Consider the following 110268-nt stretch of genomic DNA (forward strand, 5'->3'; position numbering starts at 1 on the left):
CCCGCGCCGAGGCCTGCGGCAATGCCGATCGACGTGCGTGAATTCAGACTGCGAACCCGTCGTCGGCCGCGATGACGGCGCCGTTCACGAAATGGCTCTGGCCGCTGGCCAGCAGCACGATCAGGCCGTCCAGGTCTTCGGCCTTGCCCACGCGCTTGCGCGGCAGGATGCTGACCAGCTTCTCCCCGGCCTCGGTGCTCCAGAGCGCTTCGTTCAGTTCGGTGGCGATGTAGCCCGGGCACAGCGCGTTCACGTTGATGCCGAAGCGCCCCCACTCCAGCGCCATGGCCTTGGTCATCTGCACCACCGCGGCCTTGCTCATGCCGTAGGCGCCGATGTTGGCCACCGACTTGAGCGCGGCGACCGAGGCGATGTTGATGATGCGACCGCCGATGTAGGTGCCGGGCGCCGAGCCGTCGGCGCGCGCCAGCATGCGCTTGCCCACTTCCTGCGCGACGAAGAAGGCGCCCTTCAGGTTGGTGTCGAAGATGAAGTCGTAGTTGTCGGGCGTCACGTCCTGCAGGCGCTGGCGCACGTTGACGCCCGAGTTGTTGACCAGGACGTCGATCGGGCCGACCTCGGTCTCGGCGCGCGCGACGGCGGCCTTGATGCTGCCGTGGTCGGTCACGTCGAGTTCGACGACGTGGGCATCGCCGCCTTCGCCTTCGATGCGGGCGCGCAGTTCCTTGAGTTTTTCGACCCGGCGGCTGGCCAGGACGACCGCGGCGCCGGCGCGCGCCAGCGTTTTCGCGAACTGGGCCCCCAGGCCGCTGGAGGCGCCGGTGACGAAGGCCACGCGGCCCGAAAGATCGATGCTGTAAGCCATGAAAAAGGGGTCCTGGTGAGTCGCGGAGGTGACGGGTTGCGCTCCCCCTAAAATGTTTCGCGCCCTCGTAGCGTCCGAGCCTCAAAACATTATCGACCAGACCCACATGACCCACGACGAAATCCTTGCCCAGTTCGGCCCTCGCGAAGCCATGGAATACGACGTGGTCGTGGTCGGCGGCGGCCCGGCGGGCCTCTCGACCGCGATCCGCCTGAAGCAGCTGGCTGCCCAGCACGAGAAAGAGATTTCGGTCGTGGTGCTGGAGAAGGGCTCCGAGCCCGGCGCGCACATCCTCTCGGGCGCCATCATGGACCCGCGCGCGCTCAACGAGCTCTTGCCCGACTGGAAGCAACTGGGCGCCCCGCTGAACCAGCCCGTCACCGACGACGCGATGGTGTTCCTCGGCGAGAAGTCGGGCCTGCGCACCCCCAACGCGTTCCTGCCGGCGTGCTTCCAGAACCACGGCAACTACATCATCAGCCTGGGCGCCTTCACCAAGTGGCTCGCGCAGCAGGCCGAGAACCTGGGCGTGGAGATCTTCCCGGGCTTTCCGGCCGCCGAGGTGCTCTACAACGACAACGGCTCGGTGCGCGGCGTGGCCACCGGCAACATGGGTGTCGGCAAGGACGGCGAGCCGACCGAGAACTTCCAGCTCGGCATGGAGCTCCTGGGCAAGTACACGGTGTTCGCCGAAGGCTCGCGCGGCCACCTGGGCCGCCAGCTGATCAGCAAGTTCAAGCTCGACGAAGGCCGCGACCCGCAGACCTACGGCCTGGGCGTGAAGGAGGTGTGGGAAATCGACCCCCAGCGCCACCAGCCCGGCTTCGTGCTGCACACGGCCGGCTGGCCGATGAAGAGCGACACCTACGGCGGCGCGTTCCTCTATCACATGGAGGACAACAAGGTCACGATGGGCTTCATCACGGGCCTGGACTACAGCAATCCGTACTTGAGCCCCTTCGAGGAAATGCAGCGCTGGAAGCTGCACCCCAACATCCGCTGGTACCTGGAAGGCGACGAGGCCAAGGGCATCAAGCCGGCCAAGCGCATCGGCTACGGCGCGCGTGCCATCACGGCGGGCGGCCTGCAGTCGCTGCCCAAGACGGTGTTCCCGGGCGGCGCGCTGGTGGGCTGCGAGGCCGGCTACCTGAACGTGAGCCGCATCAAGGGCAGCCACGCCGCGATCAAGACCGGCATGCTCTGCGCCGAAGCCGCCTTCGACGCGGTGCAGGCCGGCCGCCAGCACGACGAGCTCACCGCCTACCCGGCCGCGTTCGAGAAGAGCTGGCTGCACGCCGAGCTGAAGAAGTCGCGCAACTTCAAGGCCTGGTTCAAGAAGGGCCTGGGCGTCGCCACCCTCATGAACGGCATCGAGCAGTGGCTCCTGAAGGGCAACATCCCCTGGACCCTGCGCCGCACCAAGCCCGACCACCTGTACCTGAAGCCCGCAGCCGAGTGCAAGCCCATCGTCTATCCGAAACCGGACGGCAAGCTCACCTTCGACCGGCTCTCCAGCGTGTTCATCAGCAACACGAACCACGAAGAGCAGCAACCGGCGCACCTCACGCTCAAGGATGCGACGGTGCCGGTCAACATCAACCTGGCGAAGTTCGCGGGCCCCGAGAGCCGCTACTGCCCGGCCGGCGTGTACGAGTTCGTGGGCACCGAGGACGGCAAGCAGCGCCTGCAGATCAACGCGCAGAACTGCGTGCACTGCAAGACCTGCGACATCAAGGACCCGACGCAGAACATCGTGTGGGTCACGCCCGAAGGCGGCGGCGGGCCGAACTACGTGGGCATGTAAGGCGCCCCGCCTGCTTGTTCCAAAGAGCCCTCTTCGGAGGGCTTTTTCGTTTCTTGCGGGGTGTGCGTCCGTGAAACTCCCGACATGCCGAAGCCCCCGCATGCGGCATAGTCGAACGCGCCTGACGCTTTCCTGACCCCTGACAACATTCCCCCCGGAGACACCATGAAACTCGGCCACATCGCCGCCGCCTGCCTTTCGCTCGCCCTGTGCACATCCGCCCTCGCCCAACAACCGACGGTGCTGAAGATCGGCTACGCGACCTCCAAGGAGTCGCACTACGGCGTGGGCTCCACGGTGTTCTGCGACGAGGTCGCGAAGGGCACGCAAGGCCGCTTCAAGTGCCAGCACTTCGCCAACTCGGCGCTGGGCGGCGAGCGCGAGCAGATCGAGGCGATCCAGCTGGGCACGCAGGACCTGGTGAACACCTCCACCGGCCCCGTGGGCAACTTCGTGCCCGAAGTGAAGATCGTGGACATCCCCTTCCTCTTTCGCGACTACGACCACGCGCGCAAGGTGATGGACGGCCCCATCGGCCAGGACATCCTCACCAAGTTCCCGAGCAAGGGCATCATCGCGCTGGCCTGGACGGAGAACGGCTTTCGCCACATGACCAACAGCAAGCGCGACATCGTCAAGCCCGCCGATGCCGCGGGCCTGAAGATGCGCACCATGGAGAACAAGGTGCACATGGACGGCTACCGCACCTTCGGCATCCTGCCCACGCCCATGGCTTTCCCCGAGCTCTTCGGCGCGCTGCAGCAGGGCACGGTCGACGGGCAGGAGAACCCGATTCCGGTGATCCTGGCCTCCAAGTTCTCGCAGGTGCAAAAGCACCTCTCGCTCACCGGCCACGTGTATTCGCCCGCCCTGCTGCTGCTCTCGCCGAAGGTGTGGAACAAGCTGTCGGACGCGGACAAGAAGGTCTTCGTGGATGCCGCCAAGAAGGCGGCCGTGGCCCAGCGCAAGAAGGTCAACGACGACGAGAACAACGGCATCGCCCAGCTCGAAAAAGACGGCATGAAGGTCACCAAGGTCGTGGACGGCGCGGCCTTCCGCGAAGCCCTCAAGCCGGCCTATGCGGGCTACGCCAAGGAGTTCGGCGCGGACAACATCAAGAAGATCACGGACGTCCAGTAAGCCATCCCGTCTTTCCGACGACGCGCCCGCACCACCGGGTACGGGGTGCTCTCGGAATGATCACCCCCACCGTTCACGCTGAGCCTGTCGAAGCGCCGCGCAAGGCTTCGACAAGCTCAGCCCGAACGGTTGTTTGGTTCAGGCCGAACGGTTTTTTGTCCGAGCCCATGGTTCTTTTTTGAGCTCAGTTTGAGAACAACAACGTGCAAGCCTTCGAGCGCTACTTTCTCGCCGCCAACCGCTGGGCGCTGATTCTTCTGCTGGCCGCCATGTCGGTCATCATCTTCACCAACGTCGTCATGCGCTACACCACGAGCAACTCGCTCGAGTGGGCCGAAGAGGTGTCGCGTCACATGATGATCTGGCTCACCTTCCTCGGGGCCGGGCCGGTGCTGCGCTACGGCGGCCACATCGCGGTGGAGAACCTGCAGGACGCGCTGCCGCGCGCGGGCGCCATCGCGGTGCGCGCCTTCGTCGCTGCGCTGCTCTTCGCCTTCTTCGGCTTCATGGTCTGGTACGGGTGGCTCTACATGCAGCGCACGATGTTCCAGCTCACGGCGGTGACGCAGATTCCGTTCGCCTACATCTACAGCGCGATGCTGTTCGGCGGCATCCTGCTGATCGTGCATTGGCTGCTGGTGGTGCGGGGCTATGTGCTGCGGCGCGAGTTCGCATCGGACGCGCACTTCGATGCCAACGCCTCGGCGTCGCTGTAAGGAGAACGACCATGGATGCCAGCATCGTTCTCATCGTCTCGGCCTGCATTTTCCTGGCCATCGGCGTGCCCGTGGCCTTTGCGCTCGGGCTCTCCACCGTCACCACGCTGATCCTCGCGGAAAACTATCCGCTCATGGTGCTCCTGAAGGAAACCTTCACCGGCATCGACAGCTTTCCGCTGATGGCCGTGCCCTTCTTCATCCTGGCGGCCGAGCTCATGAGCGGCGGCTCGCTCACCGAGGTGCTGCTGCGTTTCGCGGGCCAGTTCGTGGGCCACCGGCGCGGGGGCCTGGGCTACACCAACGTGGTGTCGCTCACCTTCTTCTCGGGCATCTCGGGCTCGGCGCTGGCCGACGCGGCGGGGCCGGGCTCGATGCTCATCAAGATGATGGACAAGGCCGGCTACGACCGCTCGTACGCGGCGGCGCTCACGGCTTCCACGGCCATCGTGGGGCCGATCATTCCGCCCTCGATCATCATGATCATCTACGCGCTGCAGGATGAGAGCGTGTCGGTGGGCACGCTGTTCGCGGCCGGCATTTTTCCGGGCATCCTCATCGCGGTGGCGATGTGCGTGGTGAACTTCCATGTCTCGAAGAAGCGCAACTACAAGGGCGACGGCCAGACGCCGCCGCTGCGCGAAATTCTCGTCACCACCTGGAAGGCGATTCCCGCGATCCTGTTGCCGGTGGTGATCCTGGGCGGCATGCGCGCCGGCTGGTTCACGCCCACCGAGGCGTCGGTGGTCGCGGTGTTCTATGCGCTGGTGTGCGGCAAGTTCATCTACCGCACGCTCGAGTGGAAGATGCTGCCCGACATCCTCTCGCGCTCGGCCCTGCTCTCGGCCTCGGTGCTGATCATCATCGGCCTGTCGGCCTCGTTCGCGTGGGTGCTGACCATCGAGGGCATTCCGCAGCAGATGGCCGAATGGCTCATCAGCATGAACCTCTCCCCGTGGATGTTCCTGATCATCGTCAACGTGTTCCTGCTGCTCTTCGGCATCTTCATCGAGCCGCTGCCGGGGGTGATGGTGCTGGCGCCGATCCTGGCGCCCGTGGCGATCAAGCTGGGCGTGGACCCGGTGCACTTCGCGATGATCGTGATCTTCAACCTCACGCTCGGGATGATCACGCCGCCCGTGGGCGGCCTCTTGTTCGTGACCTGCAACGTGTCGAAGGTGCCGATGTCGGCGCTGGTGAAAGAGCTGGTGCCGTTCCTGTGGGCGCACGGCGCGGTGCTGATGATCCTGACCTTCGTGCCGGCGCTCAGCACCTGGCTGCCGCGGGCGCTCGGGTTCAAGTAGCGGCGCCGTGCGCGCGGTTCTGCTCCCGCCACGGTTCGCTGCCAGAATCGGCGCCACGCCAACAATCGATACCCGAGGGAACCGCACCATGAACCGACTCGTCGCCTGCCTGCTCGCCGCAGGGCTGCTGTCCACCGCCGCACTGGCCGCGCCACCTTCGGCATCGCCACCCGCTGCGGCGGCCTCCGCGGCCGCAGCGGCGCCGGCCCCCACGCCGGCGTCTGCGGCCGCTCCCGCCGCAGCAGCAGCGCCCTCCGCCGGCATCGCCGAAGTCGAAGCCGCCGTACGCGCCTGGGCCGCGGCCTGGTCGGCCCGCGACGTGGACCGCTACCTCGCGGCCTACGCCCCCGACTTCACGCCCGCGAAGAAGCAGGACAAGAAGCGCTGGGAGGCCGAGCGCCGCACCCGCATCGCCAACAAGTCGGCGATCAGCGTCGCGGTCGACGACCTCGTCATCAGCGTGAGCGGCCAGACCGCGAGCGCGCGCTTCAAGCAGGTCTACAGCGCCGACAAGCTCAAGAGCACCGACCGCAAGACGCTGGAACTGCAGCGCGTGGGCGACAAGTGGCTCATCCGCAAGGAAAGCACCGGCGGCTGAAGAATCGAGCGCCAGACGGCGCGGCGGCGGTGATATCCCCTGTAAGTCAAACAGGTTCATGAAGATGTCACCGCCTGCAACGATGCTGCAGCCTTCGATCTTTCGAAAGCTGTGGCCGCCATGTTTCCCACCAAGACCGACAAGGCACGCGACGAACTGCAGGGCGGGCAACGCACGCTCAGCCAGCGCGAGCGCGCGCTGCTGCTGATGGCTGATGGCCGGCGCTCGCTGACCGACTTCAGCCCGCTGTTCGCGAGCCGCATCGAGGCGGAGCAGGCGATCCAGGCGCTGATGAGCAAGGGGTATCTGCAGGATGCGCGGCCGGCCGCTGCCGTGCCCGCAGCCCAGCCGGCACAGCCGCCCGCGGCAACTGCCCCGCCCGAGCCGGTGCCCACGTCCAACCCGATCCAGCTCACCGCCACGGCCGACAACTTCGACGGCAAGCGCTCTCTCGCCACCACGCGGATGTTCCTGTTCGACATCTGCGAGCGCATGTTCGTGCGGCGCGACCCCAAGTTCGCCCTGCAGATGCGCGACGCCCTGCGCGAGGCGCGCGACCGCGAGGCGATGCTCACCATCGCCGCGCTGATGCTCAGCGAAATCGAGAAGACGGCGGGTGTCGAGCGGGCCGAATCGCTGCGCGAGCGCATCGAGCGGCTGCTGCCGCCGGCCGAAATCGTGCACTGACCCCACGCGCTCCGGGCCCGCTCGATCCACTACACTCGGCGGGGTCAGGAGAGAGCCCCGCGCGACGGGGCCGCCGAAGGCGCAGGGGATTCCCGAACGCTCAGGCAAAAGGACTGACAAGACGCCGGTGCACACCGGCGTTTCCTTGCTGGAGAGAGGCTGTTGCACCATGTGCGCCGGCCCACCGAAGGAGCAAACCCCGATCGTGGGGCGAATCTCTCAGGTAAAGCGGACAGCAGGGGTGGCCCGTGGCGTTGCAGCCATGGATTTCGACTGCCCCTTTGGAGTGCCCCGTGGCCGCTTCTTCCGCTCCCGATACCCAACTTCTCAAGACGCCGCTGTACGACCTCCACGTGGAGCTCGGCGCACGCATGGTGCCCTTCGCGGGCTACTCGATGCCCGTGCAGTACCCCGCCGGTTTGATGGCCGAGCACAGGCACACGCGCGATGCGGCCGGCCTCTTCGACATCTCGCACATGGGCCAGTTGCGCCTCGTCGGCCCCGACGCCGCAGCCGCCTTCGAGACCCTGATGCCCGTCGACGTGATCGACCTCGCCCCCGGCAAGCAGCGCTACGGCCTGCTGCTGAACGACGAGGGCGGCATCCTCGATGACCTGATGTTCTTCAACGAAGGCCACGGCTCGCTCTTCGTGATCGTGAACGGCGCCTGCAAGGTGGCGGACATCGCGCACATCCAGCAGAAGATCGGCGCGCGCTGCGAGGTGCAGCCGCTGCCCGACCACGCGCTGCTCGCGCTGCAGGGCCCGCAGGCCGCGGCCACGCTGGCGCGACTGTCGCCCGGCATCGAGCGCTTCGTGTTCATGACGGGCGGCGCGGTGCAGATCGGCGGCATCGCGGCCTTCGTCACGCGCAGCGGCTACACGGGTGAAGACGGCTTCGAGATCTCCGTGGCCGGCAAGGACGCCGACGCCCTCGCCCGCCTGCTGCTGGCCCAGCCCGAGGTCAAGCCCATCGGCCTGGGCGCACGCAACTCGCTGCGCCTGGAAGCCGGGCTCTGCCTCTACGGCAACGACATCGACACCACCACCACGCCGGTCGAGGCCTCGCTCAACTGGGCGATGCAGAAGGTGCGCCGCACGGGCGGTGCGCGCGAAGGCGGCTTTCCGGGCGCGGCCAAGATCCTTGCCCAACTCACAGCCGCGACCGTCGGCGCGGCCGGCCACACCGACCACGACACCCTGAAACGCAAGCGCGTCGGCCTCGTCGCGCTGGAGCGCATTCCGGTGCGCGACGGCACGCTGCTGCAATCCTTCGAGGGCCAGGACATCGGCATCGTCACCAGCGGCCTGCTCGGCCCGAGCGCCGACCGCTGCGTCGCGATGGGCTACGTGGCCACCGCCTTCTCCGAGCCCGGCACGCGCGTGCAGGCCATCGTGCGCGGCAAGCCGGTGCCGATGGAAGTCTCGACCATGCCCTTTGTGCCGACCCGCTACTACCGCGGATGACCGAGGCTGATCGCGGTTGACCGCGGCTAGGCTCTGCATCCCGATTCAATTTTTTCCACGAGGAGTTTTCCCATGAGCATCAAGTACACCAAGGACCACGAGTGGGTCTCGGCCGAAGGCGGCGCGGCCACCGTCGGCATCACCGTGCATGCGCAGGACGCGCTGGGCGATGTCGTGTTCGTCGACCTGCCCGAAGTGGGCAAGACCTTTGCGCAGGGCGAAGTGGCCGGCGTCGTCGAATCGGTGAAGGCCGCGGCCGACGTGTTCATGCCCGTCTCGGGCGAGATCACCGAGGTGAACGAAGCGTTGCGCGCCGACCCCTCGCTCGCCAACAGCGACCCGCTGGCCACCGGCTGGTTCTTCAAGGTCAAGCTGAGCGAGCCCGCACAGCTCGACGCACTGCTCGACGCCGCAACGTACGACAAGTTCGCCGCCGAATCCTGAAAATGTTCGCCCCTCGGCTTGCCACTTCGTGTGCTTCGCCATCCCCCATGGGGAAGGCGCGGCCCGCCTTGGGGCGGCCCGGCGGCGACCGCTGAGCCTCTCTTCTTTTTTACGCCGATATCACCGCCATGCCGATTCCCGCCCTTCCCTCTTTGCAAGAACTAGAGAACGCCGAAGAATTTCTCGCCCGCCACATCGGCATCGATGCGGCGGACGAGGCGCGCATGCTGCCGGTGATCGGCTCGGCCACGCGGGCCGAACTCATCGACGGCATCGTGCCCGCGGCCATCCGCCGCGCGAAGCCGATGCGCCTGCCGGCCCCGGTGACCGAGGCCGAGGCGCTGGCCGAGCTGAAGGCGATGGCGTCGAAGAACAAGGTGTTCAAGAGCTTCATCGGCCAGGGCTACTACGGCACGCACACGCCGGGCGTCATCCTGCGCAACGTGCTGGAGAACCCCGCCTGGTACACCGCCTACACGCCCTACCAGGCCGAGATTTCGCAGGGCCGCATGGAGGCCCTGCTCAACTTCCAGACGATGGTGTGCGACCTCACGGGCATGGCCATCGCCAACGCGTCGATGCTGGACGAAGCCACGGCCGCGGCCGAGGCGATGACGCTCGCCAAGCGCAGCGTGAAAAGCAAGAGCAACGTGTTCCTGGTGTCGGGCGACTGCCATCCGCAGACCATCGAAGTCATCAGGACGCGCGCCGCGCCGCTGGGCATCGAAGTGAAGGTGAGCACCGTCTCCGAGACGCTGCCGCACCTGATGGCGAGCTGTGAATTCTTCGGCGTGCTCGCGCAGTACCCGGCCACCACCGGCCACGTGCACGACCTGCGCCCGCTCGCGGGCCATGCCCATCAATGCGACGCCGCCTTCTGCGTGGCCGCCGACCTGCTCGCGCTCACGCTGCTCGCGCCGCCCGGCGAATGGGATGCCGACATCGTCTGCGGCACCACCCAGCGTTTCGGCATGCCGCTGTGCAACGGCGGCCCGCACGCCGCGTACCTGGCCTGCCGCGATTCGTTCAAGCGGTCGCTGCCGGGGCGCCTGGTCGGCGTGAGCGTCGACACGCACGGCCAGCCCGCCTACCGCCTCGCGCTGCAGACGCGCGAGCAGCACATCCGCCGCGAGAAAGCCACCTCCAACATCTGCACGGCGCAGGTGCTGCCGGCGGTGGTGGCCAGCATGTACGCCGTGTACCACGGGCCCGACGGGCTCACCCGCATCGCGCAGCGCGTGGCGGCGCTCACCGCCATCCTCGCGCAGGGCCTGGCGCAAATGGGCCGCGAGCCGGTCAACGAATTCGCCTTCGATTCGCTCACGATCCGCACCGGCGACGACACGCCGAAGATCATCGAGCGCGCGACCGCCGCCGGCGTCAACCTGCGCCAGCGGCTGCAGCAGCACCTGGGCATCTCGCTGGACGAGACCACGACGCGCGCCGATGTCGAAACGCTCTGGGCCCTGTTCGTGCCCGCCGGCACCGCGATGCCGCGCTTCGACGACCTGGCCAACACCGCGCCGCGCCTGCCCGAAGACCTGCGCCGCACAAGCGCCTTCCTCACGCACCCGGTGTTCAACACGCACAAGAGCGAGACGGCGATGCTGCGCTACATCCGCAGCCTCTCGGACAAGGACCTCGCGCTCGACCGCAGCATGATCCCGCTGGGCAGCTGCACGATGAAGCTCAATGCGACCAGCGAGATGATCCCCATCACCTGGCCCGAGTTCGCGAACATCCACCCCTTCGCGCCCGCCGAACAACAGCTGGGCTACGCGCAGCTCGATGCGCAGCTGCGCGCGTGGCTCTGCGAAGCGACGGGCTACGCGGGCATCAGCCTGCAGCCCAACGCGGGTTCGCAGGGCGAGTACGCGGGCCTGCTGGCCATCAAGTCGTTCCATGAGGCCAAGGGCCAGGGCCACCGCAACATCTGCCTGATTCCCTCGTCGGCGCACGGCACCAACCCCGCGAGCGCGCAGATGGTGGGCCTGCAGGTGGTGGTGACGGCCTGCGATGCGCAGGGCAACGTCGACATGGATGACCTGAAGCGCGCCTGCGAGAAGCACAGCGACAAGCTGGCCGCCGTGATGATCACCTACCCCAGCACCCACGGCGTGTTCGAGACGCGCGTGAAGGAACTCTGCGAGCTCGTGCACGAACACGGCGGCCGCGTGTACGTCGATGGCGCCAACATGAACGCGCTGGTCGGCGTGGCCGCGCCGGGCGAATTCGGCGGCGACGTGAGCCACCTGAACCTGCACAAGACCTTCTGCATTCCGCACGGCGGCGGCGGGCCGGGCGTGGGCCCGGTGTGCGTGGTCGAAGACCTCGTGCCGTACCTGCCGGGCCATGCGACGGCCGGCGTCGCATCGAACGGCGTGGGCGCCGTGTCGGCCGCGCCTCTGGGCAACGCGGCCGTGCTGCCGATCAGCTGGATGTACTGCCGCATGATGGGCGCCAAGGGCCTGCAGGCCGCGACCGAGACGGCCATCCTGAGCGCGAACTACATCAGCGCGCGGCTGAAGGACCACTACCCCACGCTGTACGCGAGCCCCAACGGCCACGTCGCGCACGAGTGCATCCTGGATCTGCGCCCGCTCAAGGACACGAGCGGTGTCACCGCCGAAGACGTGGCCAAGCGCCTCATCGACTACGGCTTCCACGCGCCCACGCTGAGCTTCCCCGTGCCCGGCACGCTGATGGTGGAGCCCACCGAGAGCGAGCCGCTGGCGGAGCTGGACCGCTTCATCGACGCGATGATCGCGATCCGCGGCGAGATCCGCCGCATCGAGGAAGGCGTGTGGCCGAAGGAAGACAACCCGCTCAAGCACGCACCGCACACCGCGGCCAGCCTGCTGGGCACCGAGTGGGCGCACCCGTATTCGCGCGAACTCGGCGCGTTCCCGCTGGCCGAACTCAAGCAGGCCAAGTACTGGCCGCCGATCGGCCGCGTGGACAACGTCTACGGCGACCGCAACCTGTTCTGCAGCTGCGTGCCGGTGGGCGAGTACGAGGAAACCGAAGCCGCCCGAGGCTGATCAGCCTTCGCGGCGGTACATCGACCACTTCACGGTGAGGATGTCCGCCGCGATCTTCGCGGCGTTCACGCCCGCGTAGGTCTCGGACGGGTTGAACTCGAAGCCCTCCTGGTACCGCTTGACCTGCGCGAAGTCGCGGTCGAAGGTCATCGGGCCCATGAGCTCCGCGGGGTTGACGCCCGCGGGGAGCGCGAGGAATTTCTCCGGATCGGTGGCACTCTGGTAGAGGTCGACGCTCATCTGGTTCATATGCTTGTCCTCGTGATTGGAAAGCACATGGTCCCCGGCCCCGGCGCCGCGCGCAATCGGTCCGCGCCTACACGGCGCGCCGGATCAAGCCCGAAGGCCCGCCCTCGAAATTGCCTCAGGGCTGCTTCTTCCTGGCCAGCTCGCCCGTGGCGATCTGCTGGCGAAAGCCGCGCAGGCTGGCCTTCACCTTGCGCTCGTTCTCCGGCCCCATGCGCACCATGATCTTCTGGCCCGAGGACATCGACTCCAGCTTCGCGTCGACGTATTCGTAGCGCACCCATGGCCGCTGCGAAGGCACGTCGCCCTTCACCTCGACCAGCCGCACCTGCACCGGGCCGCTGGGCTCGGGCGCCTGCAGCAGGTGGTCGATGACGGCGATGAGCCGGTCATTGAAGTAGCGGCCCGGAAAGCCAAGCTCCTCGTACGCCTTCTGGAACAGCGGATAGAGCTTGGCGTACACCGTCGCCGCTTTGGCCGGATCGACTGTCTCGGCCAGCAGCACGATGCCGTTGTAGCGCGCCGCGTTGTTCGCGGCGATGGTCTGCGTGCCGCCCTGTTGCGGCCCGTCGGTGATGAAGCGCTGTCCCGTGGGCTGCACCGGCCAGGCGCTGGCGGGCGCCTGCTCGCGCGCGAGGTTGTCGACCGTGGCCACGAAGCGCCGCACGATGCCATCGGAGCGCAGGTAGGCCGAGGCGTTCTTGCCGCCGATCAGTTCGCTCAACGCCTTCATCACGCGCGAATCGGATTCCGCGAGCGCCGGCAAGGCCGCATCGGGCGGCGCGAGCGCATCGACGGGGTTCTGCGGGCCCGTGGGCTCCGCGGCCGCGGGCGGCGCGGCGGGCCGGTCGTCGGGCGCCGCGGCCACGGGCGTGGGCTCGGGCGCTTTTTGCTGTTGCTGGTACCAGCGCCAGCCGAAGAACGCTGCGGCCAGCACCACGAGGCCGATGACGACGATCATGCCGATCGGCGTCTCGCGGCGGGGCCGGAATTCGGGGGTGTCCCTGGAGCCTGGGGAGTCCGAGGATGGGTGGTCGGTCATGGCGGCACGTTCCTTTTTGCTGAAGGCTGTGTGATGCAACAGGTCGGTCGATGTTGCATCAATCGGTACCCCATTCACGCCTGAGCTCGTAACGCCTTGTGACGCGGGGCACCGTCCACGCATCGCCCACGCACCGCGCCCGAAGGTTCAGGCCGGCGCGCTGAGCGACTGCAGCCACGCGACCGTGCCCTGCAGTTCGGCCGGGCGCAGCTCGTGCGCGCCCGGAAAGTCCGAGCCCGACAGCGCCAGCGGCAGCGTGCGCGCCAGCTCGCGCGTGACCTCGGCCGCGCTCGGCGGAATCACGTTGTCGGCGCTGCCATGGCTCACCCACAGCGCCTTGCCCTCGAAGGCCTCGGCGGGCGCGATGTGCGGCACCACCTGCGACAACAGCCGGCTGTGCCACACCATCGCGGCGCGCAGCTTCGCGGGCTGCGTGAGCAAGAGCGACAGCGCCATGATCCCGCCCTGGCTGAAGCCGCCCACCACGACGCGCTCGGGCGGAACGCCCAGCTGCTGCGCGGCCGAGTCGATCATCTCGCCGACCAGGAAGCGGCTCTCGCGCTCCTGTTCTTCGTCGATCTGCCGCTCGCCGTTGGGGAGCACGCCGAACTCGAACCACGCGTAGGCATCGGGCGACAGCACATAGGGCGCGCGCAGGCTCAGCACGTGGAACTGCGGCGGCATCAGCCGCGCGAGGCCGAACAGGTCCTGCTCGTTGCTGCCCACGCCGTGCATCAGCACCAGCAGCCAGGGCTCGCGCACGTTGGCCTGTGCGCTGTGTTCGAGAAACTTGAGGGGCAGGTGAAGTTGGGTCATGAATGCGTTCGTTCAGAGGGATGCGTGAAAACCTTGGGCGAGCGCGCGCGTCACTTCGGCGGCCGACACCTCGCGGCAGCCGGTTGCGTTCTGCCCCGACCACAGCGGCGAGAAGTCGCCGCTGCCCTGCGCCTCGGCCTTCGTGCGCAGCGGCGCGATGCCCGAGGTGGCGAGCGGAAACTCGGGCGCCGCCGCGCCGATGGGGCCCAGCTCGCGCATCACACGATTGACGATGCCGCGCGCCGGGCGTCCCGTGAAGAGGTTGGTGAGCGCGGTGTGGCGCGCCGCTTCGCTCTTGAGCGCCGCGCGATGGATCGCGCTGGTCGTGGCCTCGGGCGTCAGCATGTAGGCGGTGCCTACCTGCACGCCCGCGGCGCCCAATGCCATGGCCGCGGCCACGCCGTTGGCATCGGCGATGCCGCCGGCCGCGATCACCGGCACCTTCACCGCGCGCACCAACTGCGGCAGCAGCGCGAAGGTGCCGAGCTGCCTGGTCAAGTCGTGCGACAGGAAGTGCCCGCGATGCCCGCCCGCCTCGAGCCCCTGCGCAATCACCGCATCGGCGCCATGCGCCTCGAGCCACAGCGCCTCTTCGACCGTCGTGGCCGAGGCCAGCACCTTCGCGCCCCAGCCATGTACCCGCGCGAGCAGCTCAGCGGAAGGCAGCCCGAAATGAAAGCTCACCACCGGCGGCTTGAACTCGGCCAGAACATCTGCCACGTCGGCGCTGAAGGGGTTGCGGCCCGGGCCGGTGGGGATGCTCGCCGCGTCGATGCCGAATTCGGCGTAGTACGGCGCGAGCGCGGCGCGCCACGTTGCTTCGCGTTCGGTGCTCGGCGCGGGCGGCGTGTGGCAGAAGAAGTTGACGTTGTAAGGCTTGTCGGTTCCGGCGCGGATGGCGGTGAGTTCACTGCGCATCACGTCGGGGCTCAGCATCGCGCAAGGCAGCGATCCGAGCCCGCCTGCGTTGCTCACCGCGATGGCCATCGCGCTGACCTGGATGCCGGCCATCGGCGCCTGGATGAGGGGAAGTTCGGTGCCGAGAATCTGCTGCAGCGTGGCCATTCGGGTGCTCCTTCTTGATCGAATGGCGCGATTGTCCCGCCAAGCCGGGCGGCGCTGCGCCCGCGGGGTCATCGCAGGGCTCGGCGATCAAGCGGCTCGCTTGCCCGGCGCATGCTTGGGGTCGTGCCCCCAGTTCATCAACGAGTAGCGCCACGGCGTCTCGGTGATGTCGCCTTCGGGCCGCTGGGCCAGGTGGCGCTTGACGTAGCCCACGACCTTGCGCATGTGCGCGATGTCGCCTGCGGTGAGCTCGCCGCGGGCCTTCGCGAGCAGGCGCACGATGCGCCGCCCCGAACGATGGCCGACCGATTCGCCGCCTTCTCTGCCCTTGGCGCCCTTGAAGCCGACCGCGCGCGAGTCGTCGGTTTCGAGCCAGTCGCCCAACTGCCGCGGCGTCATGTTGACCGCGCGCTTGAATGCGCGCACGGTGTCCGCATCGGCCGCGGCGGGCGGGCGTGCGCTATCCATTTTTCTGAAGCGCGCCCGTCTTGTGGATCGCCTTCTTGCCCGACTTGCTGCTCTTGACCTCGAACTCGGGATGGGCCTTGGTCGCCTTGGCGGTGTGCCCCTTCACGCTCGCGGTGCCCATCACCTTGCGGGTCACCACGCCCGTAGTTTTGCCTTGGGAGGTGCTCCAGGCGACCTTGTCGCCCACCTTCGGTTCGGTCTTCATGTGCGTTGCCCCGTGGAAGTCTGCGAATGGCCCAGTCTCTCCAGGCACGCGCGAGGACGGCGTTGCGATGGCCGACGAAAGGCGTAGGACGGTGCCGTCACCGCCTTGGCGACGGGCGCTGCGGCAGCGGGGGCATCGCGGCGTGGCTTGGCACAATCGCGCGCATGCCCTCCCCGACCGCGCCCGCCCCGCATTGCAGCATCCGCAGCTACAGCGGCGAGTACCTGGGCCACGACCATGACCACGCGCAGATCATGTATGCGCTGGACGGCCGCATGGAGCTGGAGATCGGCGGGCGCGCCGCCTTCACCGACAGCTCGTGCGGCATGATCATTCCGGCCGGCATGGCCCACACCTTCATGGCGCCGCGCGGCGTGCGCATGGTGGTCATCGACACGCCCGACGACGCCGGCGTGGACCGCCTGCGGCGCTTCGCGGTCACGGCCGCCTGCCGCAACGGCATCGACGCATCGAACGCCGCGCGGCAACTGGCGAAGGTGCTCGAGGCGCCCTCGATCCTCGCGCGCCGCAGCATCGAGCTCGCCCGCCTGGACGACGCCCTCGGCCGCGCGCTGCACGCGCCGTGGGACACCGCGCGCATGGCCGCGCTCTTCTTCCTGAGCCCGCAGCGTTTTCATGCGCGGCTGCTCGAGCTGACCGGCCTCTCCCCGCAGGCGTACCTGCGCGCGCGGCGGCTCGATGCGGCCGAGCGCTGGCTGCGCGGCGGCATGCCGCTGGAGGCGACCGCGCTGCGCGTGGGCTACCGCTCGGCAAGCGCGCTGGGCTTTGCGCTGCGGCGCGAACGCCAGCTGGGGGCGAGGCAGCTGCGCGCACTTTCCGCGTCTTCCGCACCCTCGGCATCTTCGGCATCCTCCTGAAGGTCGAGAGTCTCTCGACATTCGGGCGCCCCGTCTCGCCCGAGCATTCGGGGCATGAAGAACGCATCCATCGTCGGCGCCTGCATGGTGCTGGCCGCCGCCGCCCTGTGGGGCACCACCGGAACCGCGCAGACTTTCATGCCCGCGCACACCTCGCCCTACTGGGTGGGCACCTTGCGCATGGCGATCGCCACGCTGTTCTTCGCGGCCTTCATCGCCTGGCGCCGGCGCGGCGGCGATCGCCCGACGCTCGCCCTGCCTGCCACCGCATGGCGATGGGTGCTGCTCGCGGGCCTGTGCATGGCCGGCTACAACCTGAGCTTCTTCGCGGGCGTCAAGGCCACGGGCATCGCCATCGGCACCGCGGTGGCGGTGGGCAGCGGGCCGGCATGGGCAGGGCTGCTGCAGTCGCTGGTCTCGCGCAGGCCGCCCGCGCCGGTGTGGTGGGTGGGCACGCTGCTGGCCATCGGCGGCGGGTGCCTGATGGTCATGCCGGCCGGCGCCGCCGGCCTGCAGGCAGAGCCGGCGGGACTCGCGCTGTGCCTGGCATCGGGTTTTTGCTATGCGGTCTACACGCTGGTGAGCCAGCGCCTCGTGCGCCACTCGCCGCCCGCGACGGTCACGCTCTGGGTCTTCGGCGTGGCCTCTGCGGCGGCGATACCGGTGGCGTTCCTCCTCTCGGGCCCCTTCACTGCCCCGCCATCGGGATGGGCCATCGTGGCGTACCTGGGCCTGGTCTCCACGGGCGTCTCGTACCTGCTCTTCAGCCATGCGCTGCGGCACATCTCCGGCGCCTCGGGCGTCACGCTGGCGCTGGCGGAACCGGTCACCGCGTTCGCGCTGGCCCTGCTCGTGGTGCACGAGCGCCCGGCCCCGGCAGCCTTTGCCGGACTGGCGATGGTGCTCGCGGGCCTGGTGGTCGTCGTGTGGACCGAAGCGCGCAGCGCCCGGTGATGCAAGCCCCGCTGGCAGCAGGACCTAGCGCGGCGCGCCGAATTCCTTCAGCTTGAAATCCGTCTCGTCCTTGTAGCCATGCAGGCGGCACGCGGCGCGAAAGTCTTCCTCGGAAAAACCCGTCCAGGCGTAGTTCCTCACGTTGCGCCCCGTCGCGCGGTTCTGCACGTAGAACGACAGCGTCGCCTTCGACTCGGAGATGCTGATCGTCTTGTGCAGGTTCGGCACGAACCTGAATTGCTGCGCATCGAAGGTCTTGGCAAAACCCAGCGCCGTGCGCACGACGATGCGCTCCGGGGTGAATTCGAACTTCGTCACGAAGAGATAGTCTCGGCGAAGGATCACGATGGCCACGAGCCCCAGCCCGATCGTTGCCGCGTAGAACAGCGGCGAGTTGATCGTCCGGTCGACCAGGAACCGGTACGCGTAGTTGAAGACCAGCGAGGCCAGCCCGACCATCAACACCAGCTGTCCGACCTGGCTGAGCAGCCACTTGCCCTTGTTCGATACCGAAACGATCACGATCTTTCTCCCTCTTTCTTCTTTGTTGAAAATCATGCGGCGGCGATGGCGGCGCACAGCCGCCTCGCGCCCTCTGCCGTCTTTTTATTCCTCGCTCGTCCACTCCACCTGCACGCCCAGGCTGCGCAGGTTCTCCACGAAGCGCGGATGCGCGCGGCGAATGGGCGTCGCGTTGCGGATCTCCGAGCGCCCCTCGATGCTCGCGGCCACCATGAAGAGCGCGATCGCCACGCGGATGATGTACGGGCTCTCCACCACCGCCGGCGTCAGCGGATTGCCGCCGAAGGTGATGAGCCGGTGCGGGTCCGACGAGAACACGTGCGCGCCGAACTTGGAGAGCTCGCCGGTCCAGCCGAGCGCGCCGTCGTACACCTTGTTCCAGAACATCGCGTTGCCCTGCGCGCGCACGCCCAGCGCAATGAAGATGGGCAACAGGTCCACCGGAAAGTAAGGCCACGGCGCCGCCTCCACCTTGGTGAGCACGTTGCTCGTGAACGGCGTCTGCACCTTCAGCGGGCCGGTGCGGATGGCGCGCGACCAGCCATCCGCGTGCTCGATGCGCACGCCGAATTTCGCGAAGGTGCGGTCCAGCAGCGGAAAGTTCGCGGGCGCGCTGTTGCGCACGATCACGTCGCCGTCGGTGATCGCGCCCAGCGCGAGAAAGGTCGTGATCTCGTGGAAGTCTTCGTCGAAGCGGAACTCGCCGCCCGTGAGCGCGCTGCCGCCATGCACCGTCACGCGCGAGGTGCCGATGCCTTCGATGCGCACGCCGATCATCGCCATGAAGCGGCAGAACTCCTGCACGTGCGGCTCCGAGGCAGCGTTGGTGAGCGTCGAGGTGCCGTCGGCCGCGGCCGCGCACAGGACGAAGTTCTCGGTGGTCGTGACCGAGGCGTAGTCGAGCCAGTGATCGTTGGGCGTCAGGCGCCCGGCGCTGCGCACGAGCAGCGACCCCTCGGTGCGCTCCACCTGGCCGCCGAAGCGCTGGAACACCTCCACATGCGGATCGATCTCGCGCACGCCCAGTGTGCAGCCCTTGACGTTGTCCTCCAGCCGCGCGACGCCAAAGCGCGCCAAGAGCGGCGGCACCAGCATGATCGACGAGCGCATCTCCTCGGGCAGGCGATGCCGCGCGGCGTCGAACGCGGTTTCGCGGTGGTGCAACTCGAGCGTGCCGGTGGCGTGGTCCATCTGCACGTCGCTGCCGAGGGTGCGGAAGATGTCCAGGATCTTGCGCACGTCGGTGATGTCGGGCACGCCGAGCAATCGCAGCGGCTCGTTGGTGAGCAAGGTGGCGCAGAGCACCGGCAGCACGGCGTTCTTGTTGGCGGAGGGGGTGATGCGGCCGCGAAGCGGCGTGCCGCCGTGCACGATGAGGTTGGACATGGAGGTGCGGAAAAGCGGAGAAAGCGAGCGGAAAACCGGAGAGCCCGGGGGCGGGAAAAGGTCGCGGACCATCCGCGACCGGGTGAGGGGACTTTAGCCTCGGCGGACGGCAATTTCGAATCGGGAAACTGTAAGAACTTGGTTTGACACCGAGCAATTGGCGCCGTCTCGCCCTCCCCACAACGACAAATTCGGGGAAATGTCCTATCGCCTTGACATGTGGCAAGTTGTACGATTTCGTATCTCTCGTGACAAGACAATGCCTCGCCATGCCCAGGCTCAGTGAAACGGGCGGACTGCGCGCTTCGCGCAGGCACGCCACACCGCCGGCGGGCTGCATCGCCAAGCCGCACAAAACATGACCTCTGACCCACGGAGCGTCACGCCTCGAGCGCCAGCTGCGCGCAGAGGCGAACCAAGTCCCGGACCTCGCGCAAGCGGTCGATATCTCTCGCCGAGGTCCTGACACGGGCTCATGACGAGGTGCGGATTTCGTTCGCTCCTCATTGGGCAATTTATATTTTTTGATGAGGAGCGACAGGATGAACCTGCATTACAGAACAGTGTGGAATGAAGGATTGGGCTGCTGCGTGGCGGCAGCCGAAAACACGAAGGCACCGCGAAGCGGCGGCGCGCAGGGTTCGCGCGGTTCGCGGCGCACCGCCACCGCGAGCGCGGCCCTGGCACTCGTTGCAGTGGCCGTCGGCGGCGCAGCGCAGGCCGCGACCTTCAGCGTCGCCAACGAAGCCCAGTTGATCGCGGCCATCGATGCCGCCAACGCCAGCGCGGACCCGACCTCGGTCATCACCGTCACCAAGGCCTTCACGGTCACGACGCTGCTCCCGCAGATCAAGGCGAACGTGACGGTCAATGCCGGCGCCATCGCCACCACCATCGGTTCGGCCGCCGGCGCGTCGCTGGACGTCCAGGCCGGCGCAAGCTACCAGAGCACCGGTGCGATACGCGTGGGCAACGCGGCCAACACGAGCGGCACCCTCGTCGCCCAGGGCAGCGGCGCTTCGGTCGCGGGCTCCGTGCTGCAGACCGGGCCCGGGCTGGCCACCCTCCGCGTGCTGGACGGGGCGAGCGTTGTCACCGCCGGCAACGCGGAGCTGGGCGGCAACAACGCGGCATCCAACAAGGGCGTCACGAACGTGGTGGTCAGCGGCACCGGCTCCACGCTGAACATCGGCACGGGCTACTACCAGCACGACGGTTCGCTCCAGGCGTCCGGCGGCGCCAAGGTCGAGGCCAACGTGATGCAGCTGGGCCTGAGCGTGGGCGATGTGTTCACGGGCGTGGTGACGGGCCCGGGCACCGTCGTCGGAACCCGGTCCGGCATCCTCACGCTGGGCGGCTACGGCACGGCGAACGTGACCGTGGGAGACGGCGCGACCATCAAGTCGAACAATGGCGGCTCCATGCTCGTCTTGGCCAGCCAGCCGGGCAGCACCGCCACGCTGAACATCGGGGCAGCGGCGGGCGACGCACCCGTCGCTCCAGGCCTCGTGAACGCGTTGAGCCTCAACGGCGGCAGCGGCAAGGCGACGCTGAACTTCAACCACAACGCCAGCGCCTATGAGTTCGCGGTGCCGATCACCGGATCGGTCGCGGTCAACCAGGTCGGCAGCGGCACGACGGTGCTCACGGGCGCCAACACCTACGGCGGCGGCACCAACATCGCCGCGGGCACCCTGCAGGTGGGCAATGGCGGCACCACCGGCTCGTTCTTCGGCAACGTCGCCAACAACGCCGCACTGGTCGTCAATCGCAAGGATGCCCTCACCCTCTCGGTCAACATCAGCGGCACCGGCACCGTCCAGCAGGTGGGCGCGGGCACCACGACGCTGAACGGAACCAGCACCTACACCGGCGGCACCACCGTCGAGGCCGGCCGCCTCGTGGCGGGCAGCGCGGGCGCTTTCGCGCAGAACACCGCCTATACGGTCAACGGCGGCACGCTGGACCTGGGCACCTGGGACCTCACCACCTCCAACCTCTCGGGCACCGGCGGCACCGTGGCGCTGAACGCCCGGACCCTCACGGCCAACCAGGCCGGCGACAGCACCTATACGGGCGCCATCACCGGCACGGGCGGCCTCGTCAAGACCGGCGCCGGCGCGCTCACGCTCTCGGGCGGCAGCAAGTACAGCGGCGCCACCAACGTGGCCGGCGGCACCTTGCGCGCCGGCGCGGCGAACGTGCTCGCCGGCGCGAGCGCGTTCACCGTCGCCGCGGGCGCCACGCTCGACCTGGCCGGCAACAGCCAGACCGTCGCCTCGGTGGCCAACGGCGGCACCGTCTCGCTCGCGGGCGCCGCGCCGGGCACCACGCTCACCGTCACCGGCCCATGGGCGGGCAACGGCGGCACGCTGCGCCTGGGCACGGCGCTCGGCGGCAGCACGAGCGCGAGCGACCGCCTCGTGCTCGACGGCGCCACGGCCATCGCCAGCGGCACGACGAACGTGCAGGTCTCCAACCTGGGCGGCCTGGGCGCGCTCACCAGCGGCAACGGCATCGAGGTGATCAGCGCGATCAACGGCGCCACCACCACCGCGCAGACCAGCAAGAGCGCCTTCGCGCTGGCCGGCGGCCACGTGGACGCGGGCGCCTACGAGTACCGGCTGCACGCGGCCGATGCGAGCGGCGCGGGCGAGAACTGGTACCTGCGCTCGACGATCACCGTCACGCCGCCGGTGGACCCGGGCAATCCGGGCTCGCCCGACACGCCCGTTTCACCCGTTTCGCCGGTTTCGCCGGTTTCGCCCATCGTCATCCCGACCTACCGCGCCGAAGCCTCGCTCTACGCGGCGCTGCCAAGCCAATTGCGCCAGGGGAACCTCGCGATGCTGGGCGATTTGCGCAAGCGCGTGGGCGATGACGACGTGAAAGGCACCGCCGCGACATCGACCGGTTCGGACCGCCGCGCATGGGCGCGCGTGCTCTCGACCGACATCGACATCCAGCAAGGCGGCACCGTCTCGCCGACCAGCAAAGGTCGTCTCACGGGCTTCCAAGCGGGCACGGATCTGCTGGCCACGTCGAACGTGCGCGCCGGCCTCTACGTCGGCCAGCTCGATGGCGATGCAACGGTCAACGGCTTCGCGAGCGGCGTGAGCAACCTTCGCACCGGCCGCAACGACCTGCGCAGCCAGTACGTCGGTGTCTACGGCACCTTCACCGCCGACAGCGGCCTCTATGCCGACGTCGTGGTGCAGTCCGGCCGCCATCGCTACACGGTCGAGCCGATGCTCGGCGCGGGTGTTGGCGGCAAGGGCAACAGCTTGCTGGGCTCCATCGAAGTCGGCCAGGCGTTCGCATTGGGCGGAACCGGTTGGAGCATCGAGCCGCAACTGCAGCTGATCCACCAGCACATGGACCTGAGCGATTCCGCCATCCTCGGCGCGGTCGTGCAGCCCGATGCCGACAGCGGCTGGATCGCGCGCGCAGGCGTTCGCGTCAAGGGCCAGATCGACACCGGCATGGGCGCCCTTCAGCCCTACGGCCGCTTCAATGTCTACAGGACATCGAGCGGCGCGGACATCGCCCGTTTCGTCAACGGCGCGACGCGCACCGACATCGCAGCACCCACCGGCGGCACCAGCACCGAGCTGGCCGGCGGCTTCACGCTGGCGCTCGGCCAGACGACCAGCCTCTACGGCGAAGTCGGCAAGCTGTGGTCCTCGGGCGGCGACGCCAAGGTCAAGAGCTCGATCAACGGCTCGCTGGGCGTTCGCGTGAAGTGGTGAACGCAGGCGGGCTGCATCGCCAAGGCGCACTGCAGCACGCCTGACCTGCGGAGCGCGCGGCCCCTGGCGCGAGCGCTTGCAGGTCTACGGCCTACGAATGGCAGGCCCGATGCCCCGCTTCGGAATCGGGGCCTGCACTCACGAGTTCCCGCGCCTGCGATTGGCGCGCCGGCGTCACCGTGTCGCGCCGCAAGCTCCAGATGCATGCGCAAAGCCGGAGCAATCCCTCGACCTGGACGGCGTACAGATCGTCCTGCGGGTCTTGCTCGGCGATCAGTTTGGCGATGTGGTCGATGGCGTCTCCGGGATGAAAGCCGAGCCCTGAGCGCGCCATGTCCATGGCGGTAACTAGTACTTCTGTTTTTTGCATGCGCAAGTGTGGTTTCCGGAATGAAACAGCATTGGTACTCAAATTCGCAGAGGCTGTACTAATTTGCGATTTCAGGCGGCAACTGCCCCGTTCCGAGGTCGTACGTCGTAGCACGAACGCGGTATTGCAGGGAACCCACCCCCTGGGATGTACTGGCCACCAAGATACAAGGAGTGTTCGATGACCAGGGCTACCTTTCACAAAGCAACGGCAACCTTGAAAGTGCCGTTCCACACCGACCCGGACACCGAGTTGGCGGCCCTGCGCATCGCAGGCATCCCGGTCGACGACCGGGGCCTCGCGACCACGGGCTTTCTGCACATGAGGACCACCGCGGGCTACCGTTCCCGCATCTTCCGGTGGTTTGCCGATGCCGATGCCAAAGGCTTGCGCGCAAGCCCCGCGACCCTGGGAGACGGTCGCTGAAACCTGCAGACTGTCCATGCAGGTGGACAGTCATGACAGGGATTCGGGCTTTTTCTTCTTCTTTCGTCTCCCTATCATTGGCATCTGATTTATGCCATTGATCATCGATATTGGAGAGAAAAGTGAGCAAACCCGAATTCTTCGTCACCCCTGGCTATGGACAGCAATTCCGAGACAGGTTGCATTATTCCCAAGCCGTCAAGATCGGCAATCGCGTGGAAATTTCAGGCCAGGGCGGCTGGAATGACGAGCTGCAATTCCCCGAATCCCTCGAAGAAGAAATTGCGCAGACATTCCGAAATGTGGAACGGACGCTGGCCGCCGCCGGCGCCAGCTGGGAGCATGTCGTTCACGTCAATTCGTACCACGTCGGCGGATTTCCTGACGAGGTGAACGAGACGATTTCCAGGCTTTATCGCCTATACATGCCCAACCATGCGCCCATCTGGACGGAATTGGGCGTCGAGGCCCTCGCACACCCGGACATGCACATTGAAATTCGCGTGACCGCAATTATTCCGTAATAAGCAGATCGCCTCCGAATTTCTGAATCACCCAATCGGCGAACGCCTTCAACCGGGCGTTCTGATGCCGGTTGGGTGGATAAAGAACATGAAAAGGCATTGCCGGCCGTGACCAATCTTCCAGCACCGGGACCAATTGGCCCGCGTCCAGATAGGGCTGGACGACGCGCCTGAAATGCTGCCCGACGCCCAGGCCCGCGAGCAGCATCTCCTTCAGGCCCTCGCCCTCGTTGGCCGAGAATACGCAATTGCCGATTTCGAATCGCTCATTGCCGCGCTCGAATACCAATAGCTCCGGCTTCCCGGTCGCGGCAAAGAAATAACACGCCGCGTCGTGATGCGATTGAAGATCTTCGGGAGAAGACGGAATTCCCTTGCGCTCCAAATAGGCCGGCGCTGCGCAGGTCAGGTATTGAAGCTCGGTCACCTTGCGCCCGATCATCGCCATATCGCCCAACTTGCCAGCGCGAATGACGCAATCCACGCCCTCTTCCACGATATTCAAGGGCCGGTCGCTGATTCCCACGGCGACGGTGATATCCGGGTATTGGTGGTGAAAATCCGCTAGTTCTGGAATCAGCAGGCCATTGGCAAATGATGCGGGCACGTCGATTCTCAAATGCCCGCTCGGGTTGAGTTTTTTTCCCCGTACCGCACTTTCCACCGAATCCATTTTGGCAATCCAGCGCATGGCGTGCTCGTAATATTCCAGACCGTCCGACGTGGGCGCCACGGCGCGCGTGGTCCGCTGCATCAATTTGATGCCCAGGTGCTTTTCAAGATCGGTGATCAGCTTGCTGACCGTGGAGCGCGGCAGCGCCAATTGATCGGCGGTCCGGCTGAAGGAGCCGGTCTCCACGACGCGCACAAAGGCCCGCATGGCCAGAAGTTGATTCACCGTCGCCCGCCTGTTTCATTGTTCACAGGCCTGCACAGTACCTCATCGGCGCGGATTCACCGAGCTTCCCATTCGGCCATCCACGATTCGACGCGCAGCTTGACGCGCCGCAGGGCTTCGGTGCGCTCGTTCGCGAGGCTGGCCAGCGTGAGATGGCACATGTCCACGCCGTGGCGCCGCAGCAAGCCGATGCCGCCGAAATCGCCGTCGGTGTTGCGGCTCAGGCGGAGTTCGAAAACCCAGCCGATCGGCAGCAACGGGCCGCATTCCAGCCCCAGGTCTGTGTTCAAGAAGTCCCTTTCGCCGTCCGTGGGACTGTTGTGCGGTCCAGCATAGGCCGCAAGTGCGCCGCATGTCTCGGGGAAACCCCTTCGGCGGTCCATCTTTGCTTGCCAGATTTCCTATCCCGGATTTATTTTCTATCTGTTCGTGAGCCTAGCCTCTGCACGATGAGCATCCACAGACTTATCCGAGAAGGGCGCCGGCGACTCGGATTGAGCGAGCAGCAATTCGCTGACGCTGTCGGGGTCAGCCGGGGTGCCGTCCAGCAATGGGAAAAACCGGGCGGCACAGCGCCCAAGCGCAGCAACCAGCCGCGGGTTGCCGAACTGCTCGGCGTGTCCGTGGTGGAGCTTCTGTCCGGCGGCTCCAACACCAGCCCGGGCGTGGACGTGCGCGCCGAGGTGCCGCTGGTCTCCGAGGTGGAGGCCGGCAACTACACCGTCATCGACAACTTCAAGCCCAAGGGCCAGTTCGAGACCGTGCCCGTCACGGTGCCCATCAAGCGCCACACCTACGCGCTGCGCGTGCACGGGGACAGCATGGTGAGCGAGACCGGCGACTCGTTTCCCGACGGCTCGATCGTCATCGTGGAGCCCGAGATGGAGGCGCTGCCGGGCGACTACGTCATTGCCCTGAACGACAGCAACCAGACCACCTTCAAGCAGCTGGTGAAAGACGGCGGCGAGTACTACCTGCGGCCGCTGAACAGCCGCTACCCCATCAAGCCGCTGGGCAAGGCCTTCGTCATCGGCGTCGTGCGCGAGTTCACCAAGCGATTTCGCTGACCTCGCCTGCAAGGGTTTTGGATTGCGATGCCGTTCTTTTGGGGATAGATTCATCCGAGGGGGAATATTTTTCTATCCAGAGCCCATCGAATCGCGGTCGCAACCTCAGGTCCGCCGCGGCGGCACCACATGGCCATTCAGAGCGAAGAGCACAGGATCAGCTATCTCTCCTGGGACATCGTGATCCGGTTGACGGTGGTCCGGGCAGGCGAATGTGTCGCCGGCCACGCCGACCTGCATCGGGACGGAGACCACCGGTGCCGGCTGGTCCTGGCGACCATCCTTTCCGACCCGGCTGAAATGATCGTCCAGCTCGAGGCCAAGGCCCGGGGCTATGTTGACGATTGGCAGAACAGGCCTTCGGCGAGCGGTACGCCGGCCGGCCTGCCCTGAACTTGCCGGGCGCGGACGCTCCCGCTTCACCTGACCTTGCTGAATTGATCTGGAGCGGGCGCACGCACGCCCCCTTCGGCCCGACCATTTACATCCATAAACCAACCAATATGGTTGGCAACCATATGAAATGGTCTATGATCGCGCCGACCGCGACGCACGGCACAGCCGCCGCCGCTGGCGGTAGGCGTTATCTGCGAAGCCATCGAAGCCGCCCCTTTCATGCCATTGCTTCCTGCGAGTTAAGCCCATGCCCAAACCCACCAAATCGGAGATCGATGCCGACATCATCGACAGCGCCGCGGCCCTGTTCGCGCGGCACGGTTTCGACCACACCTCGCTCCAGCAGATAGCGGACGCGGTCAACTACTCAAAGGCGGGGCTGCTGCATCACTTTCCGAGCAAGCTCTCGATCTATGCGGCCGCCATCGACGCCCTGCGCGAGCACGTGGTGGCAGTGCGCGAGCGCGTGAAAGCCATGCCCGTCGGCATCGAGCGCGACCGCGCGAATGTCGAGGCGGCGCTGCAGTTCACCTACGACTGGCCGGGCGTTTCCGCGCTCTCGCACCGCATCGCCGAGAACGAGCCCGACGGCGATCCGCAGCTGATCGAGATCGGCCTCATCCTCTACGAGGCGCTGGGCATCGACCTGAAGAACCCGAAGGACCTGAGCATGGAGCGCATCGTTCGCGTGACCAGCGCCTTCACGGGCCTGGGCATCTCGGCCCTGCAGGCGGTGCGCACCGACCTCAAGCGCGAATGGCGCGATCACATCGCACAGGCGGCGATGGATGCGCTGGGCCACGGCACGCGCTGAGGCGCAAACTTCTGCAGCACCCGCACCATGCGCGTACTCCTGGTCGACGACGAGCCCGATCTGGCCAACGCCCTCGCAGCGGCCCTGCGCCGGCATCACATGCTGGTCGACGTGGCGCGGTCGCTGCGTGCGGCCGAACACGCCGCGTTCGATGCCGCGTACGACGTGATCCTGCTCGACCGCCGCCTGCCCGATGGCGACGGCATGGCGCTGCTCGACCTGCTCGCGCACACCGAGCCGCGCGCGGCCGTGGTGATGCTGTCCGCGATGGCCGGCATCGCCGATCGCGTGGCCGGCCTGGACCGGGGCGCCGACGACTACCTCGCCAAGCCCTTCGCGCTGGACGAACTGCTGGCCCGCATGCGCGCCGTCGTCCGCCGCCCGAGCGCGCGCAGGCCCCGCACGCTGCAACTGGGCCGGCTGCGGTTCGACACCGACATGCGCCACGCCTTCGTCAACGGCACGCCCCTCGCGCTGCCGCGCCGCGAACTGCTGGCGCTGGAGGTGCTGCTGCGCAACAAGCAATGCACGGTGCTGCGCTCGGCCTTGCTCGAGCGCGTGTACGAAGAAGGCAACGATCCGAAGTCCAACTCGCTCGACGCCAATCTCTCGCGCCTGCGATCAAGGCTCGACGGCGCGGATGCGGGCGTGGAGATCCACGCGATCCGGGGGGTCGGGTATCTGATGCGGGAGACGATTTCGTGCTGACCCGGCACTGCGCAATGCACGCCCGAATGTTTGAAGGACAGGGCCATGGTCCGCTTCGGTCGCGAGTTTCCGTGCGCGCTAATAGCCGGACAGCCAGGGCTCCTGCTCGATGGCGGCAAGGTTTCCCTCGGCAAGATGGCGCCACAGTTCGAGAATCCTGGGAACCGGTACCGCCTCCATGTGCCGCGCGGTCCCTGCATCGGCTTCGAGATTCTCGAAGGCGATGTAACCACCGCGCGATACGGACAAGCTCCACCCGGATTCATGGGTGACGGCCACGGTACCGTGCTCGGTGTCTTCCGGACGATCTTCAAGTTCGCGAAGCAGCGCGAGGAAATCGGAGTCGGCGTTGCCCGGTTCCATGCTGCCGTAGCGGTGGGTCAGACTAAAGGTCATGGTCAACGGTGGACTGCTGCACGAGTTGCAGCTCATTGCCGGCGGGGACGCGAAGCGTGGCAAGAACACCGCCGCACGGCTGCTGCTCGGGAAGCCCGTTGAACACGACGCCGAGCGATGAAAGCTCCTGGTGCGAGCCCATGATGGCCTCGAAATTTCGGCCTTGAATGTTCATCGTTCTTCCCATCTGGGGTGCCGCAACAGGTTCAGACAACGTCTTGAACCGGCACCGCCGAGTCCCAGTGGTAGAGCTGAGCATAGTCATCCCAGCCGTCTTCGCTGGACAGCATCACCATCGCGGCGGCGGACATGTGCTTTCCGCAGGTCGCGCTCTCGAAAACCGCGAGCTTCAGCGCGCGCCATAACGGGAGGGGCGTTTTCGTTTCAAAGACGAAATTGAAGTAAGAGCCTTGATCGTCACCGGTATCGAAGCTGTGGCTCAGTACCAAGTCAGGACGTTGGGCAATTTGCAGCAGCAGCGCCGAAAGGCCTTCGAGGTCGATGCCTGGCGATCTTTCCGGCTGCACCTGAATGGCGATGGATCTCATGCCTTGTCCTCCGGTTGTGATGTCTGTTTCTGGCTTGCTCAAGGCGTTCTACCGGGCCTCTTCGATGAAGGGGTCAGGTCTCCTGGGACAAGCGCCAATACGGTTGAAAGCCTCGACCTGCAATCACGCATCCCGAAGGCAACCACCACATCGGCAAGGCCAGCACGACATTGGCGCCAAACGATGCGGCAGCCAGGCACGAGCAGAAGATGAGCCAGCCGGAACTGATATGAAGGACCGCGGCAATCAGCAGCGGCAGCACGGCCAACACGAGGAATGGCAAGAGTGAGGCTGCAATGGCGTTGCGCTTGGTAGCTTTGGAAAGACAAGCGCAGTAGAGCAAGAGCCTCGATGGCCAGAACCCTAGAAACGTTTGGGTTGAAAGGCCTCTCCTCGGGTGTGCACTCATCTGCAGGAAAGCGCCAGCAAGCTCTATCGATACATACGCAACGATGAATCGATAACCCGGCCCGGAAGATGACATGTCAAAGCGTGGCGTCAAGAGCACCCACATGAAAAAAACCGTGAGTGCCATGACTAAGCCAAGCGGCAAGGACATCACCCGCAACGCCCAAAGTGGTGGGTACGGCAGGCGTTGCCATTCGCCAGACGCCAGTTCAGCGTCGCTCAAGGAATTCGGTGGCGGGCCTAGGCGAAACAGCATGGAATGTTGGACCTGTCTATTTATTGCTCGCCGCATTCTGCCCTCGCCTCGCAGCCAACCCCATCGCATTCCCTAAACTGCCGGCATGTCCGATCCCAACACCGCTTTCAGCAACGCCTCGGCCCTCGCCAACTACGCCGAGAAAACCGCCCGCATCGTCCCCGGCCTGCACGACCTGCAGACCATGGCCGCGCTCCTCGTCGCGGAGCACGCGCCCGAATCGGCGAATGTGCTGGTCATCGGCGCCGGCGGCGGCATGGAGTTGAAGGCGCTCGCAGAGGCGCACTCGCAATGGCACTTCGTCGGTGTCGATCCGTCGCAACCCATGCTCGACCTGGCGGCCGCGGCGCTCGGCCCGCTCGCCGAGCGTGTGCAGCTGCACCACGGCTACACCGACACCGCGCCCACCGGTCCGTTCGATGCCGCGACCTGCCTGCTGACGATGCACTTCGTGGCCGTCGAAGAAAGAAGATCGACGTTGAAGGAAATCCATCGCCGTCTCCAACCCGGTGCGCCGTTCGTCATGGCGCATCTGAGTTTTCCTCAAGCGCCTGAGGAGCGGGAGCTGTGGCTCTCGCGCTATGCGGCTTTCGCCGTGGCTTCAGGCGTCGATCCCGAGAACGCGCGCAAGGCGGCGTCTGCCATCGGCGCGACGCTGCCGTTGCAGAGCCCGGAGCGCGAAGAAGAATTGCTGGAAGAAGCGGGCTTCACGAACGTGCGCCTGTTCTACGCGGGCTTGGCCTTCCGGGGCTGGGTGGCGCGGGCCTGAGCACCTTCATCGCTGGGCATCCGCTCCGCAATCACCTCCCTGAGCAACGGCAACGTCGGCGCCTCGCTGCGCCCGGCCAGCGTGACGAGGCCGAAGCGCGCGGCGCCCAGCGGCGGGTGCACCGGTAGCGCCACGAGGTCGGACGCGACCGCGCGCACGGCCAGCAAAATTGCATCCGTGTTGCGTGTGAGCTCGACCAGGTTCGAGATCTCCGAGCAGCGCAAGGTCACGCACTGGTCGGGGTGCGCCTCGGGGCCGTAGGCATCGACCATCGCGCGCATCACGTCGCGGCCCAGGCCGGTGGAAGCCATCGGGTAGTCCAGCAGGCGCCCGAAACGCAAGGGCCCGCGCTTCTTCGCGAGCGGATGGCCGCGGCGGCACATGAAGGCGCCGCGCATCTCCACGAGCGGCTCGATCTTCAGGTCGACGCTCGGCGTCACGGTACGGAACTCGACCACCACCGCATCGAGCGCGCGCTCCCGCAGCGCCTGCAGCAAGCGGTCGGTGTCGCCGCGCAGGATGTCGATGCGCACCGGCGCATCGCGAAAGGCCATGCGCTCGAGCAGCGGCGTGGCCAGCAGCGCGCCGGGGCCTGCGCCCAATCCGACCCGCAAGGTGTTGCTGCCCTTGCCCCGTGCGGCGGCCACGAGATCGTCCGCATCGCAGACCAGGTGGCGCACGCGCTCGCGCACGTCGCGCCCGAAGTGCGTGAGCTCGCTGCGCCGCCCCACGCGGTCGAACAGCGCGCGCTGGAAGCCGCCCTCCAGCGCGTGGATGCTGCGGCTCAGGGCCGGCTGCGTGATCGACAGCGCCTTGGCCGAACGGGTGAAAGACCCCGTCTCGGCCACCGACAGGAAGTGCCGCAGCTGCACGAACGTCATGGTGTGGATGGGCTTGTTCATGCATTCGAATTATTGCAGCGCATAGAACAATGCATTGGACGCCTGGCAAAACTTTCCCTAGATTCACGCTCGCCGTGCAACAGCACGTCAAGGCACACACCGATGCGCCGCACGGCCCACCCCGTTCGACACCCCTCCCCGGAGACACGCCCTCTCATGTTTTCTCTTCGCCAGCTTTCTCTCTCGCTGTCCTGCCTGTCCTTCTTCTGCGCGGCCGTGCCGGTGGCCATGGCGCAGAACGCGACGCCCGCCGCGCAACGCATCGAGCCGCTGGTGCGCGAGATGTACCCGCAGCTCGATGCGCTCTACAAGGACATCCACGCGCACCCCGAGCTCGGCTTCCAGGAGGTGCGCACCGCCGCCAAGCTCGCGGCCGAGATGCGCGCCCTCGGCTTCGAGGTGACCGAGCATGTGAACCGCACGGGCGTGGTCGCGGTCTTGCGCAACGGCGCAGGCCCCACCGTGATGGTGCGCACCGAGCTCGACGCGCTGCCGATGGAAGAGAAGACCGGCCTGCCCTACGCGAGCAAGGCCAAGGCCCTGTGGCAGGGCAAGGAAACCTTCGTTGCGCACAGCTGCGGCCACGACATCCACATGGCGAGCTGGGCCGGCACCGCGCGCACGCTGCTCGCACTCAAGGACCAATGGCACGGCACGCTGGTGTTCATCGCGCAGCCCGCCGAAGAGAGCAGCGGCGGCGCCAAGGGCATGATCAACGAGGGCCTCTACAAGCGCTTTCCCAAGCCCGACTTCGCCTTCGCGCTGCACACGGCGGCATCACCCTACGGCTACGTGGGCTACCGCGCGGGGCCGATCACCTCGGCGTCGGACGGCATGGAGATCGTCTTCAAGGGCCGCGGCGGACACGGCTCCGCGCCGCACAGGGCGATCGATCCGATCATGATGGCCGCGCGCTTCGTCACCGACGTGCAGGCCGTGGTGAGCCGCGAGAAGGACCCGAGCGAATTCGGCGTCGTCACGATCGGCGCGATCCAGGCGGGCACGGCCGGCAACATCATCCCCGACGAGGCGCTGCTGCGCGGGACCATCCGCAGCTACGACCCGAAGGTGCGCGATGGCCTGATCGACGGGGTGCGCCGCACCGCCAAGGCCACGGCCGCGATGGCCGGCGCGCCCGAGCCGGTGATCGGCCTCGACCCATCGAAGGGCAACGCCGCGGTGATCAACGACCAGGCGCTGGTGCAACGCACGGTGGCCGCGCTGAAGGCGCAGCTGGGCGATGCGAAGGTCTTGCCGGTGCCGCCGATCACGGCGAGCGAAGACTTCTCGGAGTTCGCCGTCGAAGGCGTGCCGACGATGTTCTTCTTCATCGGCGTGAACGATCCGAAGGAGGTGGCGGATTCGCAGAAGCCGGGCGGCAAGCCGCTGCCGTTCAATCACTCGCCGTACTTCGCGCCGGTGCCGGAGCCGTCGATCACGACGGGCGTGCGGGCGATGACGGCGGCGGTGTTGAGTGCGTTGGGAGCGAAGAGCTGAGGGCTTGGGCCGGCTTCATCCGAAGCATGGCGATCAACGATGACCTATCGCGTGTCGCCAGGAAAACCGGATGAGGCCAATTGGAGGAAGCGTCAGGTCTCGATGACGAGTTCGATGCGCGCTGCGTGCTCGAAGTAGTGAAGGAAGACTTCCTCTCCCTCACTTCGATTCATGATTTCGCGGAGCGAAGTTTTCGACAGACTTGCTCGCATGCGGTGCGCTCGCATCTCGTTCCACAAGATGTGGAGGCTGAGGTTCTGGCGGTCGTCGTCTGGTGTCACAAGAATTTCTTGTGCGTTCGGCACGAGGAATCGCCACCTGCAATCCGGGTTTGATTTCGGTCGCACTTCCATCCTGGCGATCTCTTCCTCTGAAGCAACGAGGTCATTTCTCTCGTCTTCGCCCGAATCCTCGTCGTCAATGACGGAACCCTTCGGGGAGGACTCCGCGCCGTCCTCGAACGAGAAGGCAAGGTGATCGCCCTTGTGCAGTTCATGCGCCATTTCCCAGATCAGGAAATCCGAGGCGCCATCAGGCCGCCGCTTTCCGCTGCCCGTGACGGTGAGCTGGGCGCAAGCCGGTCCCCAGATATCGGCTTGGACGTCGGCGGAGAACATCCACACATCGTTCGAGCCGACGGTGCACAGATGAGTGCCGTTCTTGGTGATGCGCAGTGCGGGCATTGAGGCCTGGCGTGATGTGGTCATCGAATATCTCCGCAGGGCACGTGCTCATCCATTTTCGTGAACACGGCGCGCTTCGAAGGAAGTCCCGGGCTGGCCTCGTTGCTGGCTGCCCGGGCCCGAATCTTCCCCCAACCTTGACCCAGGTCAAGCGCCATCCCCTCCCCTCGTGGCTAGCATCGAAGGCAACACGAGGAGACACCGTGGAACTCGAGATACCGGAGATGCTGGCCGCCGCACTGCAGGGCGAGGTCGGCGCGCAGTCGCCGCTGGGCCTGCAGCTGGGTGGGCATGGCGGCGGCAGTGGTGTGCGCATCGTGTCCAGCCGCCACTTCGACGGGCACGCGCTCAACCTGCTCTTTCAACTGGGCATGGGCACCGGCGCGCGCGACCTGGTGTTTCAGCTGCTGGCGCTGGACAACCTCAACGGCGAGCCGCAGGCGCGGCCCATCGCCAGCCTGGAGCTGATGGTGCCGGCGCTGATCGAATGGCTGCAGCGCGACCTGATCGACGGCTGGCTCTACCAGCGCGGCAAGGACGGCGTGCTGCTGCCCTGGCTGGTGCACACGGTGCGCCTGGTGAAGCCGACGGATGGCGAGTCTTACGTGCTCGTGGGTCTCCTGGCCAACACGCTGCAGGCGGCCAACCGCGAGCCGCCTTCGGAGCCGCGCCTTCGTTTCGCGGGCATGACCTGGGGCCTGAGCTTTCATGCGGAAGACCTGCCGGGCCGCACGCTGGCCGGCCTCTTCGCGGACCACGGCTTTCACAAGGAGTGCCCCGAGTTCAAGCGCGAGTACGACAAGCAGGTGGCCGCCTTCTCGCGGCTGCAGCCGCAGTTCGGCGCGCAGTTCACCATCGGCGGCAGCGCGTGGACGGCCGGCGAAGGCCCGCGCGCGAACATGGCCTGTCACCGCCTGCCCGAGGGCGCCGCGGCGCGCTGCGTGAACGACGAAGAGCTGCTGCAGCGCCGCTTCGACCTGGCCGCCGATCCGCACTACTGGCGCGAGAGCGGCATCGCGACCGGTTTCGACCGCATTCCGCAGCACTGCTACCTGCACCTGTTTCACCTGGACTGGCATCGCAACATCTGGGTCCACGCACAGCACGTGCAGGACTACAAGTACCAGCCCGGCCTGCGCGAGCGGCTGGTGCTGCCGCAGGCGCACCGCGACCTGATCGACATCCTCACGGCCGACCGCTGCTTCCTGGTGGAAGACGTGGTGCCCGGCAAGTCGGGCGGCACCACCATCCTGTGCAAGGGCGCGCCGGGCCTGGGCAAGACGCTCACGGCCGAGGTGTATGCGGAGGTCGTCGGCAAGCCGCTGTACCGCGTGCATTCGGGTCAGCTGGGCGTGACGGCGAATTCGGTGGAAGCGAGCCTCACGAAGATCCTGCAGCGCGCCGCGCGCTGGGACTGCGTGCTGCTGCTGGACGAGGCCGACGTGTACATCCGCCGCCGCGACAACGACCTGCAGCACAACGCGATCGTGGCGGAGTTCTTGCGCACGCTCGAATACTTCAGGGGCCTGCTGTTCATGACGACCAACCGCGTGGGCGACATCGACGAGGCCATCCTCTCGCGCTGCATCGCGGTCATCGACTACCAGCCGCCGGGGCCCGACGATGCGCGGCGATTGTGGTCCACGCTGTCGGCGCAACTGGGCGTGGCGCTGCCGGGCGCGGTGATCGACCGGCTGGTGGTGGACTATGCCGGCGCGAGCGGCCGCGACATCAAGGAGCTGCTCAAGCTCACGAGCAAGTACTGCCGCCGCAAGGACGTGCCGCTGTCGACGCAGTCGTTCGCGCAGTGCGCGGTGTTCCGCGGCATCGCGTGCGCGTCGTCGCAGTCCAGCGTGCAGCCGGAGGCGAGCGAATGATCGACGCCAGCCTGCTCGGCGGCGCGCTCACCGGCCGCCTCGCCTTCCGGCCGGGCACCCTGCCCGTTTCGCCGCAACTGCCGCCGGGGCGCCATGGCCTCTCGTTCGCCGAAGGGCGCGAGGCGGTGCTGGTGGTGCCCGAGGGCCTGCCCGCGGATGCGCCGGTGCCGCTTTTGGTGATGTTTCACGGCGCGGGCGGCGAGGCCAACCGGGTGCTGCCGCATTTCGTGGCGCATGCGCGGGCGCGGCGCTTTCTGCTGCTCGCGCCGCAGTCGATGTACCCGACGTGGGACATCGTGGTCGGTGGGCATGGGCCCGATCTCGAACGGCTCGACGGTGCGCTCGCGCGCGTGGCCGAGCATTTCCGCATCGACGCGGCGCACCTCGCGTTCGCGGGCTTCTCCGATGGCGGCAGCTATGCCCTGTCGCTCGGTACGACCAACGGCGACGTGGCAAGCCACGTGATCGGGCTGTCGGCCGGCTTCATGAACGCCTTCACACAGACGGGCAAGCCGCGCGTGTTTCTCGCGCATGGGCGGTCGGACAGCCAGCTGCCCATCGAGACCAGCGCGCACCCGCATGCGCGGCGGCTGCTGGAAAGCGGCTACGACCTGACGCTGCAGCCCTTCGATGGCGACCACGTCATCGTGCCGTGGGTGGTGGCACGCGCGGTCGAGTTCTTCATGGGGCGGCAAGAGCTGTAGCGCCGGCCTTCTCCTGGCGCAGCACCTCGCGCAGCCGCTGGTGCGCATCGCCATCCCACACGATGGGCTGCTGGTTCTTCGCGCGCAGGTAGTGGTGCGTGAACACCGCGAGGTAGGCCTCCAGCGTTTGCTCGGCGACGTGTTCGCCCGCGAGGTTCATGCAAAGCGCCGCCACCTCGCTGGTGCAGAAGTGATCGTCGCGCCCGGAGCGGCGCAGCTTGTACTGCGATATCTGCTCGGGCGCCAGGCTCAGCACCGGCAGCGCGTCCAGATACGGGCTTCGGCTGAACATCTTGCGCGCCTCGCCCCAGGTTCCGTCGAGCAGGATGAAGAGCGGGCGTTTCGCAATCGCACCGTCCGATGATTCGAGTGATGACGGCACGGTGTGCACCACGCGCTCCGGCGCCGCGTACTGCCCCGGAAACACCACATACGGTTGCCACTGCGGATCGCTCAACAGCGCCAGCAACGCAGGGTCGGTTTCCGTGCGCGCCCAGCCGAAGGCGAAGGTATCGGCCACCACATCGGCGATCAGCCAGCCCGTGTTGGTCGGCTTGAGCGGCTCGATGTCTGCCATGAGCAGGCAAACGCCCGCGCGCGTGGGCACCGACGGGCGCAGCGCGCACATGCAGTGGCTGGGCAGCAGCCGGCAGCCCGCGCAGCGCTCGCGCTTGAAACCGCCGCGGGCAAGAAAGGGCTTGGCACTTCGCGCGAGACGTGCGGCGCGAAGAAGGGAAACGGCGTGAGGCATGCGGGGATTTTCAGCTCAACGCGGCGCCTCGGAAATCATCTTGTACTGGCCGGGCTTTCCGGCCTCGATGGTGACCTCGCTGTCGTCGGACGAATAAGGGTTTGCGGCACGCAGCTGAATCCGCAGCCCGCTGAACGTCTCGCGCCGAGGGTCCAGCCGAACGACCGCGAAGCCCGAAGACAACTCCTTGACCAGCACCCGTGCGGCGAGCCGCGACTTTCCGCGTTCGTCGACGGTCAGCCACTCGAGCCAGAGCTTCGAATGCACATGCTCGAAGCCCTGGTTGACGATGATGAGGCGAAGCGTGCCACCGGCTCGTGCGGAAGACCACTCGCCGCCGGTCGCCACAGTGCTCACCTGCGGCGGCACAGCGGGCCCGTTGGCTTGGGCATGCACCGCAGCCGCACCCGAGATGGCGCTTGCGATCGTGAAGGCGGCGACTAACGTCCGTGGAAACGACTTCATGGTCTTCATCCCTCGCTGGTGGATTGGGGGCGGTGCAGGCAACTGTGCGGACTGTATCCGTCCACGTTGCCGCCGCCCGGCGAGCGATGCGCGCAAGCGCGTTCAGCAACTCACTTGCTCACCACGAGCGGCTTGCCCTTCTGCACCAGATAGGTCGCAAGCTCGGCCGCGTTGCCGCTGCCGACGTTCTTCGCCGAGTGCACCGCGCCGGCCGGAATGAACAGCGAATCGCCGACCTTCAACGTGACGGGCGGCTTGCCCTCGAACTGATATTCGACCGTGCCTTCGAGCACATAGGCGATCTCTTCGCCCGGATGCGAGTGAAAGCCGAAGGCCGCGCCCTGCGCGAAATCGACGCGCACCTGGATCACTTCGCGGCCCGGCTCGGCCAGGTCGTGTTTCAGCGATTGCGTGCGGCCGATGCCCGCGGGCTGCTGCGCGAATGCGAAGTGCGGCGCCAGCGTGCTGCCGGCGACCAGCAATGCCGCGGCCATCGTTCGGATGTTCAGTGTCTTCGTCATGAGAACTTTCAGAGGGTGTGTGTGGATGACGAAGGCGATTCTTGGGGGCGAACGCCATGCGGGCCGCGCGATCGGTATGCCTGTGTATCCGGGGGCGGTTTCGCGACACTAAATTTCACTGTCGCCGGAGAAGGCGCACACCGCGAAATAATCTGGAAAAGGTTCCGCACGACATAAGCGGCATTTGTTGGCGCGAATCGAAACATCCTCATGCGCCAAGGCGCTCACATCGCGCCGCACGTCCCTAAAGTGAATGCCCCTCTCACCCAATACCCCGCCAAGGGACTATGGAAGGCATCGCACCCACAGCACTCAGATGAATCGAAGGCCGCTTCGCCTCGCGGCGGGTTGTCGGTGCGCAAGCACCGATGCAAAAGCGAGGTATCAAAAGGCGACGGCCGGAGTGCGTTAACACCCCAGCCGTCTAACCAAAGACGTGCCCAACTTCAAAAAGGAAGCACACCAATGGCTACCAAGACTATAGCCGGGCATCCCACGCCCCTACCCCCCGACCAAGACCCGACGGACTTGCTCGAAGCCACCCTCGCTCAACTCGAAGCGCTGATGTGGACCTGCCACGGAGAAGACATCGACTGGAGCGGCGGCGATGGGCCCACGCAACTGGCCAACCTGCATTGGCTGGCGTCCGACCTGACGCGCCGGGCCAACGAGTTGTTCCAGTTGAGTGCGATGGCGCGCCGCAAGGCGCCTGAGACTGGCCAGTAAGGGCCGGTTTGGCAGGCTGCGGTTTCGCGGCCTGCCTTTATGCGAATGACCCCGGCGCCATCACCCCACTAGCCAGTAATGATCGGTTTGAGCGCATCGATCTCCGTGGCGATGAAGTCGAAGAATGCGCTGACGCGCGCCGTCTTCCGTATCTCGGGCATTGCAAGGAGCCGCCAGTCCCGCGCGAGCGCCGGGATGGGGCCGAGAACCCGGACCAGCTCCGCTTCGGAATCCCCCAGCGCCGTGGGCAGCGGCGCGATGCCAACACCCGCCTTCACCGACAGCAGGAGCCCGAGCACGCTGCCGCTTCGCGCCACGATGTTCGCGTGCGGTGCAACCTCGCGCAGCCACTGGCTTGCGCGGTGGCCCGCCATGCTCTCTTCAAAGCCCGCCAGCGGGTGCGCCTCGATTTCCTCGATGCACGATGGTTGGCCGTGGCGCGCCACGTATTCGCGGCTCGCATAGACGGCCCACAGCGAATCGCCGACCTTGCGCCCGACCAGCACGGCGTCGTCGGTGTCGCCTGAGCGCAGCGCGACGTCGGCCTCGCCGGTGCGCAGGTCGACGTACTTGTCGCTCATCACGAATTCCACATGCAGATCGGGGTGCAGCGCATGGAAGCGGTCCAGCAGCCCGGAATGCGTCAGGCGATTCACGAGCGGCTCCGGGCAGGTAAGCCGGATCACACCGGACGCATTGCGCTTGGAGACCACCAGCACCTGTTCGAATTCGCCCACGGCCCGCTCGACCTCGCGCGCGGCTTGCAACACCTCGGTGCCGAAGTCGGTGAGCCTGTAGCCGGTGGTATGACGCTGGACCAGCGCACGGCCGATGTGCCGCTCCAGTGCCGTGAGGCGCCGCTGCACCGTGGACTGATCGACATCGAGGGCCCGGCCCGCCGCCAACGTGCTGCCGTGCTGCGCCACAGCCACGAAGTACTTCAGGTCGTTCCAGTCGAGCATCGCCCGTTATGCACTATTGCGGCCCCGTTCTGCAAGTCCGCGCCTTGTGGCCCATGGCGCGCCGGCCTACGCTGGTGCCGCCACATCACTTGGAGGCCGCCCATGACGACAAGCCCACTCACGAATGGCCGCATGCCGCGGCGGCGCGTGCTGATGGCCGGTGCCGCCGCAGCGACTGCGGCCGTTTGCGGCTCGGCCGCCCTCGGGCAAACGACGTCATCGGCCTCCTCGGCGAAGCAGGAACGTCTTCGCATCCTCTGCACCGGTCCCGCAGGCAGCGTGCCGGACATCGTTGCGCGAGCCTTCGGCGAGGCGCTTGCCGGTGTCTTCGCACAGCAGGTCGTCGTCGACAACCGGCCCGGTGCGGCGGGCCAGATCGCGGTGCAGGCGCTGAAGTCGGCGCCGCCCGATGGCGCGACCTGGCTGCTGGGCCAGGGCGCGATCGCCAGCCTCTACCCCACGCTGTACGCAAAGCTCGGCTACGACCCCGCGCGGGACCTCGTGCCCGTGTCGCTCGCGGCAGAAATGAATCTTGGCGTGGCCGTGGGCAAGGCCGTGCCGGCGGAGGTCGCCGACACCCGGATGCTGGTCGAGTGGATGCGGCGCCATCCCGGCGAGGCCAATGCCGCATCGCCGGGCACGGGCACCCTGCCGCACATTCTGGAGGTCATGCTGTTCGACCAGGCCGGGCTGGACTGGCGCCATGTGCCCTACCCGGGTGGCCCGCCCGCCATGGCGGCGCTCCTTGGCGGGCAGGTCGCCGTGCTCGTGCTTCCGGAAGGCCTCTTGCTGCCGCAACTGGCCAGCGGTCGCCTGCGCTTGCTCGGCACCTCGGGACGCGAGCGCAGCCGCTTTTCGCCGGCAGTGCCCACGCTCGCCGAACAGGGCCACGCGCGATCGGTGATGCGCGAGTGGTTCGCCTTCTTCGCGCCGGCTGGCACGCCGGCACGGATCACTGAACAGGCGTCGGAGGCGATCGGCCACGTCGCGGCGAGCGCCGGGCTGGCACGCCGGCTCGAGGACGCGGCCATGACGGCGGCGCAAAGCTCGCCCGCACAACTGGCCGCGAAGATCGAGGACGACCGCCGGGCCTGGGCGCCCCTGCTGGTCGACGCCGGCATCCGGGGGGACGCATGACGGACGCGGCCGCGAGGGCCTGGGACCAGGCCGCAGAAGGCTGGTCCAGCAGCACGCCGATCGTTCATGCGTGGTTGCGGGCGGCCACCGCGGCGATGCTCTCCGAGGCGCGCCTCTGGCCCGGTGCACGCGTGCTCGACATGGCCGCGGGCGCGGGCGACCAGACGATGGACATCGCACTGGCCGTCGGGCCGGCGGGCCACGTGCTGGCGACCGACATCTCACCGAAGATCCTGGACTTCGCGCGCGAGCGCATCGAAGGGGCCGGCCTCGCCAACGTGCGCTTCGCCGTCGCAGACGCGCAGCAGCCGCTTCATGGGGAGGCGCCTTTCGATGCGGTGATGTGCAGGCTCGGGCTCATGTTCTGCATGAACCCGGCCGCTGCGCTGGCCGCGGCATTCGACGTGCTGCGGCCGGGTGGTCGCTTCGTCGCGCTGGTGTTCGGTGACCCCGCGAACAACCCTTGCATCACGACCATGATGAAGGTGGCCCGCAAGTACCGGGGGTTGGGCGGCAGCGTCCCGCCCTATGCCGATGGCGGTCTGTTCAGCCTTGCGGCACCGGGCAGGCTGGCGAGCCTCTTGACGGCGGCTGGCTACGCCGAGATTGCTGTGGAGCCGCTTGCAGCGCCATTCGAACTCCCCGATGCCGCCGCCTACGTCGCCTTCGTTCGAAGTTCGGGCTCACCGATCATGGAAGTGCTCGCGCCGCTGGATGCAAAGGCCAGGGAGTCGGCGTGGGGAGAAATGGTAGCGGCGCTTGGGCAATTTCAGGGCGATCGCGGCTGGGTGGGGCCCAACGAACTCTTGCTGGCCTCTGGCACGCGAGCGGGCGGCGCCTAAGATGCTGGGGTCGGATCAGCCCCGGAGTGCCACTCATGCCAAGCGAACTCACGCCAGTAACGACTGTTGCGCTCCCCACGCAGTCTGCCGTCGCGACGATCTATGAATCGACGAATCTCGCGGACGCGTTCGCGGTTCAACTTCCCCTTGGTACCTCCAGCGATCCGGATGTGCTGTGGCGATTCCTCATTGCGCACCAGCCATCGTGGATCGGATGGCTCACCAACATCCGCGATGCCATCGTTGCCTGCTTTGGCCTGAAGACCGCCAAGCACCTTGCGACGCTCTCCGGCGAAGCCGACGCCGACCGCATCGGCATCTTCAAGGTCTACGGCAGAAGCGACACCGAGATCGTTTTGGGCGAGGACGACAAGCACCTTGATTTCAGACTGTCGGTGCTCCACACGCCCGACTTGTCGCCAGCGCGCGGTGGCCAACTGACTGTCTCGACCGTCGTTCACTGCAACAACCTTTTGGGCCGGGCCTATCTGTTGGTGATCGCTCCTTTTCATCGCCAGGTCGTGAAAGCCAGTCTTCGCCGCGCTGCGCATATCGGGTGGCCCAAGGCAACTGCGAGATAGTCCGCGCGAGCAAGCCGTTGCCGCGCCGTGAATGGCTCAGGCAGCCTCGTCATCCACCACCGCACCGCGGTCCTTGATGCGCGTGACCTGCGAGAGCACGGCGTCCTCAGCCGTCATGTCCGGCCGCTGCCCCTTGTAGACCGGCTGCTCGAACTTGCCGCCCGCATAGCGGTAGAGATAGCGCACCTCGACCAGCGTGCCCGCCGCCGGCAGCGCCTCATTCGGCGGCACGGTCACGTTGCCCATGTCGACCATCGCGCCCGTCTCGTCGCGCAGCCCCACGGCCACCGAGCGCTGCGCGTTCACGCGGATCACCTCGCAGGTCGCGCTCTGGTTGAACTTGAACTTCAGGCTCGTGGTGCTGCGCCCCGCCGCGAACGGCGCGGCGAGGGCCTTGAGCACATAGCCTTCGCCATGCGCGGCCAGCAGTTGCGCGGCGCGGCGGCGCTTGCCTTCGGCGGTGGTTTCGAGGTCGATCACCACCATCCACGGCAGGCGCGCCACTGCCTTTTGCAGATGGCCGAAGCGTTCGATGAAGGGCGCGCCGCGCAGGTCCTGGCCATCGAGTTCCAGCAGGTCGAAGGCCTTGAAGGCATCGCCCACATGCTCGCCCGCGATGACTGTGCGGCCCGCCGATGCGCCCGCCCCGCCGACCCAGGCCTGCGGGATGTCGACGAAGAGCCCGCGGCGGTTGGTGCCGCGCACGGTCTCGCCCTCGATCAGCAGGATGCGGTTCTCGCCATCGGCCTTTTCCTGCAGGCCCCAGCCCGCGTCGTCGAAGTAGCGCGCCACCTGCTCCTCGAGGATCAGCGTGGGCAGTTGCGGCAGCTCGCCGCTGATGCGGCCGGCCAGTTCGGTCGAGGTGTAGAGCGCGCCGGATTGGTCGGGCGTGTAGCCCTTGGAGGTCTTCTCCTTCACGACCTTCTCGTAGATCTTCAGCGCGGCCTCGAAGGCGACGGGGCTGCTGGTCTTGGTGCCGGTGGCGAGCGTGCCGCCGCGGCGGCCGTTGCCGTAGTCGACGACCCAGCCATCGTCCTTCGCGCGCAGGTGGACCTGGTAGACCTTGTCGGAGCCCTGGCCCGTGAAATAGAGAAAGCTCGATTGCGATGCCTGCGTGCCGGCCATTTGTTCGCCAGCCGCTTGTTCGACGGGCGCGGCGGAAGGCGTCGGCTTGTTGGGTGGCTCCGCCTGCGGGCTCGCCTGACGCAGATCGACCTCCGGCCGCATCGACGCGGCGCCGTTCCATCGCACCTCGAAGCCCGCCGTGCGGAAGCGACCGACGATGAGTTCACCCACGCGCAGCATGTCGGCGTCGGCGCCCTGCGGCGCGCCCCAGTACGCGAGCGAGAGCTGGCTCGTGCGCTTCGCGCGGTTCAGGTCCTGCCGCGTGTAGAAGCAGAAGCCGTGCACCCCGGCCGCCTCGCCGCCGCGCTCGTGGAATGCCTCGGTGCAGTCGGAGAAACCGTCGGACTGCGTTTGCCCCGCGTCCTGCAGCGCGACGAGCCCGGCCTTCGTCAGCGCCTCGAAGACGGCGTCGATCCTCGCCTTCGTCACACGCCATTGCGCGGTCGTCATCTTCACCGGGTCGGGCTCGGGCGGCGGCGGTTCGGGAATGGGCTTGCCGGTGACGCGCGCGAGCAGCGCGACCACCTCTTCCATCATCGCGTTCACCGTGATGTGGTTGCCATGTCCGTCGCTGATGTCGGCCTTCGCGCCGGCGTCCAGGAGCAGTTGCACCGCATCGGTCGTGGGCGCGAATTCGGCGGCGAGGTAGAGCGCGGTGCGGCCATCGGTGCCGGTGTATTCGAGCGGGCTCGCGGCATCGAGCAGGAGGCGCAGCACGGCGATGTTCGGCGCGACCTCTGTCTGGTTCGAGCCCATCGCGGCGCACTGCAGCGCGGTGAAGCCCTGCGCGTTCACCGCGGCCATGTCGGCCCCGGCGGCGATGCATGCGCGCACCGTCTCGACATCGGCTTCGCGCGCCGCTTCGAAAATCTTCTTCGGATCCATGGCACTCCCTGTCTGCTGGTTTTTGGATTCTGCCGCAGGCCCATGGCGCGACGTGACGCCACATGGCACTTCACAGCCCGGGCGAACCTCGCTACATTCGACCCCTCGATCCACAACACAGACCGGAGGTGCGCGATGGAAGACACTGCTATTCATTCCCCCACCCCTCTACGGTTTGTTGTCGGGTCGATCAAGAACTGCTGCTGACGCGCTCCCTGCGCAGCCTGTGCCCCTGAAGGCATAGCAGCCGGTTCGACCATCGCGGCCTTCCGCCGCGACACAACCGCCCGATTCAAACGCCGCCGCTGGCACGCAAGTGCCGCGCGCGATCCGTTCTTTTTTTCGAATCAAGGCTTACCCATGCTTGAAACCCGTGCCGCCGATGCGCGGCCGTTCGCGATTTCCCGTTTCGATCCGCACCTCGCGTCCGCCGCGGAGTGGGTGCAGTACGTTGCCTACTGGCGTCTTCGCAACGAGGAAGACTTTCCGCACGAGCCGCTGCCCAGCGACGCCCACGCCCAGCAGTTCATGCAGCAGCACATGCCGTTGCATGAGATGCACCGAATCGTTGCGCGCGACGCGCATGGCCACATCGCAGGCAGCATCAACATGAGCGTTCGCCGCGAAGGCACGCCCGACTGCGAAGCCCATGCGCCCTTCGTCAATGTCGCGGGCGGCGTGCGGCAATCCCACCGGCGGCAAGGCGTCGGCAGCCTCCTGTTGCGGGAACTGCTGGCGCTGATGGACACGCAGGGCAAGACCACCGCCACCTTCAACGTCCACCTGCCCGAGAGCCACGCTTTCCTTGCCGTGATCGGTGCCACCGAAAAGCACCGCAGCATGGAGAACCGCATGGCCTTCGCAGGTCTGGACAACGCCGCCCTCGCCCGCTGGCGCGCCGAGGCGCTCGCGCCGGCGCACGGCCTCTGCCTGGAGATCCACGCGGGCCGCGTGCCCTTCGAGCGGCTCGCCACGCTGATGGCGCCGCTGTCGGCGCTGCTCGAAGACGCGCCCACCACCGGCCTCGCCCGCGCGCCGATGCGCTTCGAGCTCGCGGACTTTCGCGCCTGGTACGCCGAGATCGACCGCCGCGGCGGCGAGCACTTCCTCGTGCTGCTGCGTGAGGGCGACGAGGTGGCCGCGGTGTGCGATGCGAGCTGGAACCGGCTCTACCCCGACCGCATGTTCCAGCGCCTGACCGCCGTGGCCCGCCGCTGGCGCGGCAAGGGCCTGGCCAAGGGCGTGAAGGCGGTGATGCTGCAGCTGGTGCGGGAGCGCCACCCCGGGGTGGTGATGGCCGTAACGCAGAACGCGGAGGTCAACGCGCCCATGCTGGCCATCAACCGGCAGCTGGGCTTTGCGCCGCACAGGCATGATGGGGCCTACCAGATCGGCACGGAAAGCCTGAGGGCCTTCCTCTCGACCCGACCACTGACTTCGCGGGAGGCACGCACATGAAGACACCCCAGAGACTGCAGACCCTCGTGGACGAAGGCCTCGTCGACTCGGTCGTGCGCCAGCTGATGAGCGGCAAGGAGGCCATGGTGTACGTCGTTCGCTGCGGCGAGGAAACGCGCTGCGCCAAGGTCTACAAGGAGGCCGACAAGCGCAGCTTCCGCCAGGCCGTGGACTACACCGAGAACCGGCGCGTGAAGAACACCCGCGAGGCCCGCGCCATGGCCAAGGGCACCAAATTCGGCCGCAAGGTGACCGAGGCCATCTGGCAGAGCGCCGAGGTCGATGCGCTCTACCGCCTGGCCGCGGCCGGCGTGCGGGTGCCCACGCCGCACAACTTTCTGGAAGGCGTGCTGCTGATGGACCTGGTGACCGACGCCAACGGCGACGCCGCCCCGCGCCTGAACGACGTGGCCTTCTCGCCCGAAGACGCCCTGCGCCACCACGCGAGCCTGCTGCGCGAGGTGATGCGCATGCTGTGCGCGGGCGTGGTGCACGGCGACCTTTCGGAGTTCAACGTGCTGCTGGCCGAGGACGGCCCGGTGATCATCGACCTGCCCCAGGCCGTGGATGCCGCGGGCAACAACCACGCCAGGCGCATGCTGCTGCGCGACGTGGAGAACCTGCGCAACTTCTTCGGCCAGTTCGCGCCCGCGCTGCTGAAGACGCACTACGGCGAGGAGATCTGGCAGCTCTACGAGCGCGGCCTGCTCAGGCCCGAGACGGAGCTCGCGGGCACTTTCGTGCGCGAGACCGGCCCGGTCGATCTGAGCAACGTACTGCGTGAGGTGGACGACGCGCGCGCGGAAGAAGCGGCGCGGCTCGTGCGCATGCAGGCGCCACGACAATAGCGGGCCGACCACGCCCGCTCCGATGACTTCCAACGCCCTCCCCCAGCGCCAGCCCTTCTCGACCGCCGCCACCGCCGTTCGCCACATCGCCAGGGCCGCGGCCTTCGTGGCGCTGGGCGTCGGCTCGGCGGCCCATGTGGCCCATGCCGGCGGCATTCGCCTCGAAGACGACCGCGGCACCACGCTCGAACTGCAGGCGCCGGCCAAACGCATCGTCTCGCTGATGCCCTCGCTCACCGAGACCGTCTGCGCGCTGGACGCCTGCGACCGGCTGGTGGGCATCGATCGCCACGCCAACTGGCCGGCCTCGGTGAAGGGCCTGCCGCAGGTCGGCGGCATGGACGACGCGAACATCGAGCGCATCGTCGCGCTCAAGCCCGACCTGGTGCTGCTGCGCCCGCGCAGCCGCGTGGCCGAGCCGCTGGAGCGGCTGGGCATCAAGGTGCTGGCCCTGGACGCCAAGACCCATGCCGACATGCGGCGGGTGATGGAAACGGTGGCCCGCGCCACCGGCAAGCCCGGCGCGGGCGAGACCTTCTGGCGCCGGCTCGATGCCGGGCTCGACGCGGCGCGCGCCCGCGTGCCGGCGGGCTGGCAGGGGCGGCGCGTCTATTTCGAGGTGCACGGCGGCGTGGCGGCAGCAAGCGAAAGCTCCTTCATCGGCGAGACGCTCGCGCGCCTGGGCCTGGCCAACGCGGTGCCGGGCACGCTCGGCCCCTTTCCCAAGATGAGCCCCGAATTCGTGGTGCGCGCCGACCCCGACGTGCTGATGGTCTCGGCGCTGGGCGAGATCTCGGCGATGGCGGCGCGGCCCGGCTGGTCGGCCATGGCCGCGATCCAGCGCGGGCGCGTCTGCAGCTTCGCCTCGGCGCGCTTCGACCTCATGATGCGCCCCGGACCCCGGCTGGACGAGGCGGCCGATGCCATCGTGGGCTGCCTCGCTTCGCTGGGCGACCCGCGGCGCTGAACCCGGGCACGTCACACGACACTGGGCGCTGGCTGAGTGCTGTCGTACCATCCAGACACCTTGACGCCTGCACCGAACCCTGCCACCCCCACCGCCCCTGATGCGCTCGAGGACAGCGCAGAAGCCATCGCGCGGGACGTGTCCGCCGTCGGCCGCATCAGCGCGGTGCCCTCGCTGCTGAAGATCATCTGCCAGAACACCGGCATGGGCTTCGCCGCCGTGGCCCGCGTGACCGACGGCACCTGGACCGCCTGCGCGGTGGAAGACACCATCCAGTTCGGCCTGCTGCCCGGCGGCCAGCTCGAGGTGGGAACCACGCTCTGCAAGGAATCGCGCGCCGTGCGGCTGCCAGTGGTCATCGACCACGCCAGCACCGACCCCACCTACCGCGACCACCACACGCCCCGGCTCTACAACATCGAGAGCTACATCTCGGTGCCGATCGTCTACACCAACGGCGACTACTTCGGCAACCTGTGCGCCATCGACCCCCGGCCGGCGAACGTGTCCGACCCGCGCACCGTGGCGATGTTCACCGCCTTCGCCGACCTGATCGCGCGCCAGCTGGAGAACGAAGCCCACCGGGAGCGCGCCGAAGTCGCGCTGCAGTCCGAGCGCGCGACCGCCGAGTTGCGCGAGCAGTTCATCGCCGTGCTGGGCCACGACCTGCGCAACCCCTTGTCCGCGGTCGGCGCGGCGGCCGAGCTGCTGATCCGCCGCCAGGCCGAGCCGGACCTCGTGAAGCTCGGCACGCGGCTCAAATCGAGCACGCGCCGCATGTCCGGCCTCATCGACGACGTGCTCGACTTCGCGCGCGTGCGGCTGGGCTCGGGCATGGGCCTGGCGATCCGCGACGCCGATTTCCTCGCCTCGGGGCTGAAGGAAGTGATCGACGAGGCGCGCGCGTCCAACCCGCACCTGGACATCCGCGACGAGCTGTCGATCAACCGCGTGGTGCGCTGCGACCCGCCGCGCATCCAGCAGGTGCTGTCCAACCTGATCGGCAACGCGGTAACGCACGGCGGGCCGCACGACCCCATCGTCGTTCGCGCCGCGCTCGAAGACGACCGGCTCGTGCTGTCGGTGAGCAACGGCGGCGTACCCATTCCGCCGGACGACCTGCCGAAGATCTTCCAGCCCTACTGGCGCCCCGCGAACAGCAAGCCCGGCGGCGGGCTGGGTCTGGGCCTGTACATCTGCGCGGAAATCGTCTCTGCCCATGGCGGCACGCTGGAAGTCACTTCGTCGGCAGCGGAGGGCACCTGCTTCGTGGCGGTCCTTCCCGTCGGCTGATTTCATCTTTTCCCGAAGGGCAGGCAAATGCACAGGACCGGCATGGTGGTCGTCCCCGCCGCGGACTTCACGCGCGGCGAACTCACGGCGCTCTGGAACCAGGCCTACGAGGGCTATTTCGTGCCGGTGCGCTTCGACGAGCCGCTGTTCGCGCGGCACCTGCGGCGTGCGGTGGTGGACCTCGCGCTGTCGCGGGTGATCGTGGCCGATGGCACCGCCTGCGGCATCTCGCTCTCCGGGCGGCGCGGACAGCGCGGCTACCTCGCGGGCTTCGGCATCGCGGGCACGCACCGGCGCCGGGGGCTGGCGCGGCAGCTCATCGCGGCGCAGGCCGAGGCGTGGTCGAAGGCAGGGCTGCATCGGGTCTTTCTCGAAGTCATCGAACAGAACCCGGCCCGCGCGCTCTATGGCCAGGCGGGTTTCGAGGAACTGCGCACGCTCGACGTGCTGGAAGGCAGCTTCGAGGCGCGCGGCACCGTCGCGACAAAGGAGCTCGACCACGCCGACCTCGCGGCCGTGCACACGGCGTGTGCCGCCCTGTCCCGCCCCACGTGGCGCCGCGAACTGCCGACCGTGCTGGACGCCATCGACAACGAGAACGCCATCGCGCTCGGCGTGACGCGCGGCACGGCGCTGGTCGCGTATGCCGTCGTCCCGTCCACTGGCAACGCGCTGCCCGACGCAGCGGCCATCGATGAGGCGGCGGCCCACGACCTGCTCGACGCCCTCGCGGCCACCCGCCCCGGCACCCGCTGGCGGCTGGTGGACGAGCCGACCGGCAGCCAGCTCTTCCACGCAGCCACCGTGCGCGGCGCGACGGCTGTCATCCGCCAGATCGACATGGCGTTGACAATCGAGCCGGTCGACGTCCAGCCCTTTCCATGAAATCCCGCCACAAGCAGCCTGCCACCTCCTCCACTCCGTTCATCCGCGTCGGCCCCAGCGGCGTGCACGGCCTGGGCGCCTTCGCCACCCGTGACCTGCCGGCGCAGGCCTTCCTCGGCCTCTACGAGGGCCGCCGCTATTCGAAGCAGGAAATCGCCACCAAGGTCTGGAACGACCAGCTCACCTACCTCTTCACGCTGTCGAACCACGAGACCATCGACGGCGCCAAGGGCGGCAACGGCACGCGCCACCTGAACCACGCCTGCGAGCCGAACTGCGAGGCCGTCGAGGAGTACGACGACGCCGGCGAGCTGGTGCTCAAGTTCCAGACGCTGGTGGCCGTGGATGCGGGCGACGAGCTGTTCATCGACTATTCGCTGACGGCGGACGACGGCTCGCCGCCCTCGAAGTACCCCTGCCATTGCGGCTCGCCGAGCTGCCGCGGGACGATGCTGGCGCCCGTAGAGAACGCGGAGACCGCGTCTGAGTCGGACGGCCCGGTGACGGCAAAGGGCGCCGCGGCGACGCTCAGCGACCTGCCCTGGTGAAGCTGAGGCGCAAGGCGCTCAGGGCGATTCGCTCCTGAGGCCGCGCAACTGCTCCTCGGCGCGATCGAGCTCCGCACGGAGCGTGCGGATTTCCTGCTCCAGCTTCTCGATGCGCGCCGCGCGGCCTTGCGCAGGTACGGGCGGCACGAGCGCCGCGCAGCGCGCCTGCAGCGCGGCCAGTTCGTCGCCCAGTTCGCGCCGGCGCAGCATCTGGCCGCGGGAGCGGGCGAGCGCCATGTCGCGCTCGAGCACCGCTTCCTGCGCCTTGCAATCGGCCGCGTCCACCGGCACGGGTGGTGCCGTCTGTGCGAAGGCGGGCATGGCCAGGGCCCATGCAAGGGGCAGGAAGCAGGGTTTGAAGCGCATGCCGCGAAGGTACCCGAAACACCCCGCGTCGGGGGCGCCCGGCCCTATGCCGTGCGGGCCATGCACCGGGTCTCGATCGATCGGTGCGCTGCGAAATGCGCTGTCGATTCCTGTGATTCAGGCCGGCAGGTAGCGCGCCTGCCATCGGCTGGCCAGCTGCTGCGCCCGATGCAGCGGTAGGCGCGCCGCTTCGAAATCGACCACGCAGGCGAAATCGGCCGCTTCGGGCCGCGCGGGGCTCTCGCTGCTGCGGCCATCGGTCAGCAGCCAGAGCCAGCGCTGGCGTGCCGCGCTGTGCGCGAGCAGCTGGTCCGCGCGCTGGACGCCGAGCGCCAGCGGCGTGCCGCCGCCGGCCGCAATGGGCGCCACCCAGTCGTCGTTCCACGCGCTCGCGCGGCGCGGCGGCAGGCGCAGCTTGACCACATCGCCGGCAAAGCACAGCAGCGCGACATGGTCGCGCCGCTGGTAGGCCTCTTCCATCAGCGACAGCAGCAGGCCCTTGGCGCGCGCGAGGTTGCCGTCGCTGCGCATCGAGGCCGAGCAGTCGAGCAGGAAGCAATGCAGCGCCCCGCTGCGCGCCTGCAATGGGCGGCGGCGCAGGTGTTCCGCCCGCAACGTGTCGGCGCCGCGCGCCGCGAAGGTGCGTGGCCAGTCGAGCGCGGCGCCCGGCGATGCGGCGCCGTGCCATGCGTCCCTTTGTCGGCCCTGCCTCCAGTCGCCCTGGCGTGCGCCAGCGGGTGCGGCGTCCCGGAGGCTCAGGCTTTTTTTGGGGCGGCCTGCGGTGCGGTTTGCGAAGGGATCAGCGGGCGCAGCGGCTTCACGCGCTCGATGCCGACGGGTTCGGGGGGCATGGCGCCCCAGTCCTGATCGCCTGCGTTGTCTTGGCCTGCGCCGTTCTTATCCGCTGCGCGCTGAGGGGCCTGCCTCGCAGGTGCTTGCGCGGGGGCCGCGCCTTCGGCTTCAGGCTTGCGACGGTGCAAGAGCACGGCTTCGGCCACGCGCTGCACATGATCGGCGGTGATCGCTGCCGCGCCCTCCCACGCCGCGAGCGCGCGCGCCGAGCGCAGCATCACGAGGTCGGCGCGCAAGCCGTCGACCTGCGCGGCGATGCACAGCGCGCCGACCGCTTCGTGCACTTCGTCGCCATACGGCAGTGCCGATGCACCCGCCACGACGGCGCGGGCCGAGACGAGCGCCGCCGCCAGCTCGGCTTCGGCCTGCGCATGCTTCGCGCGAAAGCCCTGCGGATCGGCATCGAACGCGAGCCGCGCGCGCACGATAGCCTGCCGCTCGGCCGCGTCCTCGATGTTGCGCAGCTGCACGCACAGGCCGAAGCGGTCGAGCAGCTGCGGGCGCAGCGTGCCCTCCTCCGGGTTCATCGTGCCGACCAGCACGAAGCGCGCCGCATGCCGGTGCGAGATGCCGTCGCGCTCGACCACGTTGACGCCGCTCGCGGCCGCATCGAGCAGCGAATCGATCAGCGCATCGGGCAGCAGGTTGATTTCGTCCACGTACAGCACGCCGCCGTGCGCGCGTGCCAGCAGCCCGGGCGCGAACTTGAGCGCATGGCCCGCGAGCGCCTGCCCGAGATCGAGCGTGCCCACGAGGCTTTCGAGGCTCGCGCCCAGCGGCAGCGTGACGAAGGGCGCGCCCGGCAGCAGCTCGGCCAGCGCGCGCGCGGCCGTGGTCTTGGCCGTGCCGCGCGGACCTTCGATCAGCACGCCGCCCAGGCCCGGATCGACCGCGGCCAGCAGCAGCGCCTGGCGCAACTGCGGCTGGCCCGTGATCGCGGCGAAGGGAAAGGGCACCGGCATGGGCGCGGCAGTGGTCATGGGAGCGTTCCTTCCATCTGCTGCTCGTGGTCGAGCAGCAGGTTTTCGAGTTGGGCCTGATAGTCGCCGGGCGACTGCCAGAGGCCGCGCTGCATGGCTTCGAGCAGGCGGCTCAACATGTCGTGCAGCGCGCGCGGATTGTGTTCATTGACGAAGTCGCGCGTGGCGGCATCGAGCACGTAGGCATCGGCCACCATCGCGTACTGATGGTCGCCGACCACGCGCGCGGTGGCGTCGAAGCCGAAGAGGTAGTCCACCGTCGCGGCCATCTCGAAGGCGCCCTTGTAGCCGTGGCGCTTGACGCCATCGATCCACTTGGGGTTGACCACGCGCGCGCGGATCACGCGGCTGATTTCTTCCTTCAGCGTGCGCACGCGCGGCGCCTGCGGGTTGCCGTGGTCGCCGTGGTACATCGCGGGTTGTTGGCCGCTCAGGTGGCGCACGGCGGCGGCCATGCCGCCCTGGAACTGGTAGTAGTCGTTGGAGTCGAGCAGGTCGTGTTCGCGGCTGTCCTGGTTCTGCAGCACGACGTTCATCGCGCGCAGGCGCCGCACCAGCGCATCGGCCGCGGGCACGCCGTCGCTGCCCTGGCCGTAGGCGTGGGCGCTGCCGCCGACGTAGGCACTGGAGAGGTCGTCGTCGGTCTGCCAGTCGCCGTGGTCGAAGAGCGGCTGCAAGCCCGAGCCGTAGCTGCCCGGCGCGGAGCCGAACACGCGCCAGCCGGCTTGCGTGCGCGCGTCTTCGGCGGTCGCGCCTTCTGCTTCGAGCGCGGCGGCTTCGCGCAGGATGCGCGCGCGGATCGGGTTGCGCTCGGCGTCTTCGTCTTCCTGCGATGCGACGGCCTGCACCGCGGCGTCGAACATCTGCACCGCGTTGGGAAAGGCATCGCGAAAGAAGCCCGAGATGCGCAGCGTCACGTCGATGCGCGGACGCCCGAGGCCGACCGTGGGCAGCACCTCGAAATCGACCACGCGCTGGCTGCCCGGCGCCCACTTGGGCCGCACGCCGATCAGCGCGAAGGCCTGCGCGAGATCGTCGCCGCCGGTGCGCATCGTGGCCGTGCCCCAGACCGAGAGGCCCAGCGCCACGGGGTAGTCGCCGTGCTCCTGCAGATGGCACTCGACCAGTTGCGCGGCGGACTTGAGGCCGAGCATCCAGGCGGTGGGCGTGGGGATGGCGCGCGTATCGACCGCGTAGAAGTTGCGGCCGGTGGGCAGCACATCGGGCCGGCCGCGCGACGGCGAACCGCTCGGGCCCGGCGGCACGAAGCGGCCCTGCAGCGCGCGTGAAAGCTGATGCAGCTCCTGCGCGCCGCAAGCGTCCAGTGCGGGCGCAAGGCTTCGCTCGATGCGGCCCATCACGGCCGCTGTGTGCGGCATGTCGGGCGGGCAGGCGTTTGCTTCCAGCAACTGCTGCGCCAGCAGCTCCAGCCGCTCGCGCGTGTCGCCGTGGTGCCGCCACGCATCGGCGCTCACCGATTGCAGCAACGCCGGGCGCGCGCCCTGCCACGGTTTGGCCGCATCGATGTCCAGCGGGTCGAAGGCTTCGCCCGGCAGCAGGTCTTGCGCCAACGCGCCCAACAGCCCGGCGTTCGCACCCGTGCCATCGGCGGACGGATAGCGCGCGAGCGCGAGCAGCGTGTCGCGCCGCAGCCGCGCCTCGGGCGATGCGCCGAACACATGCAGCCCGTCGCGGATCTGCGTTTCCTTGAGTTCGCACAAGTACGCATCGACGCGCGCGAGCACCGCATCGTCTTGCGCGCCCGGCATGCCCAGCTCCTCGACCAGGTGCTGCGCCCGCACGGCCGCGAGGATCTGCGCGCGCAGCACCTTCGCGCGGCGCGCATCGACCAGCAGCGCGTCGTAGTACTCGTCGACCTGGCGCTCCAGGTCCTGCAGCGGGCCGTGGTTCTCGGCGCGCGTGAGCGGCGGCATCAGGTGATCGACGATCACCGCCTGCGTGCGTCGCTTGGCCTGCGCGCCCTCGCCCGGGTCGTTGACGATGAAGGGATAGACGTTGGGCAGCGGCCCGAGGATCGCATCGGGCCAGCAGGTCTGCGCGAGCGCGATGCTCTTGCCCGGCAGCCATTCGAGGTTGCCGTGCTTGCCCACATGCACGACCGCGTCGATCGCGAACACGTCGCGCAGCCAGAAATAGAACGCGAGGTAGCTGTGCGGCGGCACGAGCTCTGCGTCGTGGTAGCTCCCGTAATCCGCCGCGCCCAAGTTGCCGAGTGCGCGTGCGGGCTGGATGCCGACGAACACGCGGCCCAGCCGCAGGCCGGCGATCATGAAGCGGCCTTGCCGCAGCATCGGGTCCTGCTCGGGCGAACCCCAGCGCGCGTCGATGGCCGCGGCCATGCCTTCGGGCAGGGCCGCGAGCCGCGCGCGGTAGTCGGCGAGCGCGTAGCTCTGCCAGGCGGGGCGCGCGGACCATTGGGCAGGATCGTTCGCGATGCCCTGCTGCAGCGTCTGCATCAGCGCATCGCCGTCGGCCGGGATCGCATCGCCGAGCACGTAGCCCTCGGCCTGCATCGCACGAAGAATGGCGATCACCGAGGCCGGGGTGTCGAGCCCCACGCCGCTGCCGATGCGGCCTTCGCTGCCGGGGTAGTTCGCGAGGATCAATGCGATGCGCTTGTCGGCGACCGGCAGGCTGCGGAGGCGACACCAGCGCCGCGCGAGCTCCGCCACGAAGGCGATGCGGTCGGGCTCGGGCTGGTAGCTCACCACCTCGGTCTGCGTGAGTTCGCAGCGGTGCGACAGGCCCTTGAAGCTCACGGCGCGCGTGATGATGCGGCCGTCCATCTCGGGCAAGGCGATCTGCATGGCGATGTCGCGCGGGCGCAGGCCCTGGCTGTCGGCCAGCCAGTCCTCGCGGTTGCCGCCGCTCACGATCACCTGCAGCACCGGGGCATCGCCGGCCAGCGCCAGGGCTTCGCCTGCTTCGCCTGCTTCGCCTGCTTCGTTCTTCGCGCCCTGCCCCAGCGCGGCGAAGGCGGTGGTGTTGAGCACGAGCTGCACGTCGTGTTCGCTGCACAGGCCCCGGAATGCGGAGAGGCACAGCGGGTCCTTCAGAGAATCGAGCGCGACCGGCAGCGGGTTCAATCCTTCGGCTTGCAGCGCGGCCGCGAGCGCGTCGAACGCCGCCGTGTTGCCCGACATCAGGTGCGAGCGGTAGAACACCAGCGCCACCACCGGCGCACCCGCGTGCCAGCCGGCGCGCAGGTCGTCGATGCCGGCGACGGTGTGCGCCGCGTCGATGCCGCGCGGCACATGCAGCGCGACCTGCGGCAGGCTGCGCGGCGGCAGCGGCGCCTCGCCATGGCCGAGGCCGTGGAAGGCCACTGCGCGCAGGAACTGCATCGCATTGCCCGCGCCGCCCGCGCGCGTGTACTGCCAGAGCTGGCGGCTCACCGCGCGCGGCACGGTGCTGCGCGCGAGCAGGTCCTCGTCTTCCTGCAGGTCGCCCGAGAACATCGCGAGTTGCTGGCCCTTGCGTTTCGCAAGTTTTTCGAGCTGCTGCAGCCCGTAGGCCCAGGCCGATTCGGCACCCAGGTGATCGACCACCACCACGCGCGCATGCTGCAGCACCTCGTCCACATACAGGTCGAGCGAGGCCGGCTGGCGCAGGTACATGAGGTTGGCCAGCCGCAGCGACGGGTAGCCGGGGTCGGTGGCCGCCAGCGCGGTGCGCGCGGCGGCCAGCAGCGCGAGCGTGGTGTCGGCCGAACTGAGCACCACGATGTCGCCCGGCGTCTGGTCGAGCCGGGTGACGATGCTGTCGTCTTCGACGAAGCGTCCGGGCTGGGTGCTCAGCAGGTGCATGCGGTCAGGCCGTCAGGCGGGCACGGCGGCCACGCCTTCGAGCGCCTTGCGCAGTGCCGCTTCGTCCAGGTCTTCGCCGATGAACACGAGGCGCGTGCGCTGCGCCTCGTCGTCGCGCCAGCGGCGGTCGAAGTGGTGGTCGAAGCGGCGGCCCACGCCTTGCACCAGCAAACGCATCGGCTTGCCCGGGATCGCGACGAAGCCCTTCACGCGGTAGATGGTGTGCTGCTCGACCAGCGTGGCGAGTGCGGCCAGCAGGGCCTCGCGGTCCATGGGCGGCAGCTCGATCACGAGCGAATCGAACTCGTCGTGGTCGTGGTCTTCCTCGTGGTCGTGGTGGCTCTCGCGCAGGTGGATCGTGGTCTCGGCCGCGCGGCCCTGGCCCAGGAGCAGCGCGAGCGGCAGCTTGCCTTCGCTCGCGGCGACGATCTTCACCTCGGGCGGCAGCTCCTCGCGCACCAGCGCCTCGACCTGCGCGCGCATGGCGTCGTCCATCAGGTCGGTCTTGTTGAGCACCACGAGGTCGGCGGCCGAGAGCTGGTCTTCGAACAGTTCGTGCAGCGGCGATTCGTGGTCCAGGTTGGGGTCGGCGCGGCGCGCCTCGTCCACGGCTTCGGGGTTCTGGGCGAACTGGCCCGAGGCGGCGGCCGGGCCGTCGACCACGGTGACCACCGAATCGACGGTGAAGATGTTGGCGATGTCCGGCCACTGGAACGCCTGCACCAGCGGCTTGGGCAGTGCCAGGCCCGAGGTCTCGATGATCACCGCGTCGATGTCGCCGCGGCGCTCGGCCAGCTGCAGCATCACGGGCAGGAATTCTTCCTGCACGGTGCAGCAGACGCAGCCGTTGGCCAGCTCGTACAGTGCGCCTTCGCGCTCGTTGCCTTCGTCGTCGCAACCGATGCCGCAGCCGCGGAGGATCTCGCCATCGATGCCGAGCTCGCCGAACTCGTTGACGATCACCGCGATGCGGCGGCCCTCGGCGTTCCCGAGGATGTGGCGCAGCAGGGTGGTCTTTCCGCTGCCGAGGAAGCCGGTGACGATGGTGACGGGAATCTTGGCGTTGCTCTGTGTCATGGAATGGAGGTTTTCAGGCGCCGGAGCGCGAAGAGAAGGGGCGGCACGCTACGGCTCGCCGCAAGCGGACTGCGGCGTGCGTGCGACGGATTCAGCTCAGACGCCGCCGTACAGGCGGCGCTCGACGAAGACGGTGCCTTGCAGACGGCGCCAGCCCTTGGCCGCGGCCAGCACGCCCAGGTCGACCAGCGGCTCGACCAGCACGACGGTCATGTAGGCCGCGCCGAAGCTGGCGATCTGGCCGAGGTTCTCCAGGCCCGTGCCGCGTCCGTAGAGCGCCCAGAAGCCGACCCAGACCACGATGCCGCCCTGGTAGGCCACGGACAGCTTGAAGGCCTGCTGGTAGCTCAGGTCCACGTAGGCCACGTTCTCGGGAATGATCCGCCGCGCGAGCGCGGCCGTCGCGAACAGGGGCACCAGCAAGGTGGTGACGTTCATGCCGAACTGCGGGATGTCCTGCGGCTCGAAGAACAGGCCCTGGATCAGCAGCCCGCCCGCCAGGCCGATGGCCGCGGGCGCGAGCCCGAACACCAGCAAGAGCGTGGTGCCCAGGATCAGGTGCACCTCCGACACGCCCACCGGGTGGTGCGGCAGCACCTCGAAGAAGCAGAACACCAGCGCCACGGCAATGGCCGAGCGCAGCGCCAGGGCGGCGGGGCCGTCCTTCACGAGGGTGTCGAAGGCCACCTTGCCTGTGTAGGCCAGCGCGGCGGCTGCCGTCGCGTAGCTGAGGAAAATCTTGGATCCGTCGACGAGACCTGGTTCGATGTGCATCGAGCACCTCCTGTAGTGCACCGCAGTGCGAAAGTTGATTGTTGGTGGATGGGATGGATCACGCAAGCGCCGTCATGAACGCTGGAGCGCGCGCGGCGCTGCGGACACGGCCGACGCCCTGGGCTTGCGCCGCAGCCGCCGCCAGCCGATCACCACGCCGCTGGCCGAGGCGACCGTGCCGACGATCGACAGCAGCCACACGACGATGTCCCAGGCGGGGCGGTAGTGAATGAGCCACGGAAAATCGAGGCTGTGCGCGGCGTTGAAGAGCCAGCGGCGCAGGCGCGAATTGCTGTCGTTGCTGCCGGCGACCTGGCCGCTGGACGGGTCGATGTAGATCCAGCTGCGCGCGGCATCGTCGAATTCGAGGCGCCAGATGGGCACGGTGCGCTCGCGGTGGTGGCCGTACCAGTGGAAGTCTTCGCGCGTCTGCAGCGTGGCCTGTGTCACGCCGGCGCCGGGGCGAAGTCGGGTGGCGGCGCGCACGATGTCGTCGCGGGCGATCGATGCGGGGGCGCCCGTGGCGGCATCGACCACGCGCACGCGGGCCTCTGCATCGCGCAATTGCAGCAGCGGGCGGCCGTCGAACCACATCGGCAGTGCTTCGCGCGGCGCGGCGGCGCCCTCGCCTGCCGGCAGCTGCGCAGGCGGCCAGGGGAACGGCGATGAACCGGCGCCCGTGTAGCTGGCCATCGCAGCCGCGTCGCCGCGGTTGCGCTCGAACCATTTGTTCGGGTTCATCGAGAGCCAGCCGCTCACGATCCAGGTCAGCACGAAGAAGCCGCCGATGAGGCCGGCGATGTGGTGCCAGGCCATCCACCCCGTGTACGGTGTGACCGCACCGTTGCGGAAGCGCCGGCGCAGCCGGATGCGCAGGATGCCGATGACGATGCCCGTCACCGCCGAGACGATGCAGGCGGCCGAGAGCCACACCACCACGTCGTGCCACAGCGGCGGGTCGGCGCGCAGCGGCGTGAAGTAGATCCAGTGCGGCACGGAGCCCAGCCAGTTCCACAAGCGCTCGGCGCGGTGGGTGTCGCGCACCACTTCGCCGGTGCGCGAGGACACGTAGAGCTCGGTGCCGGCCGCGTCGCCGACCTCGATGCGGTGCAGCGGGCGCAGCGGGTCGAGGCCCTGCGGCACGGTCCACTGGTCGCGCTCCAGCGTCTCGGCCCAGCGCGCGCCGGGCTGGCCCGAGAAGTCGCGGGCGATGGCCTCGGCCTGCGCGGCATCGACCGGCCCGAGCACCCGGCCGTCGCGCGCGGACACCGCATGCCGCCCGCCGCGCGCATCGACGATGCGCCACACGGGCTGCGGATCGGCGCCGCCCTGCGTCTCCAGCGCCATGCGCCGCGGCGGCTGCGCGCGCAGCGCCTCGGGCAACGCATCGAGCGCAGCCGATGGCGCGACCAGCGCCTCGTCGAAACGCACCGGGCGAAGGCCGGCCAGGCGCTCCTCGTCCGTGAGGTTGGGATACCCCACGTACATCATCACCACGCCCGAGACGAACCACATGACGAACAGCAGGCAGCCGCCGATGCCCAGCCACCGGTGCGTCCAGTAGAGCCAGTGGCGGATGCGGGGCCAGGCGCGGCGCCATGCGGACGCCAACAACGACCGTTCGGGTTGAGACTCTCGTTCTGGCCGCGACTCCCCCAACCGTTCGGGCTGAGCTTGTCGAAGCCTCGCGCGGCGCTTCGACAAGCTCAGCGTGAACGGACTTTTATTGTTTGGCACGACTTGAACGCAGCCCGCTGTCAGAAGTTCACCAACGCCGACAGCTCGAACGAGCGCGGCCGGCCCAGCAGCCACTGGTTGCCGCTGTTCGAGAACGACACCGGGTAGGTGCGGTTGGCCAGGTTGTAGGCCCGGAACGCGAGCTTGAGCGACGGGCTCGCCTGCCAGCTCACGCCCGCGTCGGCCACGGTGTAGGAGCCGATCTTGCGCGAGTTGGCCGCATCGACCTGGCGCGGGCCGACGTAGCGCACGCCGAACTCGGCCTCCCACTGCGGCATGAAGCGCCAGTTGAGCCAGAGGTTGGCGGCCTCCTCGGGCACGCCGGCCGGCGTGTTGCCGGCGCGCGAGATGAGCGTGCGGCCCGAGGCCTCGTTGAAGTCGTCGTAGCGCGCGCGCAGCTTGGCCACGTTGGCCTCGATCCGGAGCGTGGAGGTGAGCGCCAGGTCGAGCGTGGCCTCGATGCCTTCGGAGGACTGCTGGCCGATCTGCTGCGTGACGGTCGGGTCGTTGGCGTCGCGCGAGAGCAGCTTTTTCTTCTCGATGCGGTAGGCCGCCACGGTCCAGGCGCCGCGGCCATCGGCCAGCTGGCGCTTGTAGCCGACCTCGACCTGCTTGCCGGTGCTGAGATCAAAGGTGGCCTGCGAGGCCGAGGTGGTGACCAGCGAGCCCAGCGGATCGGCCGCGCGCGCGACCTGCGCGTAGAACGACTGCGACGCATCGGGCGCGTACACCACGCCCAGGCGCCCCGTGCCGTAGACGAAGGTCTTCTGGAAGTTGTTGGCCGCGCTCTGCAAGTCGCTGCGCGCGATCTTCGCGTGGTCCCAGCGCAGGCTCCCGACCACGGACCATTGCTCGTTGAAGGCCAGCTTGTCTTCGGCGAAGAAGGCGTAGGTGCTGGTCCTGGTCTTGTAGCGCGGCGTGTAGGCCACCGGCGAGGCGTAGACGCCGGGGTCGAAGACGAAGGGGTCCACCACCGAGCGGCCGCCGTAGGGTGAGTCGTTGGTGTGCAGGAAGTCGATGCGGTTGGCGTCGAAGCCCACCAGCACCTGGTTCTTCATGCCGAAGAGCGAATGCCTGAAGGTGGCGTCGGTGCGGTTGCCGGTCTGCTCCTGGTCGTGGCCGATTTCCAGGTAATCGCCGCGCGTCACGCGGCGCGTGGTGGCGTTGTAGGTGTAGGTCTCGCTGTTGCGCCAGTGGCGCTTGCTGTCCAGGCGGTAGAGCTGGTTGCGCACGGTGACGGCGTCGTTGGGCATCCACTGCGCGTCGAAGCGGGTCCAGCGGTCGCGGTACTTGATCTCGGCGTCGTCGGGGTTGTAGTTCTGCTCGCGGCTGAGGCTGCTCACGCGACCGTTGATGAGCGGCACGCCGTAGTAGCGCTGCGGCGACTGGCGGCCCTCGTCGTGCGAGAGCGTGAACTGCAGCTGCGGCGATACATCGAGCCGCACCGCGCCGCCCACGGCCAGGCTCTCGGCATCGCCGCGCACCATGAAGCCGTCGGTCTTGCGGTGGCTGATGTCGAAGCGGTAGGAGAGCATGTCGTTGATCGCCCCGCCGCTGCCGAAGGCGACCTGGCGCGTGGCGTCGGAGCCGGCGGTGACGAGCGCCTCGTTCTGGATCGGGCCGCGCGTGGGCTTCTTGGGCACCACGTTGATCGCACCGCCGATGGCGCCCTCGCCGAACATCACCGAGGCGGCGCCGCGCAGCACCTCGATGCGGTCGACCGACCAGGTGTCGAACGGGAAGGTGACGGTGCCCGCGCCCGCGTAGAGGCGCGTGCCGTCGAACAGCTGCATCACCGAGCCATGGCCGCTGAAGCCGCGTGCCGCCAGCGCCGTGCCGCCGTTGCCGGGGCCGGGCGAGCCAGTGATGCCGGTGGCGCGGGTGACGGCATCGATCACCGAGACGTCGCCGCGCGCGCGGATGGTGTCGCCGGTCAGCACCTCGATGCTCGCGGGGGTCTCCAGCGGCGTGAGGCCCAGGCGGCTGCCGGTGTGCGAAGGCTCGTCGATGGCCAGCGGCGAGCGGCGGCTGGCCTCGACCTGCACCGGCGCCAGACCGCTGGTGCCGCGGCTGTCGCCCGCCGCCTCACCCGATTGCGCCAAGGCGCCGCCTGGCGCGAAAGCCAGGCTCAACCCCAATGAAAGACCCGAAAGGCGTGCCCATTGCAGCGGCGCGTCCGTGCGATCGCGCGCCGGCGATGCTTGACCCATGTGACTTCTCCTCGCGGCCTGCGTCCCCGCAGGCTCCTGACCGAATGAGGACGTCGAGGGAGGCGGCTAGCGGGCGGGCCGGTCGCGCGAGGGGCGAAGCGGCTTGCCCGGACCCGCACTCCCGCAGCGTCCGATGGCGGTTGCGAAGGCCGGTATCCGGGCTTGCGGAGCGCTTCGATGGCACTGTGCGTGCGCATCGGAGCCGAAACCCTCGCCTTCCCACGCCGAAGCGCAGTGGCTGCCGATGCCGCAGGGGGCATCGACGCGAGGTTTTCCAGATCCGCTGACCGTTGCGGGGGCAGCGCAGGAATGGATGCGTCCGTGAAGACGCAGCGCACCTGCTTCCCGTTTAACCCCCAGGCCACTGAATGGCATGCGGGGCACCTTCGAACCGTGTGGGTGGTCTTGCTAAGAAAAGCTTACAACCCGACCGGCGGAATTATAGGGAGCGCCCTCGGCGCGAGGACCGCGCGCCCCGCTCGGCGACTTCAGGCGGGTTTTCCTTCGGTGCCGAACAGCCGCCGCATCACCGCGACGCCGGCCACCAGTGCGTTCGAGTAGCTGGCGTAGGGGTCGTGCGCGGCTTCCAACGGCACGTAGACATGACGCTGGTCGCCGGTCGCATCGCCGCCAGCGCCGTCCACGGTTTCTTCCATCAGCACCCAATAGAACTCGCCCACCTCCAGCTCGTGGACGGTCAGCGCGATGTTGCGGGGATGGGGCATGGGGATGCGTTTCATGGCAGCGTATTTCTGTCAATGAATGGGACAAGAGCGCGGTTGACAGCTTCCGGAGCTTCCGGGCTTCTCCTACAGAGCTTGCGCGGGGTGGGAACTAAGGTTGTTTCAGGCACCTTCATCAAAACCAGGAGGCAACATGAAGCACTTCACCCTTGAATCCAACATGCGGGCGAGCATCGGCGGCGCGTTCTATCCGACCGGCTATTCGATGGTGATGTTCCCGAGCGCGGAGGACGCCGACCGCATCGGCCACCGGTTGATCGAAAGCGGCGTGAGCGGCGACGAGGTCTATCTGCTTCCTGCGGCCACGGTGCTGGCGGAAATTTCGCCCACCGTGAGCGACGCCGACAACCCCCTGCCCTCCGCGGGCACCGAGGGCGCCACGGTGCGCGCCTACACCAAGCTCGCGCGCGAAGGCCACACGGGCCTCCTGATCAAGACCCAGAACGAAGAGGCGGCCAACCGCCTGATGGAACTGGTTCGTACCGTCCCCTACTCCATCGCGCAGCGCTACCGCACGCTGGTCATCGAAGACCTCTGAACGGGTAGCGGATCCTTCGGCGCTCAAGCCGGCACGGCCATCGACACCGCGCGCTGCACCACGTCGCGCGCCATGGCCTGGGCCAGTTCGTGCTCGCCGAGGAACACGGTGACCGATGCTTCCTGGGTCAGCAGCTTGGCTTCCTGCTCGTTGTGGCTGCGGATCACGGTCTGGATCGACGGGTTGAGCGTGCGCGCGGTCTCGATCATCTGGCGCACGTTCAGGGTGTCGGGCGTGGCCACCACCAGCACGCGGGCGCGCGCGATGTGCGCCTGGATCAGCACGGCCGGGTCCGCCGCATCGCCCCAGACGGCGGCGACGCCGGCCTCGCGGAGTTTTTCGACCAGTTCGCGGTTCTGCTCGGCCACCACGTAGGGAATGTCGTTCGCTTCGAGCTCGGCCGCGATGCGGCGCCCCACGCGCCCGTAGCCGACCAGCACCACCTGGCGCGAGAGGTAGCGCGCCTCGGTGCTCATCGGCAATTCGGCCAGCGGATCGGTGCGCGATTCGAGCCCGCGCGCGAACGAGGAATGGGCATGCAGCCATTTCTGCAGCGGCGCGATGAGGCTGAACCACAGTGGATTGGTGGCAATGGAAATGAGCGCGCCCGCGAGCACGAGGCTCTGCCCCTCGACCGGCAGCAGCCCGAGCGAAACGCCCAGCCCCGCGAGGATGAACGAGAACTCGCCGATCTGCGCCAGGCTCGCGCTCACCGTGAGCGCCGTGGCCAGCGGGTAGCGAAACACCAGCACCAGCGCGCAGGCCGCGAGCGACTTGCCCAGCACGATCACCCCCACCACCGCGAGCACCTGCAGCGGGCGGTCGATCAGCACCGAGGGATCGAACAGCATGCCCACCGACACGAAGAACAGCACCGCGAACGCATCGCGCAGCGGCAGCGATTCCTGCGCCGCGCGGTGGCTGAACTGCGACTCGCGCATGACCATGCCGGCGAAGAACGCGCCGAGCGCGAACGACACGCCGAAGAGCGCCGCCGAGGCGAAGGCGATGCTCACGGCCGCGGCCACCACGCACAGCGTGAAGAGCTCGCGGGAACCCGTGCGCGTGACCTGCCAGAGGATCCAGGGGAACACGCGCCGGCCCACCACGAGCATCAGCGCGACGAAGCCGCCGACCTGCAGCAGCGTGAGGCCGAGGGTCTGCCAGAGCGGATCGGCGGGGCCGCCGCCGTTGTCGGGGGTGCCGCCGAGCGCGCCGGCCAGCGGCGGCATGAGCACCAGCACGAGCACCATGGCCAGGTCTTCGACGACGAGCCAGCCGATGGCGATGCGGCCGGTGAACGAGTCGAGGATGCCCAGGCTCTCGAGCGCGCGCAGCAGCACGACCGTGCTGGCCACCGAGAGCGCCAGGCCGAACACCAGCGCGGCGCCGGGGCTCCAGCCCCACCAGAGCGCCAGGCCGCCGCCGAGCAGCGTGGCCACGGCGATCTGCGCCAGCGCGCCGGGCAATGCGATCTTGCGCACGGCCAAAAGGTCGTCGAGGGAAAAGTGGAGGCCGACGCCGAACATCAGCAACATGACGCCGATTTCGGCGAGCTGCGCGGCGATGCTTGCATCGGCCACGAAGCCGGGGGTGAAGGGGCCGATGATCACGCCCGCGAGAAGGTACCCCACGAGGGCCGGCAGCCGCAGCTTGGCGGCCAGGAAACCGAACACCAGCGCGAGGCCGAGGCCGGCGGCAATGGTGTTGATGAGGGAGACGCTGTGCGGCATCGTTGCATTTTGCAGGAACGATGCGTGCCCTTTTATTTCACACGGCCTTCTCCAGGGACGTTCTAAGGGACGTTCTGAGGGGCGTTCGGAAGGGGGCATTCAGGGCGGGTGCACAGGCCACCGGGTGTCCCCCTCCGCGAATGTCCCCCGGGCTTCGCCCTCCTCCTTGATTTCGCTGCGGGGGAACACCCGATGCCCTGCGCACTCGGGCACGCCGTGGGCGCGCGCGATGGATGTGCGCGCGGTGGGTCAGCCGACCATCTTGCTGTCGCGGGCGCCTTCGAGCACTTCGGGCTCCTGGGACTCGACCCAGCTCTCGTTGTTCAGGCCCGCCTGCAGCCGCTCGGTGTCCAGTTCGTTGGTCCACTTGGCCACGACGATGGTCGCCACGCCGTTGCCGATCAGGTTGGTCAGCGCGCGCGCTTCCGACATGAAGCGATCGATGCCCAGGATGAGCGCAAGGCCCGCCACCGGCACATGGCCCACCGCCGAGAGCGTGGCCGCCAGCACGATGAAGCCGCTGCCCGTGACGCCCGCCGCGCCCTTGGAGGTGAGCAGCAGCACCGCGAGCAGCGTGATCTCCTGCACCAGCGTCATCGGCGTGTTGGTGGCCTGCGCGATGAACACCGCCGCCATCGTGAGGTAGATCGAGGTGCCGTCCAGGTTGAACGAGTAGCCGGTCGGAATCACCAGGCCCACGCAGGTCTTGTTCGCGCCCAGGTTCTCCATCTTTTCCATCATGCGGGGCAGCACCGATTCGCTGGACGACGTGCCCAGCACGATCAAGAGCTCTTCCTTGATGTACTTGATGAATTTCCAGATGCTGAAGCCGTGGAAGCGCGCAATGAGCCCGAGCACCACGAAGATGAACAAGAGGCAGGTGAGATAGAACGTGCCCATCAGCTTGCCCAGCGAGAACAGGCTGCCCACGCCGTACTTGCCGATGGTGAAGGCCATCGCGCCGAAGGCGCCGATGGGCGCGAGCTTCATGATGTAGTTGACGATGCCGAAGAGCACGTGCGAGCCCTTCTCGATCACGTCGAACACCAGCGTGCCGCGGCCGCCGAACCGGTGCAGCGCAAAGCCGAACAGCACCGCGATCAGCAGCACCTGCAGGATCTCGCCCTTGGCGAAGGCGTCCACGAGGGTGTTGGGGATGATGTTGAGGATGAAGTCGACCGTGCCGGTCATCTTGCCCGGGCCGGTGTAGGCGGCGATGGCCTTGGTGTCCAGCGTGGTCGGGTCGATGTTCATGCCCACGCCGGGCTTGAGCACGTTGACCAGCACGAGGCCCACCACCAGCGCGATGGAGCTCACGACCTCGAAGTACAGGAGCGCCAGGCCCCCGGTCTTGCCGACCTTCTTCATGTCTTCCATGCCGGCGATGCCGACCACCACCGTGCAGAAGATGATCGGCGCGATGATCATCTTGATGAGCTTGATGAAACCGTCGCCCAGAGGCTTCATCGCCTCGCCGGTGGAGGGATAGAAGTAGCCCAGCAGCACGCCGATGATCACTGCGGTGATCACCTGCACGTAGAGGGAGCGGTAGAGCGGGAGCTTCTTGGCGGGTGTGTTTGTTGTGTGTTCCATGACTTGCCTCCGGAAGGGTTGGGAACTGTAGGCCGGGATCAGGTGTTTTCCATTCGTAGAAGCCACATTTTTCCAATGAAAAAACCCGCCGAAGCGGGTTTTTTCATCAGGTTGCGGTCAGCATGCTCAATGCATGTGCAGGCCGCCGTTGACCGAGAAGTCGGCCCCCGTGGAGTAGCCGCCTTCGTCCGTTGCGAGCCACGAGATGATCGAGGCGATCTCGCTCGGCTCGCCCAGGCGCTTGACCGGGATGGTGGCCACGATCTTGTCGAGCACTTCCTGGCGGATGGCCTTGACCATGTCGGTGCCGATGTAGCCCGGGCTCACGGTGTTGACCGTCACGCCCTTGTTGGCCAGCTCCTGCGCCAGCGCCATCGTGAAGCCGTGCATGCCGGCCTTGGCCGCCGAATAGTTGGTCTGGCCCGCCTGGCCCTTGGCACCGTTGACCGAGCTGATGTTGATGATGCGGCCCCAGCCCTTTTCCACCATGTCGCCCACCACCTGCTTGGTGACGTTGAACATGCTGTTCAGGTTGGTCTCGATGACCGCGCTCCAGTCCTCGGGCGTCATCTTGAGGAACATGCGGTCGCGCGTGATGCCCGCGTTGTTCACCAGCACGTCGATGGCGCCATGCGCTGCCTTGGCGGCAGAAAAGGCCTCGACGGTGGATTGCCAGTCGCCGACATTGCCGACGGAGGCGTGGAACTCGAAGCCTTCGGCTTTCTGTTCGGCGAGCCACTTGGCGTGGTCGCGCGTAGGGCCGCAACCGGCGACCACGGTGAATCCGTCCCTGTGCAGACGTTGGCAGATGGCTGTTCCGATGCCACCCATGCCTCCGGTGACATATGCAACTTTCTTGCTCATGAAATTTCCTTGATGTGTGCTTAGCAAAAGCCTGAACGGCCGCCTTCACTCTAGCCATTTTCAGGCCACCGACCTCTGAGGAAAACACTGAGCCAAGCTTGCAACCAGCTGTCACGGCGCGATGCGCGGGTGCAACCTATATGCTCGGGTCTGTACGCTCTTGCAGCGGCCAGGCAGCCAAGGAGTTCGAAAGTATGAATTTCGGGATCATCGTATTCCCCGACGTCGAGGAACTCGACTTCGTCGGGCCCTGGGAAATGCTCACCATGTGGAGCAAGCTCGCGGCGGGCCCGCAGCAGTGCCTCATCGTTGCCGAAAAGCGCGAGCCGGTGGTCTGCGCCAAGGGCCTGTCGATCAATCCGCACGCGTCGTTCGCCGACTGCCCGCCGCTGGACTACCTGCTCGTGCCCGGCGGCATGGGCACGCGGCGCGAGGTCGACAACCCCGCGATGGTGCAGTTCCTCGCCGCGCAGGCGCCGGGCTGCAAGGCGTTGCTCTCGGTATGCACCGGCGCCTTCGTGCTGCAAGCGGCGGGCCTTCTTTCCGGCAAGACCGCGACCACGCACTGGGGCTCGCTCGATCGACTGCGCGCACTCGGCGACGTGAAGGTGGTCGAGCAGCGCTTCGTGCAGGACGGCGACGTGTGGACCTCGGCAGGCGTCTCGGCGGGCACCGACCTGATGCTCGCCTTCATCGCCCACACCGCCGGCGAGGAAGCCGCGGCCAAGGTGCAGTTGCAGGCCGAGTACTACCCGGCGGACACGGTTTACGGCAGCACGGCGAGCCACGAGCGCGCGCCGGCTTATGTGCGGCGGCCGGGCGGCACGCTGCGAAAGACGCCGTGAGCGCCGCACCCTCGCCCGAGCTCGAGCCGCTCGCCGTGCTCGCCGCCCGTGTCGGCGCGACGCTGCGCGAACGGCGGCAGACGGTGGCGGTCGCGGAGTCTTCGGCGGGCGGGCTCGTCTCGGCTGCCCTGCTCGCCATTCCCGGCGCCTCGGCTTTCTTCCTCGGCGGCGCGGTCGTCTATTCGCGTCGCGCCGGAAAGGCGCTGCTGGGCCTCACGCGCGAAGACATCGGTGACATGCGCGGAGAAACCGAGCCCTATGCCCGGTTCATCGCGGCCCGCATCCGCGAGAGCCATCGCGCGACGTGGGGCATCTGCGAGAGCGGCGCGGCCGGGCCTTCGGGCAGCCCCTATGGCGATGCGCCGGGGCATGTGTGCGTGGCTGTCGCAGGCGCGGTCACGCAGAGCCGGACCATCGAGACCGGCGACACCGATCGTCCAGCGAACATGGAGGTGTTCGCGCGGCAGCTCCTCGCGCTGTTCGACGAGACGCTGAAGACGCAAGCCGACGCCGCCTGATTTTTCGCCGACCGCGCTATGCCGCGTGCGGCGAGGTGCTCGAAATCGCGATGCCGGCAAACACCATCAGCAACCCGGCGACGAGGCTCCAGCGCACCGGCTCGTTCATCAGCGCCCACCCCGCGAAGGCGGCGGCGATCGGGTTGACGGTGACCGACAGCGCCACGAGCGTGGGCGTGGTCCTGGCCAGTGCGTACGACCACAGGAAGAAGACGACCGCGCCACCGAATACGCCCAGGTAGGCGATGGCCAGCCACTGCCCGCTGTCGAACGACGCCATCGGTGCGTAGCCGCCGCGCCATGCGCTCACGGCGACCAGGCACAGGGCGCCGCTGCCCATCGCCACCAGCGTGAACGGTATGGGGCCGGTCTCGCGGATCATCGGCCTCGACCAGACGCTGTAGAAGGCCATGCAGAGCGCCGCCCCGAGCATCGTGAGATCGCCGCGCCACGCACCGGCCGGTGCCGCCGCGAGGCCCGAGACCAATGCCATGCCCACGCCGCCCATCGCCAGGAGGACCCCCGCCGATTTGCGCGCCGTGAGCCGCTCCACGCCGAGCAGCGCCGCGATCGCCATCGTGAGCAGCGGCAAGGTCGACAGCGCGAGCGCGCCGCGCGCCGCGGTCGTGAAGTGAAGCGACAGATTGAACAGCACCGGAAACGCAGCGAAGAACAGCAGCCCGAGACCGACCACCTTGGGCATCGCCCGCGGCCGCGGCCAGTTCTGCCGGCGGCGCATCGCCAGGGGCAGCAGCAGCACGAAGCCGATGCCAAAGCGCAGCGAGCCCAGCGCCAATGGATCGATCGCACCCGCGACGAAGCGCGTCGCGCCAATCGCCGCGCCCCCCATGGCGCTGGAGACGATCGCGGCCAGCAAACCCGAAAGAAGTGCGCTCACCGGCATCCTTGTGTCATGTCGAAGCACGATGCTAAATAGCGGGTGTTGATAAAACAAACGAATAAACATGATCAGCTTCATCAGCAAACCCGATGAGCCACGCCGTGCTTGACCCCGAACTGCTGAAGACCTTCGTCACCGTCTCCGAGCAACGCTCGTTCACCCGCGCGGCCGCGCAACTCAACCGGACCCAGTCGGCCGTGAGCATGCAGGTCAAGCGGCTCGAGGAACTGCTGGGCACCGCGCTCTTCGCTCGCACCACCTCGCAGGTGGCGCTCACGCCCAGCGGCGAGGCGCTGCTCGGCTACGCGCATCGCATCCTGGCCTTGCACGACGAAGCGGTGGGCCGCATCCGCCAGCACCAGAACGAAGGGCAGGTGCGGCTGGGCATCATGGACGACTACGGCACGAGCATCGTGCCGCCGCTCCTGGCCAGCTTCGGGCAGCGCTACCCGCGCATCCGCGTGAGCATGGAGACCGGGCTCACCGCGAAGATGACCGAGCGCCTGGGGGAAGATTTCGACCTCGTGATCGCCATGCATCCCAAGGGACAAGGCGGCGGCGACTTTCTCCGGCAGGAGCAGGCGGTGTGGGCGGCCGCGCCCGATCACGTCGTCGACGCGCAGGCGCCGCTGTCCGTCGCGCTCTACCCCTCGGGGTGCCTCTTCCGCGAATGGGCGATGGCGGCGCTGGACAAGGCGCGGCGCCCCTGGCGGCTGGCGTTCGTCAGCCACAGCAGCGCCGCCGTGGAGGCCGTGGTGGCGCAAGGGCTGGCCGTGAGCGTTTTCAAGGCCGGCACCTTTCCGAAGGGGCTTCGCGCGCTGTCCAGGGATGACGGGATGCCACGGCTTCCGCAGGCAGGCATTCGCCTGCATCGCGCACCGGCCCTGACGGAGGCCGGCGCGTTGCTGGCCTCGCACCTGGTCGCGGGCATCCGCCGCGATGCGGGCGCAGCGAACGGCCGCTGAACGGCTGAACGCGCGCGAGGCTGGTCAGTCCGCCTGCACGCCCGCGGCGCGGATCACCTTGCCCCATTTCTCCACCTCCGCCGCCAGGTGCGTGCGCAGGCTCTCGGGGGTCTGCTTGTCCAGCGGCACGATCTCCGAGCTGAGTTCGGCCAGGCGGTGCTTGACCATGTCGTCCTGCAGCGCGGCGCGCAAGGCCACGTTCAGCTTCTCGAGCACGGCCGGCGGCGTGCCCTTGGGCGCGTACACGCCGTGCCACACGCGCACGTCGAAGCCCTTCAGGCCCTGCTCGTCGAGCGTCGGGATGTTGGGCATGCTCGACAGGCGCTTGGGCGTGGTCACGCCGAACACCTTCACGCGGTTGCCGTCCTTGATGACCGGCGCGGTCTGCGTGGTCTGGTCGCACAGAAGGTCGACCTGCCCGCCCATGAGGTCGTTGAGCGCCGGGCCCGCGCCCTTGTAGGGCACCGTCGTCAACTGCACGCCGATCTGGTTCATGAACAGCAGCCCGCACAGCTGCGACACCGCGCCCACACCCGCGTTCGCGAGCGTGACCTTGTCCTTGTTGGCCTTCACGTAGGCCAGCAGTTCGGGGTAGGTGCTGGCGGGAAAGTCCTTGCGCGAGAGCAGCGTCATCGGCACGTCGAGCACCTGGCCGATGTACTCGAAGTCCTTCAGCGGGTCGTAGTTGAGCTTCTTGTAGAGCGCGGGCGCGGTGGCCATGCCCATATGGTGGATGAGGATGGTGTAGCCGTTGGGTGCCGCCCTGGCCACGCGCGCCGGTGCGATGGTGCCGCCCGCGCCCACGGTGTTCTCCACGATCACCGTCTGGCCGAGCGACTTGCCCATGGGAATGGCCAGCATCCGCGCCACCACGTCGGTGGGGCCGCCGGCCGAGTACGGCACGACCAGGGTGATGGGCTTGTCGGGCCATTGCGCCTGTGCGGCGGCCGGCGATTGCGCGGCCATGAGGCACGCGCCCAGCGATGCGGCGATCAGGGTGCGCGTTTTCCAGTTCTTCTTCAGGTTCACTTCTTTGTCTCCTAGGGTTGTCGGATCTGTCTTCTTCGTTCGAAATCAGGGCGGCGGCGATTGCGCATCGAGCGCGACGAGGCGCTCGGCCAGGCGCACCACCGGCGCATCGACCATGCGGCCGTCGAGGCTCACCACGCCGCCGCCCGCGGACCGGATCACCTCGATCACGCGGCGCGCCCATGCGAGCTCGTCGGCGCTCGGGCCGAGCGCGGCGTGCACCGGGGCGACCTGGTCGGGGTGGATGCACAGCTTGGCGCCGAAGCCACCGCGACGCGCACGGGCCGTGTCGGCGGCGAGGCGTTGTGCGTCGCGCCAGTCGGCGGTCACACCATCGATGGGCGCTGGCAAACCGGCGCGGCGCGTGGCCAGCAGCAGTGCGAGACGGACGGGCGCCAGCTCGGCTTCGTCCGCATCGCAGGCCAGGCCGACGTCGGCCTGGAAATCGAGATTGCCGAACGCGAGGCGAAGCACCTGCGGCGCCGCCGCGATTTCGTCGAGCGCGGCGAGGCCCGCCGCCGATTCGATGAGTGGCACCAGCAAGCCCTTGGGACCTACGGCATCAGCCAGTTGCAACAGATCGCCGGCACGCTCGGCCTTGGGCAGCACCACGCCCGCGATCAGGCCTTGCGTGACCAGCGCAGCCGCGGTCTTGCTGTCGTCGTCGTGCCACGGCGTGCCGCTGGCATTGATGCGCACCAGCAGGCGTTGGCGATCCGCTTCGGGCAACGCGGCGAACGACGCTGCAAGGCCTTCACGCGCCGAGGCCTTGCGCTCGGCCGCCACCGCGTCTTCCAGGTCGACGATCACACCGCCCCTGCCCGAGGCCAGCGCGCGCGCATGACGCTCGGGCCGGTCGGCTGGCACGAACAAAAAGGTGCGCGCGAGCGCAAGCGGCGCAGTGCTCAAACCGCCCTCGCCTCGCGCAGCGCCGCGATGTCGGCTTCGCTGCGCCCGAGCGCGCGCAGGATCGCCTCGGTGTGCTCGCCCACGGCGGGAATCGCATCCATGCGGTAGTCGAACGCGCTTTGGCGCCCGGCCGGCAGCAGCGCCGGAATATCGCCGGCCGGCGAGCCCACCTGCCGCCAGCGATCGCGCGCCTGCAATTGCGGATGCGCCCAGAGCCCGGCCATGTCGTTCATGCGCGCGTTGGCGATCTGCGCCGCATCGAGGCGCTCCAGCACCTGCGCCGTGCTCAGCGCGCCGAAGGTCTGCACGATGATCGCGCGCAGCGCCTCGCGGTGTTCGTTGCGCCGTGCGTTGCTGTCGAAGCGCGCATCGGTCGCCAGGCCCGCCTGCAGCAGCACCTTCTCGCAGAAGGTGCGCCACTCGCGCTCGTTCTGCAGGCCCAGCATCACCGTGCCGCCGTCGCCCGCGGGGAACGGGCCGTAGGGGTAGATCGTCGCGTGCGAGGCGGCGCTGCGCGGCGGCGGCGGCGCGCCCTCGTAGGCGTAGTACATCGGGTAGCCCATCCACTCGGCGAGCGATTCCAGCATCGACACGTCGATGTGCGAGCCCTTGCCGGTCTTGCCGCGCTGGAGCAGCGCGGCGAGGATGCCCGTGTACGCATACATGCCCGCCGCGATGTCGGCGATCGAGTTGCCCGACTTGCACGGGTCTTCGGGCGTGCCGGTGACCGAGAGGAAACCCGCTTCGCTCTGGATCAGCAGGTCGTATGCCTTCTTGTCGCGGTACGGGCCGTCTTCGCCGTAGCCCGAGATGTCGCAGACGATGAGCCGCGGGTGCCTGGCCTGCAGCACGTCGGCGCCCAGCCCCATGCGCGCGGCCGCGCCGGGCGCGAGGTTCTGCACCAGCACGTCGGCATCGGCGACCAGCTCCTGCAGCACCGCGAGCGCGGCGGGCTGCTTCAGGTCGAGCGTGAGGCTTTCCTTCGAGCGGTTCACCCACACGAAATGCGAGGCCTCGCCGCCCACGCGGCCGTCGTAGGCGCGCGCGAAGTCGCCCACCTCGGGGCGCTCCACCTTGATGACACGCGCGCCGAGGTCGGCCAGCTGGCGGGTGCAGAACGGCGCGGCGATCGCGTGTTCGAGCGAGATGACGGTGATGCCGTCCAGGGGTCTTGTCATGTCTGTGTGTTCCTCAAGCGAGCACGGCCGTGGCCTGCATCGTGAGCCAGCCGTCGGCGTCTTCGCCCCAGAGGCTGAAGGTCTTGCCATCGGCGCCTGGTTTGCCGTGCACGCGGAACGGCGCGATGTCGAAGGTCGGCCGCACGGCGCGGAATTCGAAGCGCGCGAGCTGCGCGCCCGGCACGTTGCGGCGCAGCAGGTCGACCAGCAGCGTCGCGATCAGCGGGCCGTGCACGATCAGGCCCGGATAGCCCTCGACCCCGGTCACATAGCGCCGGTCGTAGTGGATGCGGTGGCCGTTGAAGGTGAGCGCCGAGTAGCGGAACAGCAGCACGTCGTCGGGCACGATCTCGCGGCTGAAGGCGGCGTCCTGCGGGGCGGGCGTGGGGGGCGGCGCCTTCTCGCAGGGCGCGGCGGCGGCGCGGTAGACGATGTCGTGCTCCTCGGTCAGCGCGAGGCCGCGTTCGTTGCGCACCTCGTGGCGCACGAGCACGAAGACCAGCTCGCCGGTGCGGCCGGCCTTGTGGGTGACCGAGGCGATGGTCGAGGTGCGCTCGATCCTGTCGCCGACCTGCAGCGGGTTGCCCGCCTCCCAGTCCAGGCGCCCGCCCGCCCACATGCGGCGCGGCAGCGGCACGGGCGGCAGGAACCCGCCGCGCTTCGCATGGCCGTCTTCGCCGATCTCCGATTGACGGTGGTGCGGCAGGAAGTAGAGCCAGTGCCAGAGCGCGGGCAGGCGCGTGCCGGCGGCGGGCGGCGCATCGTCGCGGTCGAGCGTGGCGGAGAGCGCGCGCACGGGCGCGGCGGTGATGTCGTCGGCCAGCGTTTCGCTGCGGCCTTGCCAGGCCTGCAGTTTCGCGAGCGCGTCGGCGTCGATCGGTGGGGAAAAAGTGTTGTCTTGCATTCGGTCTCGGAGGCGTTCGTTCATAAGGATTCCCGATCGGTCACGAACCGTTCGGGCTGAGCTTGTCGAAGCCTTGCGCAGCGCTTCGACAAGCTCAGCGTGAACGGCTGTTGTTGAACCACGTTCGGCATCAATCGACCGCCGCGCCCGAGGCCTTGACGATGCGCGCCCACTTGGCGAGGTCGTCCTGCAGCAGCTTGGTGAATTGTTCGGGGGTTGTGGGCGCCGCGATCTCGACGCCTTGCTGGTCCAGCTTGTCGCGCAGGTCCTTCGCGGCGAGCGCCTTGCGCGTCGCGTCCTGCAGCGTGGCGAGCACGTCGGCCGGCACGCCCGCGGGCGCGAAGAGGCCGATCCACAGCGTGCCGTTGTAGCCAGGGACCGCCTCGGCGATGGTGGGCACGTCAGGCAGCACCGGCGAGCGCTTGTCGCCGCTCACGGCCAATGCGCGCAGCTTGCCGGCCTTGATGTGCGAGAGCGCCGAGGGCAGGCTCGCGAACACGATCGGCAGTTGCCCGCCCAGCACGTCGTTGAGCGCGGGCGCCACGCCCTTGTAGGGCACGTGCTGCAGCGAGATGCCGGCCATGCTGTTGAGCATTTCGCCCAGCAGGTGGTTGAGCGTGCCGTTGCCGGCCGAGGCGTATTGGTAGTTCGCGCCCTTCTCCCGTGCGAGCTTCAGGAATTCGGCGAAGTTCTTCGCGGGGAACGAGGGGTTGACCAGCAGCACGTTGGGCACGGCGCCGACGAGGCCGACGGGCTTGAAGTCCTTCACCGGATCGAAGCCCGGGTTCTTGTAGAGCGCGGGGTTGATCGCCTGGCTGCTGCTGATGGTCATGAGCAGCGTGTAGCCGTCCTTCGGGCCCTTGGCGACCATCTGCGTGCCGATGTTGCCGCCCGCGCCGGGGCGGTTGTCGACGACCACGCTGGCGTTGTTCATCACCTCGCCGAGCTTCTGGCCGACCAGGCGGCCGACGATGTCGTTGGTGCCGCCCGCGGCCTGCGGCACGACGAGCGTGATGGGGCGCGAGGGATAAGAGGAATGGGGCTGTGCGGTGGCGGGGTTCGCGGCGACCAGCGAGGCCGCGGCGAGCGAAAGAAGCGCGAGGGCGCGGAATGTCATCGTCTTTGTCTCCATGACCGCATGGTCGTGCGCCACGGCAGCGCGCGCAATCTGCGATTTCGGAACCCAGGCTTCTGAATTTCCGAAGGCTAGGGCTACGATGCGCCATGCTTTTCGACTTGACCGACCTGCGTCTTTTCGTCGCCACCGCCGAGCTCGGCAACCTCACGCGGGCGGCCGAGCGGCAGCACCTGTCGCTGGCCGCGGCCAGCGCGCGCATCAAGGCGCTGGAGACGCAAGCCGGCCTGCAGCTGCTGCAGCGCGAAGCGCGCGGCGTGCGCCTGCTGCCGCCGGGCGAAGCCTTTCTTCACCACGCGCGCCTCGTGCTCCACCAGACCGAACAGTTGCGCGACGACCTGCTCGAATACGGCGGGGGCCTGCGCGGCCACCTGCGCGTGTTCGCCAACACCACCGCGGTGACCGATTTCCTGCCCGAGATCCTGCCGGGCTTTCTTGCGCGCAACCCGCGCATCAACGTCGACCTTCAGGAAAAACCGAATGCTCAGATCCCGCGCGGCGTGCTCGACGGCCGCGCCGACATCGGCATCGTCGCGGGCCGCGTCGACACGCTGGGGCTGGAGGCGATCCACTTCAGCACCGACCGGCTGGTGCTGGTCACCTCGCGCAAGCACCGCTTCGCCAAGCGCCGAAGGATTTCATTCGCCGAGACGCTCGATGAAGACGCCATCGGCATGCAGCAAGGCAGCACGCTGCAGACCTTTCTCGCGCAGATCACCGACAACCTGGGCAAGCGCCAGAAGCTGCGCATCCAGCTGGGCAGCTTCGATGCGATGTGCCGGATGATCGGTAGCGGCGTGGGCATCGGCGTGGTGCCCGAGTCGGCCGCGCGGCGCAACCGGGAGAGCATGCAGCTTGCGCTGATCGACCTGAGCGATGCGTGGTGCGTGCGGGAGCGGTACCTGCTGGTGCGCAGCCGGGCAGCGCTGCCGGTGTATGCACAGGCGCTGGTGGACACGCTGTGCCGGCACTACGCGGCAGAGGTGCCGCCGGCCTGAGACGGGCTTCCGGGCAACGCCCAAGTCCCCCCGCGTTGCGGGTGGTTGCATCGGCAACGAGCCGGTCGCCCTAGCATGCGGGCGCATGGCACATCTGCTCCCGCTGACCATCCTCCTGGTCGTCTGCATCGCCTTCCCGATCGGCCTCGCATGGCGGATCGCCAAACTGGACGAGGCATCGCGCGGCGCCTGGGCGCTGAAGGCCGCGGACAGCCTCTTCTTCTTCGGCCTGATCCTGCTCGCGGGACGCTGGGACATCGCGGGGCTCTGGACGCGGGGCGTGCTCGTCGTGCTGGTGCTGCTCGCGTTCGCCGCTTCATGGTGGCGGCATGCGCGCCGGCCGTGGGCGCTGGCGCGGCCGCTGTGGCGCGCGCACGGGGTGACGCTGGTCTCGCTGGTTTTCTACGCGACGGCCTTCGGTTACCTCGCCGCCGGCCTCGCACCCGCGGGATCGCCGACCTCGCTCGCGTTCCCGCTCGAAGGCGGCCGCTTCGTGGTCGCGCAAGGCGGGAACCGCACGCTGCTGAACCATCACCATGCGCACCGCCGCCAACGGTATGCGAGCGACATCGTGGCCGTCGGCCCCGCGGGGTTTCGCGCAATCGGCGTCGCGCCCGCCGACCTGTCGCGCTACGCGGTGCATGGCGCGAAGGTGGTGAGCCCCTGCACGGGCACGGTGGCGAGCGTGCGGGATGGGCTGCCCGACCTGGCGCCGCCCCGGCGCGACAAGGCCAACGCTTCGGGCAACCACGTCGTGATCCGCTGCGACGCGCTCGAGGTCGAGCTCGCTCACCTCCGGCAAGGCAGCGTCGTGCACAAAGCGGGCGATGCGCTGACCGTGGGCCAGCGCGTGGGGGCCGTGGGCAACTCGGGCAACACCACCGAGCCCCATCTGCACATTCACGCGGTGGACGCGGTCACGGGAGAGGCAGTGGAAATCGCGTTCGACGGCAAGGTGCCGGTGCGCAACCGGATCTTCGAGCGCTGAGGCGCTGCCGGTCGCGCCAGAGGCCTTTTCTCGTGGTATTGCGCCAACTTGCAGGCCGGACCTCAGGCCCGCGATCTCATCCCCATTTTCTGTGCACAACTTTGGGGACAACTCACGTGGAGCCTTGTAAAACGGATTTAACTCGTTGTTCTACAAAGGGATTCCACACTTTGCTCAAAAATCAGGCGGTGAACAAGTCGGGCCGCGGTGTTCAGTCTGGCGCTGTGAGCTTGTCCTGCGTCCGGGTGTCGAAATCGCCGGCGTCATGGCGCTCGTGCAGTTGGCTTTCGGGCTGGCCCCAGGCGCGATTGACCATGCGGCCGCGCTGCGCGGCGGGACGTTGCGCAATCTCGTCGTTCCAGCGCAGCACGTTCTTGTACTCGCTCACCTGCAGGAACTCGCCCGACTCGTAGAGCTGCCCCTTGGCGAGCGCGCCGTACCAGGGCCAGACGGCGATGTCGGCGATCGAGTAGTCGTCGCCGGCCAGGTAGCGGCTCTCGGCCAGGCGACGGTCGAGCACGTCGAGCTGGCGCTTCACTTCCATCGCGAAGCGGTCGATGGCGTATTCGATCTTCGTCGGGGCATAGGCATAGAAGTGTCCGAATCCGCCGCCCAGGTACGGCGCGCTGCCCATCTGCCAGAAGAGCCACGACAGGCATTCGGCGCGCGCCGCGCGCTCGGTCGGAAAGAACGCGCCGCCGAATTTCTCCGCGAGGTACTGCAGGATCGCGCCGGACTCGAATACCCGGATCGGCGCGGCGCCGCTGCGGTCCATCAGCGCGGGGATCTTGGAATTGGGGTTCACCGCCACGAAGCCGCTGCCGAACTGGTCGCCCTCGCTGATGCGGATCAGCCAGGCGTCGTACTCGGCGCCCGCGTGGCCGAGCGCCAGCAATTCCTCGAGCATCACCGTCACTTTCACGCCATTGGGCGTCGCGAGCGAATAGAGTTGCAGCGGGTGCTTGCCCACCGGCAGATCTTTCTCATGGGTGGAACCTGCGATGGGGCGGTTGATGTTCGCGAAGCGGCCGCCGCTTTCCTTGTTCCAGGACCAGACGGTGGGCGGCGTGTAGGCGGTCGTGCCATTCATGCGATGAGTTCCGAAAGTTGACAGACGATGATCATTCTCTATGACTGCGCCACGGCGCCGAGTCCGCGGCGCGCCCGCATCCTGCTTGCGGAGAAGGGCATTGCCCACGAGACGGTGCAGGTCGATCTGGTTCGTGGTGAGCAATTGGGCGAGGCCTACCGCGCGATCAATCCGCAATGCACGGTGCCGGCGCTGCGCACCGAAGAAGACGGCCTGCTGACGGACAACGCCGCCATCGCGGCCTGGCTGGAAGCGCAGTACCCCGAACCGCCGCTCATGGGCCGCACGCCCGCCGAAAAGGCGGAGATCGCCAGCTGGAACTGGCGCATCGAGTTCGAGGGTTTGCTGCCGATCGCCGAGGCGCTGCGCAACGGCTCGCCGGCCATGGCCGACCGGGCCTTGCCCGGCCCCGTGAACTACGCGCAGATTCCGGAACTGGCGCAGCGCGGGCTCGCGCGCGTGCAGCACTTCTTCCAGACGCTGAACGACCGGCTGGCCGGCCGCGAATTCATCGCGACCGACCGCTTCAGCCTGGCCGACATCACCGCCGTGGTGGCAGTGGATTTCGCGCGCGTGGTGCGCATCAAGCCCGGGGAGCAGCACCCCGAGCTCGTGCGCTGGCGCGCTGCGATGGCCGAGCGGCCGTCGATGTCGCGCTGAGCGGCAACGACGGCGCGCTGGGCGCCGCGGCGATCAACGCTCGATGGTGAGCGCCACGCCCATGCCGCCGCCGATGCACAGCGAGGCAATGCCCTTCTTTGCGTTCTGGCGCTGCATCTCGTGCAGCAGCGTCACCAGGATGCGGCAGCCCGACGCGCCGATCGGGTGGCCGATGGCGATGGCGCCGCCGTTCACGTTGACCTTGTTCACGTCCCAGCCCATTTCGCGGTTCACCGCGCAGGCCTGCGCGGCGAAGGCTTCGTTGATCTCGAGCAGGTCGAGGTCGGCGGCCTTCCAGCCGGCGCGCTGCAGCGCCTTGGTCGATGCAGGCACCGGGCCCATGCCCATGATGGCCGGATCGAGGCCCGCGGTGGCGTAGCTGGCGATGCGGCCGAGCGGCTTCAGGCCCAGTGCGGCGGCCTTCTTGGCCGTCATCACCATCACGGCGGCAGCGCCGTCGTTCAGGCCCGAGGCATTGCCCGCGGTCACGCCGCCGGCCTTGTCGAAGGCGGGGCGAAGGCCCGCCAGGCCTTCGGCGTTGGTCTTGCGGTTGATGAACTCGTCCTGGCTGAAGACGATCGGATCGCCTTTCTTCTGCGGAATGCTCACGCCGACGATCTCGTCCTTGAACTTGCCGGCGTCCTGCGCGGCGGCGGCCTTGGTCTGGCTGGCGAGGGCCAGTTCATCCTGCGCGGCGCGGTCGATGCCGTACTTCTTGGCCACGTTCTCGGCGGTGATGCCCATGTGGTACTGGTTGTAGACGTCCCACAGGCCGTCCACGATCATGGTGTCGACCAGCTTCCAGTCGCCCATGCGCTGGCCGTTGCGCGAGTTGGGCAGCACGTGCGGTGCGGCGCTCATGTTTTCCTGGCCGCCGGCGATGACGATCTCGCTGTCGCCCGTGGCCACGGCTTGCGCCGCGAGCATCACGGCCTTCAGGCCCGAGCCGCACACGGCGTTGATGGTGAGCGCCGGCGTTTCCTTGGCGCCGCCGCTCTTGAGCCACGCCTGGCGCGCGGGGTTCTGGCCGGCACCGGCCGCCAGCACCTGGCCCATGATGGCCTCGCCGACCTGCTCGGCCGAAAGGTTGGCGCGCGCAATCACTTCCTTGATGACCAGGGCCCCCAGCTCGGTGGCTGCAATGCCGGCGAGCGAGCCGCCGAATTTGCCGACCGGCGTGCGTGCGGCCGAAACGATGACGATGTCTTCCATGAGGTTCTCCGTTGAAGTGATGTTGAAGTCGTGGTTGTTGTGCGGTCGGGTCAGGCCCTGGCCTTGACGTAGCGTCCCGGTGCCGGCTCGATGGCCTTGTAGACCTTGCCGTTGCCGTAGCCCTTGGGCGCGGCCACCTGCTTGCCCGCGTGGCCCTTGAGCCATTGTGCCCAGTCGGTCCACCAGCTGCCGGGGTGCTCGGTCGCACCCGTGAGCCACTCGGCCTGTGTCTTGGGAAACCTGCCGTCGTCGCGAATCCAGTGGCTGCGCTTTTTCTTGGCGGGCGGATTGATCACGCCCGCGATATGGCCCGAGGCACCCATCACGAAGCGCTTCTTGCCCGGCAAGAGTTGCGTCGATGCATAGGCGCCGCCGATCGGCACGATGTGGTCTTCGCGCGAGCCGTAGATGTAGACCGGGATGTCGATCTTTCCGAGGTCGACCTTCTGGCCGCACACCGTGAGCGCATTGGGCTTGGCGAGCTTGTTCTCGTGGTACGTGTTGCGCAGGTACCAGGCGTAGAACGGCCCCGGCAGGTTGGTGGCGTCGCTGTTCCAGTACAGCAGGTCGAAGGGCGGCGGCGTCTCGCCCTTGAGGTAATTGCCGACCACGTAGTTCCACACGAGGTCGTTGGGGCGCAGGAAACTGAAGGTCGAGGCCAGGTCGCCGCCGGGCAGCAACCCGCCCTTGCCCAGTTGCATTTCGCGGTACGCGACCATCGTCTCATCCACGAAGATATCGAGGATGCCGGTGTCGCTGAAGTCCAGGAACGTCGTGAGCAGCGTGACCGACGCAGCGGGCTTTTCGCCACGCCCCGCGAGCACTGCCAACGCGGTGCTCAGGATGGTGCCGCCGACGCAGAAACCCAGCGCATTGATCTGCTTGCTCCCGCTGATGTCCTGCACCGTGTGGATCGCCTGGATCGCGGCGTTCTCGATGTAGTCGTCCCAGGTCGCCTGGGCGAGCGATTCGTCGGGGTTGCGCCAGCTCACCACGAACACGCGATGGCCCTGCTCGTTCGCATAGCGGATCAGCGAGTTCTCGGGCTGCAGGTCCAGGATGTAGAACTTGTTGATGCACGGCGGCACCAGCAAGAAGGGCCGCTCGTACACCTTGGCGGTGAGCGGCTTGTATTCGAGCAGCTGGAAGAACTCGTTCTCGAACACCACCGCGCCCTCGGTGGTGGCCACGTTGCGCCCCACTTCGAAGGCACTCTCGTCGGTCATGCTCAGGTGGCCCTGCTTCACATCGTTGAGCAGGTTCTGGATGCCCTTGGCGATGCTCTCGCCCTGCGAGTCGATGGCCTTCTTCTGCGCCTCGGCGTTGAAGGCGAGCGAGTTGCTGGGCGACGAGGCCGCCATCCATTGCTCGACCGCGAAGCGCAGGCGCGCCTTGGTCTTTTCGTCGGCATCGATGGCCTCGGCCATGCTGAGCATCGTGCGGCCGTTGAGCAGGTACACGGCGGCCGAGAAGGCTGCGAGCGGGTTGCTGCCCCACGCATCGGATGCGAAGCGCTTGTCGCCTTCGGGCTTCGCCTGGAAGCCCTGGCCCCAGAGCGCGGTGGCCTCCGCGACGTACTGCTGCTGGATCGATTGGAGTTTCTGCGGGTCGATGGCGATCTTCGGCAGATCGGGCATCCTGGCGCCCGGCATCTGCGGCATCTGCGGCATCTGCGGCATCTGCCACAGCGGGCTGCCGCCGACATCGAAGGCCGAGGCCCCCTTCGCGGCGGACTGCTGGAACGATGCCAGCGCCTGGGTCCATCCCTCGGAAAGTGCCTGCTGGAAGGGCGCGAATGCATCCGCCCCCGTCGCTTGTTGCTTCATCATGTCTCCTGGTCCTCGCCTGAATCGAATCCGGATGGGTGCGTGTTTTGAGTATCCTGCATTCGCACGGCACCGACAACGCCGCTCTTTCCTCTTACCGACTGAAACTTCTCGTGTTCATACATCTGGTCGTGATCGGCTGGCTCTACGTCGTCGTGATGATGGCGGTGGCCGAAGCCACCAACACCACGGGCACCGTGCTGGGTGCCATCTTCACATTTCTTTTGTACGGATTGGCGCCGGTGGCACTGGTGGTTTACCTGATGGGGACGCCAGGCCGGCGCCGCGCCATCAAGGAGCGCGAGGCCCAGGCGCAGGAGGCGGCGCGCCGCGCAGCGGCAGAGGCCGCGACGAAAAAGCCCGAAGACTCAGGCCTTCCAGACCAGCGCGGCGAAGCGCCCGCTGACGCCGTCCCGCCGGTGCGAAAAGAACCGTGACGGGTTGGCGACGGTGCACCATGCATCGCCGCCGTCGTTGCCGTACACCGCGTCGACACCGGCCGTGCGCAGCCGCTGGCGCGCGAGCGCGGGCAGGTCCGCCAGCCATTTGCCGGGCGCGCCCGCGGGCTTGAAACAGTTTGCAGCTTCCGGCGCATGCGCCTCGAAGGCCGCCTTTACCTCCGCACCGACCTCGAAGGCCTTCGGGCCGATGCACGGGCCGAGCCATGCGATGACCCTGCTGTCGCCGCGCGCGGGTCCGGCCTGCGGCTCGGTCGCGAAGCAGCGGGCCGCTTCCTCGAGCACGCCGCCCGCAAGGCCGCGCCAGCCCGCATGCGCGGCGGCCACCCGCTGGCCCGATTCGTCGGTGAAGAGCACGGGCAAACAGTCGGCCACCATGATCGTGCAGGCCAGCCCGAGCGCCGTGGCCGTGCAGGCATCGGCCACCGTGGCGTCGCGCACGAGCTCCGATTCGGCATTGAGCGTCACGACGCCCGTGCCGTGCACCTGCTGCAGGAACACCGGCCGCGCGGCGATCGCCTGCCCGAGTCGATGGCGGTTCTCCGCCACGTCCGCGGCCAGGTCGCCCACGTGATCGCCCAGGTTCAGGCTTTCGTAGCGGCCGTGCGAGACGCCGCCCTCGCGCGTGGTGCACACGGCCCGCACGTTCGACGGTGCGGGCCAGTCCGGCACGAGCCAGCGCGGATCGATGACGGCTGTGCTCACGTTCGATCAGGCTTCCGCGTCGGGGGCTTGCGAGGGCTGCGCGCGCTGGAAGGCCTCCAGTTGCATGCACGCCTCGAAGGCGGCCATGCTGCGCGGCAGGCCGCTGAAATCGCAGTCGAAGCGGCGGCCGTTGAAGATTTGCGGCACCAGGCAGCAATCGGCCAGCGTGGGCGTGTTGCCGTAGCAGAAGGTGCTGCCGGGATGCAGCGCGAGCTGGCGCTCGAAGGCCTCCATGCCGTCGCGCACCCAGTGGCGGTACCAGGCGTTCTTGGCTTCGTCGTCAAGCTTGAGGTCCTTCACGAGGTACTTGAGCACGCGCAGGTTGTTCAGCGGATGGATCTCGCAGGCAATGGACTGCGCCAGCGCGCGCACATGGGCGCGGCCCACCGGGTCGCTCGGCAGCAGCGGCGGCTCGGGGTGCGTCTCGTCCAGGTATTCCATGATGGCCAGCGACTGCGAGAAGCGCTCGCCTTCGTCTTCGAGCAGCGGCACGAGCTTGTCGGCCGAGATGGTGGCGTAGGGGCCGGTGCGATGCTCGCCGCGCGCGATGTGCACGGGAACGTACTCGTAGTCGAGGCCCTTCAGGCTGAGGGCGATGCGCACGCGGAACGAGGAGGAGGAGCGGAAATAGTTATGCAGCTTCATGATTTTCCAAGGATAGCGCTCGCTGGAACTAGGAGCGCGGAGTGGCCTGCAGCACGCAACTGAAATCGCGCAGCCCGGCCTTCGGTGTGAGTTGGCGCCATTCGTCGAGGATGCGGCGCGCCTGCACCTCCTCGCGCGCGGCGATGCCGACGTGCCACGGTCCGCACGCCGCGGGCGGCTCACCGGGCGCATGGTTGTGCTCGCCATCGGGCCGGCCTTCGGAGCAGGCCTTGCAGAGCACCTGGATGCTGGTGGTCCAGTTCTCGGCGGCGGCGCCGGCGGTTTCGAAGCGCGCGATGAGCGCGCCGATGTCTTCTTCCGTCGCGTCGTCGATCGAGACCTCGTAGGTCGAATAGTCCGAAGGCGCGATGACCTCCAGCGCATCGAACACCGGAATCTCCCGGTCGCCGCGCTTGCGGTAGCCGTTGGCCGCGCCGTCGTGCAGCACGAGGTCGCCGAAGCGGTGCCCGCAGGCGGGCGACGGCACGTTGCGCAGGATGGCGCGCGCCGGATCGATGCGGTCCGACCAGACCACGTCGCTCGCCTCGTCGCCATGCACGCGAATCGGCGTGAGGCCGATGAAGAAATCGACCGGGCCTTCGCCTTCGGGCACCTGGATGCCGTACTGCTGCCACGCGCGCCGCGCTGTCGTCCAATCGCCCAGCGCGGTGGCGGCGATGCCCAGGTTCCACAGCGCGCCCTCGTTGCCCGGCTCGCACTGCACGGCCCGCGCGTTGGCCTGCAGCGACGCCGCCCATTCGCCGCGGTACTTGTGGATGAGGCCGGCGTTGTACCAGGGCACCGCCCAGCCGGGATGGATGGCGCTCGCCTGGGCGTAGGCCTCCAGGGCGGCGTCCTGGTCGCCCTCATCGTCGCGCCGGCGGCCGAGTTCGTTGAGGGCGGTGGCTTTGCTGGCTTTGCCGATTCGAAGGGGCATGGTGTGGCGGGGAAATCGAGGAAACAGTTCGAAGGACGCGCAGGACGCCTATTGTGAAGCGCCCGGAAATCCCGGTTCCAGCGCTCCGGCAACCCCGCCCTGCCTCTGGCACACTGCCGGTCTCCCTCCCGTTTCGCTGAAAAAGGACACGTCGCAATGGCTTCCGAGTTTGTTTTCGCCCCGCCCGCCACCGTTTCGGTTCCCGTGGCCGGACAGCCCGCCCGCTTTCCGGTGCACCGCATCTACTGCGTGGGCCGCAACTACGAAGATCACGCCAAGGAAATGGGTTTCACCGGCCGCGAGCCGCCCTTCTTCTTCATGAAGCCCACCGACGCGCTGGTGGTGGTCGACGAAGGCCAGACCGGCACCATGGCCTACCCCTCGCTCACCAAGAACCTGCACCACGAGATCGAGCTCGTCGTCGCCATCGGCACCGGCGGTAAAAACATCAAGGCGGCCGATGCGCACAAGCACATCTACGGCTACGCCGTGGGCCTGGACATGACGCGCCGCGACCTGCAGGGCGAAATGAAGAAGCAGGGCCGCCCCTGGGACATCGGCAAGGGCTTCGAGCAGAGCGCGCCCATCGGCCCGATCGTGCCGGTCGCCCAAGCCGGCGACGCCGAGAACGCCGAGATCTCGCTGCAGGTGAACGGCACCGACCGCCAGCGCAGCACCGTGAGCAAGCTGATCTGGAACGTGGCCGAGACCATCGAGCACCTGTCGGCCGCCTGGGAGCTGCAGCCCGGCGACCTGATCTACAGCGGCACGCCCGAAGGCGTGGCGGCCGTGGTCTCGGGCGACACGCTGGTCGGCGCCGTCGCCGGCCTGCCGACGCTCACCGTCAAGATCGCCTGAAGACGGCAGCACCGCCCATGCTCCTGCGCGTCCCCATCAAGCACTGCAAGAACTGCGGCACCGCGGTGGTCTACCGCATTCCGGACGACGGCGACACCAAGCCGCGCGCCGTCTGCCCGGCCTGCCACACGATCCACTACGAGAACCCGCTGAACGTGGTGGGCACCATCCCGGTCCTGGGCGACAAGGTGCTGCTGTGCAAGCGCAACATCGAGCCGCGCTGGGGCAAGTGGACGCTGCCCGCGGGCTTCATGGAGCTGGAGGAAAGCACCGCCCAGGGCGCCGCGCGCGAGACCGACGAGGAGGCCGGCGCGAACTTCGAGATGCAGGGCCTGTTCGCGGTGATCAGCGTCGTGCGCGTGGGGCAGGTGCACCTGTTCTATCGCGCGCGGCTCCTGGACGACAAGTTCGATCCGGGCCACGAGACCATCGAGGCGAAGCTCTTCACCGAAGAAGAGATTCCCTGGGACGAGATCGCCTTTCGCACCGTGCGCGAGGCGCTGGAACACTTCTTCGAAGACCGCCGCCGCGGCAGCTTCGACCGCGTGCACGAACTGAGCATCGTTTGACGAACCTCATGAACAAGACACTCCGCGCCACGCTCTTCTGCGCCGCCAGCCTCGGCTTTGCGCTGGCGGCCTCGGCGGCCCGGGCCGAAACGGTGGGCGAAGTCGACACCGCCTTCAAGCTCATCGGCCCCGACCACAAGATCGTGATCGAGGCCTACGACGACCCCAAGGTCAACGGCGTGACCTGCTATGTCTCGCGCGCCAAGACCGGCGGCCTGGCCGGCGCATTCGGCGTGGCCGAGGACAAGGCCGAGGCCTCCATCGCCTGCCGCCAGGTCGGCCCGGTGAGCATCACGCAGCCGCTGCCCAAGCGCGAGGAGGTGTACAGCGAGCGCCTGTCGGTGCTCTTCAAGCGCCTGCGCGTGGTGCGCATGGTCGATGCCAAGCGCAACACGCTGGTCTACCTCACCTACTCGGACCTCTTGATCGACGGCTCGCCCAAGAACAGCGTGACCGCGGTGCCCATCGACCGCGGCATGCCGATTCCGCTGAAGTAGCCGCGCGATAGCCCTTCGCGCATTCCGCTCTTCCAGAGGGTACGCACGAGTTTGCTAGCATCCCCCGCGTGGCGCGCCCGGCGTGCCAGACCGCAGGAACCCTCCGCAACGAACCCGTTCCAACAGCGCCATGCACATCCACCAGACTTTTCTTTTCCGCACCGGCGCAGCAGCGCTGGTTGCCGCCGCGCTCGCCGCATGCACCACCACGCCGCTGCCGCCGGCACGGCCCGGCCAGACCGTCACCCCGCCTCCGGCGAAGCAGGCGCTCTTCATCCGCCCCGCGAGCGGCACCACCATCGGCCGCTTCGACGGCGTGCGCAACAAGGGGCTCGACATCGCGGGCAACCTGGGCGACCCCATCGTCGCATCGGCCGACGGCCGCGTGGTGTACGTGGGCGGCGAACTGCGCTCCTACGGCAACATGGTCATCGTCAAGCACAACGACACCTTCCTCACGGCCTACGCCCACGCGCAGACCATCCTCGTGAAGGAAAACGCGGTCGTGCGCCAGGGCGAGAAGATCGCCGAGATGGGCCGCAGCGATGCCGATCGCGTGAAGCTGCATTTCGAGATCCGCAAGAACGGCACCGCCGTCGATCCCGAGCCCTATCTGAACGGGCGCCTGCAGGATTGAGCGGTCGGCGCCTGCAGGCCGCATTTCATCTTTCCTTCAGGTTTTTCCCTCCGTGCGCACTAAGCTGCGTGCGACCGGGGTGGGGCACGTCTTGCAGCCCTTCCCTTCGAAACGGAGAACGAATTTGCGTCTGATTCTTTGGGGCAGCCTCCTGGCGCTGAGCCTCGTGGGTTGCGAAACCACCCGCCACGGCCGCGATCGCGACAACGACTACTACGGCCGCCCGCCACCGCGGCCCTACTACGAGCCCGAGCGGGAAGCCCCGCGCGAGGGCCCGCGCCTGAGCGACATGCAGCAGCGCGCGCTGGACAACTGCATCGTGCTGCCGACCCGCCAGGACCGTGCGCGCTGCCGCGCGACGGTCATGTCCACCGTCCGCTAGGCACGGCCCGCCGAAGCGCGGGCACCGGTCGCCGGGCCATGAACGCCGCGCCGGCGATCGAGGCGATTTGCCATCCGATCGATGCGAATTGCAGCGCTTGCGCACCCCTCGCTTTCTACGATCCGTCTCCAGCCGCGGCCCCCGAGCGCCGCGGTCAACAGGAGACAAAAGATGAAATTCAAGCGCAAGATGCCCGGTGCGGGCTCCATCGCGGTCGTTGCCATCGCAGCACTGGTCGCATCTTGCGGCGGCGGTGATGGCGGCCACCCCGGCTTCGGCTTCGGCGCGGGCATCGCGCCTGCCCCGGTCCCCGTCCCGAACCCCGCCCCCGTGGCCAACGACCCACCCGTGACCGCTCAGCGCGCCTGCACGCTGCTTGCGGGAACGAAAGCCGCCGGTGCCACGGTTCTCGCCGCGGTCGAGGTTCCGGCCGACGGCGACGTGCCGCTGTACTGCAAGGTCACGGCGCGAATCGACCCTGCCTTGAATCTGGAGATGCGGATTCCCAATGAATGGAACGGCAAGCTCCAGTACACCGGCGGCGGTGGCTTCGACGGATCGATTCCTCCGCTGAACGTCCTCAGCCTCGGCGCGCTCAAGCAGGGCTACGTCACCGTCAGCAGCGACTCGGGGCACCAGGCGCCCGACTCCGATGCATCGTGGGCCATCGGCAATCCGCAGGCCGAGGCCCTGTTCGGCTACCTGTCGGTGCCCACCGTCATGGCGTCGGCGCTGGCGATGGTCAAGACAGCCTACGGCAAGGCGCCCACGCGCTCGTACTTCGAGGGCTGCTCCAACGGCGGGCGCGAAGGGCTCATCGCCGCGCAGCGCAATCCCGCACTGTTCGACGGCGTCGCGGCGCGGGCGCCGGCGCTCAACTTCGTCGGCGCGATGGGCGCGTTCAACCGGAACGTGAAGGCGGTGCTCGCGCCCGGCGGCATGTTCACGCCCGCCAAGGTGGCCCTGCTGTCGAACGCGGTGCTGGCCGCCTGCGATGCGAAGGACGGCGTGGCGGACGGCATCGTGTCCAACCCGTCGGCCTGCAGTTTCGATGCGAAGGCGCTGCGCTGCAGCGGCGGCGCCGACACGGGCGACAGCTGCCTGTCCGATGCGCAGCTCGCGGTGGTCGACAGCTGGACGACGCCGGCCACCTTCGCCGGCGGGGCCTACCGCAATCCCGGCTGGGCGCTTTCGGGCAACGAGAGCACCCCGGGCGCCGGCTGGGACGCGTGGCTTCTCGGGCGCATGACGGCGCAGTTCATCCTGCAGGACTCGGGCATCAAGAGCTTCATCGCCCGCGACCTCACGATCGACACCCTGACCTATCCGTTCGAAAGCAACCTGGCCGCGCTGGCCCACATGTCGGCCACGCTCGATGCCACGAACCCCGACCTGCAGGCGTTCCGCCAGCGCGGCGGCAAGCTGATGCTCTGGCACGGCGGCGCCGACCCCGCGCTCAGCGCCCGCACCACGACGCAGTACTACAAGGACGCCGTCGCGGCCGCGGGCGGGCAGGCGGAGGCGGATGCCTTCACGCGCTTCTACATCTCGCCGGGCGTGGCCCATTGCATGGGCGGCCCCGGCGCCGATACGAGCGATCTGCTCACTTCGCTGGACCAGTGGGTCGAAAAAGGCGTCGCGCCGCAGGTCCTGGCCTCCGCGAAGCTGGCGGCGGACGGCAGCACCAGCCTCTCGCGGCCGCTGTGCCCCTATCCGCAGTACCCGCGCTACACCGGGTCGGCCGGCGATGCGGTCGCCGCGACGGTGGCGGCGAACTTCAGTTGCACGTCGCCCTAGCCGGCATGGCACGGCATGGCGCGGAGGGGCGGGCTTGACGCTTCGGATTTCAGGCCCCGGGGTGGTAGAAACCGCCTCGATGCTGCGCTCCCCCGTCACCGTGTCGATGGCCTTCGTGCATGGCATGCTGGCCGGCGTGAAGGCCCGCGGGCAACTGTGCGACGCCTTCCTCGCCGACGCCAACATCGCGCCGGAGCTGCTCGCGCAGCCCGGCGCGCGGGTCACGGCGGACCAGTACGTGGCGCTCTTTCGCTCGCTGGCCGAGCACCTGGACGACGACTTCCTCGGCCTCCTGTCCCGGCCTCTCAAGCGCGGCAGCTTCGCGCTCATCGCCCGCTCGGCCGTCGGCGCGGCCACGCTGGAGGCGGCCATGGGCCAGGTCTTTGAGACCTTCCGCCTGCTGCAGGACGACCTGGTGCTGGAGACGGTGCGCCGGGGCGACCTGGTCGCGGTCGCCATGCACTTCAACGCGCCCGGCGCGCCCCGGCCGCCCTTCCTGCACGAGCTCCTGCTGCGCACCTTCTGGCGCCTCCTGGCGTGGATGGCCGGCGGCCGGCTGCCCGCCGAGCGCTTCGACTTCGCTTTCGGGATGCCGCCCTATGCGGAGAGCTACGCGAAGGTCTTTCCCGCGCCGCTGCGCTTCGATTGCGGCCAGTCGGCGTTCTGGTTCAGCGCCGCGCGGCTGGACAAGCCCGTGCACAGGGACGAGGCGGCGCTGCGCGCCTTCATCGCCGATGCGCAGGAGAACCTGATCCTTCCGAGGCGCGAGGACGACATCGTCAGCGCGCGCGTGCGCGGCCACCTGCAGCACACCCTTCCCCATTGGCCCGACCTCGCCACGACCGCGCAGGCCCTGCACATGGCCGCCTCCACGCTGCAAAGAAAGCTGGCGGCCGAGGGGTCGTCGTTCCAGACGCTCAAGGACGAATTGCGGCTGGACATGGCCATCGTGCGCCTGCACACGAGCACCGTGACGTTCGCCGTCCTGGCCGACGAACTCGGGTTTGCCGACAGCGCGGCCTTCCAGCGCGCCTTCAAGGCCTGGACCGGCAGCGCGCCGGGCGCCTACCGGCGGGCAGACCACCGGGCGGATCACCGGACGGAGCGGCGGGACGGCTAGAGCAGGCTCTCGGGCACCAGCGGCGCCAGCAGCTCCAGCTTCCAGCGCGCCCAGAAATGCGTTTCGGGCTCCGTGTGCAGGATCGTGTCGGCCGCATCGCCCGACGCCGGGCTCACCCATTCGATGCCGCCCTTGGGCCCCAGCTGCAGCTGGTAGGCGCCGTCCAGGCGGATGAAGCCGATCAGGCTGGTGAGCTGCTGCGCGATCTGCGGGCTGAAGATGAAGATGCCGATCTCGGTGTTGTGCAGCTCCGAGCGCGGATCGAAATTCATCGAGCCGATGAACACCGTCTTGCGGTCGATCACCGCCGACTTGCCGTGCAGCCGGCCGCTCGCCGAGCCGTACATGCCGAAGCGCTTGGTCTCCTCCACCCGCTTGGGGCTGAGCTCGTAGAGCTCCACGCCCAGGCGCAGCATCTGGGCGCGGTAGCGCCGGTAGCCGATGTGCACCAGCGATTCGTCGGTGGCCGCCAGCGAGTTGGTCACGATGCTGTAGCTCACGCCGTTGCCGCGGATGACGCGGATCGACTCCATGCCGCCGCGCCCGGGAATCAGGTAGGGCGTGGTCTGCATGATCTCGCTCTGCGCGCCGCCCAGGTACCGCCGCACGTTGTAGAGCACGCTTTCGCTCGCCTCGTCGGCGGGCAGCCCGCGCCCTTCCGGCGTGGGCGCGAGGGCCTTGGCCGGCGGATCGGCATAGGCCTCGGCGCGCGCCCACACCAGCTTCAGCGTGCCCGCATCAAGGTCCTTGGCCAGCGGGTTGTTGCCCAGCAGGTCGGTGGAGTCGGGCTCCTCGGGATGCAGGGTCTCCGGCCCGCTGGTCAGGCGGTCGAAACGCTCGCGCAGTTCCTTCGGCGATTCGCTGCCCTTGGCCACCAGCGATTCGATCGGGTAGACGTAGGGGCTGTTCCAGTACATGTCGAACAGCGATGACAGCCGGGGCACCACCGCGCCCGCGACCAGCGTGTCGATGTCGATGAAGTTCGAGCCCCCGTCGCGCAGGAAATACTCGTTGGCGATGTTGCGCCCGCCCATGACCGCCATCGTGTTGTCCACCACGTAGAGCTTGTTGTGCATGCGGCGGTGCACGCGGTCGAAGTCGAACAGCGACGCGGCCCAGCGCGTGCCGAAGCGGTCGCGCCCCGCGGGAAACGGGTTGAACAGGCGCACCTCGACGTTCGGATGCGAGGCGAAGCTGGTGAAGAGCGGGTCGGCGCCCGCCGTGTAGAGATCGTCCACCAAGAGGCGCACGCGCACGCCGCGGTCGGCCGCATCACGCAGCGCCCGCAGCAGGTAGCGGCCGGTCTCGTCGTTCTGCACGAGGTAGTACTGCACGTCGATGGAGCGCTGCGCGCGGCGCGCGAGTTCGATGCGCGCATGCAGCGAGAACTGCGGCATCGGCAGCAGGCGGAATCCGCTCAAGGGTTCGCCGGGCGGCGCGGCCGCTTTCACAAGGCGGCCGAGCATCGTCTGCGCGCCGTCGGCGACGGCCATCGACGGCTTGCGCTGCACGTCGGTGGGCAGGCCCGCGCAACCGGCCAGGCAGAGCGCGGCGAGGCCGGCGAGCAACCACGCCAGCCGCGCCAGCTGCGTCAGCTGCGTCAGCTGCACCAGCTGCACCAGCTGCACCAGCCATTGGGCGCACGGTTTTTCAACCCGGTCGGGGATGTGGGACATGGAAGCGAGAGAAGTGGGCAAGCGCACGAAGCGGAATGGGAGGACATCCGCGGCTCGCGGTTTCTACCATGCGCGCGCGCTGCGGCGGAGGGCGCCCCTTGTGGCGCCGCTCGGTGCGCGGCGCTCAGGCGTCTGCGGGAATGGTGGTGCCCGAGACCTCGCTCGCCGGGCTGCGCTGCGGCGTCCATTGCCGCACGAAGTGGTCCGCCCGCAGCGTCGCGCGCTCGACCGCCGACTCCCACGACAGTTGCTGCGTGATCACCAGCGCGCACCGCGCAACGCCGTGCTGGCTCAACTCCGCAAGCCCCGCGTAGGTGCCATGGTGCGTACGCGCGAGCTCGATCCAGCATGCCCAGCCTTCCGGGACGTGGATATCGAGGCGCACTGTGTCCATAGTTTCCAGACCATAGGCCTTTGTGCCGCGGATTCCAATAAGTGAATCCCTTAGTACTACTTCACCTGTTCATGGGATGTGAAGGTTTGCGAGGTGGGGCAGGCGCCCGGCTGCGTCGGCTGGCCGCGGCCCGCGGACGTTGAGCAGGGAGCCGTGCGAACGCGGCAGCCTCGACCCTACGTTCGCGCAGGACGACCGGCTACATTCGGCGCACGGCAGACCTTTCACACTGCACAGACATCCGGCAATCACAGAACAGGCCACGCATCATGAAAAAACTCGCTCTCTTCGCATTCCTCGGCCTCATGAGCGCCGTCCCCGCCATGGCCCAGGGCGAGTACAGCTACGAAAACGACCGCCGCTACTGCGCCAGCGGCCGCTCGGGTATGGACTTCAACTCCTGCATGCGGCAACTGCGTCACGACCGCGAACGCCAGGATCGCCGCGAGTACGAGCGGCGCGAATACGAGCAGCGCCGCGAGTACGACGGCCGCCAGCGCTGGCAGGAGCCCGCGCCGGTCTACGTGCCCGAGTACCAGCGCCAGCCCCAATACCAGCAGGAACGCCCCAAGCTCAGCGACATGCAGGAGCGCGCCCTCAACAACTGCAACCTGCTCGCGCCCCGCGACCAGCCGCGCTGCCGCGCGACGGTGATGTCGACGGTCCGCTAGGCGTTTTCTTCGCCGGCCCGCGCGGGCCGGCCTGCCGCATGACGCTCGACCTGTTCGACGACCCTCCCCGCAGCGCCCGCGAAGCGATCGGTTCCGGCGCCTTCGTCCTCCCCGGTTTCGCCCTGCCCCTTGCCGACGAGTTGCTCTCGGCCGTGCGGGCCATCGCGCAAGACGCGCCCTTCCGCCATCTCGTCACGCCCGGCGGCTTCACGATGTCGGTCGCGCTCACCAACTGCGGCGCGCTCGGCTGGACCAGCGACCGCCGCGGCTACCGCTACAGCGCCACCGATCCCGACACCGGCAAACCATGGCCCGCCATGCCCGAGGCGTTCGCGCGCCTGGCCCGCGAGGCCGCTTCGGCCGCCGGCTTCGAGGGCTTCGCGCCCGATGCGTGCCTCATCAACCGCTACGCACCCGGCGCGCGGCTTTCGCTGCACCAGGACAAGGACGAGCATGACTACGGCGCGCCGATCGTCTCGGTCTCGCTTGGCATGCCGGCCGTGTTCCTGTTCGGCGGGCACGAACGCGGCGACAAGGCCGCGCGCATTCCGCTCGCGCACGGCGATGTCGTGGTCTGGGGCGGCGAGGACCGGCTGCGCTACCACGGCGTGCTGGCGCTGAAGGACCAGCCGCATCCGGCGCTGGGCAGCCTTCGCATCAACCTCACGTTCCGGAAGGCCGGCTGACCCCGCATGCAGAAGACCCCCGAAACCACCGAGACCAACGACCCCGGCAACGCGATCCGCGCGCTCTATGCCGCGCTCTGGCACTTCGCGGCCGGCGCACGCGGGCAGTTGCTCGGCGCCACCGCACTGCTCGCGTCTTCGCAACTGATTCGCCTCGCGCTCCCCTACCTCGCGGGCCAGGCCATCAATGCGCTGCAGCGCAGCGACTTCAGCGGTGCCGGCCGCTGGATCGGCACGCTGGCCGCGGTGTACGTGGGCGCGTGGGCGCTGCACGGGCCGGGCCGCATCCTGGAGCGCAACGTCGGCCTGAAGGTGCGCGAGCGCCTGGCCGACGAGCTCTACGCGCGCATCGCCGCAGCGCCGCTGGCCTGGCACGACGGCCACCATTCGGGCGAGCTGCAGCACCGCGTGCACCAGGCCAGCCGCGCGCTCGCGGACTTCGCGCAGAACCAGTTCATCTGGCTCACCAACGCGGTCAACTTCGTCGGGCCGCTGGTGGCGCTCGCGCTGCTGTCGCGCACCAGCGGCGTGACGGCGCTCGTGGGCTATGTGCTGATCGGCCTGGTGATCGTGCGCATCGACCGCGCCCTCATGAAGCTCGCGCGCGCCGAGAACGATGCCGACCGGCGCTATGTGTCGGCGCTGCTCGATTTCCTGGGCAACGCATCGACCGTCATCGGCCTGCGGCTGCAGGGCGCGTCCCGATTGCTGCTGCGCCGTCGCATGGCGGCGATTTCGCTGCCGCTCAAGCGCACCGTGGTGCTCAACGAAGGCAAGTGGTTCGCGGTCGATCTGATGGGGCTCGCGCTCACCTGGGGGCTGGTCGTCATCTACGTATGGCAGGCGCGCACGCCGGGACAGGCGGTGATGCTGGGCGCGGTGTTCATGATCTACCAGTACGCGCAGCAGGCGGCCGGCGTGGTGACCTCGGTGGCCGCCAACTTCAGCTTCTTCGCGCGCATGCACACCGACTATTCAAGCGCCGAGCCGATCTGGCAGGCGCCTTCGGGCGATGTGCTTGCCACTGCGCCCGAGCAGGTGCCCGAGCGCGAACGCATCGATGCGGGCGCGACGTGGGCGCAACTGGGCGTCGATGCGCTGCAATGGAAGTACGCGCCGCGCGGCGAACCCATCGCCGATGCGACAGAGCCGCCACGCAGCGGCCTGCACGACGTCGCGCTCACCCTGCGCCGCGGCCAGCGCGTGGCCCTTGTCGGCCCGAGCGGCGGCGGCAAGAGCACGCTGCTGCGCGTGCTCGCCGGCCTCTATGCGCCGAATGCCGGCACGCTCATGCTCGACGGCCAGCCGGTCGACTGGCCGCAATTGCGCCGGCTCGCCACGCTGATTCCGCAAGAGACCGAACTCTTCGAAGCCAGCGTGCGCGAGAACCTCGCCTTCGGCCAGCCCGCGGACGATGCGCGCCTGCTCGCCGCGCTGCACACCAGCACCTTCGACGAGGTGCTCAAGGCCAACCACGGCGACCTGGACACGGCCGTGTCGGAGCGCGGCTTCAACCTCTCGGGTGGGCAGCGCCAGCGCCTGTGCCTCGCGCGCGGCGTGCTCGCGGCCGAGGGCAGCTCGCTGCTGCTGCTGGACGAGCCGACCAGCGCGCTCGATGCCAACACCGAAGCGCGCGTGCTCGAACGCATCGCGGCGGCGTTTCCCAACGCCTGCGTGATCGCGTCGATCCATCGCCTGAGCCTGCTCGAGCGCTTCGACACCGTGCTGCTGATGGAGGCCGGCCATGTGCTCGACCACGGCCCGCGCGACGAAGTGCTTGCGCGGCAGCCGCTGTTGCAGCGCATGACGGCGCCGGCTTAAGCCACGGCGGGCGGTCCGAACCAAGTGGCCAGGGCCTCGGCCAGCCCCTGCTGCGTCGAATCGCCCACCCACGCGACATGGCCGTCAGGCCGGATCAGCACGGCCGCGGGCGCCGCGACCTGCCCGATGGCAGGAAGCTCCCACACGCCCTCATACCGCGCATCGACCTGCCGGACCCGATCGGCCCACGGCGAGATGTCGAAGCCGCTGGGCTCGCCGAGGTTGAGCAGCACCGGCCGCGCCGCATGCAGCAACGTGAACACACGCAACGGCCCTTCCGCGGTGACCAGATCGAGATCGGGCATGCGCCGCCCGAGCAGCGGGTGCCCCTCGCCCAGGTCGTAGCGAATGCCCAGGCCCGACATGTCCGCGACCAGCCGCTTGCGCGGTTCGTCCATCGCGAACAGTTCGGCGAGCGTCGCGTCCAGCGCCTTGGTGCGGTCGTCGGTGCGGCGCAGCGCGACGTGCGCCATCGTGTGGCGCAGCACGCGCGCGGCCACCGGATGGCGCTCGGCGTGGTACGTGTCGAGCAGGCTGTCCGGCGATGTGCCGTTCACCACCTGCGCGAGCTTCCACCCCAGGTTCACCGCATCCTGCACGCCGAGGTTCAGGCCCTGCCCGCCGATCGGCGGATGCACGTGCGCCGCGTCGCCGGCCAGCAGCACGCGCCGGTCGCGGTAGGCGTCCGCTTGCCGCGTCATGTCGGTGAAACGCGAGATCCAGGTGGGGCTGTGCGCGCCGAAGTCCGTACCGTAGACGGCGACCAGCGCTTCGCGCACATCGTGCAGCGTGGGGTTGGCGTCGCGCTGCAGTTGCCGGTCGGTCAGCACGACGCGCGCCAGAGCCTTCTCCGTGTTCTCGGCCTTGCCGATCGCATGGATGCCGAACGCGTTCTCGTGAAAGCCCCACTTGGGCTCCGCGGTCATCGCCACCTCGGCCATCAGCCAGCTCGTGGTCGGCTCCCAGCCGGGAAAGCCGATGCCGGCCGTCTTGCGCACCAGGCTGCGCCCGCCGTCGCAGCCAACGAGGTACGCGGCCCGCAGCGCGCGGCCATCGGAGAGCGCGACATCGACGCCCGCGCCGTCCTGCGCGAACCCCGTCACTTCGCAGCCGCGATGCATCGTCACGCCCAGCTCACAGACCCATTCGGCCAGCAGGCGTTCAGTGTGGCGCTGCCACAGCGCGAGGCTGCAGTTGTGGCGCGAAGGAAAGTCGCCGATGTCCATTGCCGTGCGGAAATGCACGGCGCGGTGCACCTGCCCCAGCGCGAGAAAGCGCTCCACGATGCCGCGCTGGTCGAGCACCTCGAGCGTGCGGGCATGCAAGCCGCCCGCGCGCGAGCCATCGACTTCCTGATTGACGCGCCGCTCGACAATGGCCACGTCGATGCCCGCCAACGCCAATTCGCCCGCGAGCATCAGCCCGGTCGGGCCCCCGCCCGCGATCACCACTGCGTGCGCGCTCATCGCCACGCTCCGATCCGCAGCCATTCCACAAACAAAAACAAATGCATTGATTGACTCCAAAATCCGCCGACTCCGGCGAGGGCCGGCGATTCTGAAGTACACCCCCGGGGCTTCTGCAAGCCCCCTTGTGAGTTATATTCTGGAAGTGCCAGGAGACGGGTACGGCCCACGCGGCCCGCGACGTTTCCACCAGGCTCCCCCCAAATTCAACGCCCCTTCGAAGACCCGCTCTAAGGCAGGTTCTCGCGAAAGATCACCTGGCTGCGCGTCGTCTCCACGCCGCTCAACGCCTCGCGCTTGTCGCGCAGGTTGGTGAAGATGCGCACGCAGCTCATGAGCGTGGTGTGCGGGCTTTGCGTGATCACCGCGTCCATGCTGCCGTCGATGAGAAGCGCGCGCGTGTCGGGCGTGAGGCCGTGGCCGATGAAGACCACCTTCTGCTCGCGCCCCGCTTCCTTCAGCGCGCGCGCCACGCCATCCGAGGCGCCGCCGATGTTGTAGATGCCGCCCATGTCGGGGTACTGCTCCAGCAGCGCGCGGGTCTGGCGATAGTTCTTGCCCGCATCGTCCTGGCCTTCGCGCAGGCCCACCACTTCGAGCCGCGGGAACATCTCGTCGATGACATGCAGGAAGCCCGCTTCGCGCTCCTCGTGCGCCTTGTAGCTGAGGCTGCCCGCGATGAGCGCGACCTTCGCGGTGCGCGCGCCGATGAAGCGGCCGATGAGATAACCGGCCGTGCGACCGGCCGCGCGGTTATCGAGCCCCACGAACGCCGCGCGCTCGGAGTTCGAGAGGTCCGAGATCAGCGTGACCACCGGCAGCCCGCGCGCCGCCAGTGCGGCCACCGCCTCGCGCACCGCCGGATGCTCCAGCGCCATCATCGCGATGCCATCGCAGCGCTGGCCGTGCCGCCGCAACGCGTTCGCGAGCTCGTGCGGATTGAAGCTCTCGATGAACACCGTGCGGCACTGCACGTTGAAGGGCGCCCAGTGCTCCTGCGAATAACCCACCATGTCGCCCAGCATGCGGATGAAGCGGTTGGTGCCCGCGGGCAAGAGGAACACCAGCCGCAGCGGCGGCGGCGTCAGCGCCGCATAGAGCTCGGGCCCCGGCAGGTAGTCGAGCTCGCCCGCGGCCTTGAGCACGCGCTGCACCGTGGCGTCGCGCACGCCGGGCCGCCGGTTGAGCACGCGATCGACCGTGGCGGTGGACACCTGCGCCGCGCGGGCGATGTCCACCACGCGCGCACGCCGTGCATTGGAAGGAGGTGCATCGGAAGGAGGTGAAGGGTTATCCCGCATACATCAAAAACCATCAGGAGCAAGTTTGACCCGGATGATGCATCCTTTTATCTTCGCTGTGGCCCGAATCCAATGGTGCATCAGATTGCATCAACCGCATTCCGAAGATCCTGGAGACAAAAGACATGAACTCGCTGACCCGTCGCAGTGCGCTGCGCACCCTTTCCGCCCTCCCCGCCGCCGGCATCGTGTCGGCCGTGCCGCGCATCGCGCGCGCCGCGGAGTTCTCGTACAAGTACGGCAACAACCTGCCGCTGAGCCATCCGCTGAACATCCGCGCGCAAGAGGCCGCGGACCGCATCGCCAAGGAAACCAAGGGCCGGGTCGAGATCAAGATCTTCCCGAACAACCAGCTGGGCGGCGACACCGACATGCTCGCGCAGGTGCGCTCGGGCGGCATCGAGTTCTTCACGCCCTCGGCGCTCGTGATCGCCACGCTCGTGCCGGTGGCCGCCATCAACGCGGTGGGCTTCGCGTTCAGCGACTACAACCAGGTGTGGGGCGCGATGGACGGCAAGCTCGGCGCGCACGTGCGCGGCGCCATCGCCAAGTCGCGGCTCTACGCCTTCGAGAAGATGTGGGACAACGGCTTTCGCCAGACCACCAGCAGCAAGGCCGCGGTCGCAAATGCGAAGGACATGGACGGCCTGAAGATTCGCGTGCCGGTGAGCCCGCTGTCGATCTCGATGTTCAAGGGCCTGGGCGCCGCGCCCGCGAGCCTGCAGTTCAGCGAGGTGTATTCCGCGCTGCAGACCAAGATCGTCGATGCGCAGGAGAACCCGCTGCCCATCATCCAGGTCGCCAAGCTCTTCGAGGTGCAGAAGTTCTGCTCGCTCACCAACCACATCTGGGACGGCTACTGGTTCATCGCCAACGGCCGCGCGTGGGACGCGTTGCCCGATGACCTGAAGACCATCGTCGCGCGCGCCATCAACGAGGCGGGCATGCAGCAGCGCGAGGACATCAAGAAGCTCAACGAATCGGTGGTCGGCGACCTGCAGGCCAAGGGCCTCGCCATCAACCGCCCCACGGCCGACAGCTTCCGCGCGAAGCTGCGCGAATCGGGCTTCTACGGCGAGTGGAAGGGCCGCTTCGGCCCCGAGGCGTGGGCGCTGCTCGAAGGCGCCGTCGGCAAGCTGGCCTGAGCGGGCCATGGTGCATGAATCCACTTTCGAAGCCGCGCCTTTCACCGGCGCCGGCCCTTCGGCCAACGCGCTGAGCGGCATCGCCGCGCGCGCCGACCGCGTGCTCGGCGGCGCCGTCGAGGCGGTGGCCGCGCTGCTGGTGCTGGCCGAGATCTGCGTGCTGTTCGCGGGCGTGGTGTCGCGCTATGTGTTCCATGCGCCGCTGGTGTGGTCGGACGAACTCGCCTCGATCCTCTTTCTCTGGCTCTCGATGCTGGGCGCGGTGGTGGCGCTGCGGCGCGGCGAGCACATGCGCATGACGGCGCTGCTGCAGAAGGTGACGCCTTCGACGCGCGCCATGCTCGATGCGTTCGCCATCGCCGCGTCGATCGCGTTCCTCGTGCTCATCATCTGGCCCTCGATCGACTATGCGCACGAGGAGTCGTTCATCGTCACGCCCGCGCTGGAGATCAGCAACGCGTGGCGCGCCGCGGCCATTCCGGCGGGCATCGGCATCATGCTGGCGATGGCGCTGCTGCGCCTCGTGCGCGTGTGCACGGGCAAGCAGATCGCCGTCGCGGTGCTCGGCATGGCCGCGCTGGTGGCCGCCTTCTGGCTCGCCGCGCCGCTGTTCGCGACGCTCGGCAAGTTCAACCTCGTGATCTTCTTCGTGATCGTGGTGGCGGCGACGGTGCTCTCGGGCGTGCCCATCGCGTTTTCGTTCGCGCTCGCCACCTTCGGGTACCTGGCGCTCACCACGCGCACGCCGCTGCTTGTGATGGTGGGGCGGCTGGACGAAGGCATGTCGCACCTCATCCTGCTGGCGGTGCCGCTCTTCATCTTCCTGGGCGCGCTGATCGAGATGACGGGCATGGCGCGCGCCATGATCCAGTTCCTCGCGAGCCTCCTGGGCCATGTGCGCGGCGGCCTCTCGTACGTGCTGATCGGCGCGATGTACCTGGTGTCGGGCATCTCGGGCTCCAAGATCGCCGACATGGCCGCCATCGCGCCGGTGCTGTTCCCCGAAATGGTCAAGCGCGGCGCCAAGCCCGGCGACCTGGTGGCGCTGCTCTCGGCCACGGGCGCGCAGACCGAGACCATTCCGCCCTCGATCGTGCTCATCACCATCGGCTCGGTCACCGGCATCTCGATCGCCGCGCTCTTCACCGGCGGGCTGCTGCCGGCCGTGGTGCTCGGCGTGGCGCTGTGCGTGGTCGTGTGGTGGCGCTACCGCCGCGAAGACCTGAGCGGCGTGCAGCGCTACAGCAAGCGCGAAATCGGCAAGCTGCTGATGGTCGCGCTGCCCGCGGTGCTGCTGCCCTTCGTGATCCGCGCCGCCGTGGTCGAGGGCGTGGCCACGGCCACCGAGGTGTCGACCATCGGCATCGTGTATTCGGCGCTCGTGGGCCTCTTCGTGTACCGGCAGTTCGACTGGAAGCGGCTCAAGCCGATGCTGATCGACACGGCCTCGCTCTCGGGCGCGATCATCTTCATCGTGGGCTGCGCCACGGCCATGGCCTGGGGCCTCACGCAGTCGGGCTTCTCGCAGGACCTGGCCCGCATCATGGGCGCGCTGCCGGGCGGCGCGTATGGCTTCCTGGCTGTATCGATCGTCGCGTTCATCGTGCTGGGCAGCGTGCTCGAGGGCATTCCGGCCATCGTGCTGTTCGGACCGCTGCTCTTCCCCATCGCCAAGGCGGCGGGCGTGCACGAGGTGCACTACGCGATGGTGGTGATCTTCTCGATGGGCATCGGCCTCTTCGCGCCGCCCTTCGGCGTCGGCTACTACGGCGCGTGCGCCGTGAGCAAGGTCAACCCCGACGAGGGCATCAAGCACATCTGGGGCTACATCGCCGCGATGCTGGTGGGCCTCGTCATCGTGGCCGCCTTCCCGTGGTTCTCGACCGGCTTCCTCAAGTTCTGATCACAACAACACACTCACATCACCGGAGCCAATTGCAATGAGTCGATTCCTCGGCGAGATCCGCCAGCTGGGCTATGTCGTGCACGACATCGAAGCCGCCATGGACTACTGGAGCACCAAGCTGGGCGTGGGCCCGTGGTTCTACAACCCGAAGGTGCCCATCAAGAACTACCGCTACAACGGCCAGGCGCACGAGCCGCACAACTCGGTGGCGCTCGCGAACTCGGGTTACGTGCAGGTCGAACTGATCCAGACGCGCAACGACGTGCCCTCGATGTACCGCGACTTCCTTCAGGCCGGTCGCACGGGCCTGCAGCACGTCGCCTACTGGACGGCCGACTACGACGCCGACCTCGCGCGCCTCACCGCGCAGGGCTTCAAGCCCGTGATGAGCGGCGAGGTGGGCGAGCGCGGCCGCTTCATCTACTTCGACACCGAGTACCACCCGGGCACGGTGATCGAGCTGTCGGAAGTGGCGGGCCCGAAGGGCAAGATGTTCGACCTGATCCGCAGCGCCTCCGAAGGCTGGGACGGCAGCGAACCCGTGCGCCCCTTCCCCGATTTGAGCAAGCTGTGACGATGGCGGCCGAACGCATCCGCGCGCGCTACCTGATCGAGACGCCGGTCGAGCCGGCGGCCGTGGCCGAGGTGATGGCCGGCGAGCAATCGTGCGGCACCTTCACGCGCGTGGAGGGCGAGACCGATGCACTGCGCGAACGCGCGCGTGCCACCGTCGAGGCGATCACCGAGCTGGACCCGGCCTCTTCGCCGAGCCTGCCGAACGCACTGCTCGAACGCAAGGGCACGCGCGGGCCGTGGCGGCGTGCGCATGTAGACATCTCGTTTCCCGTCGCGAACATCGGCGCCAACCTGCCGACGCTCGCGGCGACCGTCTCGGGCAACCTCTACGACCTGGGCGAAGTGACGGGCCTTCGGCTCGAATCGCTGCACGTGCCGGCCGCCTACCGCGCGCAGTTCGAGATGCCGCGCGTCGGCATCGAAGGCACGCGGCGCGCCACGGGCGTGACCAGCGGCGCGCTGGTCGGCACGATCATCAAGCCGAATGTGGGCCTCTCGGCGGCGGACACCGCCGCACTGGTCGCCAGGCTCTGCGCCGCGGGCGTCGATTTCATCAAGGACGACGAGGTCTGCGCCGACCCCGCGCACGCGCCGCTGGCCGAGCGCGTGCCGGCCGTGATGGCGGTCGTGCGCGCACACCAGGAGCGCACCGGCAAGCACGTGATGGTGGCCTTCAACATCACCGACGAAACGGATGCGATGAAGCGCCATGCCGACCTCGTGGAGCGCGAAGGCGGCTCCTGCGTGATGGCCAGCCTCAACTGGTGTGGCCACTCGGGCATCCAGACGCTGCGGCGCCACACGGGCCTCGCGCTGCACGGCCACCGCAACGGCTACGGCGCGCTGTCGCGGCATCCGCTGCTGGGCATCTCGTTCCAGGCGTACCAGACGCTCTGGCGCCTTGCGGGCGTGGACCACATGCACGTGCACGGCCTGCAGGGCAAGTTCTCGCAGCCCGACAGCGAAGTCATCGAATCGGCGCGCGACTGCTTCACGCCGCTCACCGATGCCGCAGACGACCGCGTGATGCCCGCCTTCTCCTCGGGCCAGTGGGCCGGCACCGTGCCCGCCACCTGGGCCGCCATCGGCAGCGACGACCTGCTCTTCATGGCCGGCGGCGGCATCCTCGCGCACCCGGACGGCGCCGAGGCCGGCGTGACCAGCATCCGCCAGGCTTGGTCGGCCGCGCGCGCGGGCACAGCGTTGCAGGACGCCGCGAAGAGTGCGCCCGAACTCGCGCGCGCCCTCGCCTTCTTCGGCAAGCCGTGACGCCAGCGAACCCGGCACCCGCTGTCGTCTACTACGGCGACGATTTCACGGGCGCGACCGACACGCTCGGCACCGCGGCGCGAGCGGGCCTGCGCGCCCTGCTGTTCCTGGAGACGCCCGATGCCGCGCGGCTCGAACGCGCCGGCCCGCTCGACGTGCTGGGCATCGCGGGCGCGGCGCGCGCGATGACGCCGGGCGAGATGCAAGCCGAACTCGCGCCGGTGGCCGCGCTGTTCCGCGCGCTCGGCGCGCGCGTGCTGCACTACAAGACCTGCTCGACCTTCGACAGCGCGCCGCACATCGGCTCCATCGGCGCCGCCGTGCGCGCGTTGCGCGGCGCGGTCGAGCAGCCATGGACGGCGATCGTCGGCGGGCAGCCGAACCTCGGCCGGCATTGCCTGTTCGGCAACCTGTTCGCCGCGGCGGGCGCCGGCGGCGAGGTGTTCCGCATCGACCGGCATCCGACGATGAGTCGGCATCCGGTGACGCCGATGCACGAGGCCGATCTGCGGCTGCTCCTGGCCGGGCAAGGCCTGGCCGACGTGCGCTCCATTCCTTTCACCGTCGCGTCGAAGGGCGGCGATGCGCTCGGCGAGGCGCTGCACGGCACGCTGCATCCGCCTTCACCCGCAACACCCCCCGAGGCCGTGCTGTTCGACGTGGCCGATGCAGCGCAACTCGCGGCCATCGGCGAGGTGCTGTGGGCCCACGCATTGCGCGACACCTTGCTGGCGGTGGGACCGAGCAGCGTGGTCGACGCGCTGGCCACGGCGCTCGGCACGCGCGCCGATGCGGCAACGACGCAGCCGGTCGTGACACCTGCGACCGGGCCCGTGCTCGTCCTTGCGGGCAGCCTCTCGCCCGTCACGGCGCGGCAGGTGGCGGCGGCGCGGTCATTCGACGTCGTGTGGCTCGACGCGCCGAAACTCGCCCTGCAGGACGCATCCACGCTGGAGCGCCATGCCCTCGACATCGCACAGGCGCTCGCTCGTGGCCGGAACGTCCTCGCCTGCACGCGCCCGCCCGAGCAGGCGTCGCCATCGCCGGACGTCGATGCCCAGGCGCTCGCGCGCGCCGGTGGTGAATTGCTGGTTCGCGTGCTGGCGCAAACGCCGCTGCGCCGCGTCGGCGTCGCCGGCGGCGACACCTCGAGCCATGGCGTGCAGGCGCTGGATGCCTGGGGCCTCTCCTACGTGGCCGACATGGGCGCGGGCGCCTCGCTGTGCCGCGTGCACAGCGACGACGCGCGGCTCGACGGCATGGAGATCATGCTCAAGGGCGGCCAGATGGGCACCGAGGACGTGTTCGAACGCCTGGTGCACGGCACGGACTGATCCGCGTCGGGCCCGTCTACATCTGCCCCTGCCCGTCGCTGGTGCGGTCGTGCACCCAGCGCACCGCCTGCTGCTCGGCATGGCGCAGCGCCTCCACCTCGGTGGCGTAGGAGCCTTCGTCGGTGTCGTTGGGCAGCTCGATGTCTTCGGGCTGGTCCGACCGGCCCTGGCAGCGCACGACCGGCCGGTAGGTCAGGTCGTCGATGCGCTCGGCGCGGCACAGGAACATCCAGCCCCTGTAGGTGAAGGTGACGAGACGCTCGTCGAGCGGCGGTGAGGTGGTGTCCATGGGTGGCCTTGTCTTTCCTTGTGATCGGCCTTCAATCTGCGCCGCGCTCCCAGGGACGCGTGTGAGAACCGGCCCACGTCGCGCGTCGGCAGAAGCACCGGATCGGCGGCTGCGCGCTGCGCTACGGTCGGCGAACATCCACATACAAGCACGCCCATCATGGAAATCCTCTCCCTCATTCAATGGCCGGCCTTCGCCGCCTCGGTCGCCGCGGCCTGGCTGGTGGCCTCGAATGCCAAAGGCCGCCGGAACGTCGGCTTCTGGGTCTTCCTGGCGAGCAATGTGCTGTGGACGGTGTGGGGCGTGCACACGCAGGCGTGGGCGCTGATCGCGCTGCAGGTGTGCCTGGCGGCGCTGAACATCCGCGGCCTCTTCAAGACCGAAGAGGGGTAAGCACAGGCGGTGCTGCGCGCCTTGCATGCGCACGCGAAGAATTCCTACGCAGCCGCTGCACGTCGCTGCGCATCTTTGGCTTCCCCACAACCCTCAACCAGGAGCCCACGATGCCCACCACCAAGCGCGCACATCCCGATGCATGCAGCCTGCTCGACACCGACCACAAGAACGTCAAGAAGATGTTCAGCGCCTACGAAGAGCTCATGGAGTCCAGGGCCGCGAGCGCTACCGACAAGAAGCGCGAGCTGGCCAACCAGATCTGCATGGAGCTGACGGTTCACGCGCAGATCGAGGAAGAAATCTTCTACCCCGCCGTGCGCGAAGCCATCAAGGAAACCGACCTGCTCGACGAAGCCGAGGTGGAGCACGCCACCGCCAAGGACCTCATCGCCCAGTTGCAGGACGCCACCGAGGTCGACGAGATGTTCGACGCCAAGGTGAAGGTGCTCGGCGAGTACATCGACCACCACGTCAAGGAGGAGCGCAACGAGATGTTCCCCAAGGCGCGCGCCACCAAGCTGGACCTCGTCGCGATGCGCGAACTGCTCGCCGCGCGCAAGGAAGAGCTGATGGCCGAACTGATGGGCGAACCCGCCTGAGGGCTGCCCGGGGATGCCCTCCAAGCCGTCCGGCATCCTCGCACCGGAGCGTGCAGCCGGGCATACCGCGCTGCTGATCATCGACATGATCAGCTGCTGGGATTTTCCGGACGCCGAGAAGCTCCTGCCCCGGGCCGCGGCGATTGCTCCGCGCATCGCCGCGCTCAAGGCCCGCTGCCGAAAGGCGGGCGTGCCCGTCATCTACGCGAACGACAACCGCGGCCGCTGGCGTTCGGACTTTCCCGCGCTGGTCGAGGAATCGCTCGCACAGGACAGCGCGGGCGCGGGCGTCACGCGCGCCTTGCAGCCCGAGCCGGACGACTATTTCGTGCTGAAGCCCAAGCAGTCGGCGTTCTTCGGCACGCCGTTGGAGTTGCTGCTGCGGCACCTGGATGCGCGGCGGCTCATCTTGACCGGCGTTGCGAGCGACCAGTGCGTGCTGGTCACGGCCACCGAAGCGGGCATGCGCGACCTGGCGGTGGTGGTGCCGCGTGATTGCGTGGCCTCGCAGTCGGCCAGGCGCAACGAAATCGTGCTGCGGCAGCTGGAAGATGTCCAGAACCTGCCGACCACGCCCTCCGCGCGCATTCGCCTGGTACCCCGGCGCCGCCGCGCCTGAGACGAGACGGCCCGGGTGTCGGCGCCGGACGACACGGGTGTGCGCCGTGTGTCCTCATGCCGGCGCCGCGCGAGCCTCTACGGTGAGTTCTTGAAATCACCAACCACGGAGAACATTTCATGACCGCCACCACCGGAAACACCAGCAAGCTCTGGGAGCTGATCAAGGACACCCGCTACGGCATGCTCACGCACCGCCATGCCGACGGCCAACTGCACAGCCACCCGCTGACCACGCAGAACAAGGACGTCGACGAGAACGCGACGCTCTACTTCTTCGTGCCGAAGGACGGGGAGATCGCGCGCCACGTCGCGACCGACCCGACCGTGAACGTCTCCTACGCCAACACCGACGACGACAGCTACGTCTCCGTCTCGGGCCATGCGGCGCTGCTCGAAGACGCAGCCAAGAAGGAGGCCCTGTTCAACAAGATGGCCAAGGCCTGGTTCCCCGACGGACCCACCGACCCGAACCTGGGCCTCCTGGCGGTGAGCGTACTGCGCGCCGAATACTGGGACGTGGACGACAGCAAGATGGTGCAGCTGTTCAAGATGGCCAAGGCCGCGGTCACGGGCAAGACGCCGGACCTGGGCGAACACAAGAAGGTCGCCGTTTCCTGATGCGTGCAGTGCCGCCAACGACAACGACAGCGACGACAGCGCCGGCACCGCACCGCTGGCAATTCATCCGCGTCGGGGGCGCCGACCAGGTCATCTTCCGCACGGGCGAGGACATCGCCCGGCTCGGGGAGCTGGACCAGAAGCTGTGGGTCGCCCTCGCCTGCCCGACGCGCGGCATCGACTTCGATGCGCGCACGCTGGACCTCATCGATGCCGACCGCGACGGCCGCGTGCGGCCGCCCGAAGTGGTCGCGGCCTGCGAATGGGTGTGCGCGCGGCTGCGCAACCCCGACGTGCTGCTGCAAGGCAGCGATGTGCTGGCGCTGGACGACCTGGATGCCGGCAACGCCGATGGCGCGCGCCTGATCGAAGAGGCGCGCCGGCTGCTGCAGATCCAGGGCAAGCCCGACTCGGCCACGCTCACGCTGGCCGACATCGCCGACCGCGGCGAGCTGCTGTCCGCGATGCGCTTCAACGGCGACGGCGTGATCACGCCCGCGACGACGCAGGACGACGCCGTGCGCGCGACGGTCGCCCAGATCATGCGCACCCACGGCAGCGTGCCCGACCGCCACAAGCAAACGCCGGGCGTGGACCGCGCCCGCATCGAAGCGTTTTTCGCCCAGGTGCAGGCCGCGCGCGACTGGCACGCCAAGGCGGACGCCAACGACCGCACGCTGATGCCGCTCGGCGAGCCCACGCTGGCCGCCGCCGACGCCACGCGCAAGGTGCAGGCCAAGCTCGACGATTACTTCGCGCGCTGCCGCGTCGCCGCCTTCGACGTGCAGGCCGTCGCGGCATTGAACCCCTCGCCCGAGGCCTATGACGCGCTGGGCGCGAACAAGCTCGACCTGAGCGCCGACCCGATTGCCGACCTGCCGCTCGCGCCCGTCACGCCGCGCTGCGTGCTGCCGCTGCACGGCAACCGCATCAACCCCGCGTGGACCGAAGACATCGCCGCGTTCGCCGACCGCGCCGTCACGCCGCTGCTGGGCGCGCGCGACGAACTCGCGGAAACGGAATGGCTCGCCATCAAGCAGCAGCTCGCGCCGCTGCAGTCGCTGATGGCCCAGCGGCCCGACAACGCCGCGGCGTCGCTGTCGCTCGCGCAGCTCGACGCGTTCCTGCAAACCCGCGAAGCCCTCTTCGCGTTGCTGCACGACGATGAAGCCGCCGAGACGCACAACAACCTGCTGGTCGATCTGGAAAAGCTCATCCGGCTGCAGCGCGACCTGGTCGTGCTGCTCAACAACTTCGTCTCGTTCAAGGCCTTCTACCGGCGCGAGGGCGCGATCTTCCAGGCCGGCACGCTGTACCTGGACGGCCGCAGCTGCGAACTCACGGTGCAGGTGCAGGACACGGCCAAGCACGCGGTGCTGGCGGGCCTGGCGAAGACCTGCCTCGCGTACTGCGACTGCACGCGCCAGGGGCAGAAGATGAGCATCGTGGCGGCGTTCACCGCGGGCGACATCGACTTTCTTTTCGTCGGCCGCAACGGCGTCTTCTACGACCGCCAGGGCCGCGACTGGGACGCCACCATCACCAAGCTGATCGAGAACCCGACCAGCGTGGCGCAGGCCTTCTTCGCGCCCTACAAGAAGTTCGTGCGGGTGATCGAGGAGCAGGTGGCCAAGCGCGCGGCCGCCAGCGAGGCCGCGGGCCAGGGCACGCTCACGGGCTTTGCGACCAAGCTCACGACCGCCGACCAGACTGCGGCGGGCGCGGCCAAGGCGCCCGCGACGGCGCCTCGCACGGCCGGCCGCGTGGACGTGGGCACCGTGGCGGCCATCGGCGTGGCGCTCGGGAGCATCAGCGCGGTGCTGGTCGCGATCTTCGGCAAGTTCATCGA

General features: G+C 68.2%; 112 protein-coding genes and 3 riboswitches (1 of these 115 cut by a window edge). Of the genes, 60 read left to right on the plus strand and 52 right to left on the minus strand.

Translation table 11 applies throughout. The features are described from left to right. Positions 1 to 43 precede the first annotated feature (43 nt). Positions 44 to 826 carry an SDR family oxidoreductase gene (locus JC881_RS04980; protein ID WP_198784547.1) on the minus strand — a complete coding sequence of 261 codons (783 nt, stop codon included), beginning with the start codon at positions 824 to 826 and terminating at the stop codon, positions 44 to 46. A 106-nt stretch (positions 827 to 932) separates the two neighbouring features. On the opposite strand from JC881_RS04980, the gene JC881_RS04985 reads away from it, so the two are divergent. From JC881_RS04985 to gcvP, 9 genes are all read left to right on the plus strand, one after another. Further along, positions 933 to 2630, plus strand: a complete 1698-nt coding sequence (locus JC881_RS04985) for an electron transfer flavoprotein-ubiquinone oxidoreductase (protein ID WP_198784548.1) — start codon at positions 933 to 935, stop codon at positions 2628 to 2630. 165 nt (positions 2631 to 2795) lie between these two features. After that, positions 2796 to 3770, plus strand: a complete 975-nt coding sequence (locus JC881_RS04990) for a TRAP transporter substrate-binding protein (protein WP_198784549.1) — start codon at positions 2796 to 2798, stop codon at positions 3768 to 3770. Positions 3771 to 3973: 203 nt separating this feature from the next. Beyond that, the gene (locus tag JC881_RS04995) at positions 3974 to 4486 is read left to right on the plus strand and encodes a TRAP transporter small permease (protein WP_198784550.1); all 513 of its coding nucleotides are present in this window, start codon (positions 3974 to 3976) and stop codon (positions 4484 to 4486) included. Between the two features lie 11 nt (positions 4487 to 4497). Further along, positions 4498 to 5790 (plus strand): TRAP transporter large permease, encoded by a 1293-nt coding sequence (locus JC881_RS05000; RefSeq protein ID WP_198784551.1) that lies wholly within the window; start codon positions 4498 to 4500, stop codon positions 5788 to 5790. 88 nt (positions 5791 to 5878) lie between these two features. Further along, positions 5879 to 6388, plus strand: coding sequence for a L,D-transpeptidase Cds6 family protein (locus JC881_RS05005; RefSeq protein WP_198784552.1), 510 nt, complete (start codon positions 5879 to 5881; stop codon positions 6386 to 6388). A gap of 120 nt (positions 6389 to 6508) precedes the next feature. Next, positions 6509 to 7075 (plus strand): hypothetical protein, encoded by a 567-nt coding sequence (locus JC881_RS05010; RefSeq protein WP_198784553.1) that lies wholly within the window; start codon positions 6509 to 6511, stop codon positions 7073 to 7075. Positions 7076 to 7118: 43 nt separating this feature from the next. Next, positions 7119 to 7193: riboswitch (glycine riboswitch) on the plus strand. Positions 7194 to 7213: 20 nt separating this feature from the next. Further along, a riboswitch (glycine riboswitch) is annotated at positions 7214 to 7321 on the plus strand. Between the two features lie 47 nt (positions 7322 to 7368). Then, the gene (gene gcvT / locus JC881_RS05015; RefSeq protein ID WP_198784554.1) at positions 7369 to 8541 is read left to right on the plus strand and encodes a glycine cleavage system aminomethyltransferase GcvT; all 1173 of its coding nucleotides are present in this window, start codon (positions 7369 to 7371) and stop codon (positions 8539 to 8541) included. 72 nt (positions 8542 to 8613) lie between these two features. Next, complete coding sequence (gene gcvH, locus JC881_RS05020) at positions 8614 to 8985, plus strand: glycine cleavage system protein GcvH (protein WP_198784555.1); 372 nt, start codon at positions 8614 to 8616, stop codon at positions 8983 to 8985. A 128-nt stretch (positions 8986 to 9113) separates the two neighbouring features. After that, positions 9114 to 12026, plus strand: coding sequence for an aminomethyl-transferring glycine dehydrogenase (gene gcvP / locus JC881_RS05025; RefSeq protein ID WP_198784556.1), 2913 nt, complete (start codon positions 9114 to 9116; stop codon positions 12024 to 12026). Here the strand turns inward: gcvP and JC881_RS05030 are convergent, their stop codons facing one another. From JC881_RS05030 to JC881_RS05055, 6 genes are all read right to left on the minus strand, one after another. Beyond that, positions 12027 to 12275, minus strand: a complete 249-nt coding sequence (locus JC881_RS05030) for a hypothetical protein (protein WP_198784557.1) — start codon at positions 12273 to 12275, stop codon at positions 12027 to 12029. Between the two features lie 115 nt (positions 12276 to 12390). Continuing rightward, on the minus strand, positions 12391 to 13314 hold the full coding sequence (locus JC881_RS05035) for a DUF3014 domain-containing protein (protein WP_198784558.1): 924 nt from the start codon (positions 13312 to 13314) through the stop codon (positions 12391 to 12393). 147 nt (positions 13315 to 13461) lie between these two features. Continuing rightward, positions 13462 to 14130: an alpha/beta hydrolase gene (locus JC881_RS05040; RefSeq protein ID WP_198784559.1), complete on the minus strand. Its 669-nt coding sequence runs from the start codon at positions 14128 to 14130 to the stop codon at positions 13462 to 13464. A gap of 12 nt (positions 14131 to 14142) precedes the next feature. Continuing rightward, positions 14143 to 15195, minus strand: coding sequence for an NAD(P)H-dependent flavin oxidoreductase (locus JC881_RS05045; protein WP_198784560.1), 1053 nt, complete (start codon positions 15193 to 15195; stop codon positions 14143 to 14145). Between the two features lie 87 nt (positions 15196 to 15282). Further along, positions 15283 to 15663: a DUF3140 domain-containing protein gene (locus tag JC881_RS05050; protein WP_198784561.1), complete on the minus strand. Its 381-nt coding sequence runs from the start codon at positions 15661 to 15663 to the stop codon at positions 15283 to 15285. Further along, positions 15656 to 15868 (minus strand): DUF2945 domain-containing protein, encoded by a 213-nt coding sequence (locus tag JC881_RS05055; RefSeq protein WP_198784562.1) that lies wholly within the window; start codon positions 15866 to 15868, stop codon positions 15656 to 15658. Before JC881_RS05055 ends, JC881_RS05050 begins: the two co-directional genes overlap by 8 nt. A 164-nt stretch (positions 15869 to 16032) precedes the next feature. Here JC881_RS05055 and JC881_RS05060 point away from each other — a divergent pair, with 164 nt between their 5' ends. Then, complete coding sequence (locus JC881_RS05060; RefSeq protein WP_198784563.1) at positions 16033 to 16746, plus strand: helix-turn-helix domain-containing protein; 714 nt, start codon at positions 16033 to 16035, stop codon at positions 16744 to 16746. A 54-nt stretch (positions 16747 to 16800) separates the two neighbouring features. Next, a complete protein-coding gene (locus tag JC881_RS05065) occupies positions 16801 to 17700 on the plus strand; it encodes a DMT family transporter (protein ID WP_198784564.1) in 900 nt (299 codons plus the stop codon). A gap of 24 nt (positions 17701 to 17724) precedes the next feature. On the opposite strand, the gene JC881_RS05070 is transcribed toward JC881_RS05065, so the two are convergent. Both JC881_RS05070 and JC881_RS05075 read right to left on the minus strand, forming a co-directional pair. Beyond that, positions 17725 to 18222 (minus strand): hypothetical protein, encoded by a 498-nt coding sequence (locus tag JC881_RS05070; RefSeq protein ID WP_332875191.1) that lies wholly within the window; start codon positions 18220 to 18222, stop codon positions 17725 to 17727. 84 nt (positions 18223 to 18306) lie between these two features. Continuing rightward, positions 18307 to 19608 carry a UDP-N-acetylglucosamine 1-carboxyvinyltransferase gene (locus JC881_RS05075; protein ID WP_198784565.1) on the minus strand — a complete coding sequence of 434 codons (1302 nt, stop codon included), beginning with the start codon at positions 19606 to 19608 and terminating at the stop codon, positions 18307 to 18309. 542 nt (positions 19609 to 20150) lie between these two features. Between JC881_RS05075 and JC881_RS05080 the strand changes: the two genes are divergently transcribed. After that, on the plus strand, positions 20151 to 23357 hold the full coding sequence (locus tag JC881_RS05080; protein WP_198784566.1) for an autotransporter outer membrane beta-barrel domain-containing protein: 3207 nt from the start codon (positions 20151 to 20153) through the stop codon (positions 23355 to 23357). Between the two features lie 91 nt (positions 23358 to 23448). Here JC881_RS05080 and JC881_RS05085 read toward each other — a convergent pair whose 3' ends face one another. After that, positions 23449 to 23697 (minus strand): hypothetical protein, encoded by a 249-nt coding sequence (locus JC881_RS05085; RefSeq protein WP_233101530.1) that lies wholly within the window; start codon positions 23695 to 23697, stop codon positions 23449 to 23451. Positions 23698 to 23907: 210 nt separating this feature from the next. Here JC881_RS05085 and JC881_RS05090 point away from each other — a divergent pair, with 210 nt between their 5' ends. Next, positions 23908 to 24153, plus strand: a complete 246-nt coding sequence (locus JC881_RS05090) for a hypothetical protein (RefSeq protein ID WP_198784567.1) — start codon at positions 23908 to 23910, stop codon at positions 24151 to 24153. A gap of 122 nt (positions 24154 to 24275) precedes the next feature. Next, the gene (locus JC881_RS05095) at positions 24276 to 24677 is read left to right on the plus strand and encodes a RidA family protein (RefSeq protein WP_198784568.1); all 402 of its coding nucleotides are present in this window, start codon (positions 24276 to 24278) and stop codon (positions 24675 to 24677) included. Here the strand turns inward: JC881_RS05095 and JC881_RS05100 are convergent. Together JC881_RS05100 and JC881_RS05105 are read right to left on the minus strand one after the other, a co-directional pair. Continuing rightward, positions 24667 to 25575, minus strand: coding sequence for a LysR family transcriptional regulator (locus JC881_RS05100; RefSeq protein WP_198784569.1), 909 nt, complete (start codon positions 25573 to 25575; stop codon positions 24667 to 24669). The genes JC881_RS05095 and JC881_RS05100 overlap by 11 nt on opposite strands. A 56-nt stretch (positions 25576 to 25631) precedes the next feature. Beyond that, entirely contained in the window at positions 25632 to 25865 is a 234-nt protein-coding gene (locus JC881_RS05105; RefSeq protein ID WP_198784570.1) for a hypothetical protein, read from the minus strand. Positions 25866 to 26024: 159 nt separating this feature from the next. On the opposite strand from JC881_RS05105, the gene JC881_RS05110 reads away from it, so the two are divergent. From JC881_RS05110 to JC881_RS05125, 4 genes are all read left to right on the plus strand, one after another. Then, the gene (locus JC881_RS05110; protein WP_269823124.1) at positions 26025 to 26642 is read left to right on the plus strand and encodes a LexA family protein; all 618 of its coding nucleotides are present in this window, start codon (positions 26025 to 26027) and stop codon (positions 26640 to 26642) included. 129 nt (positions 26643 to 26771) lie between these two features. After that, positions 26772 to 27035 carry a hypothetical protein gene (locus tag JC881_RS05115; RefSeq protein ID WP_198784572.1) on the plus strand — a complete coding sequence of 88 codons (264 nt, stop codon included), beginning with the start codon at positions 26772 to 26774 and terminating at the stop codon, positions 27033 to 27035. A gap of 250 nt (positions 27036 to 27285) precedes the next feature. Further along, positions 27286 to 27852 carry a TetR/AcrR family transcriptional regulator gene (locus tag JC881_RS05120; RefSeq protein ID WP_198784573.1) on the plus strand — a complete coding sequence of 189 codons (567 nt, stop codon included), beginning with the start codon at positions 27286 to 27288 and terminating at the stop codon, positions 27850 to 27852. A 27-nt stretch (positions 27853 to 27879) separates the two neighbouring features. After that, positions 27880 to 28560, plus strand: coding sequence for a response regulator transcription factor (locus JC881_RS05125; protein WP_198784574.1), 681 nt, complete (start codon positions 27880 to 27882; stop codon positions 28558 to 28560). A 78-nt stretch (positions 28561 to 28638) separates the two neighbouring features. On the opposite strand, the gene JC881_RS05130 is transcribed toward JC881_RS05125, so the two are convergent. The 4 genes from JC881_RS05130 to JC881_RS05145 form a co-directional block, all read right to left on the minus strand. Next, entirely contained in the window at positions 28639 to 28962 is a 324-nt protein-coding gene (locus tag JC881_RS05130; protein ID WP_198784575.1) for a hypothetical protein, read from the minus strand. Next, on the minus strand, positions 28946 to 29131 hold the full coding sequence (locus JC881_RS05135; protein ID WP_198784576.1) for a hypothetical protein: 186 nt from the start codon (positions 29129 to 29131) through the stop codon (positions 28946 to 28948). Before JC881_RS05135 ends, JC881_RS05130 begins: the two co-directional genes overlap by 17 nt. Positions 29132 to 29162: 31 nt before the next feature. Next, positions 29163 to 29504: a hypothetical protein gene (locus tag JC881_RS05140; protein WP_198784577.1), complete on the minus strand. Its 342-nt coding sequence runs from the start codon at positions 29502 to 29504 to the stop codon at positions 29163 to 29165. 73 nt (positions 29505 to 29577) lie between these two features. Next, complete coding sequence (locus JC881_RS05145) at positions 29578 to 30135, minus strand: metalloprotease family protein (RefSeq protein ID WP_198784578.1); 558 nt, start codon at positions 30133 to 30135, stop codon at positions 29578 to 29580. Between the two features lie 118 nt (positions 30136 to 30253). On the opposite strand from JC881_RS05145, the gene JC881_RS05150 reads away from it, so the two are divergent. Further along, the gene (locus JC881_RS05150) at positions 30254 to 30937 is read left to right on the plus strand and encodes a class I SAM-dependent methyltransferase (protein ID WP_198784579.1); all 684 of its coding nucleotides are present in this window, start codon (positions 30254 to 30256) and stop codon (positions 30935 to 30937) included. Here JC881_RS05150 and JC881_RS05155 read toward each other — a convergent pair. Then, the gene (locus JC881_RS05155; RefSeq protein WP_233101531.1) at positions 30895 to 31839 is read right to left on the minus strand and encodes a LysR family transcriptional regulator; all 945 of its coding nucleotides are present in this window, start codon (positions 31837 to 31839) and stop codon (positions 30895 to 30897) included. The two genes, JC881_RS05150 and JC881_RS05155, sit on opposite strands and share 43 nt — an antisense overlap. A 156-nt stretch (positions 31840 to 31995) precedes the next feature. On the opposite strand from JC881_RS05155, the gene JC881_RS05160 reads away from it, so the two are divergent. Further along, complete coding sequence (locus tag JC881_RS05160) at positions 31996 to 33336, plus strand: amidohydrolase (RefSeq protein ID WP_198784580.1); 1341 nt, start codon at positions 31996 to 31998, stop codon at positions 33334 to 33336. 92 nt (positions 33337 to 33428) lie between these two features. Here JC881_RS05160 and JC881_RS05165 read toward each other — a convergent pair whose 3' ends face one another. Then, positions 33429 to 34043 (minus strand): hypothetical protein, encoded by a 615-nt coding sequence (locus JC881_RS05165; protein WP_198784581.1) that lies wholly within the window; start codon positions 34041 to 34043, stop codon positions 33429 to 33431. A 179-nt stretch (positions 34044 to 34222) separates the two neighbouring features. Between JC881_RS05165 and JC881_RS05170 the strand changes: the two genes are divergently transcribed. Together JC881_RS05170 and JC881_RS05175 are read left to right on the plus strand one after the other, a co-directional pair. Next, positions 34223 to 35896 carry an AAA family ATPase gene (locus JC881_RS05170; RefSeq protein ID WP_198784582.1) on the plus strand — a complete coding sequence of 558 codons (1674 nt, stop codon included), beginning with the start codon at positions 34223 to 34225 and terminating at the stop codon, positions 35894 to 35896. Next, positions 35893 to 36600: an alpha/beta hydrolase gene (locus JC881_RS05175; RefSeq protein ID WP_198784583.1), complete on the plus strand. Its 708-nt coding sequence runs from the start codon at positions 35893 to 35895 to the stop codon at positions 36598 to 36600. The genes JC881_RS05170 and JC881_RS05175 overlap by 4 nt, the downstream gene beginning before the upstream one ends. Here the strand turns inward: JC881_RS05175 and JC881_RS05180 are convergent. From JC881_RS05180 to JC881_RS05190, 3 genes are all read right to left on the minus strand, one after another. Next, positions 36578 to 37351, minus strand: coding sequence for a tRNA-uridine aminocarboxypropyltransferase (locus JC881_RS05180; protein ID WP_198784584.1), 774 nt, complete (start codon positions 37349 to 37351; stop codon positions 36578 to 36580). The two genes, JC881_RS05175 and JC881_RS05180, sit on opposite strands and share 23 nt — an antisense overlap. 15 nt (positions 37352 to 37366) lie before the next feature. Then, the gene (locus tag JC881_RS05185; protein WP_233101532.1) at positions 37367 to 37816 is read right to left on the minus strand and encodes a hypothetical protein; all 450 of its coding nucleotides are present in this window, start codon (positions 37814 to 37816) and stop codon (positions 37367 to 37369) included. Between the two features lie 110 nt (positions 37817 to 37926). After that, on the minus strand, positions 37927 to 38337 hold the full coding sequence (locus JC881_RS05190) for a cupin domain-containing protein (protein ID WP_198784586.1): 411 nt from the start codon (positions 38335 to 38337) through the stop codon (positions 37927 to 37929). A 465-nt stretch (positions 38338 to 38802) separates the two neighbouring features. Here JC881_RS05190 and JC881_RS05195 point away from each other — a divergent pair, with 465 nt between their 5' ends. After that, positions 38803 to 39063: a hypothetical protein gene (locus tag JC881_RS05195; RefSeq protein ID WP_198784587.1), complete on the plus strand. Its 261-nt coding sequence runs from the start codon at positions 38803 to 38805 to the stop codon at positions 39061 to 39063. A gap of 68 nt (positions 39064 to 39131) precedes the next feature. On the opposite strand, the gene JC881_RS05200 is transcribed toward JC881_RS05195, so the two are convergent. After that, positions 39132 to 40025, minus strand: a complete 894-nt coding sequence (locus JC881_RS05200) for a LysR family transcriptional regulator (RefSeq protein ID WP_198784588.1) — start codon at positions 40023 to 40025, stop codon at positions 39132 to 39134. A 102-nt stretch (positions 40026 to 40127) separates the two neighbouring features. On the opposite strand from JC881_RS05200, the gene JC881_RS05205 reads away from it, so the two are divergent. The 3 genes from JC881_RS05205 to JC881_RS05215 are packed head-to-tail and all read left to right on the plus strand — an operon-like array spanning position 40128 to position 42585. Next, entirely contained in the window at positions 40128 to 41162 is a 1035-nt protein-coding gene (locus JC881_RS05205) for a tripartite tricarboxylate transporter substrate-binding protein (RefSeq protein ID WP_198784589.1), read from the plus strand. Next, a complete protein-coding gene (locus tag JC881_RS05210) occupies positions 41159 to 42004 on the plus strand; it encodes a class I SAM-dependent methyltransferase (RefSeq protein ID WP_198784590.1) in 846 nt (281 codons plus the stop codon). The genes JC881_RS05205 and JC881_RS05210 overlap by 4 nt, the downstream gene beginning before the upstream one ends. A gap of 35 nt (positions 42005 to 42039) precedes the next feature. Further along, the gene (locus JC881_RS05215; protein WP_198784591.1) at positions 42040 to 42585 is read left to right on the plus strand and encodes a DUF2867 domain-containing protein; all 546 of its coding nucleotides are present in this window, start codon (positions 42040 to 42042) and stop codon (positions 42583 to 42585) included. 36 nt (positions 42586 to 42621) lie between these two features. Here the strand turns inward: JC881_RS05215 and JC881_RS05220 are convergent, their stop codons facing one another. Beyond that, complete coding sequence (locus JC881_RS05220; protein WP_198784592.1) at positions 42622 to 44595, minus strand: DUF6891 domain-containing protein; 1974 nt, start codon at positions 44593 to 44595, stop codon at positions 42622 to 42624. 360 nt (positions 44596 to 44955) lie between these two features. On the opposite strand from JC881_RS05220, the gene JC881_RS05225 reads away from it, so the two are divergent. From JC881_RS05225 to JC881_RS05250, 6 genes are read left to right on the plus strand one after another with little or no spacing between them, the layout of a single operon-like run. Further along, the gene (locus JC881_RS05225) at positions 44956 to 46053 is read left to right on the plus strand and encodes a GNAT family N-acetyltransferase (protein ID WP_198784593.1); all 1098 of its coding nucleotides are present in this window, start codon (positions 44956 to 44958) and stop codon (positions 46051 to 46053) included. Beyond that, positions 46050 to 46901, plus strand: coding sequence for a PA4780 family RIO1-like protein kinase (locus tag JC881_RS05230; protein ID WP_198784594.1), 852 nt, complete (start codon positions 46050 to 46052; stop codon positions 46899 to 46901). Before JC881_RS05225 ends, JC881_RS05230 begins: the two co-directional genes overlap by 4 nt. Positions 46902 to 46923: 22 nt before the next feature. Next, positions 46924 to 47868 carry an ABC transporter substrate-binding protein gene (locus tag JC881_RS05235; RefSeq protein ID WP_198784595.1) on the plus strand — a complete coding sequence of 315 codons (945 nt, stop codon included), beginning with the start codon at positions 46924 to 46926 and terminating at the stop codon, positions 47866 to 47868. 60 nt (positions 47869 to 47928) lie between these two features. Further along, the gene (locus JC881_RS05240; RefSeq protein WP_198784596.1) at positions 47929 to 49161 is read left to right on the plus strand and encodes a GAF domain-containing sensor histidine kinase; all 1233 of its coding nucleotides are present in this window, start codon (positions 47929 to 47931) and stop codon (positions 49159 to 49161) included. A gap of 42 nt (positions 49162 to 49203) precedes the next feature. After that, positions 49204 to 50046: a GNAT family N-acetyltransferase gene (locus JC881_RS05245; protein WP_198784597.1), complete on the plus strand. Its 843-nt coding sequence runs from the start codon at positions 49204 to 49206 to the stop codon at positions 50044 to 50046. Further along, positions 50043 to 50594 (plus strand): SET domain-containing protein, encoded by a 552-nt coding sequence (locus tag JC881_RS05250; RefSeq protein ID WP_233101533.1) that lies wholly within the window; start codon positions 50043 to 50045, stop codon positions 50592 to 50594. The genes JC881_RS05245 and JC881_RS05250 overlap by 4 nt, the downstream gene beginning before the upstream one ends. Before the next feature lie 18 nt (positions 50595 to 50612). Here the strand turns inward: JC881_RS05250 and JC881_RS05255 are convergent, their stop codons facing one another. The 9 genes from JC881_RS05255 to JC881_RS05295 form a co-directional block, all read right to left on the minus strand. After that, positions 50613 to 50915 carry a DUF1090 family protein gene (locus JC881_RS05255; RefSeq protein WP_198784598.1) on the minus strand — a complete coding sequence of 101 codons (303 nt, stop codon included), beginning with the start codon at positions 50913 to 50915 and terminating at the stop codon, positions 50613 to 50615. A 162-nt stretch (positions 50916 to 51077) separates the two neighbouring features. Further along, the gene (locus JC881_RS05260) at positions 51078 to 51545 is read right to left on the minus strand and encodes a vWA domain-containing protein (protein WP_233101534.1); all 468 of its coding nucleotides are present in this window, start codon (positions 51543 to 51545) and stop codon (positions 51078 to 51080) included. 170 nt (positions 51546 to 51715) lie between these two features. Next, entirely contained in the window at positions 51716 to 52792 is a 1077-nt protein-coding gene (locus JC881_RS05265; RefSeq protein WP_198784600.1) for an ATP-binding protein, read from the minus strand. Beyond that, entirely contained in the window at positions 52789 to 56619 is a 3831-nt protein-coding gene (cobN, locus tag JC881_RS05270; protein ID WP_198784601.1) for a cobaltochelatase subunit CobN, read from the minus strand. The genes JC881_RS05265 and cobN overlap by 4 nt, the downstream gene beginning before the upstream one ends. Positions 56620 to 56631: 12 nt before the next feature. Continuing rightward, positions 56632 to 57696: a cobalamin biosynthesis protein CobW gene (gene cobW / locus JC881_RS05275; protein ID WP_198784602.1), complete on the minus strand. Its 1065-nt coding sequence runs from the start codon at positions 57694 to 57696 to the stop codon at positions 56632 to 56634. A gap of 96 nt (positions 57697 to 57792) precedes the next feature. Further along, complete coding sequence (locus JC881_RS05280; protein ID WP_198784603.1) at positions 57793 to 58470, minus strand: energy-coupling factor ABC transporter permease; 678 nt, start codon at positions 58468 to 58470, stop codon at positions 57793 to 57795. 72 nt (positions 58471 to 58542) lie between these two features. Continuing rightward, positions 58543 to 60081 (minus strand): PepSY domain-containing protein, encoded by a 1539-nt coding sequence (locus JC881_RS05285; RefSeq protein WP_198784604.1) that lies wholly within the window; start codon positions 60079 to 60081, stop codon positions 58543 to 58545. 146 nt (positions 60082 to 60227) lie between these two features. Then, positions 60228 to 62417: a TonB-dependent receptor gene (locus JC881_RS05290; RefSeq protein WP_198784605.1), complete on the minus strand. Its 2190-nt coding sequence runs from the start codon at positions 62415 to 62417 to the stop codon at positions 60228 to 60230. Positions 62418 to 62547: 130 nt separating this feature from the next. Next, a riboswitch (cobalamin riboswitch) is annotated at positions 62548 to 62819 on the minus strand. 86 nt (positions 62820 to 62905) lie between these two features. Next, a complete protein-coding gene (locus tag JC881_RS05295; protein ID WP_198784606.1) occupies positions 62906 to 63157 on the minus strand; it encodes a hypothetical protein in 252 nt (83 codons plus the stop codon). Positions 63158 to 63293: 136 nt separating this feature from the next. On the opposite strand from JC881_RS05295, the gene JC881_RS05300 reads away from it, so the two are divergent. Beyond that, positions 63294 to 63698, plus strand: coding sequence for a hypothetical protein (locus JC881_RS05300; protein ID WP_198784607.1), 405 nt, complete (start codon positions 63294 to 63296; stop codon positions 63696 to 63698). Positions 63699 to 63721: 23 nt separating this feature from the next. Here JC881_RS05300 and ybaL read toward each other — a convergent pair whose 3' ends face one another. The 3 genes from ybaL to phbB all read right to left on the minus strand — a co-directional run bounded on the left by ybaL (position 63722) and on the right by phbB (position 67888). Further along, the gene (ybaL, locus tag JC881_RS05305; protein ID WP_198784608.1) at positions 63722 to 65431 is read right to left on the minus strand and encodes a YbaL family putative K(+) efflux transporter; all 1710 of its coding nucleotides are present in this window, start codon (positions 65429 to 65431) and stop codon (positions 63722 to 63724) included. A gap of 249 nt (positions 65432 to 65680) precedes the next feature. Then, on the minus strand, positions 65681 to 67024 hold the full coding sequence (locus JC881_RS05310; protein ID WP_198784609.1) for a dicarboxylate/amino acid:cation symporter: 1344 nt from the start codon (positions 67022 to 67024) through the stop codon (positions 65681 to 65683). Between the two features lie 126 nt (positions 67025 to 67150). Continuing rightward, positions 67151 to 67888 (minus strand): acetoacetyl-CoA reductase, encoded by a 738-nt coding sequence (phbB, locus tag JC881_RS05315; RefSeq protein ID WP_093431499.1) that lies wholly within the window; start codon positions 67886 to 67888, stop codon positions 67151 to 67153. 194 nt (positions 67889 to 68082) lie between these two features. Here phbB and JC881_RS05320 point away from each other — a divergent pair, with 194 nt between their 5' ends. Together JC881_RS05320 and JC881_RS05325 are read left to right on the plus strand one after the other, a co-directional pair. Continuing rightward, positions 68083 to 68733, plus strand: a complete 651-nt coding sequence (locus JC881_RS05320; protein ID WP_198784610.1) for a DJ-1/PfpI family protein — start codon at positions 68083 to 68085, stop codon at positions 68731 to 68733. Then, a complete protein-coding gene (locus JC881_RS05325; RefSeq protein ID WP_198784611.1) occupies positions 68730 to 69251 on the plus strand; it encodes a CinA family protein in 522 nt (173 codons plus the stop codon). Before JC881_RS05320 ends, JC881_RS05325 begins: the two co-directional genes overlap by 4 nt. A gap of 16 nt (positions 69252 to 69267) precedes the next feature. Here the strand turns inward: JC881_RS05325 and JC881_RS05330 are convergent, their stop codons facing one another. Beyond that, on the minus strand, positions 69268 to 70149 hold the full coding sequence (locus JC881_RS05330) for a DMT family transporter (RefSeq protein ID WP_332875192.1): 882 nt from the start codon (positions 70147 to 70149) through the stop codon (positions 69268 to 69270). 104 nt (positions 70150 to 70253) lie between these two features. Here JC881_RS05330 and JC881_RS05335 point away from each other — a divergent pair, with 104 nt between their 5' ends. Further along, on the plus strand, positions 70254 to 71117 hold the full coding sequence (locus JC881_RS05335) for a LysR substrate-binding domain-containing protein (protein WP_332875193.1): 864 nt from the start codon (positions 70254 to 70256) through the stop codon (positions 71115 to 71117). 24 nt (positions 71118 to 71141) lie between these two features. Here JC881_RS05335 and JC881_RS05340 read toward each other — a convergent pair whose 3' ends face one another. The 5 genes from JC881_RS05340 to JC881_RS05360 all read right to left on the minus strand — a co-directional run bounded on the left by JC881_RS05340 (position 71142) and on the right by JC881_RS05360 (position 76254). Next, a complete protein-coding gene (locus tag JC881_RS05340) occupies positions 71142 to 72083 on the minus strand; it encodes a tripartite tricarboxylate transporter substrate-binding protein (protein ID WP_233101619.1) in 942 nt (313 codons plus the stop codon). Between the two features lie 108 nt (positions 72084 to 72191). Next, positions 72192 to 73055 carry an HpcH/HpaI aldolase/citrate lyase family protein gene (locus tag JC881_RS05345; protein WP_198784615.1) on the minus strand — a complete coding sequence of 288 codons (864 nt, stop codon included), beginning with the start codon at positions 73053 to 73055 and terminating at the stop codon, positions 72192 to 72194. Next, complete coding sequence (locus JC881_RS05350; RefSeq protein ID WP_198784616.1) at positions 73052 to 74233, minus strand: CaiB/BaiF CoA transferase family protein; 1182 nt, start codon at positions 74231 to 74233, stop codon at positions 73052 to 73054. The genes JC881_RS05345 and JC881_RS05350 overlap by 4 nt, the downstream gene beginning before the upstream one ends. Positions 74234 to 74246: 13 nt before the next feature. Continuing rightward, the gene (locus tag JC881_RS05355) at positions 74247 to 75137 is read right to left on the minus strand and encodes an FAS1-like dehydratase domain-containing protein (RefSeq protein WP_198784617.1); all 891 of its coding nucleotides are present in this window, start codon (positions 75135 to 75137) and stop codon (positions 74247 to 74249) included. Positions 75138 to 75267: 130 nt separating this feature from the next. Beyond that, positions 75268 to 76254 carry a tripartite tricarboxylate transporter substrate binding protein gene (locus JC881_RS05360; RefSeq protein ID WP_198784618.1) on the minus strand — a complete coding sequence of 329 codons (987 nt, stop codon included), beginning with the start codon at positions 76252 to 76254 and terminating at the stop codon, positions 75268 to 75270. Between the two features lie 107 nt (positions 76255 to 76361). On the opposite strand from JC881_RS05360, the gene JC881_RS05365 reads away from it, so the two are divergent. Both JC881_RS05365 and JC881_RS05370 read left to right on the plus strand, forming a co-directional pair. Next, a complete protein-coding gene (locus JC881_RS05365; RefSeq protein ID WP_198784619.1) occupies positions 76362 to 77270 on the plus strand; it encodes a LysR family transcriptional regulator in 909 nt (302 codons plus the stop codon). An 85-nt stretch (positions 77271 to 77355) separates the two neighbouring features. Beyond that, entirely contained in the window at positions 77356 to 78258 is a 903-nt protein-coding gene (locus tag JC881_RS05370; RefSeq protein WP_198784620.1) for a M23 family metallopeptidase, read from the plus strand. 211 nt (positions 78259 to 78469) lie between these two features. Here the strand turns inward: JC881_RS05370 and yghU are convergent, their stop codons facing one another. Then, on the minus strand, positions 78470 to 79348 hold the full coding sequence (gene yghU / locus JC881_RS05375; protein ID WP_198784621.1) for a glutathione-dependent disulfide-bond oxidoreductase: 879 nt from the start codon (positions 79346 to 79348) through the stop codon (positions 78470 to 78472). A 27-nt stretch (positions 79349 to 79375) separates the two neighbouring features. Between yghU and JC881_RS05380 the strand changes: the two genes are divergently transcribed. Then, complete coding sequence (locus JC881_RS05380; protein ID WP_198784622.1) at positions 79376 to 80008, plus strand: glutathione S-transferase family protein; 633 nt, start codon at positions 79376 to 79378, stop codon at positions 80006 to 80008. Positions 80009 to 80041: 33 nt separating this feature from the next. On the opposite strand, the gene JC881_RS05385 is transcribed toward JC881_RS05380, so the two are convergent. Continuing rightward, complete coding sequence (locus JC881_RS05385; RefSeq protein ID WP_198784623.1) at positions 80042 to 81220, minus strand: acetyl-CoA C-acetyltransferase; 1179 nt, start codon at positions 81218 to 81220, stop codon at positions 80042 to 80044. A 50-nt stretch (positions 81221 to 81270) separates the two neighbouring features. After that, on the minus strand, positions 81271 to 83046 hold the full coding sequence (gene phaC / locus JC881_RS05390) for a class I poly(R)-hydroxyalkanoic acid synthase (protein WP_198784624.1): 1776 nt from the start codon (positions 83044 to 83046) through the stop codon (positions 81271 to 81273). A gap of 113 nt (positions 83047 to 83159) precedes the next feature. Here phaC and JC881_RS05395 point away from each other — a divergent pair, with 113 nt between their 5' ends. Then, positions 83160 to 83483 (plus strand): hypothetical protein, encoded by a 324-nt coding sequence (locus tag JC881_RS05395; protein ID WP_198784908.1) that lies wholly within the window; start codon positions 83160 to 83162, stop codon positions 83481 to 83483. Here the strand turns inward: JC881_RS05395 and pgeF are convergent. Genes pgeF through JC881_RS05410 form a run of 3 tightly spaced genes read right to left on the minus strand, consistent with a single transcriptional unit; the run spans position 83415 to position 85791 of the window. Next, positions 83415 to 84209 carry a peptidoglycan editing factor PgeF gene (gene pgeF / locus JC881_RS05400; RefSeq protein WP_332875194.1) on the minus strand — a complete coding sequence of 265 codons (795 nt, stop codon included), beginning with the start codon at positions 84207 to 84209 and terminating at the stop codon, positions 83415 to 83417. The genes JC881_RS05395 and pgeF overlap by 69 nt on opposite strands. 6 nt (positions 84210 to 84215) lie before the next feature. Beyond that, the gene (maiA, locus tag JC881_RS05405; protein WP_198784625.1) at positions 84216 to 84854 is read right to left on the minus strand and encodes a maleylacetoacetate isomerase; all 639 of its coding nucleotides are present in this window, start codon (positions 84852 to 84854) and stop codon (positions 84216 to 84218) included. A 28-nt stretch (positions 84855 to 84882) separates the two neighbouring features. Then, positions 84883 to 85791, minus strand: a complete 909-nt coding sequence (locus tag JC881_RS05410) for a tetratricopeptide repeat protein (RefSeq protein WP_198784626.1) — start codon at positions 85789 to 85791, stop codon at positions 84883 to 84885. Positions 85792 to 85947: 156 nt separating this feature from the next. Here JC881_RS05410 and JC881_RS05415 point away from each other — a divergent pair, with 156 nt between their 5' ends. The 7 genes from JC881_RS05415 to JC881_RS05445 all read left to right on the plus strand — a co-directional run bounded on the left by JC881_RS05415 (position 85948) and on the right by JC881_RS05445 (position 91651). Further along, positions 85948 to 86649, plus strand: coding sequence for a fumarylacetoacetate hydrolase family protein (locus JC881_RS05415; protein ID WP_198784627.1), 702 nt, complete (start codon positions 85948 to 85950; stop codon positions 86647 to 86649). A 17-nt stretch (positions 86650 to 86666) separates the two neighbouring features. Continuing rightward, positions 86667 to 87218, plus strand: coding sequence for an NUDIX hydrolase (locus JC881_RS05420; RefSeq protein WP_013542278.1), 552 nt, complete (start codon positions 86667 to 86669; stop codon positions 87216 to 87218). 8 nt (positions 87219 to 87226) lie between these two features. Beyond that, positions 87227 to 87715: a CreA family protein gene (locus tag JC881_RS05425; RefSeq protein ID WP_198784628.1), complete on the plus strand. Its 489-nt coding sequence runs from the start codon at positions 87227 to 87229 to the stop codon at positions 87713 to 87715. Positions 87716 to 87845: 130 nt separating this feature from the next. Next, entirely contained in the window at positions 87846 to 88352 is a 507-nt protein-coding gene (locus tag JC881_RS05430) for a murein hydrolase activator EnvC family protein (RefSeq protein WP_198784629.1), read from the plus strand. A gap of 124 nt (positions 88353 to 88476) precedes the next feature. Next, positions 88477 to 88734 carry a hypothetical protein gene (locus JC881_RS05435; protein WP_198784915.1) on the plus strand — a complete coding sequence of 86 codons (258 nt, stop codon included), beginning with the start codon at positions 88477 to 88479 and terminating at the stop codon, positions 88732 to 88734. A 171-nt stretch (positions 88735 to 88905) separates the two neighbouring features. Continuing rightward, on the plus strand, positions 88906 to 90531 hold the full coding sequence (locus JC881_RS05440; protein WP_198784630.1) for a tannase/feruloyl esterase family alpha/beta hydrolase: 1626 nt from the start codon (positions 88906 to 88908) through the stop codon (positions 90529 to 90531). 79 nt (positions 90532 to 90610) lie between these two features. Next, positions 90611 to 91651, plus strand: coding sequence for an AraC family transcriptional regulator (locus tag JC881_RS05445; protein WP_198784631.1), 1041 nt, complete (start codon positions 90611 to 90613; stop codon positions 91649 to 91651). On the opposite strand, the gene JC881_RS05450 is transcribed toward JC881_RS05445, so the two are convergent. After that, positions 91648 to 93327, minus strand: a complete 1680-nt coding sequence (locus tag JC881_RS05450; protein ID WP_233101536.1) for a phospholipase D family protein — start codon at positions 93325 to 93327, stop codon at positions 91648 to 91650. The genes JC881_RS05445 and JC881_RS05450 overlap by 4 nt on opposite strands. A gap of 124 nt (positions 93328 to 93451) precedes the next feature. Then, entirely contained in the window at positions 93452 to 93721 is a 270-nt protein-coding gene (locus tag JC881_RS05455) for a hypothetical protein (RefSeq protein ID WP_198784632.1), read from the minus strand. A gap of 269 nt (positions 93722 to 93990) precedes the next feature. On the opposite strand from JC881_RS05455, the gene JC881_RS05460 reads away from it, so the two are divergent. The 3 genes from JC881_RS05460 to JC881_RS05470 are packed head-to-tail and all read left to right on the plus strand — an operon-like array spanning position 93991 to position 96899. Then, the gene (locus JC881_RS05460) at positions 93991 to 94392 is read left to right on the plus strand and encodes a hypothetical protein (RefSeq protein WP_198784633.1); all 402 of its coding nucleotides are present in this window, start codon (positions 93991 to 93993) and stop codon (positions 94390 to 94392) included. Between the two features lie 38 nt (positions 94393 to 94430). After that, the gene (alkB, locus tag JC881_RS05465) at positions 94431 to 95078 is read left to right on the plus strand and encodes a DNA oxidative demethylase AlkB (RefSeq protein ID WP_198784634.1); all 648 of its coding nucleotides are present in this window, start codon (positions 94431 to 94433) and stop codon (positions 95076 to 95078) included. Between the two features lie 6 nt (positions 95079 to 95084). After that, positions 95085 to 96899 carry an ABC transporter ATP-binding protein gene (locus tag JC881_RS05470; RefSeq protein ID WP_198784635.1) on the plus strand — a complete coding sequence of 605 codons (1815 nt, stop codon included), beginning with the start codon at positions 95085 to 95087 and terminating at the stop codon, positions 96897 to 96899. Here the strand turns inward: JC881_RS05470 and JC881_RS05475 are convergent. Together JC881_RS05475 and JC881_RS05480 are read right to left on the minus strand one after the other, a co-directional pair. Beyond that, on the minus strand, positions 96896 to 98365 hold the full coding sequence (locus JC881_RS05475) for an FAD-dependent monooxygenase (protein WP_198784636.1): 1470 nt from the start codon (positions 98363 to 98365) through the stop codon (positions 96896 to 96898). The two genes, JC881_RS05470 and JC881_RS05475, sit on opposite strands and share 4 nt — an antisense overlap. Before the next feature lie 230 nt (positions 98366 to 98595). Next, positions 98596 to 99666, minus strand: coding sequence for a LacI family DNA-binding transcriptional regulator (locus tag JC881_RS05480; RefSeq protein WP_198784637.1), 1071 nt, complete (start codon positions 99664 to 99666; stop codon positions 98596 to 98598). 125 nt (positions 99667 to 99791) lie between these two features. On the opposite strand from JC881_RS05480, the gene JC881_RS05485 reads away from it, so the two are divergent. Genes JC881_RS05485 through JC881_RS05505 form a run of 5 tightly spaced genes read left to right on the plus strand, consistent with a single transcriptional unit; the run spans position 99792 to position 105896 of the window. Beyond that, a complete protein-coding gene (locus JC881_RS05485; RefSeq protein WP_198784638.1) occupies positions 99792 to 100811 on the plus strand; it encodes a TRAP transporter substrate-binding protein in 1020 nt (339 codons plus the stop codon). A gap of 7 nt (positions 100812 to 100818) precedes the next feature. Next, a complete protein-coding gene (locus JC881_RS05490) occupies positions 100819 to 102714 on the plus strand; it encodes a TRAP transporter large permease (RefSeq protein WP_198784639.1) in 1896 nt (631 codons plus the stop codon). A gap of 37 nt (positions 102715 to 102751) precedes the next feature. Then, complete coding sequence (locus JC881_RS05495) at positions 102752 to 103291, plus strand: VOC family protein (protein WP_198784640.1); 540 nt, start codon at positions 102752 to 102754, stop codon at positions 103289 to 103291. 2 nt (positions 103292 to 103293) lie between these two features. After that, positions 103294 to 104562, plus strand: coding sequence for a ribulose-bisphosphate carboxylase large subunit family protein (locus tag JC881_RS05500; RefSeq protein ID WP_198784641.1), 1269 nt, complete (start codon positions 103294 to 103296; stop codon positions 104560 to 104562). Beyond that, complete coding sequence (locus JC881_RS05505) at positions 104559 to 105896, plus strand: four-carbon acid sugar kinase family protein (RefSeq protein WP_198784642.1); 1338 nt, start codon at positions 104559 to 104561, stop codon at positions 105894 to 105896. Before JC881_RS05500 ends, JC881_RS05505 begins: the two co-directional genes overlap by 4 nt. Positions 105897 to 105912: 16 nt before the next feature. Here the strand turns inward: JC881_RS05505 and JC881_RS05510 are convergent, their stop codons facing one another. Beyond that, entirely contained in the window at positions 105913 to 106185 is a 273-nt protein-coding gene (locus JC881_RS05510) for a hypothetical protein (RefSeq protein WP_198784643.1), read from the minus strand. A gap of 159 nt (positions 106186 to 106344) precedes the next feature. On the opposite strand from JC881_RS05510, the gene JC881_RS05515 reads away from it, so the two are divergent. The 5 genes from JC881_RS05515 to JC881_RS05535 form a co-directional block, all read left to right on the plus strand. Further along, on the plus strand, positions 106345 to 106578 hold the full coding sequence (locus tag JC881_RS05515; RefSeq protein WP_198784644.1) for a hypothetical protein: 234 nt from the start codon (positions 106345 to 106347) through the stop codon (positions 106576 to 106578). A 110-nt stretch (positions 106579 to 106688) separates the two neighbouring features. Then, entirely contained in the window at positions 106689 to 107180 is a 492-nt protein-coding gene (locus JC881_RS05520) for a hemerythrin domain-containing protein (protein WP_198784645.1), read from the plus strand. A 13-nt stretch (positions 107181 to 107193) separates the two neighbouring features. Beyond that, positions 107194 to 107799, plus strand: coding sequence for an isochorismatase family cysteine hydrolase (locus JC881_RS05525; RefSeq protein WP_198784646.1), 606 nt, complete (start codon positions 107194 to 107196; stop codon positions 107797 to 107799). A 119-nt stretch (positions 107800 to 107918) separates the two neighbouring features. After that, a complete protein-coding gene (locus JC881_RS05530) occupies positions 107919 to 108419 on the plus strand; it encodes a pyridoxamine 5'-phosphate oxidase family protein (RefSeq protein WP_198784647.1) in 501 nt (166 codons plus the stop codon). Further along, positions 108419 to 110268, plus strand: partial view of a hypothetical protein gene (locus JC881_RS05535; RefSeq protein WP_198784648.1) — the 5' portion only. The gene runs 397 nt beyond the window's last position; the window shows 1850 of its 2247 coding nt (coding positions 1-1850); the start codon lies at positions 108419 to 108421; the stop codon falls past the right edge of the window. The genes JC881_RS05530 and JC881_RS05535 overlap by 1 nt, the downstream gene beginning before the upstream one ends.

The sequence above is a fragment of the Variovorax sp. IB41 genome (assembly GCF_016405905.1).
GTDB lineage: Bacteria > Pseudomonadota > Gammaproteobacteria > Burkholderiales > Burkholderiaceae_C > Variovorax.

Bases quoted from the DNA above. Each gene is read 5' to 3' on its own strand.
- JC881_RS05175 (WP_198784583.1), top strand. From the start codon at position 35,893: ATGATCGACGCCAGCCTGCTCGGCGGCGCGCTCACCGGCCGCCTCGCC.
- JC881_RS05420 (WP_013542278.1), top strand. From the start codon at position 86,667: ATGCTCCTGCGCGTCCCCATCAAGCACTGCAAGAACTGCGGCACCGCG.
- alkB (WP_198784634.1), top strand. From the start codon at position 94,431: ATGACGCTCGACCTGTTCGACGACCCTCCCCGCAGCGCCCGCGAAGCG.
- JC881_RS05385 (WP_198784623.1), bottom strand. From the start codon at position 81,220: ATGGAAGACATCGTCATCGTTTCGGCCGCACGCACGCCGGTCGGCAAA.
- JC881_RS05030 (WP_198784557.1), bottom strand. From the start codon at position 12,275: ATGAACCAGATGAGCGTCGACCTCTACCAGAGTGCCACCGATCCGGAG.
- JC881_RS05190 (WP_198784586.1), bottom strand. From the start codon at position 38,337: ATGACGAAGACACTGAACATCCGAACGATGGCCGCGGCATTGCTGGTC.
- JC881_RS05450 (WP_233101536.1), bottom strand. From the start codon at position 93,327: ATGTCCCACATCCCCGACCGGGTTGAAAAACCGTGCGCCCAATGGCTG.
- JC881_RS05490 (WP_198784639.1), top strand. From the start codon at position 100,819: ATGGTGCATGAATCCACTTTCGAAGCCGCGCCTTTCACCGGCGCCGGC.
- JC881_RS05160 (WP_198784580.1), top strand. From the start codon at position 31,996: ATGTTTTCTCTTCGCCAGCTTTCTCTCTCGCTGTCCTGCCTGTCCTTC.
- JC881_RS05135 (WP_198784576.1), bottom strand. From the start codon at position 29,131: ATGAACATTCAAGGCCGAAATTTCGAGGCCATCATGGGCTCGCACCAG.
- JC881_RS05480 (WP_198784637.1), bottom strand. From the start codon at position 99,666: ATGCGGGATAACCCTTCACCTCCTTCCGATGCACCTCCTTCCAATGCA.
- JC881_RS04980 (WP_198784547.1), bottom strand. From the start codon at position 826: ATGGCTTACAGCATCGATCTTTCGGGCCGCGTGGCCTTCGTCACCGGC.
- JC881_RS05370 (WP_198784620.1), top strand. From the start codon at position 77,356: ATGGCACATCTGCTCCCGCTGACCATCCTCCTGGTCGTCTGCATCGCC.
- JC881_RS05120 (WP_198784573.1), top strand. From the start codon at position 27,286: ATGCCCAAACCCACCAAATCGGAGATCGATGCCGACATCATCGACAGC.
- JC881_RS05470 (WP_198784635.1), top strand. From the start codon at position 95,085: ATGCAGAAGACCCCCGAAACCACCGAGACCAACGACCCCGGCAACGCG.
- JC881_RS05045 (WP_198784560.1), bottom strand. From the start codon at position 15,195: ATGGCCACGCTGCAGCAGATTCTCGGCACCGAACTTCCCCTCATCCAG.
- JC881_RS05230 (WP_198784594.1), top strand. From the start codon at position 46,050: ATGAAGACACCCCAGAGACTGCAGACCCTCGTGGACGAAGGCCTCGTC.
- ybaL (WP_198784608.1), bottom strand. From the start codon at position 65,431: ATGCCGCACAGCGTCTCCCTCATCAACACCATTGCCGCCGGCCTCGGC.
- JC881_RS05410 (WP_198784626.1), bottom strand. From the start codon at position 85,791: ATGCCCCTTCGAATCGGCAAAGCCAGCAAAGCCACCGCCCTCAACGAA.
- JC881_RS05355 (WP_198784617.1), bottom strand. From the start codon at position 75,137: ATGCAAGACAACACTTTTTCCCCACCGATCGACGCCGACGCGCTCGCG.
- JC881_RS05215 (WP_198784591.1), top strand. From the start codon at position 42,040: ATGCCAAGCGAACTCACGCCAGTAACGACTGTTGCGCTCCCCACGCAG.
- yghU (WP_198784621.1), bottom strand. From the start codon at position 79,348: ATGAATGGCACGACCGCCTACACGCCGCCCACCGTCTGGTCCTGGAAC.
- JC881_RS05065 (WP_198784564.1), top strand. From the start codon at position 16,801: ATGAAGAACGCATCCATCGTCGGCGCCTGCATGGTGCTGGCCGCCGCC.
- JC881_RS05205 (WP_198784589.1), top strand. From the start codon at position 40,128: ATGACGACAAGCCCACTCACGAATGGCCGCATGCCGCGGCGGCGCGTG.
- JC881_RS05475 (WP_198784636.1), bottom strand. From the start codon at position 98,365: ATGAGCGCGCACGCAGTGGTGATCGCGGGCGGGGGCCCGACCGGGCTG.
- JC881_RS05265 (WP_198784600.1), bottom strand. From the start codon at position 52,792: ATGACCACTGCCGCGCCCATGCCGGTGCCCTTTCCCTTCGCCGCGATC.
- JC881_RS05515 (WP_198784644.1), top strand. From the start codon at position 106,345: ATGGAAATCCTCTCCCTCATTCAATGGCCGGCCTTCGCCGCCTCGGTC.
- JC881_RS05155 (WP_233101531.1), bottom strand. From the start codon at position 31,839: ATGAACAAGCCCATCCACACCATGACGTTCGTGCAGCTGCGGCACTTC.
- JC881_RS05485 (WP_198784638.1), top strand. From the start codon at position 99,792: ATGAACTCGCTGACCCGTCGCAGTGCGCTGCGCACCCTTTCCGCCCTC.
- JC881_RS05380 (WP_198784622.1), top strand. From the start codon at position 79,376: ATGATCATTCTCTATGACTGCGCCACGGCGCCGAGTCCGCGGCGCGCC.
- JC881_RS05430 (WP_198784629.1), top strand. From the start codon at position 87,846: ATGCACATCCACCAGACTTTTCTTTTCCGCACCGGCGCAGCAGCGCTG.
- JC881_RS05225 (WP_198784593.1), top strand. From the start codon at position 44,956: ATGCTTGAAACCCGTGCCGCCGATGCGCGGCCGTTCGCGATTTCCCGT.
- JC881_RS05245 (WP_198784597.1), top strand. From the start codon at position 49,204: ATGGTGGTCGTCCCCGCCGCGGACTTCACGCGCGGCGAACTCACGGCG.
- JC881_RS05445 (WP_198784631.1), top strand. From the start codon at position 90,611: ATGCTGCGCTCCCCCGTCACCGTGTCGATGGCCTTCGTGCATGGCATG.
- JC881_RS05320 (WP_198784610.1), top strand. From the start codon at position 68,083: ATGAATTTCGGGATCATCGTATTCCCCGACGTCGAGGAACTCGACTTC.
- JC881_RS05150 (WP_198784579.1), top strand. From the start codon at position 30,254: ATGTCCGATCCCAACACCGCTTTCAGCAACGCCTCGGCCCTCGCCAAC.
- JC881_RS04985 (WP_198784548.1), top strand. From the start codon at position 933: ATGACCCACGACGAAATCCTTGCCCAGTTCGGCCCTCGCGAAGCCATG.
- JC881_RS05185 (WP_233101532.1), bottom strand. From the start codon at position 37,816: ATGAAGTCGTTTCCACGGACGTTAGTCGCCGCCTTCACGATCGCAAGC.
- JC881_RS05195 (WP_198784587.1), top strand. From the start codon at position 38,803: ATGGCTACCAAGACTATAGCCGGGCATCCCACGCCCCTACCCCCCGAC.
- JC881_RS05050 (WP_198784561.1), bottom strand. From the start codon at position 15,663: ATGGATAGCGCACGCCCGCCCGCCGCGGCCGATGCGGACACCGTGCGC.
- gcvH (WP_198784555.1), top strand. From the start codon at position 8,614: ATGAGCATCAAGTACACCAAGGACCACGAGTGGGTCTCGGCCGAAGGC.
- JC881_RS05060 (WP_198784563.1), top strand. From the start codon at position 16,033: ATGCCCTCCCCGACCGCGCCCGCCCCGCATTGCAGCATCCGCAGCTAC.
- JC881_RS05140 (WP_198784577.1), bottom strand. From the start codon at position 29,504: ATGAGATCCATCGCCATTCAGGTGCAGCCGGAAAGATCGCCAGGCATC.
- JC881_RS05090 (WP_198784567.1), top strand. From the start codon at position 23,908: ATGACCAGGGCTACCTTTCACAAAGCAACGGCAACCTTGAAAGTGCCG.
- JC881_RS05115 (WP_198784572.1), top strand. From the start codon at position 26,772: ATGGCCATTCAGAGCGAAGAGCACAGGATCAGCTATCTCTCCTGGGAC.
- JC881_RS05295 (WP_198784606.1), bottom strand. From the start codon at position 63,157: ATGAAACGCATCCCCATGCCCCATCCCCGCAACATCGCGCTGACCGTC.
- JC881_RS05180 (WP_198784584.1), bottom strand. From the start codon at position 37,351: ATGCCTCACGCCGTTTCCCTTCTTCGCGCCGCACGTCTCGCGCGAAGT.
- JC881_RS05075 (WP_198784565.1), bottom strand. From the start codon at position 19,608: ATGTCCAACCTCATCGTGCACGGCGGCACGCCGCTTCGCGGCCGCATC.
- phaC (WP_198784624.1), bottom strand. From the start codon at position 83,046: ATGAAGCAACAAGCGACGGGGGCGGATGCATTCGCGCCCTTCCAGCAG.
- JC881_RS05300 (WP_198784607.1), top strand. From the start codon at position 63,294: ATGAAGCACTTCACCCTTGAATCCAACATGCGGGCGAGCATCGGCGGC.
- JC881_RS05415 (WP_198784627.1), top strand. From the start codon at position 85,948: ATGGCTTCCGAGTTTGTTTTCGCCCCGCCCGCCACCGTTTCGGTTCCC.
- JC881_RS05085 (WP_233101530.1), bottom strand. From the start codon at position 23,697: ATGGACATGGCGCGCTCAGGGCTCGGCTTTCATCCCGGAGACGCCATC.
- JC881_RS05035 (WP_198784558.1), bottom strand. From the start codon at position 13,314: ATGACCGACCACCCATCCTCGGACTCCCCAGGCTCCAGGGACACCCCC.
- maiA (WP_198784625.1), bottom strand. From the start codon at position 84,854: ATGAAGCTGCATAACTATTTCCGCTCCTCCTCCTCGTTCCGCGTGCGC.
- JC881_RS05340 (WP_233101619.1), bottom strand. From the start codon at position 72,083: ATGGCCGCGCAATCGCCGGCCGCCGCACAGGCGCAATGGCCCGACAAG.
- JC881_RS05360 (WP_198784618.1), bottom strand. From the start codon at position 76,254: ATGACATTCCGCGCCCTCGCGCTTCTTTCGCTCGCCGCGGCCTCGCTG.
- JC881_RS05520 (WP_198784645.1), top strand. From the start codon at position 106,689: ATGCCCACCACCAAGCGCGCACATCCCGATGCATGCAGCCTGCTCGAC.
- JC881_RS05210 (WP_198784590.1), top strand. From the start codon at position 41,159: ATGACGGACGCGGCCGCGAGGGCCTGGGACCAGGCCGCAGAAGGCTGG.
- JC881_RS05080 (WP_198784566.1), top strand. From the start codon at position 20,151: ATGAACCTGCATTACAGAACAGTGTGGAATGAAGGATTGGGCTGCTGC.
- JC881_RS05220 (WP_198784592.1), bottom strand. From the start codon at position 44,595: ATGGATCCGAAGAAGATTTTCGAAGCGGCGCGCGAAGCCGATGTCGAG.
- JC881_RS05110 (WP_269823124.1), top strand. From the start codon at position 26,025: ATGAGCATCCACAGACTTATCCGAGAAGGGCGCCGGCGACTCGGATTG.
- JC881_RS05525 (WP_198784646.1), top strand. From the start codon at position 107,194: ATGCCCTCCAAGCCGTCCGGCATCCTCGCACCGGAGCGTGCAGCCGGG.
- JC881_RS05460 (WP_198784633.1), top strand. From the start codon at position 93,991: ATGAAAAAACTCGCTCTCTTCGCATTCCTCGGCCTCATGAGCGCCGTC.
- JC881_RS05365 (WP_198784619.1), top strand. From the start codon at position 76,362: ATGCTTTTCGACTTGACCGACCTGCGTCTTTTCGTCGCCACCGCCGAG.
- JC881_RS05255 (WP_198784598.1), bottom strand. From the start codon at position 50,915: ATGCCCGCCTTCGCACAGACGGCACCACCCGTGCCGGTGGACGCGGCC.
- JC881_RS05530 (WP_198784647.1), top strand. From the start codon at position 107,919: ATGACCGCCACCACCGGAAACACCAGCAAGCTCTGGGAGCTGATCAAG.
- JC881_RS05010 (WP_198784553.1), top strand. From the start codon at position 6,509: ATGTTTCCCACCAAGACCGACAAGGCACGCGACGAACTGCAGGGCGGG.
- JC881_RS05040 (WP_198784559.1), bottom strand. From the start codon at position 14,130: ATGACCCAACTTCACCTGCCCCTCAAGTTTCTCGAACACAGCGCACAG.
- JC881_RS05000 (WP_198784551.1), top strand. From the start codon at position 4,498: ATGGATGCCAGCATCGTTCTCATCGTCTCGGCCTGCATTTTCCTGGCC.
- JC881_RS05510 (WP_198784643.1), bottom strand. From the start codon at position 106,185: ATGGACACCACCTCACCGCCGCTCGACGAGCGTCTCGTCACCTTCACC.
- JC881_RS05280 (WP_198784603.1), bottom strand. From the start codon at position 58,470: ATGCACATCGAACCAGGTCTCGTCGACGGATCCAAGATTTTCCTCAGC.
- JC881_RS05425 (WP_198784628.1), top strand. From the start codon at position 87,227: ATGAACAAGACACTCCGCGCCACGCTCTTCTGCGCCGCCAGCCTCGGC.
- JC881_RS05055 (WP_198784562.1), bottom strand. From the start codon at position 15,868: ATGAAGACCGAACCGAAGGTGGGCGACAAGGTCGCCTGGAGCACCTCC.
- JC881_RS05455 (WP_198784632.1), bottom strand. From the start codon at position 93,721: ATGGACACAGTGCGCCTCGATATCCACGTCCCGGAAGGCTGGGCATGC.
- JC881_RS04990 (WP_198784549.1), top strand. From the start codon at position 2,796: ATGAAACTCGGCCACATCGCCGCCGCCTGCCTTTCGCTCGCCCTGTGC.
- JC881_RS05290 (WP_198784605.1), bottom strand. From the start codon at position 62,417: ATGGGTCAAGCATCGCCGGCGCGCGATCGCACGGACGCGCCGCTGCAA.
- JC881_RS05495 (WP_198784640.1), top strand. From the start codon at position 102,752: ATGAGTCGATTCCTCGGCGAGATCCGCCAGCTGGGCTATGTCGTGCAC.
- cobN (WP_198784601.1), bottom strand. From the start codon at position 56,619: ATGCACCTGCTGAGCACCCAGCCCGGACGCTTCGTCGAAGACGACAGC.
- JC881_RS05005 (WP_198784552.1), top strand. From the start codon at position 5,879: ATGAACCGACTCGTCGCCTGCCTGCTCGCCGCAGGGCTGCTGTCCACC.
- JC881_RS05500 (WP_198784641.1), top strand. From the start codon at position 103,294: ATGGCGGCCGAACGCATCCGCGCGCGCTACCTGATCGAGACGCCGGTC.
- JC881_RS05165 (WP_198784581.1), bottom strand. From the start codon at position 34,043: ATGACCACATCACGCCAGGCCTCAATGCCCGCACTGCGCATCACCAAG.
- gcvP (WP_198784556.1), top strand. From the start codon at position 9,114: ATGCCGATTCCCGCCCTTCCCTCTTTGCAAGAACTAGAGAACGCCGAA.
- JC881_RS05235 (WP_198784595.1), top strand. From the start codon at position 46,924: ATGACTTCCAACGCCCTCCCCCAGCGCCAGCCCTTCTCGACCGCCGCC.
- cobW (WP_198784602.1), bottom strand. From the start codon at position 57,696: ATGACACAGAGCAACGCCAAGATTCCCGTCACCATCGTCACCGGCTTC.
- JC881_RS05200 (WP_198784588.1), bottom strand. From the start codon at position 40,025: ATGCTCGACTGGAACGACCTGAAGTACTTCGTGGCTGTGGCGCAGCAC.
- JC881_RS05250 (WP_233101533.1), top strand. From the start codon at position 50,043: ATGAAATCCCGCCACAAGCAGCCTGCCACCTCCTCCACTCCGTTCATC.
- JC881_RS05125 (WP_198784574.1), top strand. From the start codon at position 27,880: ATGCGCGTACTCCTGGTCGACGACGAGCCCGATCTGGCCAACGCCCTC.
- phbB (WP_093431499.1), bottom strand. From the start codon at position 67,888: ATGAGCAAGAAAGTTGCATATGTCACCGGAGGCATGGGTGGCATCGGA.
- JC881_RS05440 (WP_198784630.1), top strand. From the start codon at position 88,906: ATGAAATTCAAGCGCAAGATGCCCGGTGCGGGCTCCATCGCGGTCGTT.
- JC881_RS05350 (WP_198784616.1), bottom strand. From the start codon at position 74,233: ATGACAAGACCCCTGGACGGCATCACCGTCATCTCGCTCGAACACGCG.
- JC881_RS05310 (WP_198784609.1), bottom strand. From the start codon at position 67,024: ATGGAACACACAACAAACACACCCGCCAAGAAGCTCCCGCTCTACCGC.